The organism is Enterobacter cloacae complex sp. S2, from assembly GCF_015159675.1.
Taxonomy (GTDB): domain Bacteria; phylum Pseudomonadota; class Gammaproteobacteria; order Enterobacterales; family Enterobacteriaceae; genus Enterobacter; species Enterobacter intestinihominis.
In genome coordinates, this window is sequence record NZ_JADDTS010000015.1 from 1 (window position 1) to 103,911 (window position 103,911).

Below are 103,911 nucleotides of genomic sequence, written 5' to 3' on the forward strand. Positions count from 1 at the left end.
TCAGCGATTTACAGCCGGACCAGGGAATCGATGACAGCCCTCAGTCATTTAGAAAGCAACTTTATTGCTTCTGCATAAAAAAATTACTGGGGATCCCTCAGCCCTGTGGGAGAGGGGCAGGGTGAGGGCATCAGGCCGCACTGAGAATTAAATCTCGACCTGCGTCCCCAGCTCAATCACGCGATTGGGCGGGATCTCAAACTGGTCAGGCGCACGCAGGGCGTTACGTTGCAGGATGAGATACAGCTTGCCGCGCAGGCGCAGATACCATGGACGCTTGCCGATGATCAGCGACTCGTGGGACATAAAGAACGATGTCTCCATCATGCGGCAACTCAACCCTTCCAGACCGCAGCGGTGGAATACCTCTTCCACGTTCGGCGTTTCGCGCCAGCCATAGCTTGCCACCACGCGCCAGAAGGTCGGCGACAGCTGCTCAATCTGTACGCGGCGCACGTTGTGTACATACGGCGCATCTTCGGTGCGCAGCGTCAGCAGGATCACGCGCTCGTGCAGCACTTTGTTGTGCTTAAGATTATGCATCAGTGCAAACGGGATCACGTTCAGCGCACGAGACATATACACCGCCGTACCCGGCACACGCACCGGCGGGGATTTCTCCAGCGAGGCGATCATCGCCTCCAGAGAATTACCGTGCTCATGCATACGTCGCAGCAGGCGGAAACGTTCGCTCTTCCACGTCGTCATCACGATGAACATCACCAGACCCAGCGTCAGCGGCAGCCAGCCACCGGAGACAATCTTGTCGAGGTTCGCAGAGAACAGCGGCACGTCGATGCAGAGGAAACCAACCAGGATCAGCCCCACGAGGAACTTATTCCAGTGCCAGTTACGGTACGCCACGGTGGTAGAGAGAATAGAGGTCAACACCATCGTTCCGGTCACCGCGATACCGTACGCCGCCGCCAGGTTACTGGAGTGCTCGAAGCTGACGATAACAATCACCACCGCGAAATAGAGCAGCCAGTTGACGAACGGAATGTAGATCTGGCCTGACTCCATCTCAGAGGTATGGATAATGCGCATCGGCGAGAGATACCCCAGACGCACGGCCTGACGCGTCAGGGAGAATACGCCGGAAATAACAGCCTGAGAGGCAATGACCGTCGCCAGCGTCGCCAGGATCAGCATCGGAACCAGCGCCCAGTCCGGCGCCAGCAGGAAGAACGGGTTTTTAATCGCTTCAGGATGGGCAAGCAGCAGCGCGCCCTGGCCGAAGTAATTCAGCACCAGTGAAGGCAGAACAACGCTAAACCAGGCGACGCGAATTGGGAGTTTCCCGAAGTGGCCCATATCTGCATACAGCGCTTCAACACCGGTAATGGAAAGCACTACCGCGCCCAGCGCCACAAACGACACCACTTTATATTCCAGGAAGAAATGCACCGCCCACATTGGGTTCAGCGCGTGCAGGACATCCGGGTTGGCAATAATACTGCGTAAGCCCAGCGCCGCCAGGATCAGGAACCAGGCCAGCATAATAGGCGCGAACAGCTTACCCACCAGCCCGGTACCGTGTTTTTGTATAGCAAACAGCAACGTCAGCACGATAATAGCGAGTGGCACCACCCACGTATCAAGCTGAGGCGCGACAATCTCCAGCCCCTCTATGGCCGACATCACCGAAATCGCTGGCGTAATCACGACTTCCCCATAGAAGAAGCTGCCGCCAATCAGGCCAATGATGACCAGCACGGAGGTCATTCTTGCAGACGTATTGCGCCCAGCAAGGGACATCAGGGTCAGAATACCGCCCTCGCCCGCGTTATCAGCCCGCATAACGAAAGAGAGATACTTAAGGGAGACCACCAGGATCAGCAGCCAGAAGATGAGCGAGAGGAAACCAAATACGGCGTCACGCTCTACACCAAAACCAAACTGACCGGACAAACATTCACGAAGCGTATAAAGCGGGCTGGTGCCGATATCACCGTAGACAACCCCGATCGCTGCAAGCGTTACTGCGGGTAATGATTGCTTATTATCAGTGCTCATAGACTAGTCTTTTCGTTTGAATAACAAATGTGTGCTTAGTCCCTTGGCCCACAAAAAGCGCACAGTATGCACGATTCAATGCAAAATCGTACCCCTAAATGCAGCCGCATTAATGTAGCGCAAAGAAAATAGCGCCGCACTTCAGCCTATTACCAGGCCAGACCGAAACGTCTATACTCGCTTCAATTAGCCGCCACGACGGCGAAAGGATGCAAAACTATTATGGCTCACTCACATTTATTAGCAGAAAGAATTTCCCGCCTCAGCAGTGCGCTGGAGAAAGGCCTATACGAGCGTAGCCACGCCATTCGCCTCTGTTTACTGGCGGCGCTGAGCGGGGAAAGCGTGTTTCTGCTGGGTCCGCCGGGCATTGCCAAAAGTCTGATCGCACGCCGCCTCAAATTCGCTTTCCAGAACGCTCGCGCATTCGAGTATTTGATGACGCGTTTCTCCACGCCGGAAGAAGTTTTCGGCCCGCTCTCCATTCAGGCGTTAAAAGATGAGGGACGCTATGAACGTCTGACGGCGGGCTATCTCCCGGAAGCGGAAATCGTCTTTCTTGATGAGATCTGGAAAGCCGGCCCGGCCATTCTGAATACCCTGCTGACGGCAATCAACGAACGCCGCTTCCGCAACGGCGCGAGCGAAGAGAAGATCCCCATGCGGTTGCTGGTGGCCGCGTCTAACGAACTTCCCGAAGCCGACAGCAGCCTGGAAGCGCTGTATGACCGCATGCTGATCCGCCTGTGGCTGGATAAAGTCCAGGACAAATCGAACTTCCGCTCAATGCTGGTAAGCCAGCAGGACGAAAACGAAAATCCGGTGGCACCATCATTACAGGTCACGGACGAAGAGTATGACCAGTGGCAGGAAGAGATAGGCAAAATTAAGCTGCCCGATGCCGTCTTTGAGCTGATCTTCATGCTGCGCCAGCAGCTTGATTTATTGCCCTCCGCGCCGTACGTCTCCGACCGTCGCTGGAAAAAAGCCATTCGTCTGCTTCAGGCAAGCGCCCTGTTCAGCGGCCGCGATGCTGTCGCCCCCATCGATCTGATCCTGCTGAAAGACTGTCTGTGGCACGACGCAGAAGGGATGAATCTGATGCAGCAGCAGCTGGACGTTTTGATGACCGGGCACGCGTGGGGTCAGCAATCCATGCTTAATCAACTGGGGGCGATTGCCCAACGTCGTCTTCAGCTTCAGCAGCAGCAAAGTGACAAAACCGCGCTGAAGGTGAACCGTCTTGGCGGGATGTTTGCCCGTAAACCGCACTATGAACTGCCAGCCGAGCTGACTGACGCCTCGCTCACGCTTCTTCTTCAGCAGCCGCTAAAGCTTCATGATATGCAGGTGGTGCACGTGACGATCGAACGCGTTGCGCTGGTTCAGTGGCTGGATAAGGGCGGCGAGATCCGCGGTAAACTCAACGGTATCGGCTTTGCACAGCCGCTGTCGATGGAAGTCGACAGCAGCCAGCACCTTGTGATCCGCGACGTCAGCCTTCAGGGATCGCGCCTGGCGCTGCCGGGCACGGCCTCTGACAGTCTTCCGGAGGAGATCAAACAGCAGCTCGAAGCGCTGGATAACGAATGGCATCAGCAGCACACGCGCTTCAGCGAGCAGCAGAAATGCCTCTTTATCCATAGCGACTGGTTAGGTCGCATTGAAGCCAGCTTGCAGGATGTCAGCGCGCAGATTAAACAGGCGCGTCAATGCTAACGCTGGACACGCTTAACGTCATGCTGGCGGTTAGCGAGGAAGGGTTGATCGAAGAGGTCGTCATTACCCTGCTCGCTTCACCGCAGCTGGCGGCCTTCTTTGAAAAATTTCCGAAGCTCAGAAAAGCAATGACGGACGATCTTCCCCGCTGGCGCGATAACCTGCGCCAGCGGTTTAAGGAGACGGAAGTCCCGCCGGAACTGACAGAGGAAGTGGCTGGTTACCAGCAGTGCCAGCGGCTTTCAACGCCGCAGTTTATTGCCCAGCTACAGCAAACCCTGACGCTGCTAGATAACGTTCACTCCCCGTTTGCCAGCCAGGCCAGAGCGCTGGTCACGGACAACCCCAGCTTTACTCCCGCCCTGCATACGCTGTTTTTACAGCGCTGGCGGCTCAGTCTTGTCGTTCAGGCCACCTCTCTCAACCAGCAGTTGCTGGACGAAGAGCGCGAACAGCTGTTAAGCGAAGTTCAGGAGCGGATGACGTTAAGCGGCCAGCTAGAACAGGTGCTGGTGGAGAATGAAAACGCCGCCGGTCGACTCTGGGATATGAGTGCCGGTCAGTTAAAACGTGGCGATTATCAGTTGATCGTGAAGTACGGCGACTTTCTGGCACAACAGCCGGAGCTGATGAAGCTTGCTGAACAGCTTGGTCGTTCCCGGGAGGCCAGGTCAGTTCCAAAGAAAGATGCGCCGATGGAAACCTTTCGTACGCTGGTACGCGAGCCGTCCACCGTACCGGAGCAGGTGGACGGCTTACAGCAAAGCGATGATATCCTGCGCCTGTTGCCTACGGAACTCAGCACGCTGGGAATGACCGAACTGGAGTATGAGTTTTATCGCCGTCTGGTGGAAAAACAGCTTCTTACCTATCGGTTGCATGGCGAAGCCTGGCGCGAAAAAATCAGCCAGCGCCCGGTGGTGCATCAGGACTTTGATGAGCAACCGCGCGGTCCATTCATTGTTTGCGTAGATACGTCCGGATCGATGGGGGGATTTAACGAGCAGTGTGCAAAAGCGTTCTGCCTGGCTCTGATGCGCGTGGCGCTCGCCGATCGTCGTCGCTGCTACATCATGTTATTTTCCAGCGAAGTGGTGGGGTATGAACTGACCAGCCCACAGGGGCTGGAGCAGGCGATCCGCTTTTTAAGCCAGCGCTTTCGCGGCGGCACCGATCTGGCCAGCTGTTTTCGCAGCATCATTGAGCGCATGCAGGGCGGAGACTGGTACGACGCGGATGCGGTGGTGATTTCCGATTTTATTGCCCAGCGGCTGCCGGACGACGTCGTGAATAAAGTGAAGGAGATGCAGCGCGTGCATCAGCACCGCTTCCATGCCGTGGCGATGTCTGCACATGGAAAACCCGGCATCATGCGCATCTTCGATCACATCTGGCGCTTTGATACCGGGTTGCGTAGCCGCCTGCTCAGACGCTGGCGACGTTAATTAAAGAAGAGAACCGACGCTCTCACGTACCTGCTGCGGCCAGACCCCACACTGTACCTGACCGATATGGGACAGTTGCAACAGCAGCATGGTCAGACGAGACTGGCCAATACCACCGCCGATGGTCTGCGGCATTTCACCGCGCAGCAGCGCCTGGTGCCATTCCAGTTGCAGACGATCTTCATCACCGGTCACGGCCAGCTGACGCTTCAGTGCTTCAGCATCCACGCGGATCCCCATCGAAGAGAGTTCAAACGCATCTTCCAGAACCGGGTTCCAGACCAGAATATCGCCGTTCAGACCGGCATATTCGCTCTCGCCCACGGTGCTCCAGTCATCGTAATCCGGCGCACGGACGTCGTGACGTTTACCATCAGACAATTTCCCGCCAATGCCGATTAGGAATACCGCGCCCAGCTCTTTGGCGATCGCGCGTTCACGGCCTTTGGCATCCAGATCCGGGAAACGGCTCAGCAACTCCTGACTGTGAACAAAGTGGATCGTTTCCGGCAGGAACGGTGCCAGACCAAACTCTTTGCTCACGGCCGCTTCGGTCGCTTTGATCCCGGCGTAGATCGCCTCAACGGTAGATTTCAGCGTACCGACGTGACGCTCGCCGTCACCCATTACGCGCTCCCAGTCCCACTGGTCAACGTAGACAGAGTGAATGGGGGAGAGGCGGTCTTCATCGGGGCGAAGGGCTTTCATATGCGTGTAAAGCCCTTCGCCCGCGCTGAAGTCATGTTGTCCCAGGGTTTGACGCTTCCACTTCGCCAGGGAATGAACCACTTCGAACTGGGCGTCTGGCAGTGTTTTCACTTTTACCTGTACCGCTTTTTCGCAACCAGACAAGTTATCCTGCGTCCCGTCACCCACGCGGCTCAGAATCGGCGCCTGCACTTCAATAAGGCCAAGCTTCTCTTCCAGCTGGCGAGAAAAATGGGATTTAACGAAACTGATCTGGCGTTGTTTTGCGATGTAAGCGGTTTTCATTATTTATCCTCCTGCGTCCTGTTGATACTGATTAAGCAACAGAACAGGCGCTTAATTCAATAACCCATCAACAAAAAGCCACCTTCACTTTTGATTCGTTAAAATAAGACGCTAGAATAGAAGGAATCATTAATCTTCATAAGAAAAACCTATGGAAAATTATCAGATCGACAATCTGGACCGCGGCATTCTGGAAGCGCTCATGGCCAACGCACGCACCGCGTATGCCGAACTGGCGAAACAATTTGGCGTCAGCCCGGGGACCATTCACGTTCGCGTAGAGAAAATGAAGCAGGCCGGGATCATCACCGGCGCACGCATTGATGTCAGCCCGAAGCAACTCGGCTACGACGTCTGCTGCTTCATTGGCATTATTCTGAAAAGCGCCAAAGATTACCCCTCCGCGCTGGAGAAGCTGAACGCGCTGGATGAAGTCACTGAGGCGTACTACACCACCGGGCACTACAGCATCTTTATAAAGGTCATGTGCCGATCCATAGACGCTCTCCAGCAGGTACTTATCAACAAGATCCAAACAATCGATGAAATTCAGTCCACCGAAACCCTGATCTCTCTGCAAAACCCGATCATGCGTACTATCCGCCCGTGATCGGGCAATTTCATTCCCACATTTTCCACAGGTAGATCCCAGCTCGTTCACAGCGTACAATGGCCGCCTCTTTATCTGAGCGAGCGATCAATGGCGGACATTACTCTTATCAGCGGCAGCACCCTGGGCGGTGCGGAATATGTAGCGGAACATCTGGCTGAGAAGCTGGAAGACGCGGGCTTTTCTACACAAACGCTGCACGGACCGCTGCTGGAAGATCTCCCGACTGACGGGGTCTGGCTGCTGATCACCTCCACGCACGGCGCGGGCGATCTGCCGGATAACCTGCAACCTTTATATGACGAACTGCTGGAACAACAGCCCGATCTGGCAAACGTCCGGTTTGGCGCTGTAGGGATCGGCAGCCGTGAATATGACACTTTCTGTGGCGCCATAGAGAAAGTAGAAGCTGCGGTGACCGCCTGCGGAGCAAAACAGCTGGGTGAAACACTGAAGATCAACATCCTCGATCATGATATTCCCGAAGATCCAGCCGAGATCTGGCTCGCGGAATGGAAAAATTTACTCAAAAACGATTAAAGATCGTGCGATCAGATGTGGATAACTCTGGTTAAAAGCTCGTATTAACCCGTAGTTATCCAAAGAACAACGTTAGTTTAGTTTTTGACCTGTGTATAAAGTGGCGATCTGATCCCAGCTTATACGGTCCAGGGTCACCGATCATTCACAGCAAACGATCCTTCCTAACTGCATGATCTTATTTATGGGATCGGACTTATCCACAAAGGTCTGCGATCCTAATAAGAGATCACAATAGAACAGATCTCTAAATAAAAAGATCTTCTTTTTAATAGCCCAGGATCCCAATGCTTTCTCGAAAGACTAAAGTTGAGTAGAATCCACGGCCCGGGCTTCAATCCATTTTCATACCGCTTTACGCGAGGCAGACCACCATGTTTTATCAGGATCCTTTTGACGTCATCATCATTGGCGGGGGTCACGCAGGCACTGAGGCCGCAATGGCCGCAGCGCGAATGGGTCAGCAGACCCTGCTTTTGACACACAATATCGACACGCTGGGACAAATGTCCTGTAATCCGGCGATTGGCGGCATTGGGAAAGGACACCTGGTAAAAGAAGTGGATGCACTTGGCGGCCTGATGGCGAAAGCGATCGATCATGCGGGCATTCAATTTAGGATACTAAACGCGAGTAAAGGTCCGGCTGTTCGCGCCACCCGTGCACAGGCAGACCGCGTGCTTTACCGTCAGGCTGTGCGCACCGCGCTGGAAAACCAACCGAACCTGATGATCTTCCAGCAGGCTGTAGAAGATCTTATCGTGGAAAACGATCGTGTTGTTGGCGCCGTGACCCAGATGGGTCTCAAGTTCCGCGCAAAAGCGGTGGTGCTGACGGTCGGGACATTCCTGGACGGTAAAATCCATATTGGTCTGGACAACTACAGCGGTGGCCGTGCGGGCGATCCGCCGTCGATTCCGCTGTCTCGTCGTCTGCGTGAGCTGCCGCTGCGCATAAGCCGCCTGAAAACCGGTACGCCGCCGCGAATTGATGCGCGTACCATTGATTTCAGCGTACTGGCACAGCAGCACGGTGATAACCCGATGCCGGTGTTCTCGTTCATGGGCAATGCGGCGCAACATCCGCAGCAGGTGCCGTGCTACATCACGCACACCAATGAAAAAACCCATGACGTGATCCGCAGCAACCTCGATCGCAGCCCAATGTACGCCGGCGTGATCGAAGGGATCGGCCCACGTTATTGCCCGTCGATCGAAGATAAAGTGATGCGCTTTGCCGATCGTAACCAGCATCAGATCTTCCTCGAACCTGAAGGGCTGACCTCGAACGAAATTTACCCGAACGGCATCTCCACCAGCCTGCCGTTCGACGTGCAGATGCAGATTGTGCGTTCAATGCAGGGGATGGAAAACGCGAAGATCGTTCGTCCTGGCTACGCTATTGAGTACGATTTCTTCGATCCGCGTGACCTGAAGCCGACGCTGGAAAGCAAATTCATCCAGGGTCTGTTCTTCGCAGGCCAGATTAACGGCACCACCGGGTACGAAGAAGCTGCCGCACAAGGGCTGCTGGCCGGTCTGAACGCCGCTCGCTTCTCTGCCGAGAAAGAGGGCTGGGCACCGGCGCGTTCTCAGGCTTACCTGGGTGTTCTGGTCGACGATCTCTGCACGCTGGGGACCAAAGAACCGTACCGCATGTTTACTTCTCGTGCGGAATATCGCCTGATGCTGCGCGAAGACAATGCCGATCTGCGTCTGACCGAGGTGGGCCGCGAATTGGGTCTGGTGGATGACGAACGCTGGGCGCGCTTCAACGAGAAGCTGGAGCGTATCGAACAGGAACGTCAGCGCCTGAAAACCACCTGGGTGAATCCGCAGGCGGAAACTGCTGCTGAAGTGAACGCTCACTTAACTGCGCCGCTTTCGCGCGAAGCCAGTGGTGAAGATCTGCTGCGCCGTCCTGAAGTCACCTACGAGAATCTGGTCAAACTGACCGCGTTCGCACCGGGCCTTGAAGACGCTGAAGCGGCTGAACAGGTCGAGATTCAGGTGAAATACGAAGGTTACATCGCGCGTCAGCAGGATGAGATCGAAAAACAGCAGCGCAACGAAAATACGCTGCTGCCGGAAATGCTGGACTATCGTCAGGTGACGGGGCTTTCCAACGAAGTGATCGCTAAGCTGAACGATCACAAACCTGTGTCGATTGGCCAGGCCTCACGTATCTCCGGTGTCACACCTGCCGCGATTTCGATTCTGCTGGTGTGGCTGAAAAAGCAGGGTATGCTGCGCCGCAGCGCGTAATTGACATTGCTTTTGGCGGGTGGCGCTTCGCTTACCCGCCCTACTTAATCGTAGGCCCGGTAAGCGGCAGCGCCACCGGGCAAAAAAACTCTCAACAGGTATCCACCGTGCTCAATAAACTCTCTCGTCTGCTGGAACAGGCAGGTATTTCGCTCACCGATCACCAGAAAAATCAGCTGGTGGCCTATGTCGATATGCTGAACAAATGGAATAAAGCGTACAACCTCACCTCCGTACGCGATCCCAACGAGATGCTGATTCGCCATATTCTCGATAGCATCGTTGTGGCGCCGTATCTTACCGGTGAACGTTTTATCGACGTGGGCACCGGTCCGGGCTTGCCGGGCGTTCCGTTGTCTATTGTTCGACCGGAGAGTCATTTCACGCTGCTGGACAGTCTGGGCAAGCGCGTACGCTTTTTACGACAGGTTCAGCATGAGCTGAAGCTGGAAAACATCACGCCCGTGCAGAGCAGGGTAGAGGAGTTCCCGGCAGAGCCACCGTTTGACGGCGTTATCAGCCGCGCGTTTGCCTCACTCAATGACATGGTGAGCTGGTGCAAACACCTGCCGGCGGATAAGGGCCGTTTTTATGCGCTGAAAGGGCAACTTCCGGGGGACGAAATAGAGCAGCTTCCGGACGGTTTTGCAGTGGAATCCATTGAAAAACTCCAGATCCCTCAGCTCGAAGGTGAGCGTCATCTGGTGATAATTAAGCCAAACACATTTTAAAAAATTAATAAAAAATGTGGAATTTGTGCTGTTCTGATGGTGTTAAAAAGCAGCACATCCAGTCTGATTTGGCCGTAGTTAATTTAACCTTGTTGTCACCATGGATTTTCTTATGGTTAACCTGAAGTGATTCGTTCACCCTGAAGATAGTCAACCATGAAAATATCAGCCTGCTAAAAGTGGGTAAAGGCAACAAGAATGAAATGTTAAATATTTATTAAGAATGTCAATAAAAGGTTTTTGTTGTATACGGCTCTGTTTTAAAAATAGTTGCGATTTTTTTGCTTTAATTTCAATCGGATGAAATAAATCGTTTTACGTCTTTGATAAATACCACTTTATCGCAAATGTGTATTTTGTGATCTCGTGCACGCTTTATCACCAACGTTTCCGCGCTGTTTGCAGTTTTGCCTGAAGGTTGGCACTGAGTTCAAAAGTTGAAAAATAGGACTGGGGAAAAATATTTAAACATTTATTCACCTTTTCGCTACTTAATGTTTGAAATCACGGGTACGCACCGTATAATTTGACCGCTTTTTGATGCTTGACTCTGAGCCTTAAAGGACGTTTTATACGACACGCGGCATACCTCGAAGGGAGCAGGAGTAAAAACGTGATGTCTGTGTCGCTCTTGAGTAGAAACGTTGCTCGTAAGCTTCTGTTCATTCAGTTTCTGGCTGTGATAGCAAGTGGACTGCTGTTTAGCCTCAAAGACCCCTTCTGGGGCATCTCCGCCGCGTGCGGAGGTTTGGCGGTGGTTCTGCCAAACGTGTTGTTTATGATTTTTGCCTGGCGTCATCAGGCGCATACACCCGCCAAAGGCCGCGTGGCCTGGTCCTTCGCTCTCGGCGAAGTGTGTAAGGTGTTGCTGACCTTTGCTCTACTGGTGATGGCGCTGGCGGTTTTGAAAGTGGTATTCATGCCGCTGATAGCAACGTGGGTTTTGGTGCTGGTGGTACAAGTTCTGGCTCCAGCTGTAATCAATAACAAAGGGTAAAAGGCATCATGGCTTCAGAAAATATGACGCCGCAGGATTACATAGGTCACCATCTGAATAACCTTCAGCTGGACCTGCGTACATTCTCGCTGGTGGATCCACATAACCCCCCGGCCACCTTCTGGACGATCAACATCGACTCCATGTTCTTCTCGGTGGTTTTGGGTCTTCTGTTCCTGGCCATGTTCCGCGGTGTTGCTAAACGAGCGACCAGCGGTGTTCCAGGGAAATTCCAGACGTTCATCGAGATGATCATCGGCTTTGTCCATGGCAGCGTCAAAGACATGTACCATGGTAAGAGCAAGCTGATTGCTCCGCTGGCCCTGACCGTGTTCGTTTGGGTCTTCCTGATGAACCTGATGGACCTTCTGCCTATCGATTTCCTGCCGTGGATCGGCGAGCATGTCTTCGGTCTGCCTGCCCTGCGCGTGGTTCCGTCTGCCGACGTGAACATCACCCTGTCGATGGCGCTGGGCGTATTTATCCTGATTCTTTTCTACAGCATCAAAATGAAAGGCGTAAGCGGCTTTGTGAAAGAGCTTACCTTGCAGCCGTTCAACCACTGGGCGTTTATTCCGGTCAACCTGATCCTGGAAGGCGTTAGCCTGCTGTCCAAACCTGTTTCACTGGGTCTGCGACTGTTCGGCAACATGTATGCGGGTGAGCTGATTTTCATTCTGATCGCGGGTCTTCTGCCGTGGTGGTCACAGTGGATTCTGAATGTGCCATGGGCCATTTTCCACATCCTGATCATTACGCTGCAAGCCTTTATCTTCATGGTTCTGACGATCGTCTATCTGTCGATGGCGTCTGAAGAGCACTGATTTTTTACCAACACTACTACGTTTTAATTGAAACAAACTGGAGACTGTCATGGAAAACCTGAATATGGATCTGCTGTACATGGCTGCCGCTGTGATGATGGGTCTGGCGGCTATCGGTGCTGCGATCGGTATCGGCATCCTCGGGGGCAAATTCCTGGAAGGCGCAGCGCGTCAACCTGATCTGATTCCTCTGCTGCGTACTCAGTTCTTTATCGTTATGGGTCTGGTGGATGCAATCCCAATGATCGCTGTAGGTCTGGGTCTGTACGTGATGTTTGCTGTCGCGTAGTAGTTGTTTTAAAACCCCAAGCCACAGAAATTTAAGAGGTATTGTGCTGTGAACATGAACGCAACAATCCTCGGCCAGGCCATCGCGTTTATTCTCTTTGTCTGGTTCTGCATGAAGTATGTATGGCCGCCTTTAATGGCTGCCATCGAAAAACGTCAGAAAGAAATTGCTGACGGTCTGGCTTCCGCAGAACGCGCTAAGAAAGATTTGGACCTTGCACAGGCCAACGCGACAGACCAGCTGAAAAAAGCGAAAGCTGAAGCTCAGGTAATCATTGAACAGGCTAACAAACGCCGTTCTCAGATCCTGGACGAAGCCAAAGCTGAAGCAGAACAGGAACGTACTAAGATCGTGACACAGGCTCAGGCTGAAATTGAAGCTGAGCGTAAACGTGCTCGTGAAGAACTGCGTAAGCAGGTTGCGATTCTGGCTGTTGCTGGCGCCGAGAAGATCATCGAACGTTCCGTGGATGAAGCTGCTAACAGCGACATCGTGGACAAACTTGTCGCTGAACTGTAAGGAGGGAGGGGCTGATGTCTGAATTTGTTACGGTAGCTCGCCCCTACGCCAAAGCAGCTTTTGACTTTGCTGTCGAACACCAAAATGTCGATCGCTGGCAGAATATGCTGGCGTTTGCCGCTGAGGTGACGAAAAACGAACAAATGGCCGAGTTGCTTTCTGGTGCGTTAGCGCCTGAAACCCTCGCCGCGTCGTTTATCGCCGTGTGCGGAGAGCAACTGGATGCCAACGGCCAGAACCTGATTAAGGTGATGGCGGAAAATGGTCGTCTCCGTGTGCTCCCGGATGTTCTCGAGCAGTTTGAGCACTTACGTGCCCTTAGTGAAGCTACCGCTGAAGTTGAAGTAACTTCCGCGACTGAACTGAGTGATGAACAGCTTGCGAAAATCACCGCCGCGATGGAAAAACGTCTGTCACGCAAAGTTAAGCTGAATTGCAAAATCGATAAGTCTGTAATGGCAGGCGTAATCATCCGTTCGGGTGATATGGTCATTGATGGCAGCGTACGCGGCCGTCTTGAGCGCCTTGCAGACGTCTTGCAGTCTTAAGGGGACTGGAGCATGCAACTGAATTCCACCGAAATCAGCGAACTGATCAAGCAGCGCATTGCTCAGTTCAGTGTTGTGAGTGAAGCTCACAACGAAGGTACTATTGTTTCTGTAAGTGACGGTGTTATCCGCATCCACGGCCTGGCCGATTGTATGCAGGGTGAGATGATTTCCCTGCCGGGTAACCGTTACGCTATCGCACTGAACCTGGAGCGCGACTCCGTAGGTGCCGTTGTGATGGGTCCATACGCTGACCTTGCCGAAGGCATGAAGGTTAAGTGTACTGGCCGTATTCTGGAAGTGCCGGTTGGCCGTGGCCTGCTGGGTCGCGTTGTTAACACCCTGGGTGCGCCAATCGACGGTAAAGGTCCGGTTGAGCACGATGGCTTCTCCCCAATCGAAGTTATCGCACCAGGCGTTATCGACCGTCAGTCCGTTGATCAGCCAGTGCAGACGGGTTATAAGTCCGTTGATGCCATGATCCCAATCGGTCGTGGTCAGCGTGAACTGATCATCGGTGACCGTCAGACCGGTAAAACCGCGATGGCAATCGACGCCATCATCAACCAGCGTGATTCCGGCATCAAATGTGTGTACGTGGCTATCGGCCAGAAAGCGTCCACCATTTCCAACGTGGTTCGTAAACTGGAAGAGCACGGCGCACTGTCTAACACCATCGTTGTGGTAGCAACTGCGTCTGAATCTGCTGCACTGCAATACCTGGCACCATACGCTGGTTGCGCAATGGGCGAATACTTCCGTGACCGCGGTGAAGATGCGCTGATCGTATACGATGACCTGTCTAAACAGGCTGTTGCTTATCGTCAGGTTTCCCTGCTGCTCCGTCGTCCACCAGGACGTGAAGCATTCCCGGGCGACGTATTCTACCTCCACTCTCGTCTGCTGGAGCGTGCTTCCCGCGTTAACGCGGAATACGTCGAGAACTTCACCAAAGGTGAAGTGAAGGGTAAAACAGGTTCTCTGACCGCTCTGCCGATCATTGAAACCCAGGCGGGTGACGTTTCTGCGTTCGTTCCGACCAACGTAATCTCCATTACCGATGGTCAGATCTTCCTGGAAACCAACCTGTTTAACTCCGGTATTCGTCCGGCGGTTAACCCGGGTATCTCCGTATCCCGTGTGGGTGGTGCTGCTCAGACCAAGATCATCAAGAAACTGTCCGGTGGTATCCGTACCGCGCTGGCACAGTATCGTGAACTGGCTGCGTTCTCTCAGTTCGCATCCGATCTGGACGAAGCAACCCGTAAACAGCTGAGCCACGGTCAGAAAGTGACCGAGTTGCTGAAGCAGAAACAGTACGCGCCAATGTCTGTTGCTCAGCAGGGCCTGGTACTGTTCGCGGCTGAACGCGGTTACCTCGAAGATGTGGAACTGGCGAAAATCGGTAGCTTCGAAGCCGCTCTGCTGGCTTACGTCGACCGTGATCACGCTCCGCTGATGCAAGAGATCAACCAGACCGGTGGCTATAACGACGAAATCGAAGGCAAGCTGAAAGCTATCCTCGATTCCTTCAAAGCAACCCAATCCTGGTAATCGTCCGGCGGCTTGTCTCAGGACAAGCCGTCTGGCATTGAGGAGAAGCTCATGGCCGGCGCAAAAGAGATACGTAGTAAGATCGCAAGCGTCCAGAACACGCAAAAGATCACTAAAGCGATGGAGATGGTCGCCGCTTCCAAAATGCGTAAATCGCAGGATCGCATGGCGGCCAGCCGTCCTTATGCAGAGACCATGCGCAAAGTGATTGGTCACCTTGCAAACGGTAATCTGGAATATAAGCACCCTTACCTGGAAGAACGCGACGTTAAGCGCGTGGGCTACCTGGTGGTGTCGACTGACCGTGGTCTGTGTGGCGGCTTGAACATTAACCTGTTCAAAAAACTGCTGGCGGATATGAAAGGCTGGTCCGATAAAGGCGTTCAGTGCGATCTGGCACTGATTGGCTCTAAAGGCGTCTCTTTCTTTAACTCCGTTGGCGGCAACATTGTCGCTCAGGTGACCGGTATGGGTGATAACCCGTCCCTGTCCGAACTGATCGGCCCGGTTAAAGTGATGTTGCAGGCCTACGATGAAGGCCGTCTGGACAGACTGTACGTTGTCAGCAACAAATTTATTAACACCATGTCTCAGGTGCCTACGCTCACTCAGATGCTGCCGTTACCGGCATCAGAAGATGACGAGCTGAAACAGAAAGCCTGGGATTACCTGTATGAACCCGATCCGAAACCGCTGCTGGATACCCTGCTGCGTCGTTACGTTGAATCTCAGGTTTATCAGGGCGTTGTAGAAAACCTGGCCAGCGAGCAGGCCGCACGAATGGTGGCGATGAAAGCCGCGACCGATAATGGCGGCAGCCTGATTAAAGAGCTGCAGTTGGTTTACAACAAAGCTCGTCAGGCCAGCATTACTCAGGAACTCACCGAGATCGTCTCGGGGGCCGCCGCGGTTTAACCAGGTTTACGAATTACGTAGAGGATTCAAGATGGCTACTGGAAAGATTGTCCAGGTAATCGGCGCCGTGGTGGACGTCGAGTTCCCTCAGGACGCCGTACCACGCGTGTACGACGCGCTTGAGGTACAAAATGGTAACGAGAGCCTGGTGCTGGAAGTTCAGCAGCAGCTCGGCGGCGGTATCGTGCGTACCATCGCCATGGGTTCTTCCGACGGTCTGCGTCGTGGTCTGGAAGTGAAAGACCTTGAGCACCCGATCGAAGTCCCGGTAGGTAAAGCAACACTGGGTCGTATCATGAACGTATTGGGTCAACCAATCGACATGAAAGGCGACATCGGTGAAGAAGAGCGTTGGGCTATCCACCGCGCGGCACCTTCCTACGAAGAGCTGTCCAGCTCTCAGGAACTGCTGGAAACCGGCATCAAAGTTATCGACCTGATGTGCCCGTTCGCGAAGGGCGGTAAAGTTGGTCTGTTTGGTGGTGCGGGTGTAGGTAAAACCGTAAACATGATGGAGCTGATCCGTAACATCGCGATCGAGCACTCCGGTTACTCCGTGTTTGCGGGTGTTGGTGAACGTACTCGTGAGGGTAACGACTTCTACCACGAAATGACCGACTCCAACGTTCTGGATAAAGTATCCCTGGTTTACGGCCAGATGAACGAGCCACCAGGAAACCGTCTGCGCGTTGCGCTGACTGGCCTGACGATGGCTGAGAAGTTCCGTGACGAAGGCCGTGACGTTCTGCTGTTCGTTGATAACATCTACCGTTACACCCTGGCCGGTACTGAAGTATCTGCACTGCTGGGTCGTATGCCTTCAGCGGTAGGTTATCAGCCTACGCTTGCGGAAGAGATGGGTGTTCTTCAGGAACGTATCACCTCTACCAAAACTGGTTCTATCACCTCCGTTCAGGCGGTATACGTACCTGCGGATGACTTGACTGACCCATCTCCAGCCACCACCTTTGCTCACTTAGATGCAACCGTGGTACTGAGCCGTCAGATCGCGTCTCTGGGTATCTACCCGGCCGTTGACCCGCTGGACTCTACCAGCCGTCAGCTGGATCCACTGGTTGTTGGCCAGGAACACTACGACACCGCGCGTGGCGTACAGTCCCTGCTGCAACGTTACCAGGAGCTGAAAGACATCATCGCCATCCTGGGTATGGATGAACTGTCTGAAGAAGACAAACTGGTGGTAGCACGTGCGCGTAAGATCCAGCGCTTCCTGTCCCAGCCGTTCTTCGTTGCGGAAGTATTCACCGGTTCTCCAGGTAAATACGTTTCCCTGAAAGACACCATCCGTGGCTTTAAAGGCATCATGGAAGGCGAATACGATCACCTGCCAGAGCAGGCGTTCTACATGGTTGGTTCCATCGAAGAAGCCGTGGAAAAAGCCAAAAAACTTTAACGCCTTAATCGGAGGGTGATATGGCAATGACTTACCACCTGGACGTCGTCAGCGCAGAGCAACAAATGTTCTCTGGTCTGGTCGAGAAAATCCAGGTAACGGGTAGTGAAGGTGAACTGGGTATTTTCCCGGGTCACGCACCGCTGCTCACCGCCATTAAGCCTGGTATGATCCGCATCGTTAAACAGTTCGGTCATGAAGAGTTTATCTATCTGTCCGGCGGCATTCTTGAAGTGCAGCCAGGCAGTGTGACCGTTCTGGCCGATACCGCTATTCGTGGCCAGGATCTCGACGAAGCGCGAGCCCTGGAATCGAAGCGTAAGGCTGAAGAGCACATTAGCAGCTCTCATGGTGACGTGGATTACGCTCAGGCGTCTGCGGAGCTGGCCAAAGCGATCGCGAAACTGCGCGTTATCGAGTTGACCAAAAAAGCGATGTAACACCGGCTTGAAAAGCACAAAAGCCAGTCTGGATCCCAGGCTGGCTTTTTTTTTCGGCCTTAATTCATGATGAAAAAGATGTAGAATTTTAAGCATCAAACGTTTTTACTTCTCACACAAACTACCGTCAGGATGCGTATGTTAAACAGTGCGATGAGCGTGGTGATCCTTGCTGCAGGCAAAGGTACCCGCATGTATTCCGATCTGCCTAAAGTGCTCCACACGCTGGCAGGAAAGCCAATGGTGCAGCATGTTATTGATGCAGCTAATGAATTAGGCGCCAGCCAGGTGCATCTGGTTTATGGACATGGCGGCGATCTGCTGAAAAAAACGCTGCGTGACGACAATCTCAACTGGGTGCTACAGGCAGAACAGCTGGGTACGGGTCATGCAATGCAGCAGGCTGCACCCTTCTTCGCTGATGATGAAGACATTCTGATGCTCTACGGCGACGTCCCGCTGATCTCCGTTGAAACCCTCACTCGCCTGCGTGAAGCCAAACCGCAGGGTGGCATTGGGTTGTTAACCGTCGTGCTGGACGATCCAACCGGCTATGGCCGCATTACGCGTGAAAACGGCAAGGTAACCGGGATTGTTGAGCATAAAGATGCCACTGACGAACAGCGTCAGATTCAGGAGATCAACACCGGCATCCTGATTGCGAACGGTGCGGATATGAAGCGCTGGCTGTCCAAACTCAATAATAACAACGCGCAGGGTGAATACTACATCACCGACATCATTGCGATGGCGTACCAGGAAGGGCGTGAGATTGCTGCCGTTCATCCGGCGCGTATCAGCGAAACGGACGGGGTAAACAACCGTCTACAGCTGTCACGCCTGGAGCGTATTTACCAGTCCGAGCAGGCAGAAAAACTGTTGCTGGCGGGCGTTATGCTGCGCGATCCGGCGCGTTTCGATCTGCGTGGCACGCTGACCCACGGGCGCGACGTTGAAATAGATACTAACGTTATCCTGGAAGGTAACGTCACGCTGGGCAACCGCGTCAAAATCGGCACCGGCTGTGTGATTAAAAACAGCGTGATCGGTGACGACTGCGAAATCAGCCCGTACAGCGTGGTAGAAGATGCGCGTCTGGATCCCGCCTGTACCATCGGCCCGTTTGCGCGTCTGCGCCCGGGCGCTGAGCTGCTGGAAGGCGCTCATGTAGGTAACTTCGTGGAAATGAAAAAAGCACGTCTCGGTAAAGGCTCGAAAGCCGGTCATCTGACCTATCTGGGCGATGCGGAAATTGGCGACAACGTAAACATCGGTGCAGGGACGATTACCTGTAACTATGACGGTGCCAATAAGTTTAAAACCATCATCGGTGATGACGTGTTTGTAGGTTCCGATACCCAGCTGGTGGCGCCTGTTACCGTGGGCAAAGGCGTGACCATTGCCGCCGGGACAACCGTTACGCGCGATGTGGCCGAGAACGAGCTGGTGTTAAGCCGCGTTCCGCAGGTCAGTAAGCAGGGCTGGAAACGCCCGGTGAAGAAAAAGTAACGACAATATACACCCCTCACCCTGACCCTCTCCCCAAAGGGGAGAGGGGAACTGAATGGTGCGGTTTTCATCCTCTCCCCTTTGGGGAGAGGGCCGGGGTGAGGGGATAACATAATCCTCCCCCCACCAGCAGTACCCATAAAAATAACCCCACTCTCTACAAGGCTCGGGGTGCCCGGAAAGGGCAAATACAGGTCAGCGACAACGCATGGCATAACGCCATAATCAGGAAATCTAACTATGTGTGGAATTGTTGGCGCAGTTGCGCAGCGTGATATTGCTGAAATCCTTCTCGAAGGTTTACGTCGTCTGGAATACCGTGGTTATGACTCAGCCGGTCTGGCTGTCGTCGATGCAGAAGGTCATATGACCCGTCTGCGTCGTCTCGGTAAAGTGCAGATGCTGGCCCAGGCGGCGGAGGAACATCCGCTGCACGGTGGCACCGGTATTGCGCATACCCGCTGGGCGACTCACGGTGAGCCATCTGAAGGCAACGCACACCCGCATGTGTCTGAACACATTGTGGTGGTGCATAACGGCATTATCGAAAACCACGAACCGCTGCGTGAAGAACTGAAAGCGCGCGGCTATACCTTCGTCTCTGAAACCGACACCGAAGTAATTGCTCACCTGGTGCACTGGGAGCTGGCACAGGGCGGTACGCTGCGTGATGCGGTGCTGCGCGCTATCCCTCAGCTGCGTGGTGCTTACGGTACGGTGATCATGGATTCCCGTGACCCGTCCACGCTGCTGGCCGCGCGTTCCGGTAGCCCGATGGTGATTGGTCTGGGCATGGGTGAAAACTTTATCGCTTCCGACCAGCTGGCGCTGCTGCCGGTTACCCGTCGCTTTATCTTCCTGGAAGAGGGCGACATTGCCGAGGTGACACGTCGCAGCGTGACCGTATTCGACACGAAAGGCGAGCAGGTTAAGCGCCAGGAAATCGAATCAAACCTGCAATACGACGCGGGCGACAAAGGCGCTTACCGTCACTACATGCAGAAAGAGATCTACGAACAGCCAAACGCCATTAAAAACACTCTGACCGGGCGCATCAGCCATGGTGAAGTGGATCTGAGCGAGCTGGGCGCCAATGCCAACGAAATGCTGAGCAAAGTCGAGCACATTCAGATCGTGGCCTGCGGTACCTCTTACAACTCCGGTATGGTCTCTCGCTACTGGTTTGAATCCCTGGCGGGCGTGCCGTGTGACGTCGAAATCGCATCTGAGTTCCGCTATCGTAAATCCGCTGTGCGCCGTAACAGCCTGATGATCACTCTTTCCCAGTCTGGCGAAACGGCCGATACCCTGGCGGCGCTGCGTCTGTCTAAAGAGTTGGGTTACCTGGGTTCGCTGGCCATCTGTAACGTACCGGGCTCCTCGCTGGTGCGTGAATCCGATCTGGCGCTGATGACTAAAGCGGGCACCGAAATCGGCGTGGCCTCCACCAAAGCGTTCACCACGCAGCTGACCGTTCTGCTGATGCTGGTGGCGAAGCTGGCGCGTCTGAAAGGCGAAGATGCTTCCGTTGAGCATGATATCGTTCACGGTCTCCAGGCGCTGCCGAGCCGTATCGAGCAGATGCTGTCTCAGGACAAACGCATTGAGGCGCTGGCTGAAGATTTCTCTGATAAGCACCACGCTCTGTTCCTGGGTCGTGGCGATCAGTACCCTATCGCGCTGGAAGGCGCGCTGAAGCTGAAAGAGATCTCCTACATCCACGCGGAAGCCTACGCGGCAGGCGAGCTGAAACACGGTCCGCTGGCGCTGATCGACGCGGATATGCCGGTTATCGTGGTGGCACCGAACAACGAACTGCTGGAAAAACTGAAATCTAACATCGAAGAGGTGCGCGCCCGTGGTGGTGTACTGTACGTCTTTGCGGATAAAGATGCCGGTTTCGCCAGCAGCGACAACATGCACATCATCGAGATGCCGCATGTGGAAGAAGTGATTGCGCCGATCTTCTACACCGTACCGCTGCAACTGCTGGCTTACCACGTCGCGCTGATCAAAGGCACCGACGTTGACCAGCCGCGAAATCTGGCGAAGTCCGTTACCGTAGAATAATCCTTCCAGGCTCCACCATCCGGTGGAGCCTTTTTTTATGACAATCCGTCATTTTCAGCTATTTTATCAGTGTCACATAAAGAAAATATTACTGAAAACAAGCTGTCATAATAATCATTAAGTTTATGATTTAACTATGGATTTTTGCTTATTTTTAAGTGAAATTTTCTTTGTCATAAAACTGTCATATTTCGTACATTTATCTGTCACCTGTTTGTCCTATTTTGCTCATCGTAGCCACTTAAACAATGATTTACGAAATCCTTGCAGGAGACATTATGAAAGTTATGCGTACCACTGTCGCAACTGTTGTCGCCGCGACCTTATCTCTGAGCGCTTTCTCTGCTTTCGCAGCAGCAAGCCTGACTGGCGCTGGTGCAACCTTCCCTGCGCCGGTGTATGCCAAATGGGCGGATACCTACCAGAAAGAGACCGGTAACAAGGTCAACTATCAGGGTATCGGCTCCTCCGGTGGCGTAAAACAAATTACCGCGAATACCGTTGATTTCGGCGCATCCGACGCTCCGCTGTCTGATGAGAAACTGAATCAGGAAGGCCTGTTCCAGTTCCCGACCGTGATCGGCGGCGTTGTGCTGGCTGTTAACATTCCTGGCCTGAAATCAGGCGAGCTGGTGCTGGACGGCAAAACCCTGGGTGATATCTATCTGGGCAAAATCAAAAAATGGGATGACGAAGCCATCACGAAACTGAACCCGGGCGTTAAGCTGCCTTCGCAGAATATCGCGGTGGTTCGTCGTGCTGACGGCTCTGGTACCTCTTTCGTGTTCACCAGCTACCTGGCGAAAGTGAACGAAGAGTGGAAATCTAAAGTCGGTTCCGGCTCTACCGTTAACTGGCCAACCGGTCTGGGCGGTAAAGGCAACGACGGTATCGCTGCCTTCGTACAGCGTCTGCCTGGCTCTATCGGCTATGTAGAGTACGCTTACGCGAAGCAGAACAACCTGGCTTACACCAAACTGGTTTCTGCTGACGGCAAACCGGTTAGCCCGACCGAAGAGAACTTCGCTAACGCCGCAAAAGGCGCTGACTGGAGCAAATCCTTCGCGCAGGACCTGACCAACCAGAAAGGCGACGATGCATGGCCTATCACGTCTACCACCTTCATTCTGGTCCACAAAGAGCAGAAGAAGCCTGAGCAGGGTGCTGAAGTGCTGAAGTTCTTCGACTGGGCATACAAAAACGGCGGCAAACAGGCGAATGACCTGGATTACGCCAGCCTGCCAGACAGCGTGGTTGAGCAGATCCGTGCTGCATGGAAAACCAACGTGAAAGACAGCAGCGGTAAAGCGCTGTACTAACAGGATATTTTTGACGAAGATGGCGGGTGGCGCGCAGCGATCCCGCCCTACGGTTCATCCTGTAGGCCCGGTAAGCGCCAGCGCCACCGGGCATATTCGTAAGACGTCTCATAAAGAAGAGTAATTTATGGCTGCAACCAAGCCTGCATTTAACCCTCCGGGTAAAAAAGGTGACATGATTTTCAGCGCGCTGGTGAAACTGGCTGCGCTGATTGTGCTATTGCTGCTGGGCGGCATTATCGTGTCCCTCATTTTCTCCTCCTGGCCGAGCATTCAAAAATTTGGTTTCGCCTTCCTGTGGACCAAAGAGTGGGATGCGCCGAACGATATCTACGGTGCGCTGGTGCCGATTTACGGCACGCTGGTGACCTCTTTTATCGCTCTGCTGATTGCGGTGCCGGTAAGCTTCGGTATTGCCCTGTTCCTGACGGAGCTGGCGCCGGGCTGGCTGCGACGTCCGTTGGGTATCGCCATTGAACTGCTGGCGGCCATCCCAAGTATCGTTTACGGCATGTGGGGCCTGTTTATCTTTGCTCCGCTGTTTGCGACGTACTTCCAGGAGCCGGTGGGTAATGTTCTCTCCGCCGTTCCGTTTGTGGGGGCCCTGTTCTCTGGCCCGGCATTCGGTATCGGTATTCTGGCGGCTGGCGTGATCCTCGCCATCATGATTATTCCGTACATTGCGGCGGTCATGCGCGATGTCTTCGAACAAACCCCGGTGATGATGAAAGAGTCGGCCTACGGCATCGGCTGCACCACCTGGGAGGTTATCTGGCGCATCGTCCTTCCGTTCACCAAAAATGGGGTGATCGGCGGCATCATGCTGGGCTTAGGCCGCGCGCTGGGTGAAACCATGGCGGTGACCTTTATCATCGGCAACACCTACCAGCTCGACAGCGTGTCGCTCTACATGCCGGGGAACAGTATTACCTCTGCGCTGGCGAACGAATTTGCCGAAGCGGAATCCGGGCTGCACGTCGCAGCGCTGATGGAACTGGGCCTGATCCTGTTTGTTATTACCTTTATTGTGCTGGCTATCTCCAAGCTGATGATTATGCGTCTGGCTAAAAACGAGGGGGCACGCTAATGGCGACTCTCGACATGCAAAACACCGCTCAGCTTGCGGAATCTCGTCGCAAAATGCAGTCAAAGCGCCGGATTAAAAACCGCATTGCGCTGACGCTTTCCATGGCCACGATGGCGTTCGGCCTGTTCTGGCTGATCTGGATCCTGATGTCCACCATCACCCGTGGTATTGATGGAATGTCCCTGGCGCTGTTCACCGAGATGACGCCGCCGCCAAACACGGCGGGTGGTGGTCTGGCAAACGCCCTGGCGGGCAGCGGCCTGCTGATCCTGTGGGCGACCGTTTTCGGTACGCCGTTGGGCATCATGGCGGGTATCTATCTGGCGGAGTATGGCCGCAAGTCCTGGATCGCTGAAGTCATCCGCTTTATTAACGACATTCTGCTTTCTGCCCCGTCGATTGTGGTAGGTCTGTTTGTTTACACCATCGTGGTGGCGCAAATGGAACACTTCTCCGGCTGGGCGGGTGTGATTGCGCTGGCGCTGTTGCAGGTGCCTATCGTTATTCGTACCACTGAAAACATGCTGAAACTGGTGCCGGACAGCCTGCGTGAAGCGGCTTACGCGCTGGGCACGCCGAAATGGAAAATGATTTCGGCGATCACCCTGAAAGCGTCCGTCTCGGGGATCATGACCGGTATCCTGCTGGCTATCGCCCGTATCGCTGGTGAAACCGCACCGCTGCTGTTTACCGCCCTCTCCAACCAGTTCTGGAGTACGGACATGATGCAGCCGATCGCCAACCTGCCGGTGACGATCTTTAAATTTGCGATGAGCCCATTCGCGGAATGGCAGCAGCTGGCCTGGGCCGGGGTGCTGATCATCACCCTTTGCGTACTGTTGCTGAACATTCTGGCGCGCGTCATTTTCGCGAAGCAGAAACACGGTTAAATTTTTACGGCGCGGCACATCGCGGCGCCGAATGAGGAAATGAGTCAATGAGTATGGTTGATACTGCCCCGGGTAAGATTCAGGTTCGTGATTTGAACTTCTACTACGGCAAATTCCATGCCCTGAAGAATATCAACCTGGATATCGCGAAGAACCAGGTCACGGCATTTATCGGTCCGTCTGGCTGTGGTAAATCCACGCTGCTGCGCACCTTTAACAAAATGTATTCGCTCTATCCGGAGCAGCGCGCAGAAGGTGAAATTCTGCTGGACGGTGACAACATCCTGACCAATACCCAGGATATCGCCCTGCTGCGTGCGAAAGTGGGGATGGTGTTCCAGAAACCCACGCCGTTCCCGATGTCGATCTATGACAACATCGCCTTTGGTGTGCGTCTGTTTGAGAAGCTCTCCCGTGCGGATATGGACGAGCGCGTGCAGTGGGCATTGACCAAGGCCGCATTATGGAACGAAACCAAAGATAAACTTCACCAGAGCGGGTACTCTCTCTCCGGTGGACAGCAGCAGCGTCTGTGCATTGCGCGCGGTATCGCCATTCGCCCGGAAGTCTTGCTGCTGGATGAGCCGTGCTCAGCCCTTGACCCGATCTCAACCGGGCGTATCGAAGAGCTGATCACCGAGCTGAAGCAGGATTACACCGTGGTGATCGTCACTCACAACATGCAGCAGGCTGCCCGTTGTTCTGACCACACGGCGTTTATGTACCTGGGCGAGTTGATTGAGTTCAGCGATACGGACGCGCTGTTCACCCGTCCTGCGAAGAAACAAACCGAAGATTATATTACTGGCCGCTACGGTTGATTTGCCTTAGTGCATGTGGAGAAACCATGGACAACCTCAATCTTAATAAACACATTTCCGGCCAGTTTAACGCAGAGCTGGAAAGCATTCGCACCCAGGTGATGACCATGGGCGGCATGGTCGAGCAGCAGCTTTCTGATGCGATTACGGCAATGCACAACCAGGACAGCGAGCTGGCGAAGCGCGTTATCGAAGGCGATCACAACGTCAATATGATGGAAGTCGCCATCGACGAAGCGTGCGTGCGCATCATTGCCAAGCGTCAGCCAACCGCGAGCGACCTGCGTCTGGTAATGGCGATCATCAAAACTATCGCCGAGCTGGAGCGTATTGGTGACGTGGCGGATAAAATCTGCCGCACCGCGCTGGAGAAATTCTCCCAGCAGCACCAGCCGCTGCTGGTGAGCCTGGAGTCTCTCGGTCGCCACACCGTGCAGATGCTGCACGATGTGCTGGACGCTTTCGCGCGCATGGATCTGGACGAAGCGGTCCGTATCTACCGTGAAGATAAGAAAGTTGACCAGGAATACGAAGGCATAGTGCGTCAGCTAATGACCTACATGATGGAAGATTCCCGTACCATTCCAAGCGTGCTGACCGCGCTGTTCTGCGCGCGCTCAATTGAGCGTATTGGCGACCGCTGCCAGAACATTTGCGAATACATCTTCTACTTCGTGAAGGGACAGGATTTCCGTCACGTGGGCGGCGACGAGCTGGACAAGCTGCTGGCGGGTAAAGATCCGAAAGAGTGATGTGTGTGGCGGGTGGCGCTATCGCTTACCCGCCCTACGATCCTTGTAGGCCGGATAAGCGTTAGCGCCATCCGGCTTTGTTTTTTCAGCGAGTAATATCCCACCCGCGCGCCTTCCACAGTTCCGGCAGCTGCGCCAGGTCTGTAAAGATCGTCACTTTTGGATGATCGATCGGCTTGTTGTGCGGATCGGCGCAGAAGTAAAACACCTCCATCCCCGCATCAATCCCCGACTGCGCACCCGCAGACGAGTCATCCACCAGGATGCAGTTCTCCACGTTGACGTTCATCGCCTTCGCCGCGTGGAACATCAATGCCGGATCCGGCTTCCAGCGCTGGATATCGTAGCCGCTGAACAGTTTTTCCGGGAAGTGGTGCAACATGTCCAGCTTGCCGAGGGAGTGCTGCATTTTGCTGACCGGGCCGTTAGAGACCACGCAGATCGGCACCGTCATCGCATCCAGCAGCGCGTTAGCGCCGGCGATAACTTCCAGCTCGGCGTCGAAGAGGCGTGCGACCTCGGCGCGGTACACCGGTTCCAGATCCGCTTTCGCCAGATCCACCCCGTGCTCTTCGTTAATGATGTCGATGATCTCGTACAGCTTCACGCCCTTAAAGCGTTTAAACACCTCTTCGAGATCGAGCGTAATGCCAAATTCCTGGAACATGGCGACATACGCGCGGGAACAAATGACCTCACTGTCGACCAGCGTACCGTCACAGTCGAAAAATACCGCTTCAATTCCGGACATGCCTTTCCCTTTTAACAAGTTTAACGTTTACGTACGACAGTTTAACGAGACGCAATCGTTGCCGTATAAGCAAAATCAATGAAAAAAGTATCCCGTAACCGCCACTATTGTCGCATTTTGGTATAGGATAGCGACGAATTTTCCCTCCTTGTTCGGAAATTGATGATGAGTCAACAACACACTACCCAGACATCTGGTCAGGGGCTGCTTGAGCGCGTGTTCAAACTGCGCGAGCACGGCACAACGGCACGCACCGAAGTGATCGCCGGTTTTACTACCTTCCTGACGATGGTCTATATCGTTTTCGTTAACCCGCAAATTCTGGGCGTGGCTGGCATGGACACCAGCGCCGTCTTTGTTACCACCTGTCTGATCGCGGCCCTTGGCAGCATCCTGATGGGCGTTTTCGCTAATCTGCCCGTGGCGCTGGCCCCGGCAATGGGTCTGAATGCGTTCTTTGCGTTCGTGGTGGTTCAGGCGATGGGCCTGCCGTGGCAGGTCGGGATGGGCGCTATTTTCTGGGGCGCGGTCGGCCTGCTGCTGCTGACCATCTTCCGTGTGCGCTACTGGATGATTGCGAACATTCCCGTGAGCCTTCGCGTGGGCATCACCAGCGGTATCGGTCTGTTTATCGGCATGATGGGGCTGAAAAACGCTGGCGTAATCGTGGCGAACCCGGAAACGCTGGTGAGCATTGGTAACCTGACCTCTCACAGCGTGCTGCTGGGCGTGCTGGGCTTCTTTATTATCGCGATCCTGGCGTCGCGTAACATCCACGCTGCGGTGCTGGTCTCTATCATCGTGACCACGCTGCTGGGCTGGATGCTGGGTGACGTGCATTACAGCGGTATTGTCTCTGCGCCACCGAGCGTTTCTACCGTGATTGGTCACGTTGATCTGGCGGGCTCGCTGAACCTGGGTCTGGCCGGAGTGATTTTCTCCTTCATGCTGGTCAACCTGTTTGACTCCTCCGGTACGCTGATTGGCGTGACGGACAAAGCGGGTCTGGCGGACGAGAAAGGCAAATTCCCGCGCATGAAGCAGGCGCTGTATGTGGATAGCATCTCGTCCGTTGCGGGTTCTTTCATCGGCACCTCGTCTGTTACCGCTTACATTGAATCCTCTTCCGGCGTGTCCGTGGGCGGCCGTACTGGCCTGACGGCGGTAGTCGTGGGTCTGCTGTTCCTGCTGGTGATCTTCCTCTCTCCGCTGGCGGGGATGGTGCCACCGTACGCGGCAGCTGGCGCGCTGATCTACGTCGGCGTGCTGATGACCTCGAGCCTGGCGCGCGTGAAGTGGGAAGATCTGACGGAAGCCGTTCCGGCGTTTATTACCGCGGTGATGATGCCGTTCAGCTTCTCGATCACCGAAGGTATCGCGCTGGGCTTTATCTCGTACTGTGTGATGAAGATCGGTACCGGCCGTTTCCGCGAACTCAGCCCGTGCGTGATGATTGTGGCGCTGCTGTTTGTGCTCAAGATTGTGTTTATTGACGCGCACTAAGGTGCGGTTTGTGGTGTCAGGTGGCGCTTCGCTTACCTGACCTACTGACGAGTGTAGGCCCGGTAAGCGCTAGCGCCACCGGGCTTTTTTATCAGCTTTTAACCCGCTTAATATAATCCCCAAACGCAGTCAACTGACCAGAGAGATGATCACGCGTACTCTGATCCACCACTTCACCCGTCTGCGGGTCGACTTTGTTCTGAATCACGCCGCCCATAAATTCCGGCTTGTTCATCACCATCGCATCCAGGAACACCAGGATCTGTCGCAGGTGATACTGGCAGCGCGCACCGCCGATGGCGCCCATTGAGCTGGTCTGGATCAGCACCGGTTTGCCTGACAGCGGCTGCTCCGGTAAACGGGATAACCAGTCAATCGCGTTCTTCAGACCCCCCGGAACCGAGTAGTTATATTCTGGCGTTACAATCACTACACCATCAGCCTGACGGATCTGCTCGGCTATCGCCTCCACGCTGTGCGGGAACCCTTCTTCCTGCTGAACGTCAGCATCATAAAGCGGGATGTCGCCAATAGACGGCAGGGCGCTGATCTCCATTCCCGCAGGCGCCAGCTGTGGCAGCGTGCGCGCTACCATCCCGTTAAACGAACCTTTGCGCAGGCTTCCCAGTAACGTAACAACTTTCAACGTATCAGACATGATTACTCCTGTTTCATCATGATGACCCTGGACGGATCAGCTATGGGTGTATGCTTTTTCTGCCGGTAAACTGGTTAATCGCATCAGGCGCGCGGCGGGCTCGTTGGCGCGCTCAGGTACATCCGGAAGACTACGCCAACCGCGAATACTGTCAAACTCCCAGATTTTCAGCCGTTCGATGGCGGGGCTCACCGCAACGGACCAGATCAGTACGTCCTCAGCGTCGCTGAGCGCCTCTACCAGCGAGGCTTTCGCGGCACGCAGGCGTCCGGAGCCGGGAAGCAGCTGCAACAGGCTGGCGTCGTCTGATGCCGCGCCGCTCAGTTTACGGATGCTCTGGCGAAGGGTGATGAGCTGCGCTCTGGCTTCAACGGGATCGTTCTGGTTACGTATCCACAGCTTTTCATTGCTGGAGAGCGGGTATTCATCGAGCGCGTTAGCACCATGGAAGCTGCGCGTGACGCGTTGCAGCTCCATATCCAGGCCGCAATCACCTTCAGTCGTCAGCGCGACGCCAACAATGTTGCCAGTGTACGCAATGGAAAAATGGGGGAGTGCCGGGTCCGCAAAAACCGGGCGACCTTCTGGCTGGGTGAGTATGTCCGGTAGTTCGCTGGTGCCGTACAGCATAAAAAGCAGTTCTGCGAGGAGCGCTCTGGAGGCTAAAAACCGCGTCCTGCGGTGTTCAGGTAGTTTGAGCGCCTCACTGTGACAGGCTGAAGAAATTCTGGCCGATACGAGATGCCCTTCCGTTAATGTTCCTCGTGCAAAGTGCGTAGCCATTTTTCGCTCCCTGATAATGGTCGTAGTCGGTTAAACGGTTACATGATTATCGCTTAACTCAGCTTCTGTTTTAATCAGTAAATAGAAATAAGAGAAGCCTGAGGACCGAACTTTACATTATCTTAGGCAAAAACCTGACCTGGCGCGGTATACAGGGCTTTTATAGTTTCGCGCAGCCAGATAATTTTCGGATTATGGCTGTTCCGCTTATGCCAGATTAGCGTGAAGGGTACGGTCAGCTTTTCTGCCTGCGCCTCATCGATGGGAATGGGAAGGCAGACCAGATTACGCTGGTGGAGTTGATTGTAGTGATGGCAGTAGTAGGGCGCAGTGGCAATGTAGTTGTGGTCCGGCTGAGCCGCCATAAACATCGACTGTTCAAAGCCGGGCAGGCTCATGGCGACGTTGCGCTCGCGGCCCATCTCTTTTAGCACTTCATCAAGCGCCCAGGTATCGCTGCGCTCCCAGAAGATGCTGATATGCGGGTAGCGCAGAAACGTCTCAAGGTTCCACGCTTCGTGAAGTGCCGGATGATCTTCTCGCAGATAGACGCACGGACGGTCGCTGAACAGGATTTCGTAGTCAATAAACCACGGCATCAGCTTTAGCAGCTCGCGGGAGCGCGGGTGCGTTTCGCGGCCGGTAAAACCGAGATCGACCTCCCCGCGTGTAATGGCGTCCAGCGAATCATAATCCCACTGGCGCAACTTCACCGTCGCCTGTGGGTAGCGCTCATTCACCTGCTCCAGCAGGGTGTTAAAGCGAATCAGCATCAGCGGCGTTTCGGCGGCGAGCACAAACTTGAGCCCGCCTGGAGAGCTATGGTGGAATTTATCGACGATCTGATTGCCAATCTGCATCCAGTCGGCCAGATCCTGTTCCAGACTCACCGTTAGCGGCGTGGGCAGTAGCCCTAAAGGCGTTTTCACAAACAGCGGATCGTCGAACCAGTCGCGCAGCTTCGCCAGCGATTTACTCACTGCGGACGGCGTCACGTTCATTCGCTTCGCGGCTTTGGTGACGCTGCGCTCCTGCAACAACAACTGCAGGCAAAGTAAAAGATTAAGATCGAGACTGCTGATGGGCTTCTTCATAGTGCGCCGCGGGCTGGATGACCATAAGTAAGGTAATGCAGAGTATGCTACAGCCAATCAGAACCCCGATCAGCATATTCAGCGCGTTAAGGCCGATCACCGCCGCCAGCCAAATCCACAGCGACGAACCGCAGACCTGCGCAATGCCCAGCACCGAGCTTGCCACGCCTGCCCGCAGTGAGAACGGGCCAAGCGCCTGACTCATCGCCACGCCGAAGCCGCCGGAGAATCCGGCGCAGATCAGGGTCATACCCACCAGCATCAGCGCATGTGAGGTGGCGGTCGCCAGAATTACGCCTGCGGCGAGAAACAGCGTCTGTGAAGCGAGCATCAGCGTGCGCTGGCGGAAGATATTGAGCGCAAAGGGCATCGAGAATGAAACCGCCATGCTGACCATCGCATTGAGCGCCATCACCGTCGAATACTCACCGCGATCGAAGCCTATCGTCTCCATCAGTAACACCGGGGAAACGTTTACATAGGTGAGGATCACCGCCACGCTGAGCGTGATGATGGCCAGGCGGCTCAGGAAAAAGCGATTCAGAAGCTTTTCAGCCGGATGAATGGTAGCAGCGTGGTGCGTCTGCTGCGAACCGGGATGGGTCTCTTTCAACACCGTCACGGACAGTATAAAGACGATGGCGCCCATTGTGGCCATAGTCCAGAAAAGGCTCTGCCATGGAAATTTCAGCATGATCAGGTAGCCTACAACCGGTGCCAGCACCGGGATGATGCAGGTAATGCCGTTCAGCATCGACAGCACCCTGGCGCGGCGCTGGGCGCTCAAGGTATCGCGCAGAATGGCAAACGCCACCACGTAACAGCCGCCCGCGCCAATGCCCTGGATAAAGCGCCCTGACAGGAACATTGTGCTTTCCTGAGCCATTGAACACAGTACCGATGCCAGCGTAAAGATAACCGCCCCCGTAATGGCGACGGGTTGACGGCCGGCTCTGTCCGCGATTTTCCCGGCAAATACCATCGACGACGCCATTCCCGCGAGGTAGGCCGAAAACGCGATGTGCAGTTGCGCCTCGCTGGCACCCAGATCGCGGGCAATATGCGGTAGCCCCACCAGATACATATCAATACCGGACGGATACAGCAGAACTAATGCGAAACTACAAAACAGAAAACGAGCCATAAATCCCCCATAGATGCAGGCAAGCAGGATAGGGGGCATGGGGGGATTAAGCGAGTTGCCATTGGGACAATGGTGATTTCCCTGGAGGAAATCACCATGTTCTATCGGGAATTACTTACCAATACAGAAGCTTGAGAAAATTCGTCCAAGCAGATCGTCCGACGTAAACTCCCCGGTGATCTCGCTCAGGTTCTGCTGCGCCAGACGCAGTTCTTCCGCCAGCAGCTCGCCGGCCCAAGCGCCGATCAGCTGGGCTTTGCCCTGCTCAAGGTGGCGAGCCGCCTCTTCCAGCGCCTGCAAGTGACGACGACGCGCCAGGAAGCCGCCCTCCATACTGGTGTCGAAGCCCATGCTCTGTTTGAGATGGTTACGCAGGGCTTCCACGCCTTCCCCGGTACGGGCCGACAGGCGAATAAGTGAGTGACCATTCACATCGCTGATGCCCAGCGTTTCGCCGGTAACGTCGGCCTTATTGCGCACCACGGTGATCGGCAGTTTGGCCGGGAGACGGGCGATAAAGTCTGGCCAGATTTCTGCCGGGTCAACGGCGTCGGTTGTGGTTCCGTCCACCATAAACAGCACGCGGTCGGCCTGCTCGATCTCCTGCCAGGCGCGTTCGATACCGATACGCTCGACTTCATCGCTCGCATCGCGCAGGCCAGCGGTATCGATGATGTGCAGCGGCATGCCGTCGATATGGATATGCTCGCGCAGAACATCGCGGGTGGTACCGGCTATGTCGGTCACGATCGCCGCTTCACGGCCCGCCAGGGCGTTCAGCAGGCTTGATTTCCCGGCGTTGGGGCGACCAGCAATGACCACCTTCATGCCCTCACGCAGCAGGCTGCCCTGGCGCGCTTCGGCGCGAACGGCATCCAGATCGTTCATCACCTGGTTGAGCTGGGCTTCGATTTTGCCGTCAGAAAGGAAGTCAATCTCCTCGTCCGGGAAGTCGATAGCCGCTTCAACATAGATTCGCAGGTGAGTAAGTGCTTCCACAAGGTGATTCACGCGTGCGGAAAATGCCCCCTGCAACGAGTTCAGCGCGGAGCGGGCTGCCTGTTCGGAACTGGCGTCGATCAGGTCGGCAATCGCTTCGGCCTGAGCCAGGTCGAGCTTATCGTTCAGGAAGGCACGCTCGGAGAACTCACCCGGCTTCGCAATGCGCAGGCCAGGCAGGGTCAGAATACGTTTTAACAGCAGGTCGAGGATCACCGGGCCGCCGTGACCCTGAAGCTCCAGCACGTCTTCGCCAGTAAAAGAGTTTGGGCCGGGGAACCACAGCGCAATGCCCTGGTCCAGCGAGGTGCCGTCGGCATCTTTAAATGGCAGATAATCAGCGTAGCGCGGCTTTGGCAGTTTACCCAGCACCGCTTCGGCCACCTCACGCGCCTTCAGGCCGGAGATGCGCAGAATGCCTACACCACCGCGTCCCGGTGGGGTTGCCTGGGCGACGATAGTGTCGTTATGGCTCATGGTTGCTCTCGTTCAATACAAATAAAAAAGGCGGTCAATCGACCGCCCTTATTTTAGCGTTAAGTTACCGAATCAGGACTTTTTCTTTTCGCGGCTATGCAGGCCACGTTTTTCCAGACCACGGTAAATCAGCTGCTGCTGGATGATGGTCACCAGGTTGCTGACGATATAGTACAGCACCAGACCTGACGGGAACCACAGGAAGAACACGGTGAAGATGACCGGCATAAAGGTCATGATCTTCTGCTGCATCGGGTCAGTCACGGTGGTCGGAGACATCTTCTGGATGAAGAACATCGTCACGCCCATCAGGATCGGCAGGATGTAGTACGGGTCCTGTGCGGACAGGTCATGGATCCACAGGGCGAACGGCGCGTGGCGCAGCTCAACGGAACCCATCAGCATGTAGTACAGCGCAAGGAAGATTGGCATCTGAATCAGCAGCGGGAAGCAACCACCCAGTGGGTTCACTTTTTCTGCTTTATACAGGGCCATCATCTCCTGGCTCTGACGCTGTTTGTCATCGCCCAGACGCTCACGCATAGCCTGAATCTTCGGCTGTAGCATACGCATCTTCGCCATGGAGGTGTACTGCGCTTTAGTCAGCGGGTACATGATGCCACGAACGATAAAGGTGATAACGATGATGGAGAAGCCCCAGTTACCCAGGAAGCTGTGGATGAACTTCAGCAGCTTAAACAGCGGCTGAGAGATGAACCACAACCAACCGTAATCAACGGTCAGATCCAGGTGCGGCGCAACGGCAGCCATTTTGTCCTGGATTTCCGGGCCGACCCACAGGGTGCTTGCCAGCTTACCGGTTTGACCCGGCTGCACCAGAACCGGCTGAGATTTGTAGCCGATGGCTGCAATACCGTTGCCGAGGTTCGCGGTGTAGAAGTTGTTCGTACCGTCGTTATTCGGTACCCACGCCGTCGCGAAATACTGTTGCAGCATTGCGACCCAACCGCCTTTAGAGCTGACGTTCAGGTTTTCGTTATCGGCAATGGTGTCGAATTTGTATTTCTCGTACTTAGTATCTGGCGTGGAGTAAGCCGCGCCACGGAAGGTATGCAGCGCAAAGTTGCTGCTTCCGGTGTCACGGTGAGACGGCAGATTGATGGACTGCTTCAGCTGACCAAAGGTAGAGATTTCCAGCGGTTTCGCACCGGTGTTCTGTACGCTGTAGCCCACGTTCACCGCATATTCACCGCGTTTCAGGGTGAAGGTTTTGGTGAAGGTGTTGCCTGCCGCGTCGGTGTAGGTCATCGGAATAACCAGTTCGTTCTGACCATCAGCCAGCACAAAGGTGTCATTCTCGACGTTATACAGTGGACGCGCACCGTTCGCCGGGTTATCCGGGCCATCACGACCGGTCAGGCCGCTCTGTGCCTGGTAGATAAACTCAGGCGTGGTTTCCAGTAACTGGAACGGTTCGGTAGACTTCAGCTCTTTCGGGTAGGTCAACAGCAGCGCCTGCTCAACATCACCACCACGGGTGTTGATAGTCAGCTCAAGCACATCGGTCTTAACCGTAATCTGTTTCCCCTGGCCACTGGCCGGTACGCCCTGGTCGGCGGCGCTACCCGCTGCGGTGGTCGTGGTCTGCGTGGTCTGCTGCTGGGGTTGAGGATTTTTATCCTGCTCCCATGCCTGCCAGATCATGAAAGACACGAACAACAAAGCGATGATAAGAAGATTGCGTTGCGAATCCATCGTTAGTGTTCTCTGGTATCAAAAGGTCCTGGAGGGACGGGGTCGTCTCCACCTGGGTGTAAAGGGTGGCATTTTAATACGCGTTTCACCGTCAACCAACTGCCTTTTATCACTCCAAACCTGCGCAATGCCTCAATTCCGTAGCTTGAGCATGTTGGCGTGAAACGGCAATGTGGCCCGAGTAGCGGACTAATCAGGCGTTGATAGACCCGAATGAGGGCTATCAGGACCCGCGAGCCAGGCGACAGTGGCGGCGCCATAATTTTTCCAACGCTTCCGAGAGAGCACGGTTATCGAGGTCGGCAACCCCTTTTTTAGCCACCACCACGAAATCCATTGAAGGCAGTTCGTGCTGACGTAAACGGAAGCTTTCACGCGTCAGACGTTTAATCCGGTTGCGTTCATGCGCACGCTTAACGTTTTTCTTGGCGACTGTGAGACCGATGCGGGGATGCCCCAGCGAATTTTGGCGGCCGAGGATGGTGATTTGCGGCGTGCCAGCCCGTAGTGGCTGCTGGAAGACGAAAGTGAAATGAGTGGGAGTTAACAAACGTAACTCCCTGGGAAATGCGAGCTTAACCACTCAGGGGTTAGCTTTATTACTTGGAAACGGTCAGACGAGCGCGGCCTTTAGCACGACGACGTGCCAGAACCTGACGACCATTTTTAGTAGCCATACGAGCACGGAAGCCGTGAGAACGGTTGCGCTTCAGTACAGACGGTTGAAAAGTGCGTTTCATGGCGATTTCTACCTAAACTTGAATAAATTCACTGACTTTTGCGTATACCCGAACGAGATTCGAACGACTAACGCCTCAGCGTGGGTGATTAAAGAGGCCGGATTGTAATAATTGTACACTCCGGAGTCAATTCTCTTTCCTTAAATCCCTGCGTATTTCCGCACTATTTCGCGTGGAAAATGAGCAACGAACGACGCAGGAAGATGAGCATCACGCGCCGGGTCGAGGATTATACGGGCTCGCCAACAAAGCGCAAGGATCCTCCTGGATCTTCGTTAGATCATTTAAGCCCAAAATTGTCTGTGCTCATTAAATTTTCCAATATGCGGCCTAAATCGCGAGGCACTCGCGTCAGGATCGTTTACACTTACCCGATTCCGGATCTTCCTGTGGATAAATCGGGAAGAATCTGTGAGAAACAGAAGATCTCTGGCTCAGTTTAGGCTATGATCCGCGGTCCTGATCGGGATCCAGCGATCCTGGCCGGACATAAACACAACATCGTTCAGGCTGTATCAACGATAGCGTGTATAACCGCAGATAGCGGTTCGCACATCACCCTGATGGGGTCATGTCGATGTGCGCCAACAATCATGAATATTCAATAGTTTTCTTTTATTGTTCGAGTGGAGTCCGCCGTGTCACTTTCGCTTTGGCAGCAGTGTCTTGCCCGATTGCAGGATGAGTTACCAGCCACAGAATTCAGTATGTGGATCCGCCCATTGCAGGCGGAACTGAGCGATAACACGCTGGCTTTGTACGCGCCAAACCGTTTCGTGCTCGATTGGGTAAGGGATAAATACCTTAATAACATCAATGGACTGCTGAACGATTTCTGCGGGTCAGATGCCCCACAGCTGCGTTTTGAAGTGGGCACAAAGCCGGTCACCCAAACCGTTCGTGAAGTTGTCAATGTGGCAGCCCCTGCACAGGCGGCGCCCGCTCCAGCGCCTCGCGTTGCACCGGCTCGTCAGGGCTGGGATAACGTTCCGGCCCCCGCTGAGCCTACCTACCGCTCTAATGTTAACGTGAAACACACGTTCGATAACTTCGTTGAAGGTAAGTCGAACCAGCTGGCGCGCGCGGCGGCCCGCCAGGTTGCCGATAATCCCGGTGGTGCCTACAACCCGCTGTTCCTTTATGGCGGCACGGGTCTCGGTAAAACGCACCTGCTGCATGCGGTGGGCAACGGCATTATGGCGCGTAAGCCCAATGCCAAAGTAGTGTATATGCACTCCGAACGCTTCGTTCAGGACATGGTAAAAGCCCTGCAAAACAATGCGATCGAAGAGTTTAAACGCTACTACCGTTCCGTTGATGCGCTGCTGATCGATGACATCCAGTTCTTTGCCAATAAAGAACGATCGCAGGAAGAGTTTTTCCACACCTTTAACGCCCTGCTGGAAGGCAATCAGCAGATCATTTTGACCTCGGATCGTTATCCAAAAGAGATCAACGGCGTTGAAGATCGTCTCAAATCCCGCTTCGGCTGGGGCCTGACCGTGGCGATCGAGCCGCCGGAGCTGGAAACCCGCGTCGCGATCCTGATGAAAAAAGCCGACGAGAACGACATTCGCCTGCCGGGTGAAGTGGCGTTCTTTATTGCCAAGCGCCTGCGTTCCAACGTTCGTGAGCTGGAAGGGGCACTGAACCGCGTTATCGCCAACGCCAATTTTACCGGTCGTGCGATCACCATCGATTTTGTGCGTGAAGCGCTGCGCGATTTGTTGGCATTGCAGGAAAAACTGGTCACCATCGACAATATTCAGAAGACGGTGGCTGAGTACTACAAGATCAAAGTGGCAGATTTACTGTCTAAACGTCGTTCCCGCTCGGTGGCGCGTCCGCGTCAGATGGCGATGGCGCTGGCAAAAGAGCTCACCAACCACAGCCTGCCGGAAATCGGTGATGCGTTTGGTGGACGTGACCATACGACCGTGCTGCACGCCTGTCGCAAGATTGAGCAGTTACGCGAAGAAAGCCACGACATAAAAGAAGATTTTTCCAATTTAATCAGAACATTATCATCGTGACGCTATGAAATTTACCGTTGAACGTGAACATTTATTAAAACCGCTGCAACAGGTGAGTGGCCCATTAGGCGGCCGCCCTACGCTGCCTATTCTTGGAAACCTGCTGCTTCAGGTCGCTGACGGTACGCTGTCGCTGACCGGCACAGATCTGGAAATGGAAATGATCGCGCGCGTTACGCTGACTCAGCCGCACGACGCGGGCGCGACCACGGTTCCGGCACGTAAATTCTTTGATATTTGCCGTGGGCTGCCGGAAGGCGCTGAAATCGCCGTGCAGCTGGAGGGCGACCGCATGCTGGTGCGCTCTGGCCGCAGCCGTTTCTCCCTCTCCACGTTGCCCGCTGCGGACTTCCCGAACCTGGATGACTGGCAGAGCGAAGTTGAATTTACCCTGCCGCAGGCGACGATGAAGCGTCTGATTGAAGCCACACAGTTCTCCATGGCGCATCAGGACGTTCGTTACTACTTAAACGGCATGCTGTTCGAAACCGAAGGTGAAGAGCTGCGTACCGTGGCTACAGACGGTCACCGTCTGGCGGTCTGTTCTATGCCGATTGGCGATTCACTGCCAAACCATTCGGTGATCGTACCGCGTAAAGGCGTAATTGAACTGATGCGTATGCTCGACGGCGGCGACACCCCGCTGCGCGTGCAGATCGGTAGCAACAATATTCGTGCCCACGTGGGCGATTTTGTCTTCACATCGAAGCTGGTAGACGGACGTTTCCCGGATTATCGCCGCGTATTGCCGAAGAACCCGGACAAAACGCTGGAGGCAGGTTGCGACATCCTCAAGCAGGCGTTCGCGCGCGCCGCTATTCTCTCCAACGAGAAATTCCGCGGCGTACGTCTGTACGTGAGTGAAAACCAGATCAAAATCACCGCCAACAACCCGGAGCAGGAAGAGGCAGAAGAGATTCTGGACGTCACCTACGCCGGGGCTGAGATGGAAATCGGCTTCAACGTCAGCTATGTGCTGGATGTGCTGAATGCACTGAAATGCGAGAACGTTCGCATCCTGCTGACTGACTCCGTTTCGAGCGTACAGATTGAAGATGCCGCATCACAGTCGGCTGCTTATGTTGTCATGCCAATGAGACTGTAATGTCGCTCACCCGTCTGTTGATCCGCGACTTTCGCAACATCGAGAGCGCGGATCTCGCTTTATCCCCTGGCTTTAATTTCCTGGTTGGCGCGAACGGCAGCGGCAAAACCAGCGTGCTGGAAGCCATCTATACGCTCGGTCATGGCCGGGCGTTTCGCAGTTTGCAGATTGGTCGCGTAATTCGCCACGAGCAGGATGCGTTTGTGCTGCATGGGCGCTTGCAGGGCGCCGAGCGGGAAACCGCCATCGGCCTGACCAAAGACAAGCAGGGCGACAGCAAGGTGCGCATCGACGGCACCGACGGCCACAAGGTGGCGGAGCTGGCACTGCTGATGCCGATGCAGCTGATTACGCCGGAGGGGTTTACTTTACTCAACGGCGGCCCCAAATACAGAAGAGCGTTCCTCGACTGGGGATGCTTTCACAATGAAGCCGGTTTCTTTAACGCCTGGAGCAATCTGAAGCGTCTGCTTAAACAGCGTAACGCCGCATTGCGCCAGGTCACGCGCTACGCCCAGCTGCGTCCGTGGGACATGGAATTAATTCCTCTTGCGGAACAAATCAGCCGCTGGCGTGCCGAATACAGCGCAGGTATCGCCGAAGACATGGCCGATACCTGCAAACAGTTTTTACCCGAGTTCTCTCTCACCTTCTCTTTCCAGCGTGGCTGGGAAAAAGAGACGGATTATGCCGAGGTGTTAGAGAGAAGCTTCGAGCGCGATCGCATGTTGACCTACACCGCGCACGGCCCGCACAAGGCGGATTTCCGCATTCGTGCCGACGGTGCGCCGGTGGAAGACACGCTGTCGCGCGGGCAGCTGAAGCTCCTGATGTGCGCGCTGCGCCTGGCGCAGGGGGAATTCCTCACCCGCGAAAGTGGGCGACGCTGCCTGTACCTGATAGATGATTTTGCCTCGGAACTTGACGACGCGCGGCGCGGGCTACTTGCCAGCCGCTTAAAAGCCACGCAGTCGCAGGTTTTCGTCAGCGCCATTAGCGCTGAACACGTTATGGACATGTCGGACGAAAATTCGAAGATGTTTACCGTGGAAAAGGGTAAAATAACGGATTAACCCAAGTTGAAATGAGCGAGAAACGTTGATGTCGAATTCTTATGACTCCTCCAGTATCAAAGTCCTGAAAGGACTGGATGCGGTGCGTAAGCGCCCGGGTATGTATATCGGCGACACGGATGACGGCACCGGTCTGCACCACATGGTATTCGAGGTGGTAGATAACGCTATCGACGAAGCGCTCGCGGGTCACTGTAAAGACATCGTGGTCACGATCCATGCGGACAACTCCGTGTCCGTTACCGATGACGGTCGTGGCATCCCAACCGGTATTCACCCGGAAGAGGGCGTATCTGCTGCGGAAGTGATCATGACCGTTCTGCACGCAGGCGGTAAGTTCGATGATAACTCCTATAAAGTTTCCGGCGGTCTGCACGGCGTAGGCGTATCCGTGGTAAACGCCCTGTCGCAGAAGCTGGAGCTGGTTATCCAGCGCGAAGGCAAAATTCACCGCCAGATTTACACCCATGGTGTGCCGCAGGCACCGCTGGCCGTTACCGGTGATACCGACAAAACCGGTACCATGGTGCGTTTCTGGCCGAGCCTTGAAACCTTCACCAACGTCACCGAATTCGAGTACGAGATCCTGGCGAAACGCCTGCGTGAACTGTCGTTCCTGAACTCCGGCGTGTCGATTCGACTGCGCGACAAACGCGACAACAAAGAAGACCACTTCCACTACGAAGGCGGTATCAAGGCGTTCGTTGAGTATCTGAACAAGAACAAAACGCCAATTCACCCGAATATCTTCTACTTCTCTACTGAAAAAGACGGTATCGGCGTGGAAGTGGCACTGCAGTGGAACGATGGTTTCCAGGAAAACATCTACTGCTTTACCAACAACATTCCACAGCGCGACGGTGGTACGCACCTTGCGGGCTTCCGCGCGGCGATGACCCGTACCCTGAACGCCTACATGGACAAAGAAGGCTACAGCAAAAAAGCGAAAGTCAGCGCCACCGGCGACGATGCCCGTGAAGGCCTGATTGCCGTGGTCTCCGTGAAGGTGCCGGATCCGAAATTCTCCTCACAGACAAAAGACAAGCTGGTCTCTTCTGAGGTGAAATCGGCGGTTGAACAGCAGATGAACGAACTGCTGAGCGAATACCTGCTGGAAAACCCGTCCGACGCGAAAATCGTGGTGGGTAAAATTATCGATGCGGCGCGTGCCCGTGAAGCGGCGCGTAAAGCCCGTGAAATGACCCGCCGTAAAGGCGCGCTGGACCTGGCAGGCCTGCCGGGCAAACTGGCTGACTGCCAGGAACGCGATCCGGCGCTGTCTGAACTGTACCTTGTGGAAGGGGACTCCGCGGGCGGTTCTGCAAAGCAGGGCCGTAACCGCAAGAACCAGGCGATTCTGCCGCTGAAGGGTAAAATCCTTAACGTTGAGAAAGCGCGCTTCGACAAGATGCTCTCTTCTCAGGAAGTGGCGACGCTCATCACCGCGCTCGGCTGCGGCATCGGTCGCGACGAGTACAACCCGGACAAACTGCGCTATCACAGCATCATCATCATGACCGATGCGGACGTCGACGGCTCGCACATTCGTACGCTGCTGTTGACCTTCTTCTATCGTCAGATGCCGGAAATCGTTGAGCGCGGCCACGTCTACATTGCCCAGCCGCCGCTGTATAAAGTGAAGAAAGGCAAGCAGGAACAGTACATTAAAGATGACGAGGCGATGGATCAGTACCAAATCGCGATCGCCCTTGATGGTGCGACCCTGCACGCAAACTCCAGCGCGCCAGCGCTGGCCGGTGAACCGCTGGAGCGTCTGGTCTCCGAGTTCAACGCCACGCAGAAAATGATTGGCCGTATGGAGCGTCGCTATCCGAAAGCGCTGCTGAAAGAGCTGATTTATCAGCCGACCCTGACCGAAGCCGATCTGAGCGACGAGCAGACCGTCACCCGCTGGGTGAACACCCTGGTGAGCGAGCTGAACGAGAAAGAGCAGCACGGCAGCCAGTGGAAGTTCGACGTTCAGCAGAACGCTGAGCAGCAGTTCGAGCCGATCGTACGCGTGCGTACCCACGGCGTCGATACCGACTACCCGCTGGAGCACGAGTTTGTTACCGGTCCGGAATACCGCCGTATCTGCACCCTCGGCGAGAAGCTGCGTGGTCTGATCGAAGACGACGCGTTCATCGAACGTGGCGAGCGTCGTCAGCCGGTAGCCAGCTTCGAACAGGCGCTGGAGTGGCTGGTGAAAGAGTCCCGTCGTGGCCTCTCTATTCAGCGTTATAAAGGCCTGGGCGAAATGAACCCGGACCAGTTGTGGGAAACCACTATGGATCCGGAAAGCCGTCGCATGCTGCGCGTCACCGTTAAAGATGCAATCGCAGCGGATCAGCTGTTCACTACCCTGATGGGTGACGCGGTTGAACCACGTCGCGCCTTCATCGAAGAGAACGCCCTGAAAGCGGCGAATATCGATATTTAACGGTTGTTTTTGTGGGGCTCATTCCAAATGATGTCTCATAATGAATGCAGTCGGCTAATAACAAAAAAGAGAGTGACATGATGTCACTCTCTTTTTTTTACTTATATTTGAATATCAATAAAACGAAGTCGATCTCATTGATGTGATCCTCGCCCAGGAGTATATACCCCGATAAAGAGTATGGTGGTCTGTTAAAGTTGAAATCGGTACGGAAAAAGGAATAAACCGTATGAGCAGCAGGAGCGATATTATCGGGGCCGATGAATGGCAGGTAACGACCCGCAGCGGCCTCGTCTACAGTGAGGTCCTCGGTTGGATCGACCTGGGGCATGCCAGGGGCGAAGATATTTCCCTGCTTCTGGCTGATTTCAGCAGCGGCGAAGCCAGTGGCAGACCTTATTACACGATTGCATACAATCAGAGAATGAATATCGGGAAAGGACTGGCCGGAACGGGTAAGTTTGTTCGCTGGGAAATAAAACGTGGGCGCTCGATGTCAGAAATTAACAGCATTGCCCTGGCTATGATGATGGATACCGCGAGAAATTTTGAAAATTACCAGTCCCGCGCTTTTTTCAGTTGGTACACCGATAGCGGGTTCAGCGGAGAAGACCTGGTGTCGGATCTGCTCGGTTTTTACAGGGCGCTGATTCCTTCGGATTACCGGGCTCAGTTGCGGCCTGTCAGTCGTGAAAGCGCACTACGCCGCTGGGATCATTACGGACCGATCGGTAATTTCAAGAACCGGGGTTTTCTTCCATTGATTTTTCCCGACCCTGATGACCTTAATATCCGGCATGAACCCTATAAAGGCCCGCTTCCCCGCTTTATGAGGTGGGTAACGCCGTTTGATAACTTCAGTTCAGACATTGTTCGTATTCTTAACGATAACGGCACATATCATTCCTTCTTTTCCCACTCAGGACGACGTTGAGCATGAAAAAGTTAGCCATATTCTCAGGGCTGGCCATTGTGATTGTCACGGTCATATACCTCCTTTTGCCGTATGAGCCTGAGATGACATACCGTGAATCAGATAGGGTTCGCTATCATCTTTACACCCCAGAATCGATTAAGCAGGCACCACGCCTTTCAACGGATTATACCTTCAGTCACTCTGCTGCAAATGGACAGCCGGACACCGCTGGGGTGTGCTTTAGCGGGGTATCTGATACCGCTGCACTTAAACAATATCTTGTTTTGCGTGGCTATTCCTTTGCGAGAAAAGCCCCGGCCGGGGAGCTGTGGACGTCAGAACGTAGTCAGGATGTGTACTTCACTGTTATAAGCAGAGTTTCGCCTGGTAAGCAGGTTTGCCTGTATGAATCAGATCGTTAATCTGCGCTTTTAGCGCGGCTTTTTTATGGGCGCAGGCATATCCAGCGACATCAGGGACGGTAAACGGCTCGCCAGCGTATCTATCGCTATTCTAACCCTCAGCGGCAGATGCGGCGTCTGCTGCCAGACTGCATGAACGTCGAAGCGCACGTCCGGTGCCTGCTTTAAAAGCGGGATGAGTTTTCCCTGATGTATTTCTCTGCGGGCCATCCAGCAGGGCAACCACGCAAGGCCGTGTCCGGCCAACGCAGCGTCGCAGATTGCCTGTAAATCATCCATATTGAGCGATGAGCGGGGAGTAAAGGTGTGCGATCTCCCTTCGCTATCCATTAGCTGCCAGGGCAGCACTCTGCCTGATCGCAGATAGTTAATGGCAGTGTGGTGGGGTAAATCAGCAACGTTTTCTGGCTGGCCGTACTTCATCAGGTAATCCGGGGCGGCACACAGCACCATGCGATGCTCGCCCAGCCTTCTGGCGACCAGCAGGCTGCTGTCCTGCAGCGTGCCGTTACGTACCGCCATATCAAAGCCTTCCTCTACCAGATCCACCACGCGGTCGCTGAATGACATTTCAAGCTCAAGCCCAGGATGTTCCTGCGTCAGTTCTATCAGCAGTGGCGCGACGCACTGGCGACCAAACAGAACCGGCATGGCGACGCGCAGGCGGCCGCTGACCTGCTGCTTCCCTGTTTCAAGCAGCGACTCCGCGCCCCGAATCTCCTCCAGCGCGCGAAGGCAGCGTTCATAAAACAGAGCGCCGTTGTCGGTCAGCCTCTGGCTGCGGGTGGTACGCTGGAAAAGACGTACCCCCAGCCGCTCTTCAAGACGAGCAATGCTTTTTCCTACCGCCGAGCGCGACAAATGCAGACGGACGGCGGCCTGCGCAAAACTTCCCGCCTCAACGGCGGCCACAAATACAGGTATATCCTTCAGCGTATCGGTCATGAATTGTATCCACTGCGTCATCAATTATGGGAAAACTTATCGCCACTGGCGACCAAACGTCAACGGTAGACTGTCAGTCCTAAAGCTTATTTGATGGCAGGAGAGAAAAAATGACAGAAACAATGCAGCGCTGGTCAATGAACGCCCTTGGGCGCGAGAGCCTTCAGCTTGTTCAGGTGCCTGTGTCACAGCCAGGCCCGGGGGAGGTTCGCGTAAGGGTTAATGCCGTTGCGCTCAACTACCGGGATAAAATGGTTGTTGAAGGCACAATGCCGATCCCGCTTTCCTTCCCGTTTACCCCGGCGTCTGACATGGCGGGCGTGGTGGACAGCATTGGTGAAGGCGTTACGCGTTTCAAACCCGGCGCACGCGTCATCTCAACCTTCTTCCCGGAATGGATCGACGGCAAGCCGCAGGCAGACGCGCGCGATTTGCCCTATAAAACGTCCGGTGGATACTTCCAGGGCATGCTGGCCGAATATGTGATTGTGAGTGAAAACGCGCTGGTGGCGTCCCCGGAAAGCCTGGATGACGCTGAGGCCAGCACGCTTCCTTGCGCGGGGCTTACCGCATGGTTCGCGCTGGTGGAGCGCGGTCATTTACGCGCCGGGCAATCGGTGCTGGTACAAGGCACGGGCGGTGTGGCGCTATTCGCTTTGCAGATAGCAAAAGCGCACGGCGCAGAAGTTATTGTTACGTCGGGGAGTGATGAAAAACTGGCTCTGGCCAAAAAGCTGGGAGCCAGCCAGGGCATCAACCGACTGAAAGGCGACTGGGCTGAAAATACGCTGGCACTGACGCAGGATCGCGGCATCGACCATATTATCGAAACCGTGGGTGGGGAGAATCTGAGACATTCCCTTCGCGCGGTAGCCGTTCACGGGCGTATCTCCGTTATTGGCGTGCTGGCCGGAACGGACATTTCCCTGCCTGCTGGCGAGCTGCTGCTGAAATCCCCCGTCATTCAGGGGATTGGGGTTGGACACCGCCGGGCGCTGGAAGATTTCGTCCGTGCTGTTGATGTCACGGAGTTAAAACCGGTGATTGAACATCGCTACCGTTTTGACGAACTGGAACAGGCGCTTGAGCATCTGGATCGCGGTGCGTTTGGCAAAATCGTTCTCACCCGCCAGTGAGTTCTTGTTCCCGGGATAAATATAAAAGGGGCTTTTTGTTACGCAAGGTAGCTCTATTTTTGTGTGCTTAATCGCGTTAGCATGAAATAGCACTCATTTATCCCGGGGACCTCATGGCTATCAAACTCATTGCAATCGATATGGACGGCACGCTGCTGCTGCCAGACCACACTATCTCTCCTGCCGTTAAAAATGCGATCGCCGCCGCACGCGAAAAAGGCGTGAACGTGGTGCTCACCACCGGACGCCCGTATGCCGGGGTGCACAGCTACCTGAAAGAGCTGCACATGAATCAGCCTGGCGATTACTGCATCACCTATAACGGCGCTCTGGTGCAAAAGGCAGCCGATGGCAGCACGGTGGCGCAAACTGCACTGAGCTATGATGACTACCGTTTCCTGGAAAAGCTCTCCCGCGAAGTGGGCTCTCACTTCCACGCGCTCGATCGCAATACGCTTTACACCGCCAACCGTGATATCAGCTACTACACGGTGCACGAGTCCTACGTTGCAACCATTCCACTGGTGTTCTGCGAAGCGGAAAACATGGACCCGGCAACCCAGTTCCTGAAAGTGATGATGATTGATGAACCTGCGGTTCTCGACAAAGCCATCTCACGCATTCCGGCTGAGGTAAAAGAGAAATACACCGTGCTGAAAAGTGCGCCGTACTTCCTCGAAATCCTTGATAAACGCGTCAATAAAGGCACGGGCGTCAAATCGCTTGCCGATGCGCTGGGCATCAAGCCTGAGGAGATCATGGCGCTGGGCGACCAGGAAAACGATATTGCGATGATCGAATATGCAGGCATGGGCGTGGCGATGGATAACGCGATCCCATCGGTGAAAGAAGTGGCGAACTTCGTCACCAAATCTAACCTGGAAGACGGCGTGGCTTATGCGATTGAGAAATTTGTCCTGTCCTAACAGCTGTCTGTAATCATCAGCCTCGGTTATCAACCGGGGCTTTTTTTGGCGCTGAATTTATCGAATTGTTCTTTTTGTGATCTGGATTGTAGTACAACATTAACTGATTGTACTACATTGTCACCACGGCAAAGGCGAAAGGACTCACGTTTGTACTGCAAAAGTGAGGCGAAATTCAGCGGTCGCGGTAAAGTAGTGATGGACTTACAGAGCACAAGGACTCTCCATGACACTCAATAAAACCGATCGCATTGTCATCACGCTGGGCACTCAGATTGTGGGTGGCAAATACGTTCCCGGTTCGCCGCTGCCAGCAGAGGCGGAACTGTGCGAGGAGTTTGAAACCTCGCGCAACATCATCCGGGAAGTGTTCCGCTCGCTGATGGCGAAGCGGCTGATTGAAATGAAGCGCTATCGCGGCGCGTTTGTTGCGCCGCGTAACCAGTGGAACTACCTCGATACCGATGTTCTGCAATGGGTACTGGAAAATGACTACGACCCACGGCTTATCGGCGCGATGAGCGAAGTCCGAAATCTGGTGGAACCGGCCATCGCCCGCTGGGCGGCAGAGCGCGCAACGTCAGGTGACCTGGCACAGATTGAGTCGGCGTTAAACGACATGATCGCCAATAACCAGAATCGGGAGGCGTTCAACGAGGCGGACATTCGCTACCACGAGGCGGTATTGCAGTCGGTGCATAACCCGGTGTTACAACAGCTTAGCGTGGCGATCAGCTCGCTACAGCGAGCAGTTTTTGAACGTACCTGGATGGGCGATGAGGCCAACATGCCGAAAACGCTTCAGGAACATAAAGCGCTGTTCGATGCGATACGGCATCAGGACGGCGATGCGGCAGAGCAGGCGGCACTGACCATGATCGCCAGCTCGACACGAAGGTTGAAGGAAATCACATGACATCACGCTACATCGCAATTGACTGGGGATCGACCAATCTGCGCGCCTGGCTCTACCAGGGGGAGCAGTGTCTGGAAAGCAGGCAATCAGAAGCAGGTGTGACGCGCCTGAACGGTAAATCCCCCGAAGCGGTGTTAGCAGAGGTGACACAAAACTGGCGCGACGGTACTACGCCAGTGGTGATGGCCGGAATGGTCGGCAGTAACGTGGGCTGGAAGGTTGCGCCTTACCTGTCGGTTCCGGTGCATTTCACCGCCGTTGGCGAGCAGTTAACGTCCGTTGGCGACAATGTCTGGATTATTCCCGGTTTATGCGTCTCTCGCGACGATAACCATAACGTGATGCGCGGCGAAGAGACGCAGCTGCTCGGGGCGCGCACCCTTTCTCCTTCTTCTGTCTACGTCATGCCCGGGACGCACTGCAAATGGGTCCAGGCGGATGCTGAGCAAATTCATGATTTCCGCACGGTGATGACCGGCGAACTGCACCACTTGCTGCTTAAGCATTCGCTGGTGGGGGCCGGTTTGCCGGAGCAAACCCCTTCGCCGGAAGCGTTTGCCGCCGGGCTTGAGCGCGGGATCGCATCCCCTGCCGTTTTGCCGCAACTTTTTGAGGTTCGCGCCTCGCACGTGCTGGGAAATCTTCCGCGCGAGCAGGTCAGCGAATTTCTGTCCGGCCTGCTGATTGGCGCCGAAGTCGCCACCCTGAGCGACGCATTCGCCGGGCAGCAGGCCATCACGCTCGTCGCGGGTTCATCGCTGACGTCTCGTTACCGCCAGGCGTTCCACGCTATCGGACGGGATGTTGCTGCGGTGGAAGGCGACACGGCATTTCAGGCAGGCATAAGGAGCATCGCTCATGCAGTGGCAAACTGAACTTCCCCTGATCGCGATTTTGCGCGGTATCACGCCCGGTGAGGCCTTAGCGCACGTTGGCGCGGTGATCGACGCCGGGTTCGACGCGGTGGAAATCCCGCTCAACTCCCCGGAATGGGAAAAAAGCATTCCGGCAGTTGTTAAGGCGTTCGGTGATAAGGCGCTGATTGGCGCTGGTACCGTATTACAGCCGGAGCAGGTGGATGAGCTGGCGAAGATGGGCTGCAAGCTTATCGTCACACCGAATATCAACCCCGAGGTGATCCGCCGGGCGGTGGATTACGGCATGACCGTATGTCCGGGCTGCGCCACGGCCACAGAAGCCTTTTCCGCCCTCGATGCGGGCGCACAGTCTCTCAAAATTTTCCCGTCGTCGGCCTTTGGTCCGGATTACATCAAAGCGCTGAAAGCGGTCTTACCCGCCAGCGTGCCGGTCTTTGCCGTGGGCGGCGTCACGCCGGAAAACCTGGTGCAGTGGATAAAAGCAGGTTGTGCGGGCGCGGGGCTGGGCAGCGATCTCTATCGTGCCGGACAGCCCGTTGAGCGTACCGCACAGCAGGCGGCAGCATTTGTGAAAGCGTATCGAGAGGCAGTGCAATGAAAATAACCAAACTTACCACGTACCGTTTACCCCCGCGTTGGATGTTCCTGAAAATCGAAACCGACGAAGGCGTGGTTGGCTGGGGCGAGCCGGTGATTGAAGGCCGTGCGCGTACGGTTGAAGCCGCGGTTCACGAGCTGGGTGAATACCTGATTGGCCAGGATCCGGCGCGCATCAACGACCTGTGGCAGGTCATGTACCGGGCGGGATTTTACCGTGGCGGTCCGATCCTGATGAGCGCCATCGCCGGTATCGATCAGGCGCTGTGGGATATCAAAGGCAAAGTGCTGAATGCCCCGGTCTGGCAATTAATGGGCGGCTTGGTGCGAGACAAAATCAAAGCCTACAGCTGGGTGGGCGGTGACCGCCCTGCGGAAGTGATCGACGGTATCCGGCAGCTGCGCAACATCGGTTTTGACACCTTCAAACTCAACGGCTGCGAAGAGATGGGCGTTATCGACAACTCGCGCGCGGTAGACCGGGCGGTGAACACCGTGGCGCAAATCCGCGAGGCTTTCGGCAACGAGATTGAGTTTGGCCTGGATTTCCACGGCCGCGTCAGCGCGCCAATGGCCAAAGTGCTGATTAAAGAGCTGGAGCTGTATCGCCCGCTGTTTATTGAAGAGCCTGTTCTGGCCGAGCAGGCGGAATACTATCCAAAACTGGCTGAACAGACGCACATTCCCATCGCGGCGGGGGAGCGTATGTTCTCGCGCTTCGAGTTTAAGCGCGTGCTGGAAGCGGGCGGCATTGCGATCCTGCAACCGGACCTCTCCCACGCGGGTGGCATCACCGAATGCTACAAAATTGCCGGCATGGCAGAAGCCTACGATGTGGCGCTGGCACCGCACTGTCCGCTTGGGCCGATTGCGCTGGCAGCCTGTCTGCATGTGGACTTCGTCTCCCGTAATGCAGTGTTCCAGGAACAAAGCATGGGCATTCACTATAACAAGGGCGCGGAGCTGCTCGACTTTGTGAAAAACAAAGAAGACTTCAGCATGGAAGGTGGTTTCTTTAAACCGTTAACGAAGCCGGGCCTTGGCGTGGAGATCGACGAAGCCAAAGTCATTGAGCTGAGTAAAAGTGCGCCGGACTGGCGTAACCCACTGTGGCGTCATGAAGACGGTTCCGTAGCCGAGTGGTAAATCGCCGGATGGCGCTACGCTTATCCGGCCTACTCTCTCGTAGGCCCGGTAAGCGAAGCGCCACCGGGCAAAAAAAACGTACATAGAAAAAATATAACCCTCTGTAAATTACAGGGCATGGTGAGCGGCTTCGCTATGCCCAAAATCTGGAGACAGATTGCGATGGATATTCCAGTTACTGCTGCAAAAACCGGGCGTCGTCGTTACCTGACGCTGATCATGATCTTTATTACCGTGGTCATTTGCTATGTAGACCGCGCCAACCTCGCCGTGGCCTCGGCCCATATTCAGGAAGAGTTTGGCATCACCAAAGCGGAAATGGGCTACGTCTTCTCGGCGTTTGCCTGGCTGTATACGCTCTGCCAGATCCCCGGCGGCTGGTTCCTTGACCGCGTGGGGTCACGTCTGACCTACTTTATCGCTATTTTGGGCTGGTCCGTGGCGACCCTGTTCCAGGGCTTCGCCACCGGGCTGATGTCGCTGATAGGCCTGCGCGCCATCACCGGGGTGTTTGAAGCGCCCGCGTTCCCGACCAACAACCGCATGGTGACCAGCTGGTTCCCTGAACACGAACGCGCTTCCGCTGTTGGTTTTTACACCTCCGGGCAGTTTGTTGGTCTGGCGTTTCTGACGCCGCTGTTAATCTGGATCCAGGAGCTGCTGAGCTGGCACTGGGTGTTCATCGTCACCGGCGGGATCGGCATTATCTGGTCGTTAATCTGGTTTAAGGTCTATCAGCCGCCGCGTCTGACCAAAAACATCACCAAAGCCGAACTGGACTACATCCGCGACGGCGGCGGTCTGGTGGACGGCGATGCGCCAGTGAAAAAAGAGGCGCGCCAGCCGCTGACCAGAGCGGACTGGAAGCTGGTCTTCCACCGTAAGCTGGTGGGCGTATATCTGGGCCAGTTCGCGGTGACCTCCACGCTGTGGTTCTTCCTCACCTGGTTCCCGAACTATCTGACCCAGGAAAAAGGGATAACCGCGCTGAAGGCGGGCTTTATGACCACCGTACCCTTCCTTGCGGCGTTTTTCGGCGTGCTGCTCTCGGGCTGGCTGGCGGATAAGCTGGTGAAAAAAGGCTTCTCACTGGGCGTTGCGCGTAAAACGCCGATTATCTGCGGACTGCTGATCTCTACCTGCATCATGGGAGCGAACTACACCAACGATCCAGTGTGGATCATGACCCTGATGGCGGTAGCGTTCTTCGGGAACGGTTTTGCCTCCATCACCTGGTCGCTGGTGTCGTCCCTGGCACCGATGCGGCTGATTGGCCTGACCGGTGGCGTGTTTAACTTCGTTGGCGGCCTGGGCGGGATCACCGTGCCGCTGGTCATCGGTTACCTGGCGCAGGACTACGGCTTTGGTCCGGCTCTGGTGTATATCTCTGCCGTGGCGCTGATCGGCGCGCTCTCCTACATCCTGCTGGTAGGTGACGTGAAACGAGTAGGCTAATCCCTTCGGATGTTTTACCCTGATGCGATAACCGCGCATCAGGGTATTTTCATGAAACAAATCACCTTCGCTTCCCGCAACCACCAGCTCACCAACATCAACATCTGGACGCCAGACAGCCAGTGGCTTGTCTATGATGTCCGCCCGTCCGGCGCGTCGTTTACCGGTAAAACCATTGAGCGGGTCAATGTCATTACGGGCGAGGTTGAGGTGATCTACCGTGCGACTGACGGCGCGCATGTCGGCGTGGTGACCGTTCATCCTGCCGAGGAGAAATATGTTTTTATCCACGGCCCGAAAAACCCGGATGCAGACTGGCAGTATGATTTTCACCATCGTCAGGGAGTGATTGCGCACAACGGCCAGGTGAGCAATCTTGATGCGATGGATATCACCGCGTCTTACACGGCGGGGGCGCTGCGTGGCGGCAGCCACGTTCACGTTTTTAGCCCGAACGGGCAGTTCGTCAGCTTTACCTACAACGACCATGTACTGCACGCGCGCGATCCGCAGCTGGATTTGCGTAACGTCGGGGTGGCGGCGCCTTTTGGTCCGGTAAACCCACAGGGGAACCATCCGCGGGAATATGCCGGAACCTTCTGGAGCGTACTGGTAAGCCGGACAACGCCGAACCCGCAACCGGGCAGCGATGAGATTAACCGCGCCTATGAAGAGGGCTGGGTGGGCAACGACAGGCTGGCGTTTATCGGCGATACGGTGTCTGCGAAAGGCGAGAAAGTGCCCGAACTGTTTATTGTGGACCTTCCCAAGGACGAGCAGGGCTGGAAACGGGCGGGCGATGCGCCGTTGCAGGGGACGCCGGATACAATGCCCGCGCCGCCTGCGGGCGTCATGCAACGCCGCCTTACCTTCACCCATCAGAAGGCGTATCCGGGGCTGGTGAACGTGCCGCGCCACTGGGTGCGCAGCAATCCACAGGGGACGCAGATTGCGTTTTTAATGCGGGACGATAACGGCATTGTGCAGCTGTGGCTTATCTCCCCTGAAGGCGGTGAGCCGCGTCAGTTGACCCACGCTGAGAGCGATATTCAGTCTGCCTTTAACTGGCATCCTTCCGGCAACGGGCTGGGATTTGTGCTTGCAGGCCGCATTGCCTGCTGCGATGCGCAGACCGGAAAGGTGACGTTTTTGACGTCCGATCATGGCAACCCGCCGTCTGCTGACGCTGTGGTGTTTTCCCCGGACGGACGTTTTATTGCGTGGATGGAAGAGAAGGACGGTTTCCGCCAGCTGTGGCTAACGGAAACCGCACAGAATTAGCGCGGGGTCATCTCTGCGGGTGGGATGACGGAGTTAGTCGCCAGCGTCTCCTGCTCGCTTTTCTCAACGCGCGAACGCACTGAGCTGTCGGTGCGGAACATATCCCACGGCAGCAGAAGCGTATCGGCAACCGCCGTAAACGGCATATCAAGAATCGCCAGAGATTTGGTACCCCAGTTTGTCTCATCATCAGAGATCATGGCGGCACTGGCGCGCGTCCCCGGATATGTTCCTTCTTTACCGCCGGTGTGCGACATCACGCTCGAACACCCGCAAAGTAAAACAACCCCGCTGAACGTCGCCAGCTTAATCAGAACATTTCTCATCATTACTCAGTCATCATTAGTAGCACGGCATTGACCTGCAACTCAGGGTTATAGCGAGGCGCGTCCAAAATGGATAGCTCAAAACTCCCGCACTGTGGTCGCCATCGCAATTTAACCCTTTGTGCTGTGCCCCTGAGTCTATGCGACAACCAGCAAAGTGCAAAAAAATCTCACATCAACAGGCTTGAAAAGGCCGTATCCAGACCCATTTTAAGAATGTAACCCGATAACGGACACGCCTGATGGGTGTTCGGGGAAGCAGAAGCCTGTCCATGGTGGAAGGCTACATTTTCTCGCTGATTCCAGGAGTTTTTATCTATGCGTAATTTCGATCTCTCTCCGCTATACCGTTCTGCCATTGGTTTTGATCGTCTGTTCAACCACTTAGAAAACAACCAGAGCCAGAGCAACGGCTATCCTCCTTACAACGTTGAATTGGTTGACGAAAACCACTATCGCATTGCGATTGCTGTCGCCGGTTTCGCAGAGAGCGAACTGGAGATCACCGCGCAGGACAATCTGCTGGTGGTGAAAGGCTCCCATGCGGGCGAGCAGAAAGAACGAACCTACCTCTACCAGGGCATCGCAGAGCGCAACTTTGAACGCAAGTTCCAGCTGGCTGAGAACATCCACGTCAAGGGCGCGAACCTGGTGAACGGCCTGCTGTTTATCGAGCTGGAACGTGTGATTCCGGAAGAGAAAAAACCGCGTCGTATCGAAATCAATTAATTAAGCGGGTCGCGGCTGCGGCCCACCTGAAATTGCTTGCCGTAAAGGGAGCATATGCGAATCCGTAAGGGTTTGCAGGTACAACTGCGCACAAAAATAAACTGTGCCGAACTCGCTTCTCAGAAGGAGATTTAGTATGCGTAACTATGATTTTTCCCCCCTGCTGCGTCAGTGGATCGGTTTTGACAAACTGGCTAACGCGCTGCAAAGCGCAACCGAACAGCAGACGTTTCCGCCGTACAACATCGAAAAAAGCGATGATAACCACTACCGCATCACGCTTGCGCTGGCCGGGTTTCGTCAGGAAGATCTCGACATCCAGCTTGAGGGTACGCGCCTGACCGTTAAAGGGTCACCGGAAAAACCAGACACCGAGACCAAATGGTTGCATCAGGGGCTTGTCACTCAGCCGTTTAGCCTGAGCTTTACCCTGGCAGACCATATGGAAGTTTCTGGCGCGACGTTCACTAACGGCCTGCTGAATATTGACCTCACCCGTAACGTGCCGGAAGCTATCGCGCCGCAGCGCATCGCCATTAGCGACAGGCCGGCGTTAAACAGTTAACAAACCCGCCGAAACTGTAGGTCGGGTTAGGCGCAGCCGCCACCCGACAACGCTCACAGACCGCACAAGGCCCTGCCCCGGCAGGGCTTTTTTGTGCGCCATCGCCCATACAACCGCCGCCAGCTCTGAGAGAATCCTTGATATAACTAAGGTTATGCACAGGATGTGGAACATGAGTGATATCGCGTTAACCGTCAGCGTGTTGGCCCTTGTCGCGGTAGTGGGGCTATGGCTGGGGAATATCAAAATCCGCGGCGTCGGGTTTGGGATTGGCGGAGTGCTTTTCGGCGGGATTTTTGTCGGCCATTTTGCCGACCAGCTTGGGTGGGTGCTCAGCGCCGATATGCTGCATTTCATCCAGGAGTTCGGCCTGATCCTCTTTGTGTATACCATCGGTATTCAGGTGGGGCCGGGCTTCTTCGCTTCCCTGCGCGTCTCCGGTTTACGCCTTAATCTCTTTGCCTTCGGCATCGTCGTGATGGGTGGGCTGGTCACCGCCATTCTGCACAAACTCTTCGCTATTCCGCTGCCCGTCGTGCTGGGCATCTTCTCCGGCGCCGTAACCAACACGCCCGCGCTCGGGGCGGGCCAGCAAATTCTGCGCGATCTGGATATCCCTGCTGATGTCGTCGATCAGATGGGGATGAGCTACGCCATGGCCTATCCGTTTGGCATTTGCGGTATTTTGCTCTCCATGTGGCTGGTGCGCGTGCTGTTCCGCATTAACGTCGAGCAGGAGGCGAAAGAGCATGAAAGCACGCTGACCAACGGCCATGCGCTTATTAAAACCATCAACATTCGCGTCGAAAACCCCAACCTGAATAATATGGCGATACAGGATGTCCCCATTCTGAACAGCGCGACCATTATCTGTTCACGCCTGAAACGTGACGACACGCTGATGGTGCCTTCACCTGACACACTCATTCAGCACGGCGATCTCCTGCATCTGGTAGGGCAACCGGCGGATTTAAACAATGCCCGGCTGGTGATTGGTCAGGAGGTGGATACCTCGCTCTCAACCCGTGGAACGGACATGCGCGTGGAGCGCGTGGTAGTGACCAATGAGAAGGTCCTGGGCAAGAAAATACGCGATTTGCAGGTTAAAGAGCGTTATGACGTGGTGATCTCCCGGCTTAACCGCGCCGGTGTCGAGCTGGTGGCCAGCCAGGATGCCAGCCTGCAATTCGGTGATATTCTCAACCTCGTCGGGCGTCCTTCATCTATTGATGCCGTAGCGAACATGGTGGGCAACGCCCAGCAAAAACTCCAGCAGGTGCAGATGCTGCCGGTCTTTATCGGCGTCGGGCTTGGCGTCATGCTTGGCTCCATCCCCCTGTACGTGCCCGGCTTCCCGGTAGCCATGAAGCTGGGGCTGGCAGGCGGGCCGCTCATTATGGCGCTGATCCTCGGGCGTATCGGCTCCATCGGTAAGCTCTACTGGTTTATGCCGCCGAGCGCTAACCTGGCGCTGCGGGAGTTGGGCATCGTGCTGTTTCTGGCGGTGGTGGGGCTGAAATCCGGCGGCGATTTTGTCGATACTCTGGTGAACGGCGAAGGGATGAGCTGGGTAGGCTATGGCATATTCATTACCGCCATCCCGCTGATAACGGTCGGATTACTGGCGCGTATGTTCGCTAAAATGAACTATCTCACGCTGTGCGGCATGCTGGCCGGTTCCATGACCGATCCGCCCGCGCTGGCGTTCGCCAATAACCTGCACGCCACCAGCGGCGCGGCGGCGTTGTCCTACGCCACGGTCTATCCGCTGGTGATGTTTTTGCGCATTATCACCCCGCAACTACTGGCGGTGCTGTTCTGGGGGATGGGCTAATAAGTCTTCCGGGTGGATACGCCGCAGATGGTAGTCCACCTGGTAATCGCTGGTGTTCCGGAACATCACGGAATAGTTGAGGAACTCGCCGCTGTCGCTGTAGGAAAGAGAGGTGATGCGCAGCAGCGGCGTTTGTTCCGGCAGATTCATATAACCGGCCAGCTGTTTATCTGCCAGCACTGGCGTCAGGCTCTCGTAGTTGCCGCTAATGGTGATCCCGCACTCCTTCTCGATGTAATCAAATTTAGACCCTTCGAGATGCGCCAGGGAAAGATTGCGGAACAGCTTCACCGGCATAAAGCTGTCCTCCAGCATCAGCGGTTTTCCGTCCACGTAACGTACCCGCCTTGAAAAATAGATCCGCTCATCAACCTGAATCCGCAACTGGCTGGCGATGGCGGGCGGCGCGGGCATCACTTCAAACTGCAACACCTTGCTCTGCACTTCTTTCCCCTGCTGGCGCAGTACCTCCACCAGCCCGGTCAGGTTAGTCGTTTCATGATGAACGTCTTTGCGCGCCACGAACGTCCCGCTGCCGTGTCGACGTTCAACCAGCCCCCAGCTTACCAGCAGATCCAATGCCTTGCGGATGGTCATCCGGGCTACGCCAAACTCCTTTGCCAGCGCTTTTTCGCCGGGTAACGGGCTGCCAATGTTGTAGTCCGACGAATTGAGCCGTAGCCGCAATCTGTCGGCAATAGATTTGTAGATCACCTGTAGACCTCTGCTCGCCCGTTATGGCGTGGATTACGTCTTAACTTGTCCATATTTGCTATCAAAAGTAGACCTGATTGGTCAAATTAAAACCATGAATGCGATCACGAATCGCAGCGGCACGCCATGTTCCCGCATCAGTAACTTCTTATGCTCACCTCAGGCCAGTAAAAAATCATAAAGGCCTCTACCCCTACAGGTTGTTTCATGAGGATTTAAAAATGCTCAGTCAAATACAACGTTTTGGCGGCGCCATGTTCACCCCGGTTTTACTGTTTCCCTTTGCCGGGATCGTGGTCGGGATCGCCATCATGCTTCGCAACCCGCTGTTTGTCGGCGAAGCTTTAACGGCCCCCGATCATCTGTTCGCGCAGATTGTTCACATCATCGAAGAGGGCGGCTGGGCGGTGTTCCGCAATATGCCGCTGATTTTTGCTGTCGGCTTACCGATTGGCCTGGCAAAGCAGGCGCAGGGCCGCGCTTGTCTGGCAGTGCTGATTAGCTTTCTGACCTGGAACTACTTTATCAACGCAATGGGGATGACCTGGGGTCACTTCTTTGGCGTCGACTTCTCTGCTGAACCCACTGCTGGCAGCGGGCTGGCGATGATTGCCGGAATCAAAACGCTTGATACCAGCATCATCGGGGCGATTATCATTTCCGGGCTCGTCACCGCCATCCACAACCGATTTTTCGACAAGCCGTTGCCAGTCTTCCTGGGGATTTTCCAGGGTACCTCGTTTGTCGTTATCCTCGCGTTCTTCGTGATGATCCCCTGCGCCTGGCTGACGCTGCTGGGCTGGCCGAAAGTGCAGATGGGCATTGAGTCCCTGCAGGCGTTCCTGCGCTCTGCCGGTGCGCTCGGCGTATGGGTCTATACCTTCCTGGAACGCATTCTGATCCCAACCGGATTGCACCACTTTGTCTACGGCCCGTTTATCTTCGGCCCGGCGGCGGTAGAGGGCGGCATTCAGGTCTACTGGGCGCAGCACCTGCAGGAATTCAGCCAGAGCACTGTGCCGCTAAAAACACTGTTCCCTGAAGGCGGCTTCGCCCTGCACGGCAATTCGAAAGTGTTTGGCTCGGTCGGGATTGCGCTGGCGATCTGGTACACCGCGTCGCCGGAAAACCGCGTCAAGGTTGCGGGGCTGCTGGTTCCGGCCACGCTTACCGCCGTGCTGGTGGGTATTACCGAACCGCTGGAGTTCACCTTCCTGTTTATCTCGCCGTTGCTGTTTGCTATCCACGCCGTGCTGGCCGCAACGATGGCGACGGTGATGTATACCTTCGGGGTAGTGGGGAACATGGGGGGCGGTCTGCTGGACCAGTTCCTGCCGCAAAACTGGATCCCGATGTTCCATAACCACGCCTCGACGGTATTCACCCAGATTGGCATCGGCCTCTGCTTCACCGCTCTCTATTTCGTGGTCTTCAGGACGCTTATCGAACGTCTGAATCTGAAAACGCCGGGCCGGGAAGAGAGCGAAATCAAGCTCTACAGCAAGGCCGACTATAAGGCGGCGCGTGGGCAAACCACCGCCCCGGCAGCAGCCAGCCAGCAGGTCGGACAGGCCGCTGGGTTCTTACAGGCGCTCGGCGGCGCAGCAAATATCGAAAGTATCAATAACTGCGCCACCCGCCTGCGTATCGCCCTGGTGGATATGACGAAAACCCAAAGCGACGACGTCTTCAAAGCCCTGGGCGCACACGGTGTGGTGCGACGCGGCAACGGCATTCAGGTGATTGTCGGTCTGCACGTTCCTCAGGTGCGCGACCAGCTGGAATCGCTGATGAAAACCTCTTTAACAAACGAACAAACCACTCTGACAGAGGCTATATCATGAAAAAATTCTCAGTTGTTATTGCAGGCGGCGGCAGTACATTCACGCCTGGTATCGTCCTGATGCTGTTAGCCAACCGTGACCGTTTCCCGCTGCGTGCGCTGAAGTTCTATGACAATGACGGAGCACGTCAGGAGGTTATCGCCGAGGCGTGCAAAATCATCCTCAGGGAGCAGGCGCCTGAGATTGAATTTAGTTACACCACCGATCCGAAAGCAGCCTTTACCGATGTGGATTTCGTGATGGCGCATATTCGCGTGGGCAAATACCCGATGCGTGAAAAAGATGAAAAAATCCCGCTGCGCCACGGCGTGCTGGGCCAGGAAACGTGCGGGCCGGGCGGCATCTCCTACGGCATGCGCTCCATCGGCGGCGTGCTTGAGCTGGTAGATTATATGGAGCAGTACTCCCCGAACGCGTGGATGCTGAACTACTCCAACCCGGCGGCGATTGTCGCGGAAGCCACGCGCCGCCTGCGTCCGAACGCTAAAATCCTCAACATCTGCGACATGCCGATCGGCATTGAAGGCCGTATGGCGCAAATCGTCGGCCTGAAAGACCGCAAAGAGATGCGCGTGCGCTACTACGGTCTGAACCACTTCGGCTGGTGGACGTCGATTGAAGATCTGAACGGAAACGATCTGATGCCGAAACTGCGCGAATACGTGGCGAAAAACGGTTATGTTCCGCCTTCGGAAGATGCGCATACTGAAGCGAGCTGGAACGATACCTTCGCCAAGGCCAAAGACGTACAGGCGCTGGATCCGGACACCATGCCGAACACCTACCTGAAGTATTACCTGTTCCCGGACTATGTGGTCGCCCATTCCAACCCGGAGCGTACCCGCGCCAATGAAGTGATGGATCACCGTGAGAAGCATGTATTCAGTTCATGCCGGGCGATTATCGAAGCCGGTCATTCTTCTGCCGGTGAACTGGAAATCGACGAACATGCATCGTACATCGTCGATCTGGCGACCGCGATTGCCTTTAATACCCAGGAACGCATGTTGCTGATTGTGCCTAACAATGGGGCTATCCATAATTTTGACGCCGACGCGATGGTAGAAATTCCGTGTCTGGTCGGCCACAACGGACCGGAGCCGCTAACCGTGGGTGATATTCCGCACTTCCAGAAAGGGCTCATGAGCCAGCAGGTGGCGGTGGAAAAACTGGTGGTGGACGCCTGGGAGCAGCGCTCGTATCAGAAACTCTGGCAGGCGATTACCCTGTCGAAAACCGTACCGAGCGCATCGGTGGCGAAGGCGATTCTGGACGATCTGATTGAAGCTAATAAGGATTACTGGCCAGAGCTGCACTAATCTTTCTGACCGGCATCGCCAGATGCCGGTCTCCTTGTCCTGGCTGAATTACGCTATGCTGAAGCCTGCATGCTGCACGACAAGGAACCTTCATGAACATTTCCCGCCTCGGTGAAGCGCCGGACTACCGCTTCTCACTGGCTAACGAACGCACGTTCTTAGCGTGGATCCGCACCGCCCTGGGCTTTCTGGCCGCAGGCGTCGGCCTTGATCAGCTCGCCCCCGATTTTGCCACTCCGTTGATTCGCGAAGTGCTGGCCCTGCTGCTGTGCCTGATTGCCGGCGTGCTGGCGATTTATGGCTATCTGCGCTGGCTGAGAAATGAAAAAGCGATGCGTCTGAAGCAGGATCTCCCCTACACGCGCGGTTTGCTCATCATCAGTACGATTTTGCTGATGGTTGCGGGCGTAGTGATGTTACTGGTGCTGTATGCCGGATAGCCGCAAAGCGCGGCGGGAAGCGGACCCCGGGCTTCAGCCGGAGAGAACCTCGCTGGCCTGGCTGCGCACGCTGCTGGGGTATGGTGCGTTGATCGCGCTTGCCATTAAGCACAACTGGCACCGCACGGGGGCGCCATTCTGGATCTCCATTGTTGTGCTGGCGCTGGTAGCCATCATTTTATGGCGCTACACCCGCAGCCGTAACCTGATGGACGTGGCGCAGAGCGACTTTGTACAGCCGAAGGCGGTGCGGGATAAGTTCCTTATCGCCCTGGCCGTGCTGTCGCTGTCACTGCTGTTTGCGGTCACCCACATTCAACAAATTTTGCACCTGTAGGCCGGGTAAGGCGCAGCCGCCACCCGGCATATTTACTTCCCTTTCGCTAAATATTTCGCCATCTCGTCTTCCGGCACCATGCCGCCGCCGGTCGCCCAGACCAGGTGTGTAGTGTTAGCATTCGCCGTTATGCGTACCGGCCCAGCCATCCCCGCCAGCGCCGACGGCTCCAGACAAATGCCTTCTTCCTGCGCCAGCCAGCCGAGCAGGTCGTACATGCTTTGATCGGAGAGGGTATAGAACCCGTCAAGCAGACGCTCCATCGCGCGGCCCACGAAGCCGGACGCGCGACCTACCGCCAGACCGTCCGCCGCCGTCACGTTATCAATACCCAGATCCTGCACCGCGATTTCATCGTGCAGCCCGGTGTAAACGCCCAGCAGCATGCACGGGGAGTGCGTGGGCTCGGCGAAGAAACAGTGGACGTTATCGCCAAAGGCCAGCTTCAGGCCAAACGCCACGCCGCCGGGGCCGCCGCCGACGCCGCACGGCAGATAGACATTCAACGGATGTTCAGCATCCACCGCGCGCCCCTGCGCGGCAAACTGCGCTTTCAGGCGCTCACCTGCAACCGCATAGCCCAGGAACAGCGTGCGTGAGTTCTCATCGTCAATAAAGAAACAGTTTGGATCGCTTTCCGCCGCTTTGCGCCCTTGCTCCACCGCCACGCCATAATCCTGCTCATATTCCACGACGATCACGCCGTGGCTGCGCAGTTTGGCTTTCTTCCACTCGCGGGCGTCGGCGGACATATGCACCGTGACCTTAAAGCCGATGCGCGCGCTCATAATGCCGATGGACATCCCCAGGTTGCCGGTTGAACCCACCGCGATGATGTACTGGCTGAAGAAGGCTTTAAAGCGTGGCTCCAGCAGGATACTGTAATCATCTTCAACGCTCAGCAAACGGGCTTCCAGCGCCAGTTTTTCCGCGTGGGCCAGCACTTCATAGATACCGCCGCGCGCTTTAATGGAGCCGGAAATCGGCAGATGGCTGTCTTTTTTCAGCAGCAGCGTGCCTGGAATGGCCTTGCCGGACTCTTTCTCCAGCCGCTTTTGCATCGCCGGGATAGCGACCAGTTCGGATTCGATAATCCCGCCCGTTGCCGCCGTTTCCGGGAAGGCTTTCGCCAGATACGGCGCGAAGCGTTTCAGGCGCGCATGCGCGTCGTCCACGTCGGCTTTGGTCAGCCCGACATATGGCAACCCTTCCGCCAGCGTCGTGGTGTTCGGATTAAGCCAGGTGATCTCTTTCAGGGCAATCAAATCCGCCAGCAGCGGAAACCGGTCAATGAGGCCGGTCAGGTCAGTCGTTTTCATAATCTGTCTCAGAATTTAGTTCGTTTTGACTCTACACCAATTGTGAAAAAGCATGCTAAATACAGAGTAAAGCATTTGATTATTTGCAAGGGGCGTCGTGTTAAAGCCGTTAATTGTCACCGTGTTAGCGCTCGCTTCCGGCTGGGCCTGTGCCGCTGAGCCACCCCTGACGGCTGCCCGTTACGCGCAGATGTTGGGCGTCGGAATGGATGTCGACTGGGCCCGCACCGAGCGCGGTATACGCGAATTCGACCCGTTGGTGGTCCGTGATTTCCAGGCGAAAGGCATACATCATGTCCGTATTCGGGTGGCGGGCGAACCGACGGAAGCGCGGCTGATTCACCTGCGTAAGCTGGTGGAGGCTTGCGAGCAATACGGCGTCATCCCCATCATCGCCTATCAGGCCGATGAATATAAAAACGATCCGAAAGCGGATACCGAAAAAGCGGTGATCAACTGGTGGATTGCCGTGGCGCACTATTTTGGTCAGCGCTCGCCGTTGCTGGGGTTTGACCTGATCTACGAACCGGCGGACAAGCTCAACCACAACGTTGCTTCGCTCAACCGGGTGTATGAGAAAGCGATCAAAGACATTCACGCCATTGATGCCAGCCGCATGATTTTTATCGCCCCTCGTCTGCGCGCCGCGCCGGAGGATTTATCCAGCCTGAAGCTGCCCGCACACAGCCAGAATTACCTGCTGGCGGAATGGCATATTTTCCCCTGGGGTCCGCTGAAAACGAACGGCAAATACCCGTGGACGTCCGGAACCGCGGCTGAGAAAGCGGCTATCCGTAACCGAATCAATGCCGCGCTGCACTGGCAGCAAAAAACCGGGCACGTTAGCTGGGTCGGGGGCTGGGGCGTGGGGGAGTCAAACCACCTCACGCCAACCGCTTCGCAAATGGCCTTCGCCAACTTTATGGCCTGCGAGCTGCAAAAGGCGAAAATCCCGTATGCGCTTAACGCGGACCTCCAGTTTTACGACGGGGAAGAGGGCGCCTGGCGGCCTGCGCCAGAGCCGTTATTACAGGCGATGATTGCGCCCGTGTGTGAAAAGCCCGGCGAGAAGCCGGGCCATCATGCGGTTAAACCGGCTGTTCGTGATGCGGGACGCGCGACGCCAGCGGCAGCCAGCACAGCAAAATCAGCAGCCCCATCAGGGTCATCAGCAGGCCCAAACTCGCCTGCCCGGTCTGCGGCATCATAGCCGAAAGCCAGGCCAGCGCGCCGGAACCGATATTCTGTAAACCGCCGACCAGCGCGCCTGCCGTGCCCGCGAGGAACGGGAACGGCTCCATTGCGCCGCTGGTGGCGAGCGGGAACAGCATGCCCGCGCCGAAGAAGAACAGCGCCGCCGGGATGAGCAACGTCCAGACCGACATCACGTCAAACAGCCCCGGGATCCACATCATCAGCCCGGCCAGTAGACAGCTGATCACCGACTGCCACATCAGCGTAGAGAAGCGTTTGTTCGGACGTCCGGCGAACCATGCGCCGAAGAACGCCGCCGGGATCGGCAGAATAAACAAAATGCTCACCACCATGCTGCTCAGGCCAAGGCCTGCGCCCAGCAGCACGCCGGAACAGGCTTCAAACACCGCAATGCCCGCCAGGCCGCCGATTAGCATCAACAGATAACAGGTAAACGACCCATTACCGAACAGCGTTTTGTAGCTGGCGATGAGCTTCGTGCGCGGCGCGTCCTGCGGACGTGTTTCCGGCATCCAGCGCGCCATGCTGAAGGTGACAATAATGCACAGCACCAGCAGGAAGGCGTAACAGGCGCGCCAGGACCAGACGGTGTCCAGCAGACCCCCAATCAGCGGGGCGAGCAGCGGGCTGACCAGAATGCCCATATTTAACAGACTGTTGGCGTGGCGAAGTTGGGTGCCCTGGTACATATCACGCGGCAGGGTACGCGCCATGACCCCGCCGACGCCGGTGCCCACGCCCTGGAGGGCGCTGGCGGCAATCAGGATGGTCAGGCTGTGCGTAGTAATGGCAATCACCGTCGCCACCATGAAAATGCTCATGCCCACCAGAATGACCGGACGACGCCCGACGCGATCGGACAGGGGACCATAAACCAGCTGTGAAACGCCATAGGTCAGCAGGTAGGCTGCCATCACGCTCTGTACCGCACCTTCGCGGACGCTCAGATCTTTTGCCATATCGGCAATCGCCGGAATGTAGATGGTTTGCGCCATCTGCCCGACGGCCACCAGTAACACCAGCATCAACAATAAGTTCACGTTCCGTTGCTTTTTCATGTCGCTGAATACTTTTGCCAAAAGAGATAAATAAAGAATAAGTGACTACGCATTCCCATAAATGCGCGAGGAATCTACCACAGAGAGATGACAATTTAAGCATTACTGTGATGAATGACAGAAGGCGTGAAGGCAGGATTTGTAAACAAGATCGGCAACTAATGTTGCCAGCGAATTACGCCAGGCGCAGCAGGACCGCACCGGCTGCAATACCCAGCGCCGCCGCGATGCGCAGGCCCACAACCTTCTCTTTTAAAAGCACAAATGCGATGAATGCGCCGAAGAGAATTGAGGTTTCACGTAGTGCGGCGACCACCGCCAGCGGCGCCTGGGTCATCGCCCAGAGTGCCAGACCGTAAGATCCCATCGTCCCGACGCCGCCGAGCAGTGTAACGCACAGGAGACGAACAAATATGGCCAGCTTGCGGCAGTCGGCTGGGGAGAGAAAGGCAGTAAAATCAGGGCAATAAGCGCGGCTGAACCGCTGACCCCGATCGCCGAGTAGAGCTTGTCCGTTCCGGCTTTAACGATGGCGTTCCAGCTGGCATGCAGCAGTGCGGCGAACAGTAAAATGCAGAAAACGGTGATGGACATGGCGGATCGGTTGGTGAAATGTCATCCAACTGTAACATTCCCCCCGTCGAGGCTGCCAGCCGCTTACACTGCGCAAAAAAGGCGGTGCGTCACCCGGGGCTCGTCTGACACAAGCCTGAAGCCCGCCCGATGATAAAATCCGTACGCGGTTTCCGGCGCATGGGTATTAAGAAAATCAAACCAGATGCTGGCATCCGCCATCACCACGGTCAAAAGTTGTTTTCCAATCCCCATCCCACGGCACTTTTCGCTGACGTAGAGATGACGAATACGTCCGGCGCGCGGCTGCTGGCTGAATGGATCGCGATTTAGACCGCACACGCCCACCAGCCTGCCGTTAAGAAACGCACCCAGCAGCTTTTCACCCGGCGCGTTAAAGCGATTCTCACCGCGCTGCCAGTTCTCTTCCAGCCTGCGCAGCATATTGAAATTTAACGCGATACTCTCGGCCTTCAGGGCGATATAGCCCGGTTCATCAGGCGTAACAGGCTCAATTAACAGACGCGACATAGCATTCCCTCGTTATTAAAGAGGGGCGGTTGCCCGCCCCTCTCAGGTGCGACTTGAACCTGAATCACTTAACGTATTTCAGGACAGCATCAAGCAGTTGCAATACAGCAACAATGAGTTTGAGGACAAGTATGACCATATCCACGACGCTCATACGCGTCTCCTTTTGGTTAAAAGGAGCACGATGCTGGCGTACCTTTCCGCCGCCTGTGGCCAGCACCTGGATTGACGTAACACAGTGTGCTCACTTCAGGGGTTAAGGCACTGACGGCACCACCCGTTTCAGCCAGGACTTCGTTGCGCCGGTAAACTGCGGCCCCCTCGCTCACTGCGAACACCCTCAGTATAGATAAATACTGTATGCATGAACAGTATTTTATGGACAAATTTTGGAAGGCGATCCATACTCAAAAACGTCAAAATCCGTGCCGGAATTGCGCGTTCGTCTTCGATCGCGTATACTTTTTGCGTTGACGTAACACAGTGTGTTCTGCGGCGACCAACCGCAAAACCCTGATAAAAACCTCGCTTAGACGGGGTTTTTTGTTTTCTGACGAAGTGAAAATAGTATCCTCCGTTGACTTATTGGCAATAGGTGTTATCGCTGCCATAATGGCAACGGACGCGGCAGACAAGCAGGATGCATTTAATCTCAATGAAGGCAATTTTGGATGCGGTAAGCCAGTTCCCGCAACACAGAGAAGAGCTTCTCTTTTTAGAGACGAGTTATTGAAAAGAGCCACTGCCCGACGCCCGCTGCACTGAGAAAACTTTTCCCAACGCTGGATAACTTCAAGTATCTTGATAAGCATTATGTTATTGATATTGCAAATAACAATCTCAGAGTAGTGGCTCTCATATTCTTTGAAAGCCAAAAGTTTTATGTGCGCCATGTTTTTACTCATAAGGAATATGACCGTTTTACGGAGAAACATCGCACTAAGGGGAAGAAATGATGATCGTCGCTGATGCAATGAAAGCTACGCACGCCCTTGTTGCGGCCGTTCCTTTACTGGGTGAACAGCCGAGCGAGAAAGATTATAAGGATGCGCTTGAGCTGGTTGAGTATCTCCTTATGAACGAGCCCAATAGCCCCTTGCTGGATATTGTTTGCGCCAGAATTAGCCATTACGAAGCTAATCGGCCAGAGATAGTCGCATTACGCAAGGAGATGGAGTCCGTTCCCGTCGGAATTGCAGTTTTGAGAACCTTGATGGATCAATACAATCTGACGATATCGGATTTTAAGGATGAAATTGGTAGTAAATCGATGGTTTCACGGGTTCTGAATGGTCAGAGACAGCTTACTCTGAACCATATTAAAAAGCTGGCGGTCAGATTTGGGGTATCACCTGCGCTATTTATTGAGTGAGTAAAAACCCTTTATTGAGTGTCATCACCCAACAAACGAAACGTGATCCCTGACGCATTTTTGCGCAGTTGAAAATATTTCCATTGTCACATCCGAAAACCTGTGTTTGTATAAATTCTATCAATGATTCCAAACACAGGTCCCCAATGACTTCATCCATCTTCACTTCGACCCTACTAAAAACTGCGCAACCTGCCGCAGTGGTCGTCGTGCGTGTGGTGGTGGTCGTCGGCAATGCGCCGTAGGGACTGGATCAACACACGAATCCAAAACCCCGCCGGCGCAAACCGGGCGGGGTTTTTCGTTTAGGACCCCTCCCGGATACGCTAAGTAGTTCGGGTTGCAGGAAGGCGGCAAGTGAGCGAATCCCCAGGAGCGTACATAGGTACGTGACTGGGGTGAGGGAACGCAGCCAACGCATCTGCAACCTGAAATACGACGCGTAAAGCTGGCCCAGAAGAAAAGGACTGGAGCATGGCAAGTTCGGGCACAACATCCACAAAAACGCGTTTTACAGGCGCGCAGCTGATTGTTCATTTACTGGAACGACAGGGCATCACCACCGTTGCGGGCATCCCGGGTGGGACCGTGCTGCCGCTGTATGATGCGTTAAGCCAAAGCACACAGATCCGCCACGTGCTGGCGCGCCACGAGCAGGGCGCAGGCTTTATCGCTCAGGGCATGGCGCGTACCCAGGGTAAACCAGCGGTCTGTATGGCCTGCAGCGGGCCGGGCGCCACTAACCTGGTGACCGCCATCGCCGATGCGCGCCTCGACTCCATTCCGCTGATCTGCATTACCGGCCAGGTGCCGTCCTCGATGATCGGTACCGATGCGTTCCAGGAAGTGGATACCTACGGTATCTCTATCCCCATCACCAAACATAACTATTTAGTTCGCGATATCAGCGAGCTGCCTCAGGTGATCAGCGATGCGTTTCGCATTGCCCAGTCTGGCCGCCCGGGTCCGGTGTGGATAGACATTCCTAAGGATGTCCAGACCGCAGAAATTGAGATCGACGTGCTGCCGGAGCCGGGCGAGCGTGCCCCGGTGCCGGAATTCAGCGCTGAGAGCGTGCGCGATGCCGCCGCCATGATTAACGCGGCGAAACGCCCGGTGCTCTATCTGGGCGGCGGGGCGATCAACGCCGCGGATGAAATCCGTCAGTTCGCTGAAAAAGCCAGCCTGCCTACCACCATGACCCTGATGGCGCTCGGCATGCTGCCAAAAGCGCACCCGCTCTCTCTCGGCATGCTGGGCATGCACGGCGCGCGCAGCACCAACTACATCCTGCAAGAGGCGGATTTGCTGATTGTTATGGGGGCGCGTTTTGATGACCGGGCGATCGGCAAAACCGAGGAGTTCTGCCCGAACGCCAAAATCATTCACGTGGATATCGACCGCGCCGAGCTGGGTAAAATCAAGCAGCCGCACGTGGCGATTCAGGGCGACGTGGCCGAGGTGCTGGCACAGCTGATCCCACAGACGGAGGCAACCGACCGCGCCGACTGGCGCCAGCTGGTGGCCGATCTGCAACGCGAGTTCCCGGGCGCTATCCCAACCGAGGGTGACCCGCTGAGCCACTATGGTCTTATCAACGCCGTTGCCGCCTGCGTGGATGACAGCGCGATTATCACCACCGACGTCGGCCAGCATCAGATGTGGACCGCCCAGGCGTATCCGCTTAACCGCCCGCGCCAGTGGCTGACCTCCGGCGGCCTTGGCACCATGGGCTTCGGCCTGCCAGCAGCGGTTGGCGCGGCGCTCGCCAACCCGGACCGTAAGGTGATCTGCTTCTCCGGTGACGGCAGCCTGATGATGAACATTCAGGAGATGGCGACGGCAGCCGAAAACCAGTTAGACGTCAAAATCATTCTGATGAACAACGAGGCGCTGGGCCTGGTACACCAGCAGCAGAGTCTGTTCTACAAGCAGGGCGTGTTTGCGGCGACCTATCCGGGGATGATCAACTTCATGCAGATTGCCGCTGGTTTTGGCCTGCACACCTGCGATCTGAACGCCGAAGAAGATGCCCACGCGGCGTTGCAGGATGCGATTTCTCGCCCTGGCCCGGCGCTGATCCACGTGCGTATCGACGCGCAACAAAAAGTGTATCCGATGGTGCCGCCGGGTGCGGCCAATACTGAGATGGTGGGGGAATAAGCCATGCAGAAACAACATGATAACGTCATTCTGGAACTCACCGTCCGCAACCACCCTGGCGTCATGACCCACGTCTGCGGGCTGTTTGCCCGACGGGCGTTTAACGTGGAAGGCATTCTGTGCCTGCCGATTCAGGGCAGCGAGCACAGCCGCATCTGGCTACTGGTGAACGACGACCAGCGTCTGGAGCAGATGATGGCGCAGATCGACAAGCTGGAAGATGTCACCAAAGTGGCACGCAACCAGTCCGATCCCACCATGTTTAACAAAATTGCGGTGTTTTTCGAGTAAATCACTTAAGGTAAAAGGCTTTTGCCGGATGGCGCTGCGCTTATCCAGCCTGCAAGGACGTTACACGTAGGCCGGATAAGGCGTTTACGCCGCCATCCGGCGTGTTCACGCATCAGGATCAAACCATGACCACCATCGCCCTTATCGACGACCACCTTATCGTCCGCTCCGGCTTTGCCCAGCTTTTAAACCTCGAACCGGATTTTCAGGTCGTGGCCGAGTTTGGCTCCGGCCGCGAGGCGCTGGCGGGCCTGCCGGGACGCGGGGTGCAGGTCTGTATCTGCGACATCTCAATGCCGGATCTCTCCGGGCTGGAGCTGTTAAGCCAGCTGCCGAAAGGGATGGCGACCATTATGCTCTCCGTCCACGACAGCCCGGCGCTGGTCGAGCAGGCGCTCAACGCGGGCGCGCGCGGCTTCCTCTCTAAACGCTGTAGCCCCGACGAGCTGATTGCCGCCGTGCGCACCGTCTCCACCGGCGGCTGCTACCTGACGCCGGATATCGCCATCAAGCTGGCGGCGGGACGGCAGGATCCGCTCACCAGGCGCGAGCGTCAGGTGGCAGAGAAACTTGCCCAGGGCATGTCGGTAAAAGAGATTGCCGCGGAGCTGGATCTGTCCCCGAAAACCGTGCATGTTCATCGCGCCAACCTGATGGAAAAACTCAACGTCAGTAACGATGTCGAGCTGGCGCGCCGTATGTTTGACAGCTGGCAATGAGTCCCGTTTTTTCACGGCTGATCGCCGTCGTCGCCAGCTTTTTTATCTTCTCCGCCGCATGGTTCTGCCTGTGGAGCATCAGCCTGCATCTGGTGGAACGCCCGGAGCTGGCGGTGCTGCTGTTCCCCTTTGGCCTGCGTCTGGGACTGATGCTTCAGTGCCCGCGCGGCTACTGGCCCGTTTTGCTGGGCGCAGAGTGGCTGATGCTGATCTGGCTGGCGCAGGAAGTGGCGCTGGCGCATCTGCCCTTATTGATGACCGGAAGCCTGCTCACGCTTATCCCGGTCGCCCTGATTTCCCGCTACCGTCACCAGCGCGACTGGCGCACGCTGCTGCGTCAGGGGGCGGCGCTGATTGCCGCCGCGCTGTTGCAGTCCCTGCCGTGGGTGGGTGAAAAGGAGGGGCTCAACGCCCTGCTGCTGACCCTCACCGGCGGCCTGACGCTGGCACCGACCTGCCTGGTTTTCTGGCACTACCTCACCAGCACCGTCTGGCAGCCGCTCGGCCCGGCGCTGGTCTCCCAGCCGGTGAACTGGCGCGCCCGGCACCTGATCTGGTATCTGCTCCTGTTTGTGGTGAGCCTGTGGTTGCAGCTTGGTCTGCCCGCTGAATTATCACGCTTCACGCCGTTTTGTCTGGCGCTGCCGATCATCGCCCTTGCCTGGCACTACGGCTGGCAGGGGGCACTGATCGCGACCCTAATGAACGCCATCGCGCTGATCGCCAGCCAGACCTGGCACGATCATCCGGTAGATCTGCTGCTCTCGCTGCTGGCCCAGAGCCTGACCGGGCTGCTGCTGGGGGCGGGCATCCAGCGCCTGCGCGAGCTGAACCAGTCTCTGCAAGCCGAGCTGGCGCGCAATCGCCGTCTGGCGGAGCGTCTGCTGGAGACGGAAGAGAGCGTGCGCCAGGAGGTTGCCCGCGAGCTGCACGATGACATCGGCCAGACCATCACTGCCATCCGCACCCAGGCGGGCATTGTCCAGCGCCTGGCGGCAGAAAACACGGGTGTGAAGCAGGGCGGGGCGCATATCGAACAGCTTTCGCTGGGTGTCTATGACTCCGTTCGCCGCCTGTTAGGGCGGCTGCGCCCGCGCCAGCTTGACGATCTGTCCCTGGAGCAGGCGGTGCGTTCCCTGATGCGCGAGATGGAGCTGGAAAGCCGCGGGATAGTCAGCCATCTCGACTGGCGCATCAATGAAGCTACCCTGAGCGAAGGTCAGCGCGTGACGCTGTTCCGCGTCTGTCAGGAGGGGCTGAACAACATCGTCAAACACGCCAGTGCCAGCGCGGTCACGATCCAGGGCTGGCAGCAGGACGAGCGCCTGATGCTGGTGATTGAAGACGACGGCTGCGGCCTGCCGCCGGGATCCGGCCAACAGGGCTTTGGCCTGGCGGGCATGCGCGAGCGCGTGAAGGCGCTGGGCGGCACGCTGACGATCTCCTGCACCCACGGGACGCGCGTCAGCGTCAGTTTGCCGCTAAGGACGCACCATGTTTAAAACCCCGGCCAGCGCCGCCCCGCTAGGCAACAAAGCGGAAATCGACGCCCGCTATCGCTACTGGCGACGTCATATCCTGGTCACTATCTGGCTCGGCTACGCGCTGTTCTACTTCACCCGCAAAAGCTTCAACGCCGCCGCGCCGGAGATCCTCGCCAGCGGCGTGATGGCGCGCACCGACATCGGCCTGCTGGCGACGCTGTTTTACATCACCTACGGTCTGTCGAAGTTCTTCTCCGGCATCGTCAGCGACCGCTCCAATGCGCGCTATTTCATGGGCGTTGGGCTGATCGCCACCGGCGTGGTGAACATCCTGTTTGGCTTCTCCACCTCGCTCTGGGCCTTCGCCCTGCTGTGGGCGCTGAACGCCTTCTTCCAGGGCTGGGGCGCGCCGGTCTGCGCCCGCCTGCTCACCGCCTGGTACTCACGCAACGAGCGCGGCGGCTGGTGGGCGATATGGAATACCGCGCATAACGTCGGCGGGGCGCTGATCCCGATGGTGGTGGGGGCTGCCGCGCTGCACTACGGCTGGCGTGCGGGGATGATGATTGCCGGTGGCCTGGCAATTATCGCCGGGCTGTTCCTCTGCTGGCGCCTGCGCGACAGGCCGCAAACCGTCGGCCTTCCACCGGTGGGCGACTGGCGGCACGACGAGATGGAGATCGCCCAGCAGCAGGAGGGGGCCGGGCTGTCCCGCCAGCAGATCCTCACCAAATACGTACTGAAAAACCCCTACATCTGGCTGCTATCGCTCTGCTACGTGCTGGTCTACGTGGTGCGCGCGGCCATCAACGACTGGGGCAACCTGTACATGTCCGAGACGCTCGGTGTGGATCTGGTGACCGCCAACTCGGCGGTGACCATGTTTGAACTGGGCGGGTTTATCGGCGCGCTGGTGGCGGGCTGGGGCTCGGACAAGCTCTTCAACGGCAACCGCGGGCCGATGAACCTGATTTTCGCCGCCGGAATTTTGCTCTCCGTCGGCTCGCTGTGGCTGATGCCGTTCGCCAGCTACGTGATGCAGGCGGCGTGCTTCTTCACCATCGGTTTTTTCGTCTTTGGCCCGCAGATGCTGATCGGCATGGCGGCGGCAGAGTGCTCCCACAAAGAGGCGGCAGGCGCGGCGACGGGCTTTGTCGGGCTGTTTGCCTACCTCGGCGCATCGCTCTCCGGCTGGCCACTGGCGCGGGTGATCGACATCTGGCACTGGAGCGGGTTCTTCGCGGTGATCGCCATCGCGGCGGGCATCTCCGCCCTGCTGTTGCTGCCGTTTTTGCACGCGCAGGCACCGCGCGAAGCGTGACGCGCCTCACCTTTTGCTGTCGAGTCGCGCAAAACTAAGAAATTTTCCCGGTTTCACCTGGACGCTGTCTCAGGCATCTCTCCTGGCTGGTTTTTACAATGCTGCAAAAATCAGCTCAGGAGTAACTCAGTCATGCTGGCCTTCTTAAATCAGGTGCGCAAGCCGACCCTGGATCTGCCGCTCGACGTGCGGCGCAAAATGTGGTTCAAACCGTTCATGCAGTCCTATCTGGTGGTCTTCATCGGCTACCTGACTATGTACCTGATCCGCAAAAACTTTAACATCGCGCAGAACGACATGATCTCCACCTACGGGCTGAGCATGACGCAGTTGGGGATGATTGGCCTGGGCTTCTCCATCACCTATGGCGTGGGGAAAACTGTCGTTTCCTACTATGCGGACGGCAAAAACACCAAGCAGTTCCTGCCGTTTATGCTGATCCTCTCTGCCATCTGTATGCTCGGCTTCAGCGCCAGCATGGGCGCGGGCTCCGTCAGCCTGTTCCTGATGATCGCCTTTTACGCCCTGAGCGGTTTCTTCCAGAGCACCGGCGGGTCGTGCAGCTACTCCACCATCACCAAATGGACGCCGCGCCGCAAGCGGGGGTCGTACCTCGGCATGTGGAACATCTCCCACAACCTCGGCGGAGCGGGTGCGGCAGGCGTGGCGCTGTTCGGCGCGAACTACCTGTTCGACGGTCACGTCATCGGCATGTTTATCTTCCCATCGATTATTGCCCTGATTGTTGGCTTTATCGGCCTGCGCTACGGCAGCGATTCCCCGGAGTCGTACGGCCTCGGCAAAGCCGAAGAGCTGTTCGGGGAAGAGATCAGCGAAGAGGACAAAGAGACCGAAGAAAACGAGATGTCCAAATGGCAGATCTTTGTTGAGTACGTGCTGAAAAACAAAGTGATTTGGCTGCTCTGTTTCTCGAACATCTTCCTGTACGTGGTGCGCATTGGTATCGACCAGTGGTCCACCGTGTATGCCTTCCAGGAGCTGAAGCTTTCTAAAGAAGTGGCGATTCAGGGCTTCACCCTGTTTGAAGTGGGCGCGCTGGTCGGCACGCTGCTGTGGGGATGGCTCTCCGACCTCGCCAATGGCCGCCGCGCGCTGGTGGCCTGCGTCGCGCTGGCGCTGATTATCGCCACCCTTGGCGTCTACCAGCACGCCAGCAACCAGTACATTTACCTGGCGTCCCTGTTCGCGCTCGGCTTCCTGGTGTTTGGTCCGCAATTACTGATCGGTGTGGCGGCAGTGGGCTTCGTCCCGAAAAAAGCGATCGGCGCCGCCGATGGGATTAAGGGCACCTTCGCCTACCTGATCGGCGACAGCTTCGCCAAGCTGGGTCTGGGGATGATCGCCGACGGCACGCCGATTTTCGGCCTTACCGGCTGGGCGGGCACCTTCGCCGCGCTGGATGCCGCCGCGATTGGCTGTATCGTCCTGATGGCGATGGTTGCGGTGCTGGAAGAGCGTAAGATCCGCCGTGAGAATCGTGCGCAGAAATTAAAAGTAGCCTGAGTGTGCAGGTAACTTCTTTGCCCGGTGTGTGATGCCGGGCTTTTTTATTTTGCACGGCCTACCTTTACTCCGCTTTACACACTCGCTCCTCTCTATGCTCTACAGTGTTTTTGCTGCCGCCTTTCGTGCAGCCTTAGCCCTTTTGCTAACGGAGAGCTTGCATGTTAACCCGACGATTATCCTGCCTTGCGCTGCTGATGGCGCTGGCGTCCCCCGCAATGGCCGCGGATGCCCCCACCTACGGCGAGAAGCTGGAAGGTTTTGACTACGGCTGGCCGGTAAAACACTTTACCTTTACCTCGCAGAACCAGCCTCTGGATATGGCTTACCTGGACGTGAAACCGGAAAAACCCAACGGCCGCACCGTGGTGCTGATGCACGGCAAAAACTTCTGTGCTGGCACCTGGGACGGCACTATCCGCGCGCTGTCGGCCGGTGGGTATCGCGTGATCGCCCCTGACCAGATTGGTTTTTGTAAATCCACCAAGCCGGAGCATTACCAGTACACCTTCCAGCAACTGGCGGATAACACCCACGCGCTGCTGAAAACGCTGGGCGTCGAGCGCGTGACGGTTATAGGACATTCGACCGGCGGCATGCTGGCAACCCGCTATGCGTTGATGTGGCCGCAGCAGGTAGAGCAGCTGGTGATGGTGAACCCGATTGGTCTGGAAGACTGGAAAGCGCGCGGCGTGCCGCATATTACGGTCGACCAGTGGTACCAGCGCGAGCTGAAAGTTAGCGCCGACGGTATTCGTCAGTACGAGAAAAACACCTACTACGCCGGGGAGTGGAAACCGGAGTACGAGCGCTGGGTCACTATGCTCGCCGGGCTGAACAACGGGCCGGGTAAAGCGCGCGTGGCGTGGAACTCGGCGCTGCTCTACGACATGATTTATACCCAGCCGGTTGTCTATGAATTTAGCGAGCTGAAGATGCCGGTATTATTGATGATCGGCACGAAGGACAACACTGCCATCGGGAAAGATCTCGCCCCACCGGAGATCCGCAAGACGCTCGGCAATTACGCGGTGCTGGGCAAAGAGACGGCGAAGCGCATTCCGCACGCGACGCTGGTCGAGTTTAACGACATGGGCCACGCGCCGCAGATGCAGGATCCTGAACGTTTCCACGACGCGCTGCTGAAAGGGCTTCAGGCGCGCTGACGGGTCTCCAGCAACAGCCCGCGCAGCCACGCCTGCGCGGGATTGCTTTCATCGCAATTATCCAGCTTTTTTCGGTTCACTATTCTGGCCGTTCCCGCTGTTGACGCGCTGCGTTTCCCGCTATGATGGGCGGCTAGTCTAAGGAGAACGCATGGTCTGGATAATGCTGGCAACGCTTGCCGTGGTATTTGTGGTTGGATTTCGTGTCCTGACCTCAGACTCCCGCCGCGCCATCAAACGTTTAAGCGAGCGGCTGGGCATCACCCCGATGCCGGTCGAGTCGATGATCGATCAGTTCGGTAAAACGCCGGGCAATGAGTTTATCCGCTACCTTGAGCGCCCCGACGAGGCGCATCTGCAAAATGCGGCGCAGGTGCTACTCATCTGGCAGGTCTGCATTGTCGACGGCAGTGAAGAGAATCTGCATACCTGGCACCGTATGCTGCGTAAAGCCCGCCTTGCCGCACCCATTACCGATGCGCAAATTCGACTGGCACTTGGCTTTATGCGCGAAATGGAGCCCGATCCGCAGGAGCTGAACGCCTTCCAGCTGCGCTATAACCAGCTATTTCTGCCGGAAGAAGGTGTGTTTTATCTGCACTGATCCCCTCTAAAACCACAAAAGTTGTCAAATCGTTAAATCCGTCACACTTTTGATGATAAACTGCGCGACTTTTCCGCACGTTTTAATCTCAGGTGATGCCATGACAGAACATATCCAGCCCACGACTCCGCCGCAGGCCAAAGAGGTGTCTCGCCCCAACTGGTCGGCGGTTTTCTCCGTGGCGTTCTGCGTCGCCTGCCTGATTACCGTTGAGTTTCTGCCGGTCAGCCTGCTGACGCCGATGGCGCAGGATCTGGGCATTTCCGAAGGCGTGGCGGGGCAGTCCGTTACCGTCACCGCCTTTGTGGCGATGTTCGCCAGCCTGTTTATCACCCAGGCGATTGGCACCATTGACCGTCGTAAAGTGGTCATTCTGTTCAGCGTGCTGCTGACGCTCTCCTGCCTGCTGGTCTCTTTCGCTGAAAGCTTCACCCTGCTGCTGCTGGGTCGCGCCTGCCTGGGGCTGGGGTTAGGCGGCTTCTGGGCGATGTCGGCCTCGCTGACCATGCGCCTGGTGCCCGCGCGCACCGTGCCAAAAGCGCTGTCCGTTATCTTCGGCGCGGTCTCTATTGCGCTGGTGATTGCCGCGCCGCTGGGCAGCTTCCTTGGTGGGATTATCGGCTGGCGTAACGTCTTTAACGCGGCGGCAGTGATGGGCGTGCTGTGCATTATCTGGGTGTGGAAAGCGCTACCGTCTCTGCCGGGTGAAGCGGCGCACCACAAACAGAACATGTTCGCGCTGCTCAAGCGTCCGGGCGTGCTGGCGGGGATGACCGCCATCTTCATGGCCTTTGCCGGGCAGTTTGCCTTCTTTACCTATATTCGCCCGGTGTATATGACCATGGCGGGCTTTGACGTGGATGGCCTGACGCTGGTGCTGCTGAGCTTCGGTATCGCCAGCTTCGTCGGCACCTCACTGTCGTCTCAGTTCCTGAAGCGCTCCCTGAAGGTGGCGCTGGCGGGTGCGCCGCTGGTGCTGGCGATCAGTGCCGCGGTGCTGGTGCTGTGGGGCAGCGACAAGTGGGTCGCATCGGCGATTGCGATTGTCTGGGGCTTTGCCTTTGCGCTGGTGCCGGTGGGCTGGTCGACGTGGATCACCCGCTCGCTTGCCGATCAGGCGGAAAAAGCCGGGTCGATTCAGGTGGCGGTGATCCAGCTGGCGAACACCTGCGGCGCGGCGGTGGGCGGCGTAGCGCTCGACCATCTGGGGCTGACGTCACCGCTGGTGATCTCCGGTACGCTGATGCTGCTGACCGCGCTGCTGGTGGCGGGGAAGGTTAAGGCGAAGTAGTCAATTTTCCCCCTCACCCTAACCCTCTCCCCGCAGGGGAGAGGGGACTGCTCGGTGCTGTCTTTTCACTCTCGCCCCTTTGGGGAGAGGGCCGGGGTGAGGGGACATTCGCTTACGCCGATGCCTTAACCCTTCTACGTGAATCCATCGAAATCAGCACCACCGACGACACAATCAGCAGCGTTCCCAGCCAGTCCGGCAGGGTGAATGCCACCCCCAGCAAAACCACCGACAGCAGCGCGCTGCTCAGGGGTTCGGCGCAGCTCAAAATGCTTGCCTTCGGCCCGCCGATCATCTGCGCGCCCTTCAGATACAGGCTGAACGTCAGCGCGGTGCCAATCACCACCAGGTAGAAAAACGCCAGCAGCAGGCCGCCGTCAATGGCGAAGGTGGTGCCGCGTCCGGCGTAGAACGGCGTCAGCATTAGTCCCGCAATCAACATACTCCAGCCGACAATCGGCAGCGTGCCGTAGCGGGCGATAAGCATTGATGGATAGGTGGTGTAAAACGCCGCGGCAAACGCCGAGGCGATACCGAAGAACAGTGCGGCAGGCGAGATGGAGAGCGACGTCGGATCGCCGTGGGTCACCAGCAGGAAGGTACCCACAAGCGATGTCAAAATCGCCGACAGGACAAATATGCCGGGACGCGTTTTCCGCGCCAGGGCGAACCACGCCACGATGATGGTTGGCGACAGGAACTGAAGCACGGTGGCCGTAGCGGCGTTGGATTTTTCAATCGTCAGCAGGAAGGTGAGCTGCACGGTGAGCGCGCCAACCAGTGAGAAAAACAGCAGACTGAGGGCGTCCTTGCGGTTTTTGATGACCGAGAAAATCTTGTCGCCGTGAACGAAGGAGAGCGTCAGCAGGATCACGCCGGTAAACAGCAGGCGAACCATGGTCAGGTAAGGTGAAGAAATGTGGCTTTTCTCCATGATGTACTGCGCGCAAACCCCGGAACTGCCCCATAAAACGGAGGCGATCAGGACGTTGAGCATCCCTTTGCGTGTGGAACCCATGTTCTCCCCTGTTATGTTGTCGTTAATTGGCCAACAGCATAGCATGGTTGTGTGCGGCCTGATGCCCTCACCCCGGCCCTCTCCCACGGGGAGAGGGGGAAAACCGTAGGCCGGGTAAGCGTAGCGCCACCCGGCATGTTGTTGACCTTAGAACCACGCCTCCCACATCGCGCCGACGTTGAAGTCGTCCAGCGTCTCATCTTTGGTGTTGTTCACGCGCGCGGTGCGTTCGTTGTCCACTTTGCCGCCGGTCACGTAGAAGCGCAGCATCGGACGGAACTCCGGCCCCATGGCGATAGACATGTTCTGCGACAGGGTCAGCTTCCAGCCCTTGTTGTCGCCGCCGTTGTCGTAATCTACGTGCTGCCAGCCCGCTTCCAGCCAGGTGGAGTGAACGTCGTTCCACCAGTGCATCGGGCGCACGATGGCGTTGTAGTTCTTACGGTTGTCGGTGTCATCACGGCTGTTGTCATAGTCGTGGAAGGCGAGGATGTACTCCACCTGCGTGGCCTGGGTGAATTTATACAGCCCTTCGAAGCTGGCGTAGACCGTGGTCAGATCTTCGGTTTTGTTGAACACGCTGTTGTCCGAATTATCGGAGTAGCGGGCGATCACCTTGTTCACACCGCTGTCGTTGGTGTGGCTCAGCACCACGCCGCCCTGCCAGGCGTTCAGACGCTCGTCGCTCTCAACGGCTTTGGAGTCAAAACCGTAGTTGGCGTACAGCTCCAGGTCGATCGGGCCGAGCTTCATGCCGTGGATTTTTGAGGTGGCAGCGTAGTTGCCCTTGTCACCCGTGCCGGAACCGCCGGTACAGGTGATGCGCGACGGGTTGGCTTCATCTTCCATCACTTCCGGGCTACAAGATTCCACCGCCGCCACGGCAGCCACGTCGAACTGCACGCCGCCGATGTCGAAGTTCTTCACCCCGGCGCCCTGGCCATCGTGGTTCATCCAGAAGTAATCGTTGATGCCCTGCTGCGGACGCTGGTGGAAGTCACGACCGGCCCAGAAGTAGGCGTTCGGGTTGGAGGCCATAATGTTGGTCACCCCGGCGTAAGCTTTTTTGAGGTTAACTTCGTCGCCCCAGTGGTCGATCATCACGTTGATGTCCCAGATGGCGCCGTTATCACCCTTGAAGGCCTTGGAGAGCTGGAATTCCCCGCCGTTGCCTTCGTTACCCAGACGACCAATCGCGGACGCGCCGTTGTAGGAGCCGTCCACCGCCACATACTTCTGGTCAGCGGCCTGGAAGTGCGCGCCGTAGCGGGCGTAGCCGGTAAATTTGATGCCAAACGGAATCGCCATGTCCGGGGATTGCGCTGCGCTCTGCGGCTCGGTGATGACGTCCGCTTTTTTCGCGACCGCCGCATCCATTTTCGCCTGACGCTCGGCCAGGGCTTTATCCACCGCTTTCGCCACAATGGCGTCAATTTGCTCCTGCGTAAATTCTTGCGCGAGCACGGAAATTGGACAAAGCGCGGCGATAACCGCCATGGTTAATGGAAGTTTTTTAATCGTATTCATGGTTATCTCAATATAGTTTAATTTTATTCAGACAATAACCATCCCGCTCCGATCTGACAGAATATGTCGCTATCATCAGAACAAGTGGATTTCTAGTTTTAGGTACAGAGGTATTACATTAAATTATTTCGCCATAGACTATCTCTGATATAAATGAATAATCTCTTCAGATAATTCACGCGCTAATAGCGAATTCATTAAATGATCCTGCGCGTGCACCATAATTAAGGTCATCGGCTGGCGGGCTTCGCCCGCGTCCTGCTCGATCAGTTTGGTCTGCATCTTGTGTGCCTGGCGCGCGTAGCCATCGGCTTCACGCAGCAGGCTTTTGGCTTCGTCAAGGTTGCCCTGGCGCGCCGCATGCAGCGCTTCGAAGCACAGGCTGCGGGACTGACCGGCGTTGACGATAATTTCCATTACGGCTTCTTCTAATGCGATCATCATTTTTACTCTTTATCAAAGCAATTATTTAAGGCGGTAGCGGCAAACCACTCTCCGCTTTTTTTAATGGTGCGCTGCTGCGTCTCCAAATCGAGCTGAATAAAACCGTAGCGGTTTTTGTAGGCATTGCACCACGACCAGTTATCAATAAACGTCCACATATGGTAGCCCAGACAATTGCAGCCTTCGCTAATACCTTTATGCAGCCACGCTAAATGCTCAGAAATAAATTCGATGCGGTACCGATCGTTTATCTGGCCGTTTTCAATAAAGCGCTGCTCGTTTTCGACACCCATCCCGTTTTCAGAAATAAAACAGCGGGGGTTACCGTAATTGTCGCGCAGGTTAACCAGAATATCGTAAATACCCGGCTCGTAGATTTCCCAGCCGCGGTACGGGTTCATCTTACGGCCCGGCATCTCGTAGCTATCAAAGAACCACTCCGGCATAAACGGCGCCTGCGGGTTCACCGCGCTGTCGCGACACTTCACGCGGCGCGGTTGATAGTAGTTAACGCCGAGCAGGTCGATTTTCCCTTCCGCAATCAGGAAACCGTCTTCCGGCTTGCAGGCGGGTAGCTGATCGTAAGATTTCAGCAATGCCACCAGGTCGGCCGGATACTCCCCGCGCAGCACCGGGTCGAGGAAGCTGCGGTTAAACATCAGATCCGCGATATGCGCCGCCTTCACGTCCGCCGGGTTCTGCGAACGCGGGTATGACGGCGTCAGGTTCAGCACGATGCCGATCTCCCCCGCGTAATGCCCGGCGCGGTAAGCCTGAACGGCCTTCGCATGGGCCAGCACCGTGTGATACGCCACGGTCGCCGCCCGACGAAAATCCACCACGTTCGGGTAATGGAAATCGTACAGATAACCGCCTTCCACCGGCACGATCGGCTCGTTGAAGGTAAACCAGTGCAGCACGCGGTCGCCAAACAGCTCGAAGCAGATCTGCGCATAGCGGGCGTAGGCGTCCACTACGTCACGGTTTTCCCAGCCGCCTATCTCCTGCATCGCCATCGGCATGTCGAAATGGAACAGGGTGATAAACGGCGTGATGCCCTGTTCATTCAGCTCATCAATGACCTGATTATAAAAATCGACCGCGTCCGGGTTCACTTCACCGATACCTTCGGGGATCAGGCGCGCCCAGCTAATCGAGGTGCGAAAGCTGTTGTGGTTCAGCTGCTTCAACAGCTGAATGTCCGTTTTCCAGTGCTGATAAAACGTGGAGGTGTGCTGCGGTCCCACGCCGTTGTGAAAACGGTTCGGCTCGCGGGCAAACCAGTAGTCCCACGTGGTTTCACCCTCTCGTGTCCCTTCCGTCTGGAGAGCGGAGCTTGCGCTGCCCCACCAGAAGTTATCGGGAAATGCGTATTTCATGACCCTTCCTCTTTGACTTAATTGCTAACTGTTTCAGCGGAGCCGACGGTTGCCTGGGCTTTCTGCTCTTCATTTTTGATGAGCGTACGCTCATAGGCGCGCAGGAACGGCAGGTACATCAGCGCCGACATCACCATGCAGACCAGGCACATCACCACCGGGCTCAGCGCCCAGTTCGCCGCCCACGAGGCGCCAATCGGCGCGGGCGTGGTCCACGGGGTTAACGAAACCACCTGGGCCAGCCAGCCGAGTTTGGTTGCGCCGTACGCCAGGCAGGCATTGACCAGCGGAACAAACACGAACGGGATAAACAGCATCGGGTTCATGATGATCGGCGCGCCGAACAGAATCGGTTCGTTGATGTTAAAGAAGCTTGGCACAACGCCCATTTTGCCGATGGTGCGCAGGTGAGTGGCGCGGCTGCGCAGCAGCAGGAACGCCAGCGGCAGGGTCGAGCCTACGCCGCCAATCAGCAGGTAGTGATCCCAGAAACCTTGCAGATAAACGTGCGGCAGCGCCGCGCCCGCCGCCAGCGCCGCCTGGTTTGCAGAGAGGTTCGCCATCCAGAACGGGTTCATGATGCCGGTGACAATCAGCGACCCGTGGATACCGGCAAACCAGAAGATCTGGCACAGCAGAACGGAGAGCAGAATCGCTGGCAGCGAGTCAGACGCGGACACCAGCGGCTCCAGCAGGTGCATAATCGCCTGCGGGATGATCATCCCGGTCTGCGCTTCAATGAACAGGTTCAGCGGATGTAGGGTACCAATCACCACCATCACCGGGATCAGGATCTCAAACGAACGCGCCACGCCGGTCGGCACCTCTTTCGGCAGGCGGATGGTGACGTTGTTCTGCTTCAGCCACGCGTACACACGGGTGGAGTAGATCGCGGTGATAAGCGCAGTGAAGATGCCCTGACCCGACAGATACTGCGTCGAAATTTTGCCGTCGGCATACGGCGCGGCGACCAGCAGGAAGGCCATAAAGGCCAGCAGACCGGACATCACCGGATCGAGGTTAAACTGACGCCCCAGGCTCGCCCCAATCCCCACCGAGATGAAGAAGGTCATCACGCCCATGCTGAGGTTAAAGGGCAGCATCAGCTGTTCGCGGTAGGTCTCGGAGAAATCCAGCCAGCCGCGGGCGAAGCTGTTGGTGGTATTCGCCGAAAACGGCGGGAAGATAAACACCAGCATAAACGAGCCGATGATCATAAACGGCAGCGCGGCGGTAAAGCCGTCGCGGATGGCAATCACATACTTTTGCTGACCGAGCTTCGCGGCCAGCGGCGTAATTGACTGTTCAATCACCGCGACCATGGATTGATATAACGAACTCATGTGAACACCTTTTAGTGTGCCGCTTCGATGAGCGACAGAGCATAGTCCAGTACTTTATCGCCACGCTGCATGCCGTAATCCATCATGTCGATGGGCTGCACCGGTATGCCTTGCGTCGCTGCCTTGTCTGAGAGCGTCTTTAACATGTATTTCACTTGCGGTCCGAGAAGCACCACCTGATAGTGCGGAAACTGCGTATCAAATTCGGATACGCCATACGCATCTATCTTCACGGGCAAGCCCCGTTCTTTTGCAACATCGATCATTTTGCTGACCAGCAGGCTGGTGGACATCCCGGCAGAGCAGCACAGCATAATCTTGAACATCGACGACCATCCTCAAAATGTAAAAAGTTATTGCGATGATGATTGGACATTATACGGAAACCGGTTTCCATTCATAAAAGACAGAAGTGTGACAACCATCAATATCCACTACTTATGACGCTAATTAACCGGATGTGGGTCACATAATTTGGCTGTTTTGACATCAAATTGAGTGGAAACGGAAAATCGGTTTCCATGGAAAACGGAAACGGATATACTCCGTTCTGGCTATAATGTGAGCCGTAGCGGTGATGGAAATTACAGACGCCAGTTGCGTCTGACAGGGGAGAGAGATGTCTACAATCAACGATGTATCGCGTCTGGCCGGGGTGTCCAAAGCCACGGTATCACGGGTGTTGAGCGGGTCGCGTGGCGTTAAAGAAGCCAGCCGACAGGCTGTTCTGAGAGCGGTGGATGAGCTGAACTATCGTCCGAACGTGATCGCCCAGTCGCTGCTCAGCCAGTCGACGGGCTGCATTGGGGTGATTTGCGCGCAGGAGAACATTAACCAGACCACCGGTTACCTGTACGCGCTGGAAAAACACCTCAGCCAGCATCAAAAACATCTGCTGCTGCGTTTCGCACACACGAAAACAGAAGTGATGAACGCCCTTGAAGAACTCTCCTGCGGCTTATGTGATGACATTCTGGTGATTGGCGCGCGTTTCCCGCTAGACGTGGACATGGACAACGTCATTCTGGTCGACTGTATGGAAGCCGATAACGCCAACAGCATTCAGTTCGATCACGCGTTCGCGGCTGAAACGGCCTGCAACTATCTCACCAGCCAGGGGCGTCGCCAGATAGCACTGATCCACCCGCACGGCAGCGGCTTTGCCGATCAGGTGCTGCTGGGTTACAAACATGCGCTGGAGAAAAACTTCCTGCCCTTTAATCGCAACCTCGTGTTTATGGACGCGACTTCATCGTCCGTTGCGCTTCAGGAATTACTCAACAACGCGTCCACGCTGAACTTCAACGCGCTGCTGGTGGCAGACGAGCAGGAAGCCCAGCGGGTGATCCCGCAGTTACAGGCGTTTAATAAATCGGTACCGGAAGACATCATGGTCTTCAGCCTCGGCGGTTCGCTGCATCTCCCGGGTATTCCGGTGATCCCGGCCATTGAGTATTCCATGGACGCCATGGCGGCGCGCATCGTGAGCTGGCTGACGGCGAAAACGCAGATGCTCGGGTCCTACGTTCTGCGTGGGGATTTGATTATTCCGGATGTGCGGAAGCGTTAAACATGTGATGTAGGCCGGGTAAGGCGCAGCCGCCACCCGGCGCTCAACCCTCAGTAATCTTCCATACAATCCACCTGACTTACTGCATCCCAGTAGGCGTCCAGGTTGTCACGCTTCACGGCGGTGATGGCATTTTTGATCAGCAGCTGATTGGCCTCAGACGACAAAATCATCGCCTGCCAGGCCTTATCGCTCTGCTTTTTCTGCGGGGTACAGGTTTTCTTCACATCTTTCAGGACCTGCTGTTTTATCTGGGCCTCTTTCTCCGGAGCGCTCTTCTCCTGCGCGTGAACAAACGCAGCGAAAATCAGGCAAACGAGCAGGCAAACCAGGTGTGCAGATTTCATTGAGACCTCCGGTAAAGTCACAGGCTTTCCCTGAAATGTATAGTTACATTCAGGCAGGCGATTCCAGCCGAAAGTATGAATTTACTTTTCACCTGGTATGAGAATCGCCCTCTCAGGCCGTTACTGAACCCCTCCACCCAGCGATTGCCACAGCGTGATGCGGTTTTCCAGGTCGGTTTGCTGCAAGGCAATCAGTGATTCCTGTGCTGACCACAGCGATCGCTGCGCGGTGAGCACCGTCAGATAATCGCCCGCGCCAGCCTTGTAACTGCGCGTCGCCACATCCAGCGTTTTTTGCTCCGCCGCCACGTATTCACGCTGGGCATCAAGCTGTTCGCTCAACGTTTCGCGCCGCGCCAGCGCGTCGGCCACGTCCTTGAACGCGCTCTGGATGGTTTTCTCATAGGTCGCAATTAACCCTTTTTTCTCCGCTTCCGCATAGCGCAGCTGCGCCATATTGTTGCCCCCGCTAAACAGCGGCAGGGTGATGGACGGCGCGAACGACCAGACCTTCATCCCGTGGCTGAACAGGGACGACAGCGAATCGCTGCCGACGCCCGCGCTGGCGGTCAGTGAAATGGTCGGGAAGAAGTTGGCGCGTGCCGCGCCGATGTTGGCGTTAGCGCTCAGCAGGTTATGTTCCGCCTCCTGAATGTCCGGACGACGCAGCAGCGCGCTGGAGCTGACGCCCGCCGGGATCAGCGTGATGGCGTTGTCGCTCAGGCTCTCCAGCGTGCCGGGCAGCAGGTTCTCGGGCACCGTATCGCCCGCCAGCAGGTTAAGGGCGTTTTTGTCCTGCATCACCAGCGTCTGGTAGCTCGCCACGCTGGCGCGCGCCTGCTGGTAAACCGCCATCGCTTCACTGACGTCCGTGGCCGCTGCCACACCTACTTCCTGCTGACGTTTGACGATTTTGAGCGAGTTCGCGGCGCTCTCCAGGGTGGATTTCGCCAGCGCCAGATTGCTGTTATCCGCCGCCAGCGTCACCCAGGCCGTGGTCAGCTCGCTGACCATCGTCAGGCGCGTGTTCTGCGCGGTGAACTCGCTGGCAAGCCAGGTTTCACGCGCGGCGCGCGACAGGCTCTGGTTGCGGCCAAACAGATCCAGTTCGAAGCTGGAGACCGTGCCGTTGGCTTCGTCGCTCGTCGCGACGCCGCTCGTCAGCGTACGGCTGCGGGTATGACTCAGTTCCGCGTCCACCGTCGGGAACAGGGACGAGCGCGTTTCGCCATACTGGGCACGGGCGGCGTCGATATCCGCAATCGCTTTTTGCACGTCGCGGTTGCTGTTGAGCGCCATCGTCACCACGCTTTTCAGCCGCGCATCATTCATCACCTGCTGCCACTGGCTCACCACGGCGCTGGCTTCGCCGTGCGCGCCGTGCAGTGTGGCCGGAACGGGCGCGTCCGGGCGCTGATACGTGGGATCTAATGACACACAGCCTGCGCTCAGCAGTGCTAACGCTAAAACAGTTACACGAAACATTATGACCTCCGGTTTGCGTGCTTACCGGAGAACAGACGTTTCACCAGTACAAAGAATAAAGGAACGAAGAAGATCGCCAGCAGCGTCGCGGCCAGCGTCCCGCCGATAATGCCGGTGCCGATCGCCACGCGGCTGTTGGCCCCCGCGCCGGTGGCAATCGCCAGCGGCGTCACGCCTGCGATAAACGCCAGCGAGGTCATGATGATCGGACGCAGACGCGTCTGGGCGGCCCGCAGGGCGGCGCGCGTCAGGGAGTAGCCTTCGGCCACTTTGGCTTCGGCAAACTCGACAATCAGAATGGCGTTCTTCGACGACAGACCGATGGTGGTCAGCAGCGCCACCTGGAAATAGACATCGTTGCTCAGGCCGCGCAGGGAGGCGGCAATGGCCGCGCCCAGCACCCCAAGCGGGATCACGAGGATCACCGAAATGGGCACCGACCAGCTCTCATACAGTGCCGCCAGGCACAGGAACACCACGAGGATGGAGAGGGCATAAAGGCTCATCGCCTGACCGCTCGCCAGTTTTTCCTGCAACGACAAACCGCTCCACGCCCAGGTGCTGCCGGACGGCAGGTTATTCGCCAGCTGCTCCATTTTGCTCATCGCCGTACCGGAGCTGGCGCCGCTGGCGTTCTCGCCCTGAATTTCATACGCCGCCGAGCCGTTGTAGCGCACCAGGCTTTCCGGGCCATACTCCCAGCGGGTGGTGGCGAAGGCGGAGAATGGGGTCATAGTGCTGTCGCTGCCGCGCACATACCATTTGTTGAGATCCGACGGTACCGCGCGATAGTCGCTGTCGCCCTGGATGTAGACCTTTTTCACGCGGCCACGGTCAATGAAGTCGTTCACGTAGGTGCCGCCCCAGGCGCTGGACAGGGTGTCGGTGACGTCGCTCAGGGAGAGCCCCAGCGACACGGCTTTGTTGTTATCGATATCCACCTGAAGCTGCGGCATCTGCGGCAGATCGTTGGCGCGCACGGCGTGCAGCGAGCTGTCCTGATTCGCTTCGCCAATCAGCTGGTTACGCAGTTTCAGCAGCGCGTCGCGGTCGGTGCCACCGCTCGCCATCAGCTCAAAGGTAAAGCCGTTGCTCTGGCCCAGACCGTCCACTGCCGGCGGTGTCATCGCAAAGATGGTGGCATCGCGGATGGCGCTCAGATCCTGCGTGGCGCGCAGGGCAATGGCCTGCGCGGTGTTTTCCTCGCCTTTACGCTCTGACCAGTTTTTCAGGGAGACGAACGCCATCCCGGCGTTCTGGCCGCTGCCGCTGAAGCTGAAACCTTCAACGGTAAAGATCACGTCGGTATTGGCTTTCTCTTTGGTGAGGAACCACTCGCGTACCTGGCGGCTTACCTCTGCGGTACGCACCGCGGTTGCGCCGGCAGGGAGGGTGTACTGCACCATGATTTCACCCTGGTCTTCGGTTGGCAGGAAGCTGCCCGGCAGTTTCAGCATGGCGAACCCCATCGCGCCGCAGAGCAGGGCGAAGATCACCAGCATGCCGCCGGAACGGCGCAGGGCGCGCAGAACCTTATTCTGATAGCCGTGCTCGGTCTTACTGTAGAAGCGGTTAAACGCGCCGAAGAAGCCCTTTTTGTGCGGAGCGGTGTGATTCAGGATCGAGCCGCACAGCGCGGGCGTCAGGGTCAGCGCCACCACCACGGAGAGGAACATCGCCGAAATAATGGTGACCGAGAACTGACGGTAAATGACCCCGGTAGAGCCGCCGAAGAAGGCCATCGGCAGGAATACCGCAGAGAGCACCAGCGCAATGGCGATCAGCGCGCCGGAAATTTCGCCCATCGATTTTTCGGTCGCTTCCCGGGCGGGCAGCCCTTCGTCGCGCATAATACGCTCGACGTTTTCCACCACCACGATGGCGTCATCCACCAAAAGTCCTATCGCCAGCACCATGGCAAACAGCGTCAGGGTGTTGATGGAGTAACCGAACAGCGCCAGCACACCGAAGGTGCCCAGCAGAACCACCGGCACCGCCAGCGCCGGGATCAGCGTTGCGCGGATGTTTTGCAGAAACAGGTACATCACCACCACCACGAGGATAATGGCTTCGAACAGGGTCTGAATCACGTCCTCAACGGAGATCTTGATGAACTCGGTGCTGTCTTTCGGGTAGGCCACGTCGTAGCCTTCCGGCATCGACTTTTTGAACTCGGCGATCTTGTCTTTTACCGCCGTGGCGGTGTTAAGCGCGTTGGCGCCCGGCGAGAGCATCACCGCCATACCCGCCGCCGGGTGGCCGTTCAGCTTCGCGGTGGCGGTGTAATCTTCGCTGCCCATCTCCACGCGCGCGACGTCGCTGATGCGCACCACCGCACCGTTGGACTGGCTCTTGACGATGATTTTTTTGAACTCATCGACCGTTTGCAGACGCGACTGAGCGCGAACGGTGGCGGTCAGCTGTTGGGCGTTCGACGAGGGCAGCGCGCCGATTTTACCGGCGGAGACCTGCACGTTCTGCGCTTCAATCGCGCTCTGCACGTCGGAGGGCATCAGCGAGTACGACGCCAGCTTAGCCGGGTCGAGCCAGATGCGCATCGCGTATTCTGCACCGAACACCTGCAGGCTGCCGACGCCATCCACGCGCGCCAGCGGATCCTGCATATTACTCACCAGCCAGTCGGCGATATCCGAGCTGCTGGCGGTGTCGGTTTTATCATATACGCCCATGATCAGCAGGAAGTTGCTCTGGGATTTTTCGACGGTGATCCCGGACTGCTGCACCTCGGTCGGCAGGCGTGATTCCGCCTGCTGGACTTTGTTCTGCACCTGTACCTGAGCGGTGTCCGGATCGGTTCCCTGTTCAAACGTGACGTTGATGCTCACCGAACCGTCCGAGCTGCTGGTGGAGGTGAAGTAGAGCAGGTTATCCAGCCCGGTGAGCTGCTGCTCGATCACCTGCGTCACGCTGTTCTCCAGCGTTTGTGCGGAGGCGCCAGTGTAGGTGGCGGATATTTTGATCGACGGCGGGGCAACGTCCGGGTACTGCGCAACGGGCAGCGTGCGGATCGCCAGTATCCCGGCGAGCATGATGAGAATGGCGATAACCCAGGCAAAGACCGGGCGACGCACGAAGAAACGGGAAAACATCAGGCGTTTCCTCCGTTGGTTTTCATCTCTTCAGCTTTCACTTCCTGCCCGGCGGTGACTTTGTCGGTGCCTTCCACAATCAGCTTATCGCCCGCCTTCAGGCCATTCAGCACCAGCCATTTATCGCCGTAGGTGTCGCCCGTCTCCAGCTGACGCTGCTCGACCTTGTTGCTGGCGTTCACCACCAGCGCGGTGGCGGTACCTTTGGCGTCGCGGGTGATGCCCTGCTGCGGCGCGAGGATCGCGTCATTCATGATGCCTTCATCCACTCGGGCGCGGACGAACATGCCCGGCAGAAGCTGATGCTGCGGGTTCGGGAAGACGGCGCGCAGGGTGACTGAGCCGGTAGACTCATCCACCGCCACTTCGGTTAACGCCAGATGGCCTTTTTCGCTGTAGCTGCTGCCGTCTTCGAGGATCAACGACACGTTCAGCGTATCGTTGTTGCTGGCGAGGGTTTGCTTGCGTAATCGCAGCAGATCGGCGCTGGAACGGGTTAAATCGACGTACATACTGTCCAGCCCGCGAATAGTGGCCAGCGCGGTATCCTGCTGGGCGGTCACCAGCGCGCCGGGGGTCACAGAGGAGATGCCGATACGTCCGGCAATCGGCGCGGTGACGGTGGTCCAGTTGAGGTTAATGCGGGCACTTTCCAGCGCGGCTTTCTTTGACTCGACGCTGGCCTTGTCCTGCGCGCAGGTGGACTTCGCGTCTTCCGCATCCTGACGTGATACGCCGTCGTCCTTCACCAGCTGCGCATAGCGTCGGGCTTTCTGGCAGTCGGCCTGCACCAGCGCCTGCGCCTGTTTCAGTGCGGCGGCAGCTTCATTATAAGCGGCGCGGTAGCTGGAAGGATCGATCTGATACAGCGCCTGCCCGGCCTTGACCGTATCGCCTTCGGTGAAGAGCCGTTTCTGAATAATGCCGCCCACCTGAGGGCGCACTTCGGCGCTCATCGCGGCGGCGGTGCGGCCGGTCAGCTCGCTGACCACGGACACCGGCTGGCTCATGAGTGTGACAATCCCCACTTCCGGAAGAGGACGCTGGGGAGCAGATGTTTGCGCATTATCGCACCCTGTCAGGAGGAGTAATGCTGCGATGGAGGTTGTTATGGTTTTCATAATCTTTTTCCAGGGTGAACGAAGCCTGCCCTGTTAATCGCTTAACAGGGAGGAGGGCTAATTAAAAGCACAGCGATCCCGCATCTCTGGCAGAGCCAGAAATGAAAAAAGGGAAATTACTTATTTCCGCTAATTATTCACATGCGATTACTTCGCAGAGAAAAGCATATTTAAAATATTCTGGTATATGGGCTCTAATTGTTCTGACGGTACTTTTAAAGGCGTGAGTCGACGGTAAATCGTGCCTTCGATCATCACGGCGGTAATCTCCACGCAGCAGCGAATATGCTCATCGCTCAGGTGGGGGAACTGCTTTTTCAGGTGCTCACAGGCGTTGGCGAACATGCGGGCTTCGGCTTCGATCAGCATGTTTGCCACCAGCGGATTGCGTGTGGCCTCTGCGGACATTTCGAGCATTAGCGCGTCATCATCTTCGTTCAGCGTCTGGCGCCAGGCAAGCGCCTGCGGCATCCCTTCAACCAGGGTTTTGCCCTGCATCTCCTCAATACGTGAGTCGATAATGCGGCGGATCATCTCTTCAATGATCGCGTCTTTGTTACTGAAATAGCGATAGATTTGTCCGACGCTGAGCCTGGCTTCGCTGGCGATCTGCGACATGCTGGCAGCGTGAAATCCACTGGCGCGAAAGCAGCGACGCGCGGCGGTGATGATTTCGTCCTGCCGTAGTTTTTGTCGTTCTTCCAGCTTTGTGCTCATCGTCGGCTACCGTAAAAAGTGAGAATGATCATTCTCATTATACGTTTTCGGAGCCTATTGGAAAGGTTTTTTTTATTTACATATTGAATGAATATTTCCTTGTTTAAACAATGGAGGAAATAAGGAGTTTTTATGAAGGTTAAGCTGTGAGATATTCAGATTGCGCTGAAAATAAGGAGAGATTTATGCACCTGAGCATTACAGATAAAGTCACGGCTGAAGAAAAAGAAGAATTATTAACGGGGCTAAGAGCCTATAATGCGCAGTATTTAGATCTGGCGACGTTTAGTGGCGATATTGGCGTATATGTGCGGGACGACAACGGCGTCATGCTGGGCGGGTTAATCGGCGTACGTAAAGGCGACTGGCTGAATATCGACTTTCTGTGGGTCAGCGACAGGGTGAGGGGAACGGGCGTCGGCAGCCAGCTGATCAAAACGGCTGAAGAGGAGGCCCGTCGTAAAGGGTGTCGTCACGCGCTGGTGGATACGGTCAGCTTCCAGGCGCGTCCGTTCTATGAAAAACAGGGTTATCAGGTGCAGATGTCCTTACAGGATTACCCTTATCAGGGAATGCAGAGACACTATCTGACCAGGGATCTTTAACCACCGATCCCGTTGCCGATCACGGCTAACACGTGGCGCACAACGATCTCCGGCGAGAGGGCATTAAGCCTCTCGTCATTGCGCATGCGAGAGAACGGCACCAGCACCAGGCTCAGCAGCGTCGTGAACAGCAGTTCGGGGGCCAGCGCCGGATTCAGCTTTCCTTCCTGCTGCCAGCCTTTGATGGTTGCCAGCGTGGTGTGATATTTCTCATCGCCAAAGCGCTCCTGCAAATGCGTACGCAGTACCGGCATCTCGCCGATCACCTCCTGCATCCACAGCGGGGCAAACCAGCGATACTTTTCCGCCAGTTCGGCCAGCACCCTGACCATTTCCGTCAGGGCATCCACCGGCGAATCCCGGTTGTCGGCGAAAATCGCCCCGATCCGCTCACGTAACGGCAGGAAGCGCTCCTCAATCATCGCATCCAGCAACTGTTCTCTGGAGTTGAAGTAGTAGTGCAGCATGGCGGGCGTCACGCCGGCTTCGCGGGCAATAGCGTTCAACGACGTATTGGCGATCCCCTGGCGGGAAAAGAGATTCAGGGCGATATCCAGCAGCTGTTCACGGCTGGCGGTAACGCGCTTGCCGCCGCGTGGCCGACCGGGGCGGCGGGGTTCAGAATTGTCCTTTTGTGCTGACATGGTCACCGTATCTCTTGATCTTATTCATCACTTCCACAAATATTAATTATACGATTAATTAATTTCAAGTGATGTCTTATGGAGTCCGACGTAATGACTCAACCTGCGAAAAAGGCGCCGTCGATTAAGCTGCTGTTCAGCGCGCTCCTGCTGGTGATGCTGCTCTCGGCGCTGGATCAGACCATTGTCTCCACCGCGCTGCCGACCATCGTCGGTGAGCTGGGCGGGCTGGATAAGCTCTCCTGGGTGGTGACAGCCTATATCCTCAGTTCGACCATCGTGGTGCCGCTGTATGGCAAATTCGGCGATCTGTTTGGCCGTAAAATCGTCCTGCAAATCGCAATAGTGCTTTTCCTGGTGGGCTCTGCGCTGTGTGGCCTGGCGCAGAACATGACCCAGCTGGTGCTGATGCGCGCCCTGCAAGGGCTGGGGGGCGGCGGCCTGATGGTGATCAGCATGGCCGCCGTGGCGGACGTGATCCCGCCTGCCGATCGGGGTCGCTATCAGGGGCTGTTTGGCGGCGTGTTTGGCCTGGCGACGGTGATAGGCCCGCTGATCGGCGGGTTTATCGTTCAGCATGCATCCTGGCGCTGGATTTTCTACATCAACCTGCCGCTGGGGCTGTTTGCGCTGCTGGTGATTGGGGCGGTTTTCCACGGTAGCGCGCGGCGCAGCAAGCATGAGATTGATTACCTGGGAGCGATTTACCTCAGCATGGCGCTGCTGTGCATCATTCTGTTTACCACCGAGGGCGGTACGATCCGCCAATGGAACGACCCGCAGCTGTGGTGCATTCTGGCCTTCGGCCTGACGGGGATCGCCGGGTTTATTTACGAAGAGCGGCTGGCGTGGGAGCCGATTATCCCGCTGTCGCTCTTCCGCGACCGCAGCTTCCTGCTCTGTAGCCTGATTGGCTTTATCATCGGCATGTCCCTGTTTGGCTCGGTAACGTTCCTGCCGCTCTATTTACAGGTGGTGAAAGACGCCACGCCAACGCAGGCCGGCTTGCAGCTGATCCCCCTGATGGGCGGGCTGTTGCTCACCTCCATCATCAGCGGGCGCATCATCAGCCGCACCGGGAAATACCGTCTGTTCCCGATCCTCGGCACGCTGCTCGGCGTGGTGGGGATGGTGTTACTGACGCGCATTTCAATCACCTCCCCAACCTGGCAGCTGTACCTGTTTACCGGCGTGCTGGGCATGGGGCTGGGACTGGTGATGCAGGTGCTGGTGCTGGCGGTGCAGAACAGCGTGTCAGCCGATCAATACGGCGTAGCGACCTCTGGGGTGACGCTGTTCCGTTCCATTGGCGGGGCGATTGGCGTTGCGCTGTTTGGCGCGGTGTTCACCCATATTCTGCAATCAGGGCTGATCGACAGGCTGCCGGAAGGGGCGGAACTGCCGCGCGAACTTAATCCCGTTGCCATTCACCATCTGCCTGATGCCCTGCGTCTGGACTATCTGGATGCGTTCGGCTCGGCTATCCATGCGGTGTTTATGCTGGCGGCGGGGATTATGGTGCTGGCGTTTGTGCTGTCGTGGTTTTTGCGCGAAGCGCCGCTGCGTCGGCAGGCGTGAGGTTAGCGGTTCTGCTTGCGCCTGGACTACCGTAGCCTGATGCCCATCGCCCGGTGGCGCTACGCTTACCGGGCCTACACGTCTACCGTCACGTAGGCCGGGTAAGCGCAGCGCCACCCGGCACCAGGCCGCATATAACCTATCCGTATTACTGATTCCTTTTCGTTTTTTAGCCTGCCGTCTCGTTGTCGATATAGTCTTCAAAACGTCTATCAAAAGGAACTGTCTCGTGAAACTTCGATTGGGTGCGCTTCTCCTGACTGGCCTGCTGCTCGCGGGCTGTGATCAGGGCGGCAATGATGCCAAACACATTAAAGTCGGCGTGATTAATGGCGCTGAGCAGGACGTGGCGGAAGTCGCCAAAAAGGTGGCAAAAGAGAAATACGGTCTGGATGTTGAGCTGGTGGGCTTTAGCGGCTCGCTGCTACCCAACGATGCCACCAACCAGGGCGAACTGGACGCCAACGTCTTCCAGCATCGCCCGTTCCTTGCACAAGATAACAAGGCGCACAACTACACGCTGGTCGCCGTGGCCAATACCTTCGTCTTCCCGATGGCGGGTTACTCCCGAAAGATTAAATCGGTGTCTGAACTGAAGGATGGCGCAACCATTGCGATTCCAAACGATCCCACCAACCTCGGCCGCGCGCTGTTGCTGCTGCAAAAAGAGAAGCTGATTACCCTTAAACCAGATGTGGGCCTGCTGCCGACGGCGCTGGATATTACCGCGAATCCCAAAAACGTACAGATTATGGAGCTGGAAGGGGCGCAGCTGCCGCGCGTGCTGGACGATCCGAAAGTGGATGTGGCCATCATCAGTACCACCTATCTTCAGCAAACGGGGCTGTCTCCGGTACATGACAGCGTCTTTATTGAGGACAAAAACTCGCCTTACGTGAATATAGTGGTCACGCGTGAAGACAACAAAGACGCCGAAAACGTGAAGGAATTTATCCAGTCCTATCAGTCGCCGGAAGTGGCGAAAGCGGCAGAGACCCTTTTTAACGGCGGTGCGGTGCCGGGCTGGTAGGCCACGGTAAGCTGGCCCTCACAGCGTTACGCGGGCATCGGTGCGGCTTTCGGGCCACAGAAAACCCTGGCCAGACTGTGCGCCAGACGTGCGGGCGCGCGCCAGATCCCGCGAATTCTCGATGCCTTCGATAAGAATTGATTGCGCGATACCTGCCCTGACCTCCTGCACAAACGGGGCAAGCGGCGCGCGCTCGCGCAGCGCTGAACGGTCAATTTTTACCCCATCCAGCGGCAGCGCAAGCCGCGCGAACGCCTCAGCCAACTCCCGGGTTAAATCGTCCAGCCAGATTTGCCATCCCGCCTCTTTTAACCGAACAAGCGTGGCATGAAGACGATGTTGCTCAGCCTTACTCAGCCGTGTGATGGTGAGAGGATCCTGAATTTCAATCGTTAACCGCTGCTGATGGCGTAACGCCAGCAACAACCGGATAGCGCGTTCGTCGAGAAGGTGCTCTGCCGGAAGGTTTAGCCAGTAAGCGTCCCGGGCGGGTATCTGTAACAGGGTGTTGGCCTGCCAGAAGAAGATTTGCAGCGCGCTGCGCGAAGGCAGAGAAGCAAACAATATCTCCAGATTGACGTTATGGATCTCCACGAGAACTTCATGCGCGAACATCTGGCCCGAATGAAGATCGACAAGCGGCTGGAATCGCAGCCCTGAGATACGTTGCAACAGGGGAGAGGGAAGAACGGTATACATGGAACAGCCTTCAGGAAATGAAAAAAAGGTTCCCGCGGACACGGGAACAAAAGGCAAACGACACACGGTCAAATTCTTAATTCAGGATCCAGCGAATGCTCTGGTAAAACGAGGGGCCACGCACGGCCTTAAGCTTGTTCATGGCGTTGTTTTTATAAAAGTAAACCAGCCTGACGTTACACCCCAGCTGACGGGCGATTTGCTTGGTTTTGAGATTACAGGAATAGCCGCGCAATACGCTGGCCTCCTCGCTGGACAGCCTCGCCGGGGTGCGTAAGCGGGTAGTCATGCCTACGTTGTAACGACCAGACTCTTGCGGCGTCTGGCTCATCAGTATTTGCCACAGCGCTTTGATATCCCCCAGGGAGACTCTTTTGCTGATTACCCCATCAACATGTTTGAATTTCAAATAGCCAGCGGATAACGAATAGATATAGATCTTCGCCGTCACTTGTTTCTGTTTAATACAGAGAATGTCGTCATTCGTCGTCACCCGGAAATGACGCGTATTCAACGGATCATAAATGATGATATCAAAGAGTTGTTCACTCATAGCAAGTTCTTCGATATGGGTAAACCCATGGAAAATAACGTCGTGTTTTTCATCAGGCTCACGCTTTCCGAGCGATTGCAGGCCAATCATCGTGAATTCGCAGCTGTCAACAACGGCAACGTGAATTGTTTTTTTATTTTGCATTGGCATTCTCCTTTCGCTGAGTAAACAGTCCATATAAGAGAAAATGGCGGTTCGCACTCTCTTATTAAAAGAATGGCGAGCACTTTTTAAATAACGCGATGCGATGGCATCAATGTAAGCCAATACAAACCGTCGAGTAAAGCTGATGCCAATTATTAGAGGAAGATAAAATTGAAAAATGGTTTTAATGGTATATGCAATTGTTTTAATCTTCTAATAATATTCATGCCAGATTTTTATTCTGTGAATGGGCGGTTAATAAGCATCAGAAGGTTGATTGATGGGGTTTATCCACCGTTTTTTCAGTGGCTTACTGCTATTCCTGAAAGAAAAATTGTGATCGCGGTAGGGTTATCGACAAAGCTTTATCTGCAAGAGGAAACGGCGTGCAGAATAAAATAGAATTTTTTCTATAAATTTAATGCCCTTGTTCAGATTTTTAAGTCTGAGAAGGATAAAATCCTGGCGCGAAGAGGTTGTGAGTGGTGAGTACATAAACTATTATCATTTCCCTCCGGTCACGAGAATTTAGAAAAGACATGAATAATACTGAACGTATCGTAAGGGTAATGGTGTTTTACAAAATAAATATATTTAAAGAGATAATATTCCGGGCGCTCCATGATCTTTTACCCGATTACGTACTGAACATTACTCAGGTCGATTCCACTGAACAGGCGCTGGCGGCGGTCGCGGATAATAACGTGGATGTTTTCTTCACTGAATTTAATTATCTGCTTAATCATAAAGAGTGGAGTGCGGAGGTCAGCAGCCGTTTTACATCTTTATGTAAAACCCATCACGTCAGGCGTGTTCTGTTGGTGCCCGAGCTGCCTTACGGGCTGTTAAAAAAAGTTCTGGAGATGAAATTTGAATTAACCATCAGTCAGCAGGATGAATTGACTGAACTGAAAAAGGAATTACCCGCGTTGCTCATGGCGGACGGGCAAACACCGTCGATCTCTTCGTGGCTCAGGCGGGTAATGCGGTCCGGTTCCCGGGCGCGCTCCATCCTCTCGGCCAGAGAGTGGGAGGTGCTCCATCTTATCGTGGAAGGATTTTCAACGACGGAGATTGCCCGTCATCGAAACCGTTCGGTCAGTACCATTGCGACGCAGAAGCACAATGCGATGAAAAAGCTGAATCTTTCCAACCACAGCGAACTGATTAAGTATGTGCAAGCGGTTGGAAAGATGGAGAAATAGCTCACATCAGGGATAGATAATATTCAGCGTAGCCGATGTATTGATCTTACCCTGGCTCACCTGGGCGGGCGCCCACACGTAATAGTACGCCGCCATCGGAAGGGTGAAATGTTCGTCCAGCGCCGCGCCAGCCGCCACGCTGAAAATCATCGTGGCGTTGCCACGGCTGGTGGTTGAGGTAGAGAAGGTCACCGGCGTTTGCGGGGCGTCACGTTTTATCAGGCGTAGCCCCACGCCCTGCGCCGCGCTACTGCTGCTGTCGATCAGCACCGAGCTGTCGGTTGAGAGCAGCTGCGTGCTGGACAGAAACATCTCAATTGCCCGATCGGAATTGCCGTTAACCCCGACGTTCTGACAGCTCATGTTCAGTGAAAAAGGCGTCAGCCCCGGCTGTGAGGATGCACTGAGCTGGGGAATGCCGAGCGTCGGCAGCGCTACGGTCAGCCCCGCATTATCAAAGGAACAGGTAGTCAGTTTTGGCACGTATTTGATGATCATCGGCTGACCAAACATATCGCGGTTGTCGTAAGGCCACTTGAACCCGCTGAATAACCACTGCGCTATCTTGATGACCTGATTGATTGGCCAGGTGATGATTTCCCAGAAGGATAGCCCACTCATGTCGCTGACGAACAGAACGTCGCTCATGTTCGCTGTATCCCCCGTCAGGGTGGTGCCGCTCTGGTTAACGAGGGTGAAGCGAACCGTAAACGGTGTGTTCAGCTCAGACGCCGTATGGCTACCGCTGGCAGTCAGGGTTTTATTGGCCGGGGGATTGGTGATCTCCGCCCGCACCATATACTTGTTATTGCTGAATCCGAGGATGGTCGCGTATTTGCTGTCGGTCGAGAGGATCGGCGTGTAAGAAAATTCACTGTTACCCGTCGTACAGTTGAATGAGCCGCTGTACTGGGTGCTGAAGCTGCCGGTCCATGTGGGCGTGGCCGGGCTCAGCTTATCCGATAAATCAATGGTAATCGGTGTGCCATAAACGATGCTGCTGCCGGAGCAGGTGGCATAGCTCATCCCACTAATGCTGGAGAGGAGCAGGAATATGAATGATCGTAACATTTTGATAATCCGTAATTAATGGCAAACCGATGAGGGGCTGTTCAACCCCCAGGCTGGGGCGGAGATTTCGCACTTCCCGCCCCGGAGATGCACGTTGAGCGCGCGTGGCGGCTGTTCAGCGCGGATATACAGTACGCTGGCCTGGCCGACATACCCGACAGATTCACCGTGTTCATCAAGCACTTCGGTACCAAAGGGCAGCGGTTTGCCGTCGGCACGCGTCGCATGAAGTACCCATGACTGGCGTTTGTCGGTTTCGAAGCGGATATAGCTCACCGCCCCGTCGTAAGGGGCCACGTTAGCCATGTTGCCGATCACCTCCGCGCCAGCGCTGTTTTCCGTTTGCGATAACGTAATGGCGTTTTTGCGATACGGGGTGGCGTAAGGCACCAGCGCCACGCCATCGCGGTTCGTCATAATGCTTTCATCGCCGTTCACCATCAGTCCCTCCGCTTTTGGCGCATCGACGATAGTCATGGTTGTGCCGGTTTCGTTTGAGGCGAGAACGTGCCACGGGTAGGCCACCAGGCTTCCCCGTCCGCTGAGCCCGGTCTGGCGGTAGTCGGAGGATTCGCTGTAAGAGCCACCGAGTGTCGCGAAGTTCGAACGGTACGCGGCGTTAACGCTTGCCGCATTTTTACCCCCCCGCGCATTACTGCCGGAGAGGGTGTAGCTCAGGCGGTTCGACGCCAGCGCGTTCCCGCTCATGCTGATATTGCTCTGCTCGTAATGCGAATCGCTGGCCGTCAGGCTGGAGGTGATCCAGGCATTATTATCAAACAGCGAGAACGGCAGGCTGAGGGAGAGGTAAAGGCGCGTCTCTTCTTCACTGTCCCTGTTCCGTACCCGGCTGGCCGACAGGGTATAGCTGGCGCGGCCGATGGCGTTGGAATAGCCCATCTGGTATTCGCGCGTGGTTTGCTGTGAGTTCCAGTAATCGCGCTGTGTGCCGGAGACAAATACCGTGCCCCAGTTATTGAGCAGGCGCTGATTAAGGTTAAGCGTAAAGGTATTCTTGGGCTGCGCCGCGCGCAGGGCATCCCAGGTGCTTAGCGACATGTCGGGCGCAACGCCAAACCGATCTTCATAGTCGTCGTACTGCGCTCTCAGGCGCTGATACCCTTCGCGCGAATAGAGCGCGTCGCTGAAGCTGTAATAGCCTTTAGTGGAATAGCGATAGGCCGCCAGGGTGAAGTTGGTGGCGGTGGTATCGATAAATTTGCTGTACGACACGCGATAACTCTGACCGCTGCTGGTGCGATCCTGTAGGGTGGTTTTGGCGTGGGTGACATCAAACGAGACCGCGCCAAACGGAAGGTTCCACCCGGTACCGACAAGCCCGGCCTGGTAGTTATCGCTAATAATCGTCCCGGTATACCCGGTGATGAGGTTATTAAATCCGTAGCGCAGCGTGGCCTGCATGAATGCGGGTTCGGCATCGAGCGTGTTCTGGTGCACTTTACCCGCCACCACGCTGTACTGACTCACCCCTTCTTTTAGCATCCCGGGCACGGCGGAAAACGGCACCGTGAAGGACTGCTGTGAACCGTCCGCTTCACGCACCACCACCAGCAAATCGCCCGCAGAGCCGGTAGGCTGAATGCTGTCGAGGGTAAACTGGCCCGGCGGTACGTTCTCCTGATAGATCACGTTGCCATTCTGGATAACTTTCACCAGGGCGTTCGTCCGTGCCACGCCGTGAACCACCGGTGAAAAACCCTGCTGTGAATTTGGGCGCATCTTCATGTCCGACGCCAGCGACACGCCGCGCACGCGCAGGGAATCAAACAGATCGCCAGGAATATAAAAGTCACCCAGCGTCAGGTTGGATTTCAGCGAGGCCAGGGGACGGCGCAGGTAGCGGGTATTATTCTGCCAGCTACTCTCTCCGCTGGCCGTTTTCCGCCAGGCGCTGCTGTCGCGAAACTGCCAGCCGAACAGGTTGGCGCCGGAATCCAGCCCGGCATAAAAATCATCATTTGTGTCTTTCGCAGCGCCTTTTGCGCGGGTGTTATACCAGGTCGTGTTCCACGAGAGCATCAGCGCCGGGATCCCCTCATCCCAAAACTGGGGGGCAATGTAACCTTCTTCAGTACGCAGCACGGCCGCCTGCGGAACGGTAAGCGCCAGACTCAGGGTGCTGGTATCGGTTTTGACTTCACCGCCCTGAACCAGATCGCGCAGCTGCACCTGCCCGTGCGCAATGGCGGGCGCAGGCACGGACGTGGTGTTGATGCCAAGCGACCGGGCATCTTTCCAGGCAAGGCGGATGTCGTCACGCTGCTCGCCGTAGATGACGGTATAACGTCCCTTCCAGCTGCCGTTTACGTAGATATCCATCTCCTGACTGCCGGCAGGCATGGCGTTGTTTTCGGAAAAGCGAGACAGATCGGACTCACCGGATGCGCCAGCAAGCAGGGAGGGATCAAACGAGACGGCCCCTGATTTATGCGAAAGCAGAAGCGTGCAGACTGCCAGCAGACAGAGTCTGTTTTGTTTCATTTTCATGGTGAGTCTTTCCGATCACTGACTGGTGAAAGTCCGGGTTTTATACGCGCCAAGATCGTCCACATACATCAGCTGGAAGGTCTGTCCGCGATTAACCGTATTTTTTGCGGCGACCGTCAGCTGCCCAAACGGGGAAACCATCGGGGACTCCTGGAGCAATTTCGTTTTACCCAGCGAAATATTGGCGACCGTAATATGGAACGGACTGTTATTTGTAATGCGAAAGCGATCGCCTTCGGCGGCGAGCGTCAGTTTCGCCACCGCGTCATCCAGCGTGCCTTTCAGCGCAGCGGGCCGGTAAAAAAGTTTGATACGGGATTTAATCGCCAGCTGAACGGTATTCTGATTTTGCAGATTTTCAGGTCTGGGCGGAATGTCGAGGACATTCAGGAAAAAGACGGATTCGCGATCCGCAGGCAAGCTGGACGGCAGCTTTTTAATACGAAGCTGTTGGCCATTATGTTCGTTAACTTTTATCACCGGCGGCGACAGCAGAAACGGCACATTGGCTGTTTCCGGCGTGGAATTAATATCACCGTCATCTATCCAGGATTGCACCAGAGCGGGCGCATCGCCCGTATTCATTAACTGGACGATCACCTCTTTGTTATTTTCAGGATAAAGGACACGGGTGCCATTAATGACAATATTGGCCCATGAGTGACCGGTGCTTAGCAGTAAGCCTGCCAGCAAAATTGCCTTGCGCATGATTGCAACCTTAAATACAGGCTCTGCGAAAACAGAGCCTGAATAATCATTATTACAGGTAGGAAATGGTATACGTTACGTTGGAGCTTAACTCGCCCACGGTGGCGGCAGCGGCGTTCGTTTTATAGTAATAAACATCCAGCGTCAGCGTCTCGGAATCTGGCGCGGTCGCTGTACCCATAATATCCGTAGTGTAAGGCTGGTTCAGGGTAATTGGCGTAGACGAACCTGGCTCCACTAACGCAAAACCGACATTACGTGCCACACTGGCATCGCTTTCGTTCACGCTGTTATTCAGCAGGTATTTACCGTCAGTGGAAATATTATCCGCGCTGGAGAAATACACTTTCAGCGGGGTACCGGTTGTTCCGGCTGCTGGTGAACAACCTGAGAACGTCAGCGCAATAGATTTTTTATTCTTAGTGATCAGGCCAACCGTGGTGCCTGCATCTTTTACCGAAATAGGGGAAAGCGCAACGGTAAAGTCCGCGCTTTTACCGCCGTTAATGGTACAGGTTGTATCGGTAATAGCGCCGGTAAAGTTAATGATACCACCCGCTGAATTGTCTGCGGCAACTGCGCTGGTAGAAGCAATAGCGGCGGCCAGCAGTGATACGGTCATGATCGATTTGAACATGATAAACTCCATGAAGATTTGTGTTATTTAAAATGAATGTTAATCGGCTACACATGTCCCTGATGTACCGGCTAGACGCATGGCGACTCGGGAGAATGCTTTGACGATATTATGTTGCACTAAAAAAGTACATAACAAAACATTATTCCAACAACTTCTAAAGTTTAAGATTATAATCTTGCGAGTTAGTTTTTTTTAATGTTTTAACCTAAATGAGTTAGTTCTAATATTTTTATTAATGATTTAATAATTGTTAATTAATGAAGCTTTATGAATTCATCTCTCAATTAATATCACGCGACTTGACCACACAAACTTTAGACTTATTA

The 103,911-nt window shown here is 55.9% G+C and carries 97 protein-coding genes, 3 pseudogenes and 1 other annotated feature; of the genes and pseudogenes, 62 read left to right on the plus strand and 38 right to left on the minus strand.

Annotated elements, in window-relative coordinates:
* Positions 1–147: 147 nt before the first annotated feature.
* Positions 148–2,016 carry a low affinity potassium transporter Kup gene (gene kup / locus IPZ49_RS07705; protein WP_006808744.1) on the minus strand — a complete coding sequence of 623 codons (1,869 nt, stop codon included), beginning with the start codon at positions 2,014–2,016 and terminating at the stop codon, positions 148–150.
* Between the two features lie 222 nt (positions 2,017–2,238).
* On the opposite strand from kup, the gene ravA reads away from it, so the two are divergent.
* Positions 2,239–3,735, plus strand: a complete 1,497-nt coding sequence (gene ravA / locus IPZ49_RS07710) for an ATPase RavA (protein ID WP_022649869.1) — start codon at positions 2,239–2,241, stop codon at positions 3,733–3,735.
* Complete coding sequence (gene viaA / locus IPZ49_RS07715; RefSeq protein WP_048966198.1) at positions 3,729–5,180, plus strand: ATPase RavA stimulator ViaA; 1,452 nt, start codon at positions 3,729–3,731, stop codon at positions 5,178–5,180. The genes ravA and viaA overlap by 7 nt, the downstream gene beginning before the upstream one ends.
* On the opposite strand, the gene asnA is transcribed toward viaA, so the two are convergent.
* Positions 5,181–6,173: an aspartate--ammonia ligase gene (gene asnA, locus IPZ49_RS07720; protein ID WP_003862385.1), complete on the minus strand. Its 993-nt coding sequence runs from the start codon at positions 6,171–6,173 to the stop codon at positions 5,181–5,183.
* Positions 6,174–6,324: 151 nt separating this feature from the next.
* Here asnA and asnC point away from each other — a divergent pair, with 151 nt between their 5' ends.
* The 20 genes from asnC to phoU all read left to right on the plus strand — a co-directional run bounded on the left by asnC (position 6,325) and on the right by phoU (position 26,266).
* Positions 6,325–6,783, plus strand: coding sequence for a transcriptional regulator AsnC (asnC, locus tag IPZ49_RS07725; protein ID WP_003862383.1), 459 nt, complete (start codon positions 6,325–6,327; stop codon positions 6,781–6,783).
* A 90-nt stretch (positions 6,784–6,873) separates the two neighbouring features.
* Positions 6,874–7,323, plus strand: a complete 450-nt coding sequence (gene mioC / locus IPZ49_RS07730) for an FMN-binding protein MioC (RefSeq protein ID WP_032626719.1) — start codon at positions 6,874–6,876, stop codon at positions 7,321–7,323.
* 374 nt (positions 7,324–7,697) lie between these two features.
* A complete protein-coding gene (mnmG, locus tag IPZ49_RS07735) occupies positions 7,698–9,587 on the plus strand; it encodes a tRNA uridine-5-carboxymethylaminomethyl(34) synthesis enzyme MnmG (protein ID WP_063147009.1) in 1,890 nt (629 codons plus the stop codon).
* 107 nt (positions 9,588–9,694) lie between these two features.
* Positions 9,695–10,318 carry a 16S rRNA (guanine(527)-N(7))-methyltransferase RsmG gene (gene rsmG / locus IPZ49_RS07740; protein ID WP_022649872.1) on the plus strand — a complete coding sequence of 208 codons (624 nt, stop codon included), beginning with the start codon at positions 9,695–9,697 and terminating at the stop codon, positions 10,316–10,318.
* A gap of 616 nt (positions 10,319–10,934) precedes the next feature.
* Positions 10,935–11,315, plus strand: a complete 381-nt coding sequence (atpI, locus tag IPZ49_RS07745) for a F0F1 ATP synthase subunit I (RefSeq protein WP_003862375.1) — start codon at positions 10,935–10,937, stop codon at positions 11,313–11,315.
* An 8-nt stretch (positions 11,316–11,323) separates the two neighbouring features.
* Entirely contained in the window at positions 11,324–12,139 is an 816-nt protein-coding gene (atpB, locus tag IPZ49_RS07750; protein WP_022649873.1) for a F0F1 ATP synthase subunit A, read from the plus strand.
* Positions 12,140–12,188: 49 nt separating this feature from the next.
* Positions 12,189–12,428 (plus strand): F0F1 ATP synthase subunit C, encoded by a 240-nt coding sequence (gene atpE / locus IPZ49_RS07755; protein ID WP_000429386.1) that lies wholly within the window; start codon positions 12,189–12,191, stop codon positions 12,426–12,428.
* 48 nt (positions 12,429–12,476) lie between these two features.
* On the plus strand, positions 12,477–12,947 hold the full coding sequence (gene atpF, locus IPZ49_RS07760; protein WP_003862370.1) for a F0F1 ATP synthase subunit B: 471 nt from the start codon (positions 12,477–12,479) through the stop codon (positions 12,945–12,947).
* 14 nt (positions 12,948–12,961) lie between these two features.
* Positions 12,962–13,495: a F0F1 ATP synthase subunit delta gene (gene atpH / locus IPZ49_RS07765; protein ID WP_003862369.1), complete on the plus strand. Its 534-nt coding sequence runs from the start codon at positions 12,962–12,964 to the stop codon at positions 13,493–13,495.
* 12 nt (positions 13,496–13,507) lie between these two features.
* Positions 13,508–15,049, plus strand: a complete 1,542-nt coding sequence (gene atpA, locus IPZ49_RS07770; protein WP_006808751.1) for a F0F1 ATP synthase subunit alpha — start codon at positions 13,508–13,510, stop codon at positions 15,047–15,049.
* A 51-nt stretch (positions 15,050–15,100) separates the two neighbouring features.
* Positions 15,101–15,964 (plus strand): F0F1 ATP synthase subunit gamma, encoded by an 864-nt coding sequence (gene atpG, locus IPZ49_RS07775; RefSeq protein WP_003862364.1) that lies wholly within the window; start codon positions 15,101–15,103, stop codon positions 15,962–15,964.
* 31 nt (positions 15,965–15,995) lie between these two features.
* Positions 15,996–17,378, plus strand: coding sequence for a F0F1 ATP synthase subunit beta (gene atpD, locus IPZ49_RS07780; protein WP_003862362.1), 1,383 nt, complete (start codon positions 15,996–15,998; stop codon positions 17,376–17,378).
* A 20-nt stretch (positions 17,379–17,398) separates the two neighbouring features.
* The gene (locus tag IPZ49_RS07785) at positions 17,399–17,818 is read left to right on the plus strand and encodes a F0F1 ATP synthase subunit epsilon (RefSeq protein ID WP_006177560.1); all 420 of its coding nucleotides are present in this window, start codon (positions 17,399–17,401) and stop codon (positions 17,816–17,818) included.
* Positions 17,819–17,956: 138 nt separating this feature from the next.
* Entirely contained in the window at positions 17,957–19,327 is a 1,371-nt protein-coding gene (glmU, locus tag IPZ49_RS07790) for a bifunctional UDP-N-acetylglucosamine diphosphorylase/glucosamine-1-phosphate N-acetyltransferase GlmU (protein ID WP_022649874.1), read from the plus strand.
* 240 nt (positions 19,328–19,567) lie between these two features.
* Positions 19,568–21,397: a glutamine--fructose-6-phosphate transaminase (isomerizing) gene (glmS, locus tag IPZ49_RS07795; protein WP_032626716.1), complete on the plus strand. Its 1,830-nt coding sequence runs from the start codon at positions 19,568–19,570 to the stop codon at positions 21,395–21,397.
* Between the two features lie 278 nt (positions 21,398–21,675).
* Positions 21,676–22,716 carry a phosphate ABC transporter substrate-binding protein PstS gene (pstS, locus tag IPZ49_RS07800; RefSeq protein WP_022649876.1) on the plus strand — a complete coding sequence of 347 codons (1,041 nt, stop codon included), beginning with the start codon at positions 21,676–21,678 and terminating at the stop codon, positions 22,714–22,716.
* Between the two features lie 127 nt (positions 22,717–22,843).
* Complete coding sequence (gene pstC, locus IPZ49_RS07805) at positions 22,844–23,803, plus strand: phosphate ABC transporter permease PstC (RefSeq protein ID WP_022649877.1); 960 nt, start codon at positions 22,844–22,846, stop codon at positions 23,801–23,803.
* On the plus strand, positions 23,803–24,693 hold the full coding sequence (pstA, locus tag IPZ49_RS07810; RefSeq protein ID WP_022649878.1) for a phosphate ABC transporter permease PstA: 891 nt from the start codon (positions 23,803–23,805) through the stop codon (positions 24,691–24,693). Before pstC ends, pstA begins: the two co-directional genes overlap by 1 nt.
* A 47-nt stretch (positions 24,694–24,740) precedes the next feature.
* Positions 24,741–25,514, plus strand: a complete 774-nt coding sequence (gene pstB, locus IPZ49_RS07815) for a phosphate ABC transporter ATP-binding protein PstB (protein WP_003861154.1) — start codon at positions 24,741–24,743, stop codon at positions 25,512–25,514.
* 26 nt (positions 25,515–25,540) lie between these two features.
* Entirely contained in the window at positions 25,541–26,266 is a 726-nt protein-coding gene (gene phoU, locus IPZ49_RS07820; protein WP_003861153.1) for a phosphate signaling complex protein PhoU, read from the plus strand.
* A gap of 85 nt (positions 26,267–26,351) precedes the next feature.
* On the opposite strand, the gene yieH is transcribed toward phoU, so the two are convergent.
* Positions 26,352–27,017: a 6-phosphogluconate phosphatase gene (gene yieH, locus IPZ49_RS07825; protein WP_063147010.1), complete on the minus strand. Its 666-nt coding sequence runs from the start codon at positions 27,015–27,017 to the stop codon at positions 26,352–26,354.
* Positions 27,018–27,182: 165 nt separating this feature from the next.
* On the opposite strand from yieH, the gene adeP reads away from it, so the two are divergent.
* Entirely contained in the window at positions 27,183–28,520 is a 1,338-nt protein-coding gene (gene adeP, locus IPZ49_RS07830) for an adenine permease AdeP (RefSeq protein WP_139152660.1), read from the plus strand.
* 91 nt (positions 28,521–28,611) lie between these two features.
* On the opposite strand, the gene IPZ49_RS07835 is transcribed toward adeP, so the two are convergent.
* The 9 genes from IPZ49_RS07835 to rpmH all read right to left on the minus strand — a co-directional run bounded on the left by IPZ49_RS07835 (position 28,612) and on the right by rpmH (position 36,131).
* Positions 28,612–29,178, minus strand: coding sequence for an NADPH-dependent FMN reductase (locus IPZ49_RS07835; protein ID WP_038414971.1), 567 nt, complete (start codon positions 29,176–29,178; stop codon positions 28,612–28,614).
* 36 nt (positions 29,179–29,214) lie between these two features.
* Positions 29,215–29,961, minus strand: a complete 747-nt coding sequence (locus tag IPZ49_RS07840) for a 4'-phosphopantetheinyl transferase superfamily protein (protein WP_023298947.1) — start codon at positions 29,959–29,961, stop codon at positions 29,215–29,217.
* A gap of 122 nt (positions 29,962–30,083) precedes the next feature.
* On the minus strand, positions 30,084–31,055 hold the full coding sequence (gene yidZ / locus IPZ49_RS07845) for an HTH-type transcriptional regulator YidZ (protein WP_022649883.1): 972 nt from the start codon (positions 31,053–31,055) through the stop codon (positions 30,084–30,086).
* Positions 31,024–32,199: an MFS transporter gene (locus IPZ49_RS07850; RefSeq protein ID WP_032622027.1), complete on the minus strand. Its 1,176-nt coding sequence runs from the start codon at positions 32,197–32,199 to the stop codon at positions 31,024–31,026. Before IPZ49_RS07850 ends, yidZ begins: the two co-directional genes overlap by 32 nt.
* A 111-nt stretch (positions 32,200–32,310) precedes the next feature.
* Entirely contained in the window at positions 32,311–33,675 is a 1,365-nt protein-coding gene (gene mnmE / locus IPZ49_RS07855; RefSeq protein WP_022649885.1) for a tRNA uridine-5-carboxymethylaminomethyl(34) synthesis GTPase MnmE, read from the minus strand.
* 72 nt (positions 33,676–33,747) lie between these two features.
* Positions 33,748–35,391 (minus strand): membrane protein insertase YidC, encoded by a 1,644-nt coding sequence (gene yidC, locus IPZ49_RS07860; RefSeq protein ID WP_023298949.1) that lies wholly within the window; start codon positions 35,389–35,391, stop codon positions 33,748–33,750.
* A 2-nt stretch (positions 35,392–35,393) separates the two neighbouring features.
* Complete coding sequence (yidD, locus tag IPZ49_RS07865) at positions 35,394–35,651, minus strand: membrane protein insertion efficiency factor YidD (protein ID WP_001307474.1); 258 nt, start codon at positions 35,649–35,651, stop codon at positions 35,394–35,396.
* Entirely contained in the window at positions 35,615–35,974 is a 360-nt protein-coding gene (gene rnpA, locus IPZ49_RS07870; protein WP_006808764.1) for a ribonuclease P protein component, read from the minus strand. Before rnpA ends, yidD begins: the two co-directional genes overlap by 37 nt.
* Before the next feature lie 16 nt (positions 35,975–35,990).
* Complete coding sequence (rpmH, locus tag IPZ49_RS07875; protein WP_000831330.1) at positions 35,991–36,131, minus strand: 50S ribosomal protein L34; 141 nt, start codon at positions 36,129–36,131, stop codon at positions 35,991–35,993.
* A 638-nt stretch (positions 36,132–36,769) separates the two neighbouring features.
* Between rpmH and dnaA the strand changes: the two genes are divergently transcribed.
* The 6 genes from dnaA (at position 36,770) to IPZ49_RS07905 (ending at position 44,120) form a co-directional block, all read left to right on the plus strand.
* Positions 36,770–38,164: a chromosomal replication initiator protein DnaA gene (dnaA, locus tag IPZ49_RS07880; protein ID WP_003861124.1), complete on the plus strand. Its 1,395-nt coding sequence runs from the start codon at positions 36,770–36,772 to the stop codon at positions 38,162–38,164.
* Between the two features lie 4 nt (positions 38,165–38,168).
* Entirely contained in the window at positions 38,169–39,269 is a 1,101-nt protein-coding gene (gene dnaN / locus IPZ49_RS07885) for a DNA polymerase III subunit beta (RefSeq protein WP_003861122.1), read from the plus strand.
* The gene (gene recF, locus IPZ49_RS07890) at positions 39,269–40,342 is read left to right on the plus strand and encodes a DNA replication/repair protein RecF (RefSeq protein WP_022646527.1); all 1,074 of its coding nucleotides are present in this window, start codon (positions 39,269–39,271) and stop codon (positions 40,340–40,342) included. Before dnaN ends, recF begins: the two co-directional genes overlap by 1 nt.
* Before the next feature lie 28 nt (positions 40,343–40,370).
* The gene (gyrB, locus tag IPZ49_RS07895; protein ID WP_023298951.1) at positions 40,371–42,782 is read left to right on the plus strand and encodes a DNA topoisomerase (ATP-hydrolyzing) subunit B; all 2,412 of its coding nucleotides are present in this window, start codon (positions 40,371–40,373) and stop codon (positions 42,780–42,782) included.
* Positions 42,783–43,011: 229 nt separating this feature from the next.
* The gene (locus tag IPZ49_RS07900; RefSeq protein ID WP_063147011.1) at positions 43,012–43,716 is read left to right on the plus strand and encodes a hypothetical protein; all 705 of its coding nucleotides are present in this window, start codon (positions 43,012–43,014) and stop codon (positions 43,714–43,716) included.
* A 2-nt stretch (positions 43,717–43,718) separates the two neighbouring features.
* Positions 43,719–44,120, plus strand: a complete 402-nt coding sequence (locus IPZ49_RS07905; protein ID WP_038414975.1) for a hypothetical protein — start codon at positions 43,719–43,721, stop codon at positions 44,118–44,120.
* Between the two features lie 9 nt (positions 44,121–44,129).
* Here the strand turns inward: IPZ49_RS07905 and IPZ49_RS07910 are convergent, their stop codons facing one another.
* The gene (locus IPZ49_RS07910; RefSeq protein WP_063147012.1) at positions 44,130–45,065 is read right to left on the minus strand and encodes a LysR family transcriptional regulator; all 936 of its coding nucleotides are present in this window, start codon (positions 45,063–45,065) and stop codon (positions 44,130–44,132) included.
* 110 nt (positions 45,066–45,175) lie between these two features.
* On the opposite strand from IPZ49_RS07910, the gene IPZ49_RS07915 reads away from it, so the two are divergent.
* From IPZ49_RS07915 to IPZ49_RS07950, 8 genes are all read left to right on the plus strand, one after another.
* The gene (locus tag IPZ49_RS07915; protein WP_063147013.1) at positions 45,176–46,201 is read left to right on the plus strand and encodes an NAD(P)-dependent alcohol dehydrogenase; all 1,026 of its coding nucleotides are present in this window, start codon (positions 45,176–45,178) and stop codon (positions 46,199–46,201) included.
* Positions 46,202–46,314: 113 nt separating this feature from the next.
* On the plus strand, positions 46,315–47,127 hold the full coding sequence (gene yidA / locus IPZ49_RS07920; protein ID WP_023305134.1) for a sugar-phosphatase: 813 nt from the start codon (positions 46,315–46,317) through the stop codon (positions 47,125–47,127).
* 226 nt (positions 47,128–47,353) lie between these two features.
* Positions 47,354–48,043 carry a D-galactonate utilization transcriptional regulator DgoR gene (dgoR, locus tag IPZ49_RS07925; RefSeq protein WP_003861109.1) on the plus strand — a complete coding sequence of 230 codons (690 nt, stop codon included), beginning with the start codon at positions 47,354–47,356 and terminating at the stop codon, positions 48,041–48,043.
* Positions 48,040–48,918 carry a 2-dehydro-3-deoxygalactonokinase gene (locus IPZ49_RS07930; RefSeq protein WP_022646534.1) on the plus strand — a complete coding sequence of 293 codons (879 nt, stop codon included), beginning with the start codon at positions 48,040–48,042 and terminating at the stop codon, positions 48,916–48,918. Before dgoR ends, IPZ49_RS07930 begins: the two co-directional genes overlap by 4 nt.
* Positions 48,902–49,519 (plus strand): 2-dehydro-3-deoxy-6-phosphogalactonate aldolase, encoded by a 618-nt coding sequence (locus IPZ49_RS07935; RefSeq protein WP_023305135.1) that lies wholly within the window; start codon positions 48,902–48,904, stop codon positions 49,517–49,519. The genes IPZ49_RS07930 and IPZ49_RS07935 overlap by 17 nt, the downstream gene beginning before the upstream one ends.
* Positions 49,516–50,664 carry a galactonate dehydratase gene (gene dgoD / locus IPZ49_RS07940; protein ID WP_023305136.1) on the plus strand — a complete coding sequence of 383 codons (1,149 nt, stop codon included), beginning with the start codon at positions 49,516–49,518 and terminating at the stop codon, positions 50,662–50,664. The genes IPZ49_RS07935 and dgoD overlap by 4 nt, the downstream gene beginning before the upstream one ends.
* Before the next feature lie 117 nt (positions 50,665–50,781).
* Positions 50,782–52,119 carry an MFS transporter gene (locus tag IPZ49_RS07945; RefSeq protein WP_161956936.1) on the plus strand — a complete coding sequence of 446 codons (1,338 nt, stop codon included), beginning with the start codon at positions 50,782–50,784 and terminating at the stop codon, positions 52,117–52,119.
* A gap of 51 nt (positions 52,120–52,170) precedes the next feature.
* A complete protein-coding gene (locus tag IPZ49_RS07950) occupies positions 52,171–53,400 on the plus strand; it encodes a DUF3748 domain-containing protein (protein ID WP_074143153.1) in 1,230 nt (409 codons plus the stop codon).
* Here the strand turns inward: IPZ49_RS07950 and IPZ49_RS07955 are convergent.
* The gene (locus IPZ49_RS07955; protein WP_032622035.1) at positions 53,397–53,729 is read right to left on the minus strand and encodes a YceK/YidQ family lipoprotein; all 333 of its coding nucleotides are present in this window, start codon (positions 53,727–53,729) and stop codon (positions 53,397–53,399) included. The two genes, IPZ49_RS07950 and IPZ49_RS07955, sit on opposite strands and share 4 nt — an antisense overlap.
* Before the next feature lie 247 nt (positions 53,730–53,976).
* Positions 53,977–54,051, plus strand: a sequence feature (ROSE (Repression Of Heat Shock gene Expression) occurs in the 5'-region of heat shock genes and acts as an RNA thermometer to modulate expression.).
* Between IPZ49_RS07955 and ibpA the strand changes: the two genes are divergently transcribed.
* The 3 genes from ibpA (at position 54,045) to IPZ49_RS07970 (ending at position 56,854) form a co-directional block, all read left to right on the plus strand.
* A complete protein-coding gene (gene ibpA, locus IPZ49_RS07960) occupies positions 54,045–54,455 on the plus strand; it encodes a small heat shock chaperone IbpA (protein ID WP_003861094.1) in 411 nt (136 codons plus the stop codon). It overlaps the preceding feature by 7 nt.
* Before the next feature lie 136 nt (positions 54,456–54,591).
* A complete protein-coding gene (ibpB, locus tag IPZ49_RS07965) occupies positions 54,592–55,020 on the plus strand; it encodes a small heat shock chaperone IbpB (RefSeq protein ID WP_022646539.1) in 429 nt (142 codons plus the stop codon).
* A 172-nt stretch (positions 55,021–55,192) separates the two neighbouring features.
* Positions 55,193–56,854, plus strand: coding sequence for a putative transporter (locus IPZ49_RS07970; protein ID WP_063147016.1), 1,662 nt, complete (start codon positions 55,193–55,195; stop codon positions 56,852–56,854).
* Here IPZ49_RS07970 and IPZ49_RS07975 read toward each other — a convergent pair.
* Positions 56,822–57,568 carry a GntR family transcriptional regulator gene (locus IPZ49_RS07975; protein WP_022646541.1) on the minus strand — a complete coding sequence of 249 codons (747 nt, stop codon included), beginning with the start codon at positions 57,566–57,568 and terminating at the stop codon, positions 56,822–56,824. The genes IPZ49_RS07970 and IPZ49_RS07975 overlap by 33 nt on opposite strands.
* Before the next feature lie 221 nt (positions 57,569–57,789).
* Here IPZ49_RS07975 and IPZ49_RS07980 point away from each other — a divergent pair, with 221 nt between their 5' ends.
* The 4 genes from IPZ49_RS07980 (at position 57,790) to IPZ49_RS07995 (ending at position 61,508) form a co-directional block, all read left to right on the plus strand.
* The gene (locus tag IPZ49_RS07980; protein WP_063147017.1) at positions 57,790–59,412 is read left to right on the plus strand and encodes an alpha-glucoside-specific PTS transporter subunit IIBC; all 1,623 of its coding nucleotides are present in this window, start codon (positions 57,790–57,792) and stop codon (positions 59,410–59,412) included.
* Positions 59,409–60,731, plus strand: coding sequence for a 6-phospho-alpha-glucosidase (locus tag IPZ49_RS07985; protein ID WP_038414984.1), 1,323 nt, complete (start codon positions 59,409–59,411; stop codon positions 60,729–60,731). The genes IPZ49_RS07980 and IPZ49_RS07985 overlap by 4 nt, the downstream gene beginning before the upstream one ends.
* Positions 60,732–60,823: 92 nt before the next feature.
* Entirely contained in the window at positions 60,824–61,171 is a 348-nt protein-coding gene (locus IPZ49_RS07990; protein WP_003861080.1) for a YidH family protein, read from the plus strand.
* Positions 61,161–61,508 (plus strand): DUF202 domain-containing protein, encoded by a 348-nt coding sequence (locus IPZ49_RS07995; protein WP_022646545.1) that lies wholly within the window; start codon positions 61,161–61,163, stop codon positions 61,506–61,508. Before IPZ49_RS07990 ends, IPZ49_RS07995 begins: the two co-directional genes overlap by 11 nt.
* Positions 61,509–61,540: 32 nt before the next feature.
* Here IPZ49_RS07995 and dsdA read toward each other — a convergent pair whose 3' ends face one another.
* Positions 61,541–62,827, minus strand: coding sequence for a D-serine ammonia-lyase (gene dsdA, locus IPZ49_RS08000; protein WP_063147018.1), 1,287 nt, complete (start codon positions 62,825–62,827; stop codon positions 61,541–61,543).
* 97 nt (positions 62,828–62,924) lie between these two features.
* Between dsdA and IPZ49_RS08005 the strand changes: the two are divergent.
* Positions 62,925–64,010: pseudogene (locus tag IPZ49_RS08005) on the plus strand (cellulase family glycosylhydrolase); the annotation flags it as partial.
* Here the strand turns inward: IPZ49_RS08005 and emrD are convergent.
* The 4 genes and pseudogenes from emrD to tisB form a co-directional block, all read right to left on the minus strand.
* On the minus strand, positions 63,916–65,100 hold the full coding sequence (gene emrD / locus IPZ49_RS08010) for a multidrug efflux MFS transporter EmrD (protein WP_023298963.1): 1,185 nt from the start codon (positions 65,098–65,100) through the stop codon (positions 63,916–63,918). The pseudogene IPZ49_RS08005 and the gene emrD sit on opposite strands and share 95 nt — an antisense overlap.
* Positions 65,101–65,275: 175 nt before the next feature.
* Positions 65,276–65,694 (minus strand): annotated as a pseudogene (locus IPZ49_RS08015) (EamA family transporter).
* A 63-nt stretch (positions 65,695–65,757) separates the two neighbouring features.
* Positions 65,758–66,204: a GNAT family N-acetyltransferase gene (locus IPZ49_RS08020; protein WP_022646550.1), complete on the minus strand. Its 447-nt coding sequence runs from the start codon at positions 66,202–66,204 to the stop codon at positions 65,758–65,760.
* Positions 66,205–66,268: 64 nt separating this feature from the next.
* On the minus strand, positions 66,269–66,358 hold the full coding sequence (gene tisB / locus IPZ49_RS08025) for a type I toxin-antitoxin system toxin TisB (RefSeq protein ID WP_022646551.1): 90 nt from the start codon (positions 66,356–66,358) through the stop codon (positions 66,269–66,271).
* A 486-nt stretch (positions 66,359–66,844) separates the two neighbouring features.
* Between tisB and IPZ49_RS08030 the strand changes: the two are divergent.
* The 12 genes and pseudogenes from IPZ49_RS08030 to nepI all read left to right on the plus strand — a co-directional run bounded on the left by IPZ49_RS08030 (position 66,845) and on the right by nepI (position 78,139).
* Positions 66,845–67,160: pseudogene (locus tag IPZ49_RS08030) on the plus strand (type II toxin-antitoxin system HigB family toxin).
* Positions 67,157–67,576 carry a type II toxin-antitoxin system HigA family antitoxin gene (locus tag IPZ49_RS08035; protein ID WP_023305145.1) on the plus strand — a complete coding sequence of 140 codons (420 nt, stop codon included), beginning with the start codon at positions 67,157–67,159 and terminating at the stop codon, positions 67,574–67,576. The pseudogene IPZ49_RS08030 and the gene IPZ49_RS08035 overlap by 4 nt, the downstream one beginning before the upstream one ends.
* Before the next feature lie 146 nt (positions 67,577–67,722).
* A complete protein-coding gene (gene ivbL, locus IPZ49_RS08040) occupies positions 67,723–67,821 on the plus strand; it encodes an ilvB operon leader peptide IvbL (protein WP_057979964.1) in 99 nt (32 codons plus the stop codon).
* 229 nt (positions 67,822–68,050) lie between these two features.
* Positions 68,051–69,739: an acetolactate synthase large subunit gene (gene ilvB / locus IPZ49_RS08045; protein WP_063147020.1), complete on the plus strand. Its 1,689-nt coding sequence runs from the start codon at positions 68,051–68,053 to the stop codon at positions 69,737–69,739.
* Between the two features lie 3 nt (positions 69,740–69,742).
* Positions 69,743–70,030, plus strand: a complete 288-nt coding sequence (gene ilvN / locus IPZ49_RS08050) for an acetolactate synthase small subunit (RefSeq protein ID WP_010426528.1) — start codon at positions 69,743–69,745, stop codon at positions 70,028–70,030.
* A gap of 125 nt (positions 70,031–70,155) precedes the next feature.
* On the plus strand, positions 70,156–70,749 hold the full coding sequence (uhpA, locus tag IPZ49_RS08055) for a transcriptional regulator UhpA (RefSeq protein ID WP_022646555.1): 594 nt from the start codon (positions 70,156–70,158) through the stop codon (positions 70,747–70,749).
* Positions 70,746–72,251 carry a signal transduction histidine-protein kinase/phosphatase UhpB gene (gene uhpB, locus IPZ49_RS08060; RefSeq protein WP_063147021.1) on the plus strand — a complete coding sequence of 502 codons (1,506 nt, stop codon included), beginning with the start codon at positions 70,746–70,748 and terminating at the stop codon, positions 72,249–72,251. The genes uhpA and uhpB overlap by 4 nt, the downstream gene beginning before the upstream one ends.
* Positions 72,244–73,554: an MFS transporter gene (locus tag IPZ49_RS08065; RefSeq protein ID WP_038414992.1), complete on the plus strand. Its 1,311-nt coding sequence runs from the start codon at positions 72,244–72,246 to the stop codon at positions 73,552–73,554. The genes uhpB and IPZ49_RS08065 overlap by 8 nt, the downstream gene beginning before the upstream one ends.
* Before the next feature lie 132 nt (positions 73,555–73,686).
* A complete protein-coding gene (gene uhpT, locus IPZ49_RS08070; protein WP_023298970.1) occupies positions 73,687–75,078 on the plus strand; it encodes a hexose-6-phosphate:phosphate antiporter in 1,392 nt (463 codons plus the stop codon).
* Positions 75,079–75,239: 161 nt separating this feature from the next.
* The gene (locus tag IPZ49_RS08075; RefSeq protein WP_023298971.1) at positions 75,240–76,244 is read left to right on the plus strand and encodes an alpha/beta fold hydrolase; all 1,005 of its coding nucleotides are present in this window, start codon (positions 75,240–75,242) and stop codon (positions 76,242–76,244) included.
* A gap of 151 nt (positions 76,245–76,395) precedes the next feature.
* Complete coding sequence (locus IPZ49_RS08080; protein WP_014830062.1) at positions 76,396–76,848, plus strand: DUF1198 domain-containing protein; 453 nt, start codon at positions 76,396–76,398, stop codon at positions 76,846–76,848.
* Between the two features lie 100 nt (positions 76,849–76,948).
* Complete coding sequence (gene nepI, locus IPZ49_RS08085; RefSeq protein WP_023298972.1) at positions 76,949–78,139, plus strand: purine ribonucleoside efflux pump NepI; 1,191 nt, start codon at positions 76,949–76,951, stop codon at positions 78,137–78,139.
* Positions 78,140–78,251: 112 nt separating this feature from the next.
* On the opposite strand, the gene IPZ49_RS08090 is transcribed toward nepI, so the two are convergent.
* The 6 genes from IPZ49_RS08090 to IPZ49_RS08115 form a co-directional block, all read right to left on the minus strand.
* Positions 78,252–79,157, minus strand: coding sequence for an EamA family transporter (locus IPZ49_RS08090; RefSeq protein ID WP_063147042.1), 906 nt, complete (start codon positions 79,155–79,157; stop codon positions 78,252–78,254).
* Between the two features lie 147 nt (positions 79,158–79,304).
* Positions 79,305–80,684, minus strand: coding sequence for a carbohydrate porin (locus tag IPZ49_RS08095; RefSeq protein ID WP_022646562.1), 1,380 nt, complete (start codon positions 80,682–80,684; stop codon positions 79,305–79,307).
* Between the two features lie 138 nt (positions 80,685–80,822).
* Entirely contained in the window at positions 80,823–81,125 is a 303-nt protein-coding gene (locus IPZ49_RS08100) for a PTS lactose/cellobiose transporter subunit IIA (RefSeq protein WP_014168006.1), read from the minus strand.
* A gap of 5 nt (positions 81,126–81,130) precedes the next feature.
* Complete coding sequence (locus tag IPZ49_RS08105; RefSeq protein ID WP_046621859.1) at positions 81,131–82,507, minus strand: glycoside hydrolase family 1 protein; 1,377 nt, start codon at positions 82,505–82,507, stop codon at positions 81,131–81,133.
* A gap of 17 nt (positions 82,508–82,524) precedes the next feature.
* On the minus strand, positions 82,525–83,850 hold the full coding sequence (locus IPZ49_RS08110; protein ID WP_063147044.1) for a PTS sugar transporter subunit IIC: 1,326 nt from the start codon (positions 83,848–83,850) through the stop codon (positions 82,525–82,527).
* Between the two features lie 11 nt (positions 83,851–83,861).
* A complete protein-coding gene (locus IPZ49_RS08115; protein ID WP_003861034.1) occupies positions 83,862–84,176 on the minus strand; it encodes a PTS sugar transporter subunit IIB in 315 nt (104 codons plus the stop codon).
* Positions 84,177–84,469: 293 nt separating this feature from the next.
* On the opposite strand from IPZ49_RS08115, the gene IPZ49_RS08120 reads away from it, so the two are divergent.
* Positions 84,470–85,420, plus strand: coding sequence for a LacI family DNA-binding transcriptional regulator (locus IPZ49_RS08120; RefSeq protein ID WP_022646566.1), 951 nt, complete (start codon positions 84,470–84,472; stop codon positions 85,418–85,420).
* A gap of 50 nt (positions 85,421–85,470) precedes the next feature.
* On the opposite strand, the gene IPZ49_RS08125 is transcribed toward IPZ49_RS08120, so the two are convergent.
* The 5 genes from IPZ49_RS08125 to IPZ49_RS08145 all read right to left on the minus strand — a co-directional run bounded on the left by IPZ49_RS08125 (position 85,471) and on the right by IPZ49_RS08145 (position 92,200).
* The gene (locus tag IPZ49_RS08125) at positions 85,471–85,767 is read right to left on the minus strand and encodes a YicS family protein (protein ID WP_003861030.1); all 297 of its coding nucleotides are present in this window, start codon (positions 85,765–85,767) and stop codon (positions 85,471–85,473) included.
* Between the two features lie 120 nt (positions 85,768–85,887).
* Positions 85,888–87,252: an efflux transporter outer membrane subunit gene (locus tag IPZ49_RS08130; protein WP_063147045.1), complete on the minus strand. Its 1,365-nt coding sequence runs from the start codon at positions 87,250–87,252 to the stop codon at positions 85,888–85,890.
* Entirely contained in the window at positions 87,252–90,362 is a 3,111-nt protein-coding gene (locus tag IPZ49_RS08135; protein WP_063147046.1) for an efflux RND transporter permease subunit, read from the minus strand. The genes IPZ49_RS08130 and IPZ49_RS08135 overlap by 1 nt, the downstream gene beginning before the upstream one ends.
* A complete protein-coding gene (locus tag IPZ49_RS08140; RefSeq protein ID WP_063147047.1) occupies positions 90,362–91,483 on the minus strand; it encodes an efflux RND transporter periplasmic adaptor subunit in 1,122 nt (373 codons plus the stop codon). The genes IPZ49_RS08135 and IPZ49_RS08140 overlap by 1 nt, the downstream gene beginning before the upstream one ends.
* A 147-nt stretch (positions 91,484–91,630) precedes the next feature.
* Positions 91,631–92,200, minus strand: coding sequence for a TetR/AcrR family transcriptional regulator (locus IPZ49_RS08145; RefSeq protein ID WP_022646570.1), 570 nt, complete (start codon positions 92,198–92,200; stop codon positions 91,631–91,633).
* 185 nt (positions 92,201–92,385) lie between these two features.
* On the opposite strand from IPZ49_RS08145, the gene IPZ49_RS08150 reads away from it, so the two are divergent.
* On the plus strand, positions 92,386–92,805 hold the full coding sequence (locus IPZ49_RS08150) for a GNAT family N-acetyltransferase (RefSeq protein WP_022646571.1): 420 nt from the start codon (positions 92,386–92,388) through the stop codon (positions 92,803–92,805).
* On the opposite strand, the gene IPZ49_RS08155 is transcribed toward IPZ49_RS08150, so the two are convergent.
* The gene (locus IPZ49_RS08155; protein ID WP_048966521.1) at positions 92,802–93,449 is read right to left on the minus strand and encodes a TetR/AcrR family transcriptional regulator; all 648 of its coding nucleotides are present in this window, start codon (positions 93,447–93,449) and stop codon (positions 92,802–92,804) included. The genes IPZ49_RS08150 and IPZ49_RS08155 overlap by 4 nt on opposite strands.
* A gap of 78 nt (positions 93,450–93,527) precedes the next feature.
* Between IPZ49_RS08155 and IPZ49_RS08160 the strand changes: the two genes are divergently transcribed.
* A complete protein-coding gene (locus IPZ49_RS08160) occupies positions 93,528–95,027 on the plus strand; it encodes an MDR family MFS transporter (RefSeq protein ID WP_045621000.1) in 1,500 nt (499 codons plus the stop codon).
* Between the two features lie 229 nt (positions 95,028–95,256).
* Positions 95,257–96,057, plus strand: coding sequence for a lipoprotein NlpA (gene nlpA, locus IPZ49_RS08165; RefSeq protein ID WP_063147048.1), 801 nt, complete (start codon positions 95,257–95,259; stop codon positions 96,055–96,057).
* An 18-nt stretch (positions 96,058–96,075) separates the two neighbouring features.
* Here the strand turns inward: nlpA and IPZ49_RS08170 are convergent, their stop codons facing one another.
* Positions 96,076–96,756: an EAL domain-containing protein gene (locus tag IPZ49_RS08170; RefSeq protein ID WP_022646575.1), complete on the minus strand. Its 681-nt coding sequence runs from the start codon at positions 96,754–96,756 to the stop codon at positions 96,076–96,078.
* Positions 96,757–96,832: 76 nt separating this feature from the next.
* Positions 96,833–97,453 (minus strand): LuxR C-terminal-related transcriptional regulator, encoded by a 621-nt coding sequence (locus tag IPZ49_RS08175; RefSeq protein ID WP_015570093.1) that lies wholly within the window; start codon positions 97,451–97,453, stop codon positions 96,833–96,835.
* A 569-nt stretch (positions 97,454–98,022) separates the two neighbouring features.
* Between IPZ49_RS08175 and IPZ49_RS08180 the strand changes: the two genes are divergently transcribed.
* The gene (locus IPZ49_RS08180; protein WP_032622107.1) at positions 98,023–98,658 is read left to right on the plus strand and encodes a LuxR C-terminal-related transcriptional regulator; all 636 of its coding nucleotides are present in this window, start codon (positions 98,023–98,025) and stop codon (positions 98,656–98,658) included.
* Positions 98,659–98,664: 6 nt separating this feature from the next.
* Here IPZ49_RS08180 and IPZ49_RS08185 read toward each other — a convergent pair whose 3' ends face one another.
* From IPZ49_RS08185 to IPZ49_RS08200, 4 genes are read right to left on the minus strand one after another with little or no spacing between them, the layout of a single operon-like run.
* Positions 98,665–99,729 carry a fimbrial protein gene (locus IPZ49_RS08185; protein ID WP_063147049.1) on the minus strand — a complete coding sequence of 355 codons (1,065 nt, stop codon included), beginning with the start codon at positions 99,727–99,729 and terminating at the stop codon, positions 98,665–98,667.
* 15 nt (positions 99,730–99,744) lie between these two features.
* Positions 99,745–102,237, minus strand: coding sequence for a fimbria/pilus outer membrane usher protein (locus IPZ49_RS08190; RefSeq protein WP_058677111.1), 2,493 nt, complete (start codon positions 102,235–102,237; stop codon positions 99,745–99,747).
* A 15-nt stretch (positions 102,238–102,252) separates the two neighbouring features.
* The gene (locus IPZ49_RS08195; protein WP_063147050.1) at positions 102,253–102,945 is read right to left on the minus strand and encodes a molecular chaperone; all 693 of its coding nucleotides are present in this window, start codon (positions 102,943–102,945) and stop codon (positions 102,253–102,255) included.
* Between the two features lie 52 nt (positions 102,946–102,997).
* On the minus strand, positions 102,998–103,582 hold the full coding sequence (locus IPZ49_RS08200; RefSeq protein ID WP_022646579.1) for a fimbrial protein: 585 nt from the start codon (positions 103,580–103,582) through the stop codon (positions 102,998–103,000).
* Positions 103,583–103,911 lie beyond the last annotated feature (329 nt).

Bases quoted from the DNA above. Each gene is read 5' to 3' on its own strand.
- kup (WP_006808744.1), bottom strand. From the start codon at position 2,016: ATGAGCACTGATAATAAGCAATCATTACCCGCAGTAACGCTTGCAGCG.
- ravA (WP_022649869.1), top strand. From the start codon at position 2,239: ATGGCTCACTCACATTTATTAGCAGAAAGAATTTCCCGCCTCAGCAGT.
- viaA (WP_048966198.1), top strand. From the start codon at position 3,729: ATGCTAACGCTGGACACGCTTAACGTCATGCTGGCGGTTAGCGAGGAA.
- asnA (WP_003862385.1), bottom strand. From the start codon at position 6,173: ATGAAAACCGCTTACATCGCAAAACAACGCCAGATCAGTTTCGTTAAA.
- asnC (WP_003862383.1), top strand. From the start codon at position 6,325: ATGGAAAATTATCAGATCGACAATCTGGACCGCGGCATTCTGGAAGCG.
- mioC (WP_032626719.1), top strand. From the start codon at position 6,874: ATGGCGGACATTACTCTTATCAGCGGCAGCACCCTGGGCGGTGCGGAA.
- mnmG (WP_063147009.1), top strand. From the start codon at position 7,698: ATGTTTTATCAGGATCCTTTTGACGTCATCATCATTGGCGGGGGTCAC.
- atpI (WP_003862375.1), top strand. From the start codon at position 10,935: ATGTCTGTGTCGCTCTTGAGTAGAAACGTTGCTCGTAAGCTTCTGTTC.
- atpB (WP_022649873.1), top strand. From the start codon at position 11,324: ATGGCTTCAGAAAATATGACGCCGCAGGATTACATAGGTCACCATCTG.
- atpE (WP_000429386.1), top strand. From the start codon at position 12,189: ATGGAAAACCTGAATATGGATCTGCTGTACATGGCTGCCGCTGTGATG.
- atpH (WP_003862369.1), top strand. From the start codon at position 12,962: ATGTCTGAATTTGTTACGGTAGCTCGCCCCTACGCCAAAGCAGCTTTT.
- atpA (WP_006808751.1), top strand. From the start codon at position 13,508: ATGCAACTGAATTCCACCGAAATCAGCGAACTGATCAAGCAGCGCATT.
- atpG (WP_003862364.1), top strand. From the start codon at position 15,101: ATGGCCGGCGCAAAAGAGATACGTAGTAAGATCGCAAGCGTCCAGAAC.
- atpD (WP_003862362.1), top strand. From the start codon at position 15,996: ATGGCTACTGGAAAGATTGTCCAGGTAATCGGCGCCGTGGTGGACGTC.
- IPZ49_RS07785 (WP_006177560.1), top strand. From the start codon at position 17,399: ATGGCAATGACTTACCACCTGGACGTCGTCAGCGCAGAGCAACAAATG.
- glmU (WP_022649874.1), top strand. From the start codon at position 17,957: ATGTTAAACAGTGCGATGAGCGTGGTGATCCTTGCTGCAGGCAAAGGT.
- glmS (WP_032626716.1), top strand. From the start codon at position 19,568: ATGTGTGGAATTGTTGGCGCAGTTGCGCAGCGTGATATTGCTGAAATC.
- pstS (WP_022649876.1), top strand. From the start codon at position 21,676: ATGAAAGTTATGCGTACCACTGTCGCAACTGTTGTCGCCGCGACCTTA.
- pstC (WP_022649877.1), top strand. From the start codon at position 22,844: ATGGCTGCAACCAAGCCTGCATTTAACCCTCCGGGTAAAAAAGGTGAC.
- pstA (WP_022649878.1), top strand. From the start codon at position 23,803: ATGGCGACTCTCGACATGCAAAACACCGCTCAGCTTGCGGAATCTCGT.
- pstB (WP_003861154.1), top strand. From the start codon at position 24,741: ATGAGTATGGTTGATACTGCCCCGGGTAAGATTCAGGTTCGTGATTTG.
- phoU (WP_003861153.1), top strand. From the start codon at position 25,541: ATGGACAACCTCAATCTTAATAAACACATTTCCGGCCAGTTTAACGCA.
- yieH (WP_063147010.1), bottom strand. From the start codon at position 27,017: ATGTCCGGAATTGAAGCGGTATTTTTCGACTGTGACGGTACGCTGGTC.
- adeP (WP_139152660.1), top strand. From the start codon at position 27,183: ATGAGTCAACAACACACTACCCAGACATCTGGTCAGGGGCTGCTTGAG.
- IPZ49_RS07835 (WP_038414971.1), bottom strand. From the start codon at position 29,178: ATGTCTGATACGTTGAAAGTTGTTACGTTACTGGGAAGCCTGCGCAAA.
- IPZ49_RS07840 (WP_023298947.1), bottom strand. From the start codon at position 29,961: ATGGCTACGCACTTTGCACGAGGAACATTAACGGAAGGGCATCTCGTA.
- yidZ (WP_022649883.1), bottom strand. From the start codon at position 31,055: ATGAAGAAGCCCATCAGCAGTCTCGATCTTAATCTTTTACTTTGCCTG.
- IPZ49_RS07850 (WP_032622027.1), bottom strand. From the start codon at position 32,199: ATGGCTCGTTTTCTGTTTTGTAGTTTCGCATTAGTTCTGCTGTATCCG.
- mnmE (WP_022649885.1), bottom strand. From the start codon at position 33,675: ATGAGCCATAACGACACTATCGTCGCCCAGGCAACCCCACCGGGACGC.
- yidC (WP_023298949.1), bottom strand. From the start codon at position 35,391: ATGGATTCGCAACGCAATCTTCTTATCATCGCTTTGTTGTTCGTGTCT.
- yidD (WP_001307474.1), bottom strand. From the start codon at position 35,651: ATGGCGCCGCCACTGTCGCCTGGCTCGCGGGTCCTGATAGCCCTCATT.
- rpmH (WP_000831330.1), bottom strand. From the start codon at position 36,131: ATGAAACGCACTTTTCAACCGTCTGTACTGAAGCGCAACCGTTCTCAC.
- dnaN (WP_003861122.1), top strand. From the start codon at position 38,169: ATGAAATTTACCGTTGAACGTGAACATTTATTAAAACCGCTGCAACAG.
- recF (WP_022646527.1), top strand. From the start codon at position 39,269: ATGTCGCTCACCCGTCTGTTGATCCGCGACTTTCGCAACATCGAGAGC.
- gyrB (WP_023298951.1), top strand. From the start codon at position 40,371: ATGTCGAATTCTTATGACTCCTCCAGTATCAAAGTCCTGAAAGGACTG.
- IPZ49_RS07900 (WP_063147011.1), top strand. From the start codon at position 43,012: ATGAGCAGCAGGAGCGATATTATCGGGGCCGATGAATGGCAGGTAACG.
- IPZ49_RS07905 (WP_038414975.1), top strand. From the start codon at position 43,719: ATGAAAAAGTTAGCCATATTCTCAGGGCTGGCCATTGTGATTGTCACG.
- IPZ49_RS07910 (WP_063147012.1), bottom strand. From the start codon at position 45,065: ATGACCGATACGCTGAAGGATATACCTGTATTTGTGGCCGCCGTTGAG.
- IPZ49_RS07915 (WP_063147013.1), top strand. From the start codon at position 45,176: ATGACAGAAACAATGCAGCGCTGGTCAATGAACGCCCTTGGGCGCGAG.
- yidA (WP_023305134.1), top strand. From the start codon at position 46,315: ATGGCTATCAAACTCATTGCAATCGATATGGACGGCACGCTGCTGCTG.
- dgoR (WP_003861109.1), top strand. From the start codon at position 47,354: ATGACACTCAATAAAACCGATCGCATTGTCATCACGCTGGGCACTCAG.
- IPZ49_RS07930 (WP_022646534.1), top strand. From the start codon at position 48,040: ATGACATCACGCTACATCGCAATTGACTGGGGATCGACCAATCTGCGC.
- IPZ49_RS07935 (WP_023305135.1), top strand. From the start codon at position 48,902: ATGCAGTGGCAAACTGAACTTCCCCTGATCGCGATTTTGCGCGGTATC.
- dgoD (WP_023305136.1), top strand. From the start codon at position 49,516: ATGAAAATAACCAAACTTACCACGTACCGTTTACCCCCGCGTTGGATG.
- IPZ49_RS07945 (WP_161956936.1), top strand. From the start codon at position 50,782: ATGGTGAGCGGCTTCGCTATGCCCAAAATCTGGAGACAGATTGCGATG.
- IPZ49_RS07950 (WP_074143153.1), top strand. From the start codon at position 52,171: ATGAAACAAATCACCTTCGCTTCCCGCAACCACCAGCTCACCAACATC.
- IPZ49_RS07955 (WP_032622035.1), bottom strand. From the start codon at position 53,729: ATGATGAGAAATGTTCTGATTAAGCTGGCGACGTTCAGCGGGGTTGTT.
- ibpA (WP_003861094.1), top strand. From the start codon at position 54,045: ATGCGTAATTTCGATCTCTCTCCGCTATACCGTTCTGCCATTGGTTTT.
- ibpB (WP_022646539.1), top strand. From the start codon at position 54,592: ATGCGTAACTATGATTTTTCCCCCCTGCTGCGTCAGTGGATCGGTTTT.
- IPZ49_RS07970 (WP_063147016.1), top strand. From the start codon at position 55,193: ATGAGTGATATCGCGTTAACCGTCAGCGTGTTGGCCCTTGTCGCGGTA.
- IPZ49_RS07980 (WP_063147017.1), top strand. From the start codon at position 57,790: ATGCTCAGTCAAATACAACGTTTTGGCGGCGCCATGTTCACCCCGGTT.
- IPZ49_RS07985 (WP_038414984.1), top strand. From the start codon at position 59,409: ATGAAAAAATTCTCAGTTGTTATTGCAGGCGGCGGCAGTACATTCACG.
- IPZ49_RS07990 (WP_003861080.1), top strand. From the start codon at position 60,824: ATGAACATTTCCCGCCTCGGTGAAGCGCCGGACTACCGCTTCTCACTG.
- IPZ49_RS07995 (WP_022646545.1), top strand. From the start codon at position 61,161: ATGCCGGATAGCCGCAAAGCGCGGCGGGAAGCGGACCCCGGGCTTCAG.
- dsdA (WP_063147018.1), bottom strand. From the start codon at position 62,827: ATGAAAACGACTGACCTGACCGGCCTCATTGACCGGTTTCCGCTGCTG.
- emrD (WP_023298963.1), bottom strand. From the start codon at position 65,100: ATGAAAAAGCAACGGAACGTGAACTTATTGTTGATGCTGGTGTTACTG.
- IPZ49_RS08020 (WP_022646550.1), bottom strand. From the start codon at position 66,204: ATGTCGCGTCTGTTAATTGAGCCTGTTACGCCTGATGAACCGGGCTAT.
- tisB (WP_022646551.1), bottom strand. From the start codon at position 66,358: ATGAGCGTCGTGGATATGGTCATACTTGTCCTCAAACTCATTGTTGCT.
- IPZ49_RS08035 (WP_023305145.1), top strand. From the start codon at position 67,157: ATGATGATCGTCGCTGATGCAATGAAAGCTACGCACGCCCTTGTTGCG.
- ivbL (WP_057979964.1), top strand. From the start codon at position 67,723: ATGACTTCATCCATCTTCACTTCGACCCTACTAAAAACTGCGCAACCT.
- ilvB (WP_063147020.1), top strand. From the start codon at position 68,051: ATGGCAAGTTCGGGCACAACATCCACAAAAACGCGTTTTACAGGCGCG.
- ilvN (WP_010426528.1), top strand. From the start codon at position 69,743: ATGCAGAAACAACATGATAACGTCATTCTGGAACTCACCGTCCGCAAC.
- uhpA (WP_022646555.1), top strand. From the start codon at position 70,156: ATGACCACCATCGCCCTTATCGACGACCACCTTATCGTCCGCTCCGGC.
- uhpB (WP_063147021.1), top strand. From the start codon at position 70,746: ATGAGTCCCGTTTTTTCACGGCTGATCGCCGTCGTCGCCAGCTTTTTT.
- IPZ49_RS08065 (WP_038414992.1), top strand. From the start codon at position 72,244: ATGTTTAAAACCCCGGCCAGCGCCGCCCCGCTAGGCAACAAAGCGGAA.
- uhpT (WP_023298970.1), top strand. From the start codon at position 73,687: ATGCTGGCCTTCTTAAATCAGGTGCGCAAGCCGACCCTGGATCTGCCG.
- IPZ49_RS08075 (WP_023298971.1), top strand. From the start codon at position 75,240: ATGTTAACCCGACGATTATCCTGCCTTGCGCTGCTGATGGCGCTGGCG.
- IPZ49_RS08080 (WP_014830062.1), top strand. From the start codon at position 76,396: ATGGTCTGGATAATGCTGGCAACGCTTGCCGTGGTATTTGTGGTTGGA.
- nepI (WP_023298972.1), top strand. From the start codon at position 76,949: ATGACAGAACATATCCAGCCCACGACTCCGCCGCAGGCCAAAGAGGTG.
- IPZ49_RS08090 (WP_063147042.1), bottom strand. From the start codon at position 79,157: ATGGGTTCCACACGCAAAGGGATGCTCAACGTCCTGATCGCCTCCGTT.
- IPZ49_RS08095 (WP_022646562.1), bottom strand. From the start codon at position 80,684: ATGAATACGATTAAAAAACTTCCATTAACCATGGCGGTTATCGCCGCG.
- IPZ49_RS08100 (WP_014168006.1), bottom strand. From the start codon at position 81,125: ATGATCGCATTAGAAGAAGCCGTAATGGAAATTATCGTCAACGCCGGT.
- IPZ49_RS08105 (WP_046621859.1), bottom strand. From the start codon at position 82,507: ATGAAATACGCATTTCCCGATAACTTCTGGTGGGGCAGCGCAAGCTCC.
- IPZ49_RS08110 (WP_063147044.1), bottom strand. From the start codon at position 83,850: ATGAGTTCGTTATATCAATCCATGGTCGCGGTGATTGAACAGTCAATT.
- IPZ49_RS08115 (WP_003861034.1), bottom strand. From the start codon at position 84,176: ATGTTCAAGATTATGCTGTGCTGCTCTGCCGGGATGTCCACCAGCCTG.
- IPZ49_RS08120 (WP_022646566.1), top strand. From the start codon at position 84,470: ATGTCTACAATCAACGATGTATCGCGTCTGGCCGGGGTGTCCAAAGCC.
- IPZ49_RS08125 (WP_003861030.1), bottom strand. From the start codon at position 85,767: ATGAAATCTGCACACCTGGTTTGCCTGCTCGTTTGCCTGATTTTCGCT.
- IPZ49_RS08130 (WP_063147045.1), bottom strand. From the start codon at position 87,252: ATGTTTCGTGTAACTGTTTTAGCGTTAGCACTGCTGAGCGCAGGCTGT.
- IPZ49_RS08135 (WP_063147046.1), bottom strand. From the start codon at position 90,362: ATGTTTTCCCGTTTCTTCGTGCGTCGCCCGGTCTTTGCCTGGGTTATC.
- IPZ49_RS08140 (WP_063147047.1), bottom strand. From the start codon at position 91,483: ATGAAAACCATAACAACCTCCATCGCAGCATTACTCCTCCTGACAGGG.
- IPZ49_RS08145 (WP_022646570.1), bottom strand. From the start codon at position 92,200: ATGAGCACAAAGCTGGAAGAACGACAAAAACTACGGCAGGACGAAATC.
- IPZ49_RS08150 (WP_022646571.1), top strand. From the start codon at position 92,386: ATGCACCTGAGCATTACAGATAAAGTCACGGCTGAAGAAAAAGAAGAA.
- IPZ49_RS08155 (WP_048966521.1), bottom strand. From the start codon at position 93,449: ATGTCAGCACAAAAGGACAATTCTGAACCCCGCCGCCCCGGTCGGCCA.
- IPZ49_RS08160 (WP_045621000.1), top strand. From the start codon at position 93,528: ATGGAGTCCGACGTAATGACTCAACCTGCGAAAAAGGCGCCGTCGATT.
- IPZ49_RS08170 (WP_022646575.1), bottom strand. From the start codon at position 96,756: ATGTATACCGTTCTTCCCTCTCCCCTGTTGCAACGTATCTCAGGGCTG.
- IPZ49_RS08175 (WP_015570093.1), bottom strand. From the start codon at position 97,453: ATGCAAAATAAAAAAACAATTCACGTTGCCGTTGTTGACAGCTGCGAA.
- IPZ49_RS08180 (WP_032622107.1), top strand. From the start codon at position 98,023: ATGGTGTTTTACAAAATAAATATATTTAAAGAGATAATATTCCGGGCG.
- IPZ49_RS08185 (WP_063147049.1), bottom strand. From the start codon at position 99,729: ATGTTACGATCATTCATATTCCTGCTCCTCTCCAGCATTAGTGGGATG.
- IPZ49_RS08190 (WP_058677111.1), bottom strand. From the start codon at position 102,237: ATGAAAATGAAACAAAACAGACTCTGTCTGCTGGCAGTCTGCACGCTT.
- IPZ49_RS08195 (WP_063147050.1), bottom strand. From the start codon at position 102,945: ATGCGCAAGGCAATTTTGCTGGCAGGCTTACTGCTAAGCACCGGTCAC.
- IPZ49_RS08200 (WP_022646579.1), bottom strand. From the start codon at position 103,582: ATGTTCAAATCGATCATGACCGTATCACTGCTGGCCGCCGCTATTGCT.